The sequence below is a fragment of the Veillonella sp. ZSJB6 genome (assembly GCF_051549505.1).
Taxonomy (GTDB): Bacteria; Bacillota; Negativicutes; order Veillonellales; family Veillonellaceae; genus Veillonella.
In genome coordinates this window covers 172,052-287,394 of the sequence record NZ_JBPUGE010000002.1, presented here as the reverse complement: position 1 = coordinate 287,394, position 115,343 = coordinate 172,052, and the positions used below count along the sequence as shown (strand labels likewise).

General features: G+C 39.7%; 105 protein-coding genes and 1 riboswitch (2 of these 106 running past the window's edge). Of the genes, 79 read left to right on the top strand and 26 right to left on the bottom strand.

Annotated elements, in window-relative coordinates; genetic code table 11:
• Nucleotides 1-346 carry the 3' portion of a type I 3-dehydroquinate dehydratase gene (gene aroD / locus ACSV5T_RS04025; protein WP_438320329.1) on the top strand. It extends 449 nt beyond the left edge of the window, so only the last 346 of its 795 coding nucleotides appear in the window; the start codon falls outside the window, past its left edge; the stop codon is at nucleotides 344-346.
• A gap of 24 nt (nucleotides 347-370) precedes the next feature.
• On the opposite strand, the gene ACSV5T_RS04020 is transcribed toward aroD, so the two are convergent.
• From ACSV5T_RS04020 to aroF, 8 genes are all read right to left on the bottom strand, one after another.
• Nucleotides 371-661, bottom strand: a complete 291-nt coding sequence (locus ACSV5T_RS04020) for a type II toxin-antitoxin system RelE/ParE family toxin (RefSeq protein WP_105089808.1) — start codon at nucleotides 659-661, stop codon at nucleotides 371-373.
• Nucleotides 658-1,275: a type II toxin-antitoxin system RelB/DinJ family antitoxin gene (locus ACSV5T_RS04015; protein WP_438320328.1), complete on the bottom strand. Its 618-nt coding sequence runs from the start codon at nucleotides 1,273-1,275 to the stop codon at nucleotides 658-660. The genes ACSV5T_RS04020 and ACSV5T_RS04015 overlap by 4 nt, the downstream gene beginning before the upstream one ends.
• A 297-nt stretch (nucleotides 1,276-1,572) precedes the next feature.
• Nucleotides 1,573-2,808 carry a shikimate kinase gene (locus ACSV5T_RS04010; protein ID WP_119207090.1) on the bottom strand — a complete coding sequence of 412 codons (1,236 nt, stop codon included), beginning with the start codon at nucleotides 2,806-2,808 and terminating at the stop codon, nucleotides 1,573-1,575.
• A gap of 123 nt (nucleotides 2,809-2,931) precedes the next feature.
• Nucleotides 2,932-4,071: a bifunctional chorismate mutase/prephenate dehydratase gene (locus ACSV5T_RS04005; protein ID WP_005385244.1), complete on the bottom strand. Its 1,140-nt coding sequence runs from the start codon at nucleotides 4,069-4,071 to the stop codon at nucleotides 2,932-2,934.
• Nucleotides 4,058-5,152, bottom strand: coding sequence for a chorismate synthase (gene aroC / locus ACSV5T_RS04000; RefSeq protein WP_295825102.1), 1,095 nt, complete (start codon nucleotides 5,150-5,152; stop codon nucleotides 4,058-4,060). Before aroC ends, ACSV5T_RS04005 begins: the two co-directional genes overlap by 14 nt.
• Nucleotides 5,153-5,224: 72 nt before the next feature.
• Nucleotides 5,225-6,493: a 3-phosphoshikimate 1-carboxyvinyltransferase gene (gene aroA / locus ACSV5T_RS03995; RefSeq protein WP_438320327.1), complete on the bottom strand. Its 1,269-nt coding sequence runs from the start codon at nucleotides 6,491-6,493 to the stop codon at nucleotides 5,225-5,227.
• A gap of 106 nt (nucleotides 6,494-6,599) precedes the next feature.
• Nucleotides 6,600-7,652 carry a 3-dehydroquinate synthase gene (gene aroB / locus ACSV5T_RS03990; RefSeq protein WP_438320382.1) on the bottom strand — a complete coding sequence of 351 codons (1,053 nt, stop codon included), beginning with the start codon at nucleotides 7,650-7,652 and terminating at the stop codon, nucleotides 6,600-6,602.
• 74 nt (nucleotides 7,653-7,726) lie between these two features.
• Nucleotides 7,727-8,740: a 3-deoxy-7-phosphoheptulonate synthase gene (aroF, locus tag ACSV5T_RS03985; RefSeq protein WP_438320326.1), complete on the bottom strand. Its 1,014-nt coding sequence runs from the start codon at nucleotides 8,738-8,740 to the stop codon at nucleotides 7,727-7,729.
• Between the two features lie 478 nt (nucleotides 8,741-9,218).
• On the opposite strand from aroF, the gene ACSV5T_RS03980 reads away from it, so the two are divergent.
• Nucleotides 9,219-9,635, top strand: a complete 417-nt coding sequence (locus tag ACSV5T_RS03980; RefSeq protein ID WP_119207087.1) for a GNAT family N-acetyltransferase — start codon at nucleotides 9,219-9,221, stop codon at nucleotides 9,633-9,635.
• Nucleotides 9,636-9,743: 108 nt separating this feature from the next.
• The gene (locus ACSV5T_RS03975; protein ID WP_119207086.1) at nucleotides 9,744-10,202 is read left to right on the top strand and encodes a DIP1984 family protein; all 459 of its coding nucleotides are present in this window, start codon (nucleotides 9,744-9,746) and stop codon (nucleotides 10,200-10,202) included.
• Between the two features lie 232 nt (nucleotides 10,203-10,434).
• Here the strand turns inward: ACSV5T_RS03975 and ACSV5T_RS03970 are convergent, their stop codons facing one another.
• Nucleotides 10,435-11,463 (bottom strand): ribonucleotide-diphosphate reductase subunit beta, encoded by a 1,029-nt coding sequence (locus ACSV5T_RS03970; RefSeq protein ID WP_119207085.1) that lies wholly within the window; start codon nucleotides 11,461-11,463, stop codon nucleotides 10,435-10,437.
• A gap of 199 nt (nucleotides 11,464-11,662) precedes the next feature.
• Nucleotides 11,663-13,945 (bottom strand): ribonucleoside-diphosphate reductase subunit alpha, encoded by a 2,283-nt coding sequence (locus tag ACSV5T_RS03965; RefSeq protein WP_119207084.1) that lies wholly within the window; start codon nucleotides 13,943-13,945, stop codon nucleotides 11,663-11,665.
• A gap of 440 nt (nucleotides 13,946-14,385) precedes the next feature.
• Here ACSV5T_RS03965 and ACSV5T_RS03960 point away from each other — a divergent pair, with 440 nt between their 5' ends.
• Complete coding sequence (locus ACSV5T_RS03960) at nucleotides 14,386-14,904, top strand: flavodoxin family protein (protein ID WP_060924434.1); 519 nt, start codon at nucleotides 14,386-14,388, stop codon at nucleotides 14,902-14,904.
• A gap of 80 nt (nucleotides 14,905-14,984) precedes the next feature.
• On the opposite strand, the gene ACSV5T_RS03955 is transcribed toward ACSV5T_RS03960, so the two are convergent.
• Nucleotides 14,985-16,544 (bottom strand): hypothetical protein, encoded by a 1,560-nt coding sequence (locus ACSV5T_RS03955; protein WP_060924433.1) that lies wholly within the window; start codon nucleotides 16,542-16,544, stop codon nucleotides 14,985-14,987.
• A 159-nt stretch (nucleotides 16,545-16,703) separates the two neighbouring features.
• Between ACSV5T_RS03955 and ACSV5T_RS03950 the strand changes: the two genes are divergently transcribed.
• From ACSV5T_RS03950 to ACSV5T_RS03920, 7 genes are all read left to right on the top strand, one after another.
• Nucleotides 16,704-17,876 (top strand): iron-containing alcohol dehydrogenase, encoded by a 1,173-nt coding sequence (locus ACSV5T_RS03950; protein ID WP_060924432.1) that lies wholly within the window; start codon nucleotides 16,704-16,706, stop codon nucleotides 17,874-17,876.
• A gap of 75 nt (nucleotides 17,877-17,951) precedes the next feature.
• Complete coding sequence (locus tag ACSV5T_RS03945; RefSeq protein ID WP_060924494.1) at nucleotides 17,952-18,749, top strand: hypothetical protein; 798 nt, start codon at nucleotides 17,952-17,954, stop codon at nucleotides 18,747-18,749.
• 30 nt (nucleotides 18,750-18,779) lie between these two features.
• Nucleotides 18,780-19,646, top strand: coding sequence for a hypothetical protein (locus ACSV5T_RS03940; protein ID WP_060924431.1), 867 nt, complete (start codon nucleotides 18,780-18,782; stop codon nucleotides 19,644-19,646).
• A 147-nt stretch (nucleotides 19,647-19,793) separates the two neighbouring features.
• Complete coding sequence (locus ACSV5T_RS03935) at nucleotides 19,794-20,705, top strand: hypothetical protein (RefSeq protein ID WP_060924430.1); 912 nt, start codon at nucleotides 19,794-19,796, stop codon at nucleotides 20,703-20,705.
• A 108-nt stretch (nucleotides 20,706-20,813) separates the two neighbouring features.
• A complete protein-coding gene (locus tag ACSV5T_RS03930; protein ID WP_438320325.1) occupies nucleotides 20,814-21,851 on the top strand; it encodes a nicotinate-nucleotide--dimethylbenzimidazole phosphoribosyltransferase in 1,038 nt (345 codons plus the stop codon).
• Between the two features lie 9 nt (nucleotides 21,852-21,860).
• The gene (locus ACSV5T_RS03925; protein WP_438320324.1) at nucleotides 21,861-23,174 is read left to right on the top strand and encodes a DUF389 domain-containing protein; all 1,314 of its coding nucleotides are present in this window, start codon (nucleotides 21,861-21,863) and stop codon (nucleotides 23,172-23,174) included.
• A gap of 369 nt (nucleotides 23,175-23,543) precedes the next feature.
• Nucleotides 23,544-24,365, top strand: a complete 822-nt coding sequence (locus ACSV5T_RS03920) for a MetQ/NlpA family ABC transporter substrate-binding protein (RefSeq protein WP_295793341.1) — start codon at nucleotides 23,544-23,546, stop codon at nucleotides 24,363-24,365.
• A gap of 104 nt (nucleotides 24,366-24,469) precedes the next feature.
• On the opposite strand, the gene ACSV5T_RS03915 is transcribed toward ACSV5T_RS03920, so the two are convergent.
• Nucleotides 24,470-25,360 carry a PocR ligand-binding domain-containing protein gene (locus ACSV5T_RS03915; RefSeq protein ID WP_438320323.1) on the bottom strand — a complete coding sequence of 297 codons (891 nt, stop codon included), beginning with the start codon at nucleotides 25,358-25,360 and terminating at the stop codon, nucleotides 24,470-24,472.
• Between the two features lie 481 nt (nucleotides 25,361-25,841).
• Between ACSV5T_RS03915 and pduB (ACSV5T_RS03910) the strand changes: the two genes are divergently transcribed.
• The 23 genes from pduB (ACSV5T_RS03910) to ACSV5T_RS03800 all read left to right on the top strand — a co-directional run bounded on the left by pduB (ACSV5T_RS03910) (nucleotide 25,842) and on the right by ACSV5T_RS03800 (nucleotide 47,384).
• Nucleotides 25,842-26,543 carry a propanediol utilization microcompartment protein PduB gene (gene pduB, locus ACSV5T_RS03910; protein WP_438320322.1) on the top strand — a complete coding sequence of 234 codons (702 nt, stop codon included), beginning with the start codon at nucleotides 25,842-25,844 and terminating at the stop codon, nucleotides 26,541-26,543.
• Nucleotides 26,544-26,564: 21 nt separating this feature from the next.
• On the top strand, nucleotides 26,565-28,226 hold the full coding sequence (locus tag ACSV5T_RS03905) for a propanediol/glycerol family dehydratase large subunit (protein WP_295221461.1): 1,662 nt from the start codon (nucleotides 26,565-26,567) through the stop codon (nucleotides 28,224-28,226).
• Nucleotides 28,227-28,235: 9 nt separating this feature from the next.
• Nucleotides 28,236-28,922 carry a propanediol/glycerol family dehydratase medium subunit gene (locus tag ACSV5T_RS03900; RefSeq protein ID WP_287291780.1) on the top strand — a complete coding sequence of 229 codons (687 nt, stop codon included), beginning with the start codon at nucleotides 28,236-28,238 and terminating at the stop codon, nucleotides 28,920-28,922.
• A gap of 11 nt (nucleotides 28,923-28,933) precedes the next feature.
• Nucleotides 28,934-29,464 (top strand): diol dehydratase small subunit, encoded by a 531-nt coding sequence (locus tag ACSV5T_RS03895; protein ID WP_438320321.1) that lies wholly within the window; start codon nucleotides 28,934-28,936, stop codon nucleotides 29,462-29,464.
• A gap of 18 nt (nucleotides 29,465-29,482) precedes the next feature.
• A complete protein-coding gene (locus ACSV5T_RS03890; RefSeq protein WP_287499270.1) occupies nucleotides 29,483-31,309 on the top strand; it encodes a diol dehydratase reactivase subunit alpha in 1,827 nt (608 codons plus the stop codon).
• A complete protein-coding gene (locus ACSV5T_RS03885; RefSeq protein ID WP_119206722.1) occupies nucleotides 31,306-31,680 on the top strand; it encodes a glycerol dehydratase reactivase beta/small subunit family protein in 375 nt (124 codons plus the stop codon). The genes ACSV5T_RS03890 and ACSV5T_RS03885 overlap by 4 nt, the downstream gene beginning before the upstream one ends.
• Nucleotides 31,681-31,707: 27 nt before the next feature.
• Complete coding sequence (locus tag ACSV5T_RS03880) at nucleotides 31,708-32,763, top strand: cob(I)yrinic acid a,c-diamide adenosyltransferase (RefSeq protein WP_119206721.1); 1,056 nt, start codon at nucleotides 31,708-31,710, stop codon at nucleotides 32,761-32,763.
• 10 nt (nucleotides 32,764-32,773) lie between these two features.
• Nucleotides 32,774-33,496, top strand: a complete 723-nt coding sequence (locus ACSV5T_RS03875; protein ID WP_119206720.1) for an MIP/aquaporin family protein — start codon at nucleotides 32,774-32,776, stop codon at nucleotides 33,494-33,496.
• Between the two features lie 85 nt (nucleotides 33,497-33,581).
• Entirely contained in the window at nucleotides 33,582-33,944 is a 363-nt protein-coding gene (eutS, locus tag ACSV5T_RS03870) for an ethanolamine utilization microcompartment protein EutS (protein WP_038117203.1), read from the top strand.
• Nucleotides 33,945-33,957: 13 nt separating this feature from the next.
• Nucleotides 33,958-34,398 carry a EutP/PduV family microcompartment system protein gene (locus ACSV5T_RS03865; RefSeq protein ID WP_005385286.1) on the top strand — a complete coding sequence of 147 codons (441 nt, stop codon included), beginning with the start codon at nucleotides 33,958-33,960 and terminating at the stop codon, nucleotides 34,396-34,398.
• A gap of 18 nt (nucleotides 34,399-34,416) precedes the next feature.
• Nucleotides 34,417-35,424 carry a nicotinate-nucleotide--dimethylbenzimidazole phosphoribosyltransferase gene (locus tag ACSV5T_RS03860; RefSeq protein ID WP_119206719.1) on the top strand — a complete coding sequence of 336 codons (1,008 nt, stop codon included), beginning with the start codon at nucleotides 34,417-34,419 and terminating at the stop codon, nucleotides 35,422-35,424.
• A gap of 44 nt (nucleotides 35,425-35,468) precedes the next feature.
• Complete coding sequence (gene pduA / locus ACSV5T_RS03855; RefSeq protein WP_005385289.1) at nucleotides 35,469-35,750, top strand: propanediol utilization microcompartment protein PduA; 282 nt, start codon at nucleotides 35,469-35,471, stop codon at nucleotides 35,748-35,750.
• Nucleotides 35,751-35,752: 2 nt separating this feature from the next.
• Nucleotides 35,753-36,595, top strand: a complete 843-nt coding sequence (pduB, locus tag ACSV5T_RS03850) for a propanediol utilization microcompartment protein PduB (protein ID WP_295793799.1) — start codon at nucleotides 35,753-35,755, stop codon at nucleotides 36,593-36,595.
• Between the two features lie 92 nt (nucleotides 36,596-36,687).
• Nucleotides 36,688-36,867, top strand: a complete 180-nt coding sequence (locus ACSV5T_RS03845; protein ID WP_119206718.1) for a hypothetical protein — start codon at nucleotides 36,688-36,690, stop codon at nucleotides 36,865-36,867.
• 65 nt (nucleotides 36,868-36,932) lie between these two features.
• Nucleotides 36,933-37,463, top strand: coding sequence for a BMC domain-containing protein (locus ACSV5T_RS03840; protein ID WP_119206717.1), 531 nt, complete (start codon nucleotides 36,933-36,935; stop codon nucleotides 37,461-37,463).
• 26 nt (nucleotides 37,464-37,489) lie between these two features.
• Nucleotides 37,490-37,765: a propanediol utilization microcompartment protein PduA gene (gene pduA, locus ACSV5T_RS03835; RefSeq protein ID WP_005385294.1), complete on the top strand. Its 276-nt coding sequence runs from the start codon at nucleotides 37,490-37,492 to the stop codon at nucleotides 37,763-37,765.
• A gap of 6 nt (nucleotides 37,766-37,771) precedes the next feature.
• Nucleotides 37,772-38,392, top strand: a complete 621-nt coding sequence (gene pduL / locus ACSV5T_RS03830) for a phosphate propanoyltransferase (RefSeq protein WP_119206716.1) — start codon at nucleotides 37,772-37,774, stop codon at nucleotides 38,390-38,392.
• A gap of 10 nt (nucleotides 38,393-38,402) precedes the next feature.
• The gene (gene eutJ / locus ACSV5T_RS03825) at nucleotides 38,403-39,242 is read left to right on the top strand and encodes an ethanolamine utilization protein EutJ (protein WP_233541484.1); all 840 of its coding nucleotides are present in this window, start codon (nucleotides 38,403-38,405) and stop codon (nucleotides 39,240-39,242) included.
• A 1-nt stretch (nucleotide 39,243) separates the two neighbouring features.
• Nucleotides 39,244-39,735 (top strand): PduM family microcompartment protein, encoded by a 492-nt coding sequence (pduM, locus tag ACSV5T_RS03820; protein WP_119206715.1) that lies wholly within the window; start codon nucleotides 39,244-39,246, stop codon nucleotides 39,733-39,735.
• The gene (locus ACSV5T_RS03815) at nucleotides 39,722-39,988 is read left to right on the top strand and encodes a EutN/CcmL family microcompartment protein (RefSeq protein WP_024066335.1); all 267 of its coding nucleotides are present in this window, start codon (nucleotides 39,722-39,724) and stop codon (nucleotides 39,986-39,988) included. Before pduM ends, ACSV5T_RS03815 begins: the two co-directional genes overlap by 14 nt.
• Nucleotides 39,989-40,116: 128 nt before the next feature.
• Nucleotides 40,117-41,550: an aldehyde dehydrogenase family protein gene (locus tag ACSV5T_RS03810; protein ID WP_233541483.1), complete on the top strand. Its 1,434-nt coding sequence runs from the start codon at nucleotides 40,117-40,119 to the stop codon at nucleotides 41,548-41,550.
• 11 nt (nucleotides 41,551-41,561) lie between these two features.
• Nucleotides 41,562-42,680, top strand: coding sequence for a 1-propanol dehydrogenase PduQ (locus tag ACSV5T_RS03805; protein WP_119206713.1), 1,119 nt, complete (start codon nucleotides 41,562-41,564; stop codon nucleotides 42,678-42,680).
• A 450-nt stretch (nucleotides 42,681-43,130) separates the two neighbouring features.
• A complete protein-coding gene (locus ACSV5T_RS03800; RefSeq protein WP_438320320.1) occupies nucleotides 43,131-47,384 on the top strand; it encodes an acyl-CoA dehydratase activase-related protein in 4,254 nt (1,417 codons plus the stop codon).
• Between the two features lie 470 nt (nucleotides 47,385-47,854).
• On the opposite strand, the gene ACSV5T_RS03795 is transcribed toward ACSV5T_RS03800, so the two are convergent.
• Complete coding sequence (locus ACSV5T_RS03795) at nucleotides 47,855-49,042, bottom strand: multidrug effflux MFS transporter (protein WP_119207182.1); 1,188 nt, start codon at nucleotides 49,040-49,042, stop codon at nucleotides 47,855-47,857.
• 234 nt (nucleotides 49,043-49,276) lie between these two features.
• On the opposite strand from ACSV5T_RS03795, the gene ACSV5T_RS03790 reads away from it, so the two are divergent.
• A complete protein-coding gene (locus ACSV5T_RS03790) occupies nucleotides 49,277-49,561 on the top strand; it encodes a PepSY domain-containing protein (RefSeq protein ID WP_119207181.1) in 285 nt (94 codons plus the stop codon).
• A gap of 129 nt (nucleotides 49,562-49,690) precedes the next feature.
• Here ACSV5T_RS03790 and ACSV5T_RS03785 read toward each other — a convergent pair whose 3' ends face one another.
• The gene (locus tag ACSV5T_RS03785) at nucleotides 49,691-51,328 is read right to left on the bottom strand and encodes an L-lactate permease (protein WP_438320319.1); all 1,638 of its coding nucleotides are present in this window, start codon (nucleotides 51,326-51,328) and stop codon (nucleotides 49,691-49,693) included.
• A 307-nt stretch (nucleotides 51,329-51,635) separates the two neighbouring features.
• Nucleotides 51,636-52,775, bottom strand: coding sequence for an Ldh family oxidoreductase (locus ACSV5T_RS03780; RefSeq protein ID WP_005379755.1), 1,140 nt, complete (start codon nucleotides 52,773-52,775; stop codon nucleotides 51,636-51,638).
• Nucleotides 52,776-53,355: 580 nt separating this feature from the next.
• On the opposite strand from ACSV5T_RS03780, the gene ACSV5T_RS03775 reads away from it, so the two are divergent.
• The 15 genes from ACSV5T_RS03775 to cysK all read left to right on the top strand — a co-directional run bounded on the left by ACSV5T_RS03775 (nucleotide 53,356) and on the right by cysK (nucleotide 67,292).
• On the top strand, nucleotides 53,356-55,362 hold the full coding sequence (locus tag ACSV5T_RS03775; protein WP_119207056.1) for a molybdopterin-containing oxidoreductase family protein: 2,007 nt from the start codon (nucleotides 53,356-53,358) through the stop codon (nucleotides 55,360-55,362).
• 129 nt (nucleotides 55,363-55,491) lie between these two features.
• Nucleotides 55,492-56,823 carry a branched-chain amino acid transport system II carrier protein gene (gene brnQ, locus ACSV5T_RS03770; protein ID WP_119207057.1) on the top strand — a complete coding sequence of 444 codons (1,332 nt, stop codon included), beginning with the start codon at nucleotides 55,492-55,494 and terminating at the stop codon, nucleotides 56,821-56,823.
• A 142-nt stretch (nucleotides 56,824-56,965) separates the two neighbouring features.
• The gene (locus ACSV5T_RS03765; protein ID WP_060924408.1) at nucleotides 56,966-58,039 is read left to right on the top strand and encodes an iron-containing alcohol dehydrogenase family protein; all 1,074 of its coding nucleotides are present in this window, start codon (nucleotides 56,966-56,968) and stop codon (nucleotides 58,037-58,039) included.
• Between the two features lie 44 nt (nucleotides 58,040-58,083).
• Nucleotides 58,084-58,320: a DUF1653 domain-containing protein gene (locus ACSV5T_RS03760; protein ID WP_005385326.1), complete on the top strand. Its 237-nt coding sequence runs from the start codon at nucleotides 58,084-58,086 to the stop codon at nucleotides 58,318-58,320.
• Nucleotides 58,321-58,328: 8 nt separating this feature from the next.
• Complete coding sequence (locus ACSV5T_RS03755) at nucleotides 58,329-59,105, top strand: HAD family hydrolase (RefSeq protein ID WP_060924407.1); 777 nt, start codon at nucleotides 58,329-58,331, stop codon at nucleotides 59,103-59,105.
• Between the two features lie 25 nt (nucleotides 59,106-59,130).
• Complete coding sequence (locus ACSV5T_RS03750; protein ID WP_024064827.1) at nucleotides 59,131-59,388, top strand: DUF3829 domain-containing protein; 258 nt, start codon at nucleotides 59,131-59,133, stop codon at nucleotides 59,386-59,388.
• A gap of 318 nt (nucleotides 59,389-59,706) precedes the next feature.
• Complete coding sequence (locus ACSV5T_RS03745; RefSeq protein WP_119207058.1) at nucleotides 59,707-60,348, top strand: peptidylprolyl isomerase; 642 nt, start codon at nucleotides 59,707-59,709, stop codon at nucleotides 60,346-60,348.
• Nucleotides 60,338-60,619, top strand: a complete 282-nt coding sequence (locus ACSV5T_RS03740; RefSeq protein ID WP_438320318.1) for a GIY-YIG nuclease family protein — start codon at nucleotides 60,338-60,340, stop codon at nucleotides 60,617-60,619. Before ACSV5T_RS03745 ends, ACSV5T_RS03740 begins: the two co-directional genes overlap by 11 nt.
• A 52-nt stretch (nucleotides 60,620-60,671) precedes the next feature.
• Nucleotides 60,672-61,130 carry a DUF1934 domain-containing protein gene (locus ACSV5T_RS03735; protein WP_119207060.1) on the top strand — a complete coding sequence of 153 codons (459 nt, stop codon included), beginning with the start codon at nucleotides 60,672-60,674 and terminating at the stop codon, nucleotides 61,128-61,130.
• Complete coding sequence (argS, locus tag ACSV5T_RS03730; protein ID WP_119207061.1) at nucleotides 61,096-62,829, top strand: arginine--tRNA ligase; 1,734 nt, start codon at nucleotides 61,096-61,098, stop codon at nucleotides 62,827-62,829. The genes ACSV5T_RS03735 and argS overlap by 35 nt, the downstream gene beginning before the upstream one ends.
• A gap of 15 nt (nucleotides 62,830-62,844) precedes the next feature.
• Nucleotides 62,845-64,455 (top strand): CTP synthase, encoded by a 1,611-nt coding sequence (locus ACSV5T_RS03725; RefSeq protein ID WP_119207062.1) that lies wholly within the window; start codon nucleotides 62,845-62,847, stop codon nucleotides 64,453-64,455.
• Between the two features lie 9 nt (nucleotides 64,456-64,464).
• Nucleotides 64,465-64,680: a hypothetical protein gene (locus tag ACSV5T_RS03720; protein ID WP_438320317.1), complete on the top strand. Its 216-nt coding sequence runs from the start codon at nucleotides 64,465-64,467 to the stop codon at nucleotides 64,678-64,680.
• A 187-nt stretch (nucleotides 64,681-64,867) separates the two neighbouring features.
• Complete coding sequence (gene ahpC / locus ACSV5T_RS03715; RefSeq protein WP_105089763.1) at nucleotides 64,868-65,431, top strand: alkyl hydroperoxide reductase subunit C; 564 nt, start codon at nucleotides 64,868-64,870, stop codon at nucleotides 65,429-65,431.
• A gap of 460 nt (nucleotides 65,432-65,891) precedes the next feature.
• Nucleotides 65,892-66,341, top strand: a complete 450-nt coding sequence (locus ACSV5T_RS03710) for an RrF2 family transcriptional regulator (RefSeq protein ID WP_004698292.1) — start codon at nucleotides 65,892-65,894, stop codon at nucleotides 66,339-66,341.
• 15 nt (nucleotides 66,342-66,356) lie between these two features.
• Complete coding sequence (gene cysK / locus ACSV5T_RS03705) at nucleotides 66,357-67,292, top strand: cysteine synthase A (protein ID WP_287499547.1); 936 nt, start codon at nucleotides 66,357-66,359, stop codon at nucleotides 67,290-67,292.
• Between the two features lie 155 nt (nucleotides 67,293-67,447).
• Here the strand turns inward: cysK and ACSV5T_RS03700 are convergent, their stop codons facing one another.
• From ACSV5T_RS03700 to dapF, 5 genes are all read right to left on the bottom strand, one after another.
• Nucleotides 67,448-71,005: a subtype B tannase gene (locus ACSV5T_RS03700; protein ID WP_438320316.1), complete on the bottom strand. Its 3,558-nt coding sequence runs from the start codon at nucleotides 71,003-71,005 to the stop codon at nucleotides 67,448-67,450.
• 340 nt (nucleotides 71,006-71,345) lie between these two features.
• A complete protein-coding gene (locus tag ACSV5T_RS03695; RefSeq protein ID WP_438320315.1) occupies nucleotides 71,346-73,328 on the bottom strand; it encodes a PTS fructose transporter subunit IIABC in 1,983 nt (660 codons plus the stop codon).
• Nucleotides 73,329-73,361: 33 nt separating this feature from the next.
• Nucleotides 73,362-74,276: a 1-phosphofructokinase gene (pfkB, locus tag ACSV5T_RS03690; RefSeq protein WP_024064991.1), complete on the bottom strand. Its 915-nt coding sequence runs from the start codon at nucleotides 74,274-74,276 to the stop codon at nucleotides 73,362-73,364.
• A gap of 79 nt (nucleotides 74,277-74,355) precedes the next feature.
• Entirely contained in the window at nucleotides 74,356-75,753 is a 1,398-nt protein-coding gene (locus ACSV5T_RS03685; protein WP_119207030.1) for a Na+/H+ antiporter NhaC family protein, read from the bottom strand.
• A gap of 1 nt (nucleotide 75,754) precedes the next feature.
• Complete coding sequence (gene dapF / locus ACSV5T_RS03680) at nucleotides 75,755-76,588, bottom strand: diaminopimelate epimerase (protein WP_119207029.1); 834 nt, start codon at nucleotides 76,586-76,588, stop codon at nucleotides 75,755-75,757.
• 267 nt (nucleotides 76,589-76,855) lie between these two features.
• Between dapF and ptsP the strand changes: the two genes are divergently transcribed.
• Together ptsP and ACSV5T_RS03670 are read left to right on the top strand one after the other, a co-directional pair.
• Nucleotides 76,856-78,583, top strand: a complete 1,728-nt coding sequence (gene ptsP, locus ACSV5T_RS03675) for a phosphoenolpyruvate--protein phosphotransferase (RefSeq protein WP_438320314.1) — start codon at nucleotides 76,856-76,858, stop codon at nucleotides 78,581-78,583.
• A 149-nt stretch (nucleotides 78,584-78,732) separates the two neighbouring features.
• The gene (locus ACSV5T_RS03670; RefSeq protein ID WP_009352491.1) at nucleotides 78,733-78,993 is read left to right on the top strand and encodes an HPr family phosphocarrier protein; all 261 of its coding nucleotides are present in this window, start codon (nucleotides 78,733-78,735) and stop codon (nucleotides 78,991-78,993) included.
• 170 nt (nucleotides 78,994-79,163) lie between these two features.
• Here the strand turns inward: ACSV5T_RS03670 and ACSV5T_RS03665 are convergent, their stop codons facing one another.
• A complete protein-coding gene (locus ACSV5T_RS03665) occupies nucleotides 79,164-79,442 on the bottom strand; it encodes a metal-sensing transcriptional repressor (RefSeq protein WP_004695033.1) in 279 nt (92 codons plus the stop codon).
• A gap of 329 nt (nucleotides 79,443-79,771) precedes the next feature.
• Here ACSV5T_RS03665 and ACSV5T_RS03660 point away from each other — a divergent pair, with 329 nt between their 5' ends.
• From ACSV5T_RS03660 to ACSV5T_RS03610, 11 genes are all read left to right on the top strand, one after another.
• Nucleotides 79,772-80,578: a transglycosylase domain-containing protein gene (locus tag ACSV5T_RS03660; RefSeq protein WP_119207028.1), complete on the top strand. Its 807-nt coding sequence runs from the start codon at nucleotides 79,772-79,774 to the stop codon at nucleotides 80,576-80,578.
• 126 nt (nucleotides 80,579-80,704) lie between these two features.
• Nucleotides 80,705-81,406, top strand: a complete 702-nt coding sequence (locus ACSV5T_RS03655) for a hypothetical protein (RefSeq protein WP_119207027.1) — start codon at nucleotides 80,705-80,707, stop codon at nucleotides 81,404-81,406.
• A gap of 267 nt (nucleotides 81,407-81,673) precedes the next feature.
• Nucleotides 81,674-82,885, top strand: coding sequence for an argininosuccinate synthase (locus tag ACSV5T_RS03650; RefSeq protein WP_060924392.1), 1,212 nt, complete (start codon nucleotides 81,674-81,676; stop codon nucleotides 82,883-82,885).
• Nucleotides 82,885-84,312 (top strand): argininosuccinate lyase, encoded by a 1,428-nt coding sequence (gene argH, locus ACSV5T_RS03645; protein ID WP_119207025.1) that lies wholly within the window; start codon nucleotides 82,885-82,887, stop codon nucleotides 84,310-84,312. Before ACSV5T_RS03650 ends, argH begins: the two co-directional genes overlap by 1 nt.
• 536 nt (nucleotides 84,313-84,848) lie before the next feature.
• Nucleotides 84,849-86,180, top strand: coding sequence for a putrescine-ornithine antiporter (gene potE / locus ACSV5T_RS03640; protein ID WP_119207024.1), 1,332 nt, complete (start codon nucleotides 84,849-84,851; stop codon nucleotides 86,178-86,180).
• A 389-nt stretch (nucleotides 86,181-86,569) separates the two neighbouring features.
• A riboswitch (cobalamin riboswitch) is annotated at nucleotides 86,570-86,757 on the top strand.
• A 148-nt stretch (nucleotides 86,758-86,905) separates the two neighbouring features.
• The gene (gene nikB / locus ACSV5T_RS03635; protein WP_005385373.1) at nucleotides 86,906-87,844 is read left to right on the top strand and encodes a nickel ABC transporter permease; all 939 of its coding nucleotides are present in this window, start codon (nucleotides 86,906-86,908) and stop codon (nucleotides 87,842-87,844) included.
• Nucleotides 87,844-88,665 carry a nickel transporter permease gene (gene nikC / locus ACSV5T_RS03630; protein ID WP_005385374.1) on the top strand — a complete coding sequence of 274 codons (822 nt, stop codon included), beginning with the start codon at nucleotides 87,844-87,846 and terminating at the stop codon, nucleotides 88,663-88,665. The genes nikB and nikC overlap by 1 nt, the downstream gene beginning before the upstream one ends.
• 149 nt (nucleotides 88,666-88,814) lie before the next feature.
• A complete protein-coding gene (locus ACSV5T_RS03625) occupies nucleotides 88,815-90,383 on the top strand; it encodes an ABC transporter substrate-binding protein (RefSeq protein ID WP_227721085.1) in 1,569 nt (522 codons plus the stop codon).
• 12 nt (nucleotides 90,384-90,395) lie between these two features.
• On the top strand, nucleotides 90,396-91,193 hold the full coding sequence (locus ACSV5T_RS03620; protein ID WP_438320313.1) for an ABC transporter ATP-binding protein: 798 nt from the start codon (nucleotides 90,396-90,398) through the stop codon (nucleotides 91,191-91,193).
• Nucleotides 91,186-91,998, top strand: a complete 813-nt coding sequence (locus tag ACSV5T_RS03615; RefSeq protein ID WP_438320312.1) for an ABC transporter ATP-binding protein — start codon at nucleotides 91,186-91,188, stop codon at nucleotides 91,996-91,998. Before ACSV5T_RS03620 ends, ACSV5T_RS03615 begins: the two co-directional genes overlap by 8 nt.
• 254 nt (nucleotides 91,999-92,252) lie before the next feature.
• Nucleotides 92,253-93,806 carry an ABC transporter substrate-binding protein gene (locus ACSV5T_RS03610; RefSeq protein ID WP_438320311.1) on the top strand — a complete coding sequence of 518 codons (1,554 nt, stop codon included), beginning with the start codon at nucleotides 92,253-92,255 and terminating at the stop codon, nucleotides 93,804-93,806.
• Nucleotides 93,807-93,929: 123 nt separating this feature from the next.
• Here the strand turns inward: ACSV5T_RS03610 and ACSV5T_RS03605 are convergent, their stop codons facing one another.
• Nucleotides 93,930-94,865 (bottom strand): DUF3829 domain-containing protein, encoded by a 936-nt coding sequence (locus ACSV5T_RS03605; RefSeq protein WP_438320310.1) that lies wholly within the window; start codon nucleotides 94,863-94,865, stop codon nucleotides 93,930-93,932.
• A gap of 274 nt (nucleotides 94,866-95,139) precedes the next feature.
• On the opposite strand from ACSV5T_RS03605, the gene ACSV5T_RS03600 reads away from it, so the two are divergent.
• The 10 genes from ACSV5T_RS03600 to ACSV5T_RS03555 all read left to right on the top strand — a co-directional run bounded on the left by ACSV5T_RS03600 (nucleotide 95,140) and on the right by ACSV5T_RS03555 (nucleotide 103,882).
• Nucleotides 95,140-96,525, top strand: coding sequence for a Sau3AI family type II restriction endonuclease (locus ACSV5T_RS03600; protein ID WP_438320309.1), 1,386 nt, complete (start codon nucleotides 95,140-95,142; stop codon nucleotides 96,523-96,525).
• Nucleotides 96,526-96,532: 7 nt separating this feature from the next.
• Entirely contained in the window at nucleotides 96,533-97,360 is an 828-nt protein-coding gene (locus ACSV5T_RS03595; protein ID WP_295780413.1) for a hypothetical protein, read from the top strand.
• 81 nt (nucleotides 97,361-97,441) lie between these two features.
• Nucleotides 97,442-98,737 carry a DNA (cytosine-5-)-methyltransferase gene (gene dcm / locus ACSV5T_RS03590; protein WP_438320308.1) on the top strand — a complete coding sequence of 432 codons (1,296 nt, stop codon included), beginning with the start codon at nucleotides 97,442-97,444 and terminating at the stop codon, nucleotides 98,735-98,737.
• A gap of 56 nt (nucleotides 98,738-98,793) precedes the next feature.
• Nucleotides 98,794-99,339 carry a hypothetical protein gene (locus ACSV5T_RS03585; RefSeq protein ID WP_438320307.1) on the top strand — a complete coding sequence of 182 codons (546 nt, stop codon included), beginning with the start codon at nucleotides 98,794-98,796 and terminating at the stop codon, nucleotides 99,337-99,339.
• A gap of 130 nt (nucleotides 99,340-99,469) precedes the next feature.
• Nucleotides 99,470-99,922: a hypothetical protein gene (locus ACSV5T_RS03580; protein ID WP_295780419.1), complete on the top strand. Its 453-nt coding sequence runs from the start codon at nucleotides 99,470-99,472 to the stop codon at nucleotides 99,920-99,922.
• A 214-nt stretch (nucleotides 99,923-100,136) separates the two neighbouring features.
• On the top strand, nucleotides 100,137-100,955 hold the full coding sequence (locus tag ACSV5T_RS03575) for a sulfurtransferase (RefSeq protein WP_438320306.1): 819 nt from the start codon (nucleotides 100,137-100,139) through the stop codon (nucleotides 100,953-100,955).
• 13 nt (nucleotides 100,956-100,968) lie between these two features.
• Nucleotides 100,969-101,193, top strand: a complete 225-nt coding sequence (locus tag ACSV5T_RS03570; protein WP_438320305.1) for a hypothetical protein — start codon at nucleotides 100,969-100,971, stop codon at nucleotides 101,191-101,193.
• Between the two features lie 196 nt (nucleotides 101,194-101,389).
• Nucleotides 101,390-102,145, top strand: a complete 756-nt coding sequence (locus tag ACSV5T_RS03565; protein ID WP_438320304.1) for an exodeoxyribonuclease III — start codon at nucleotides 101,390-101,392, stop codon at nucleotides 102,143-102,145.
• A gap of 70 nt (nucleotides 102,146-102,215) precedes the next feature.
• Nucleotides 102,216-102,905 carry a 7-cyano-7-deazaguanine synthase QueC gene (gene queC, locus ACSV5T_RS03560; protein WP_438320303.1) on the top strand — a complete coding sequence of 230 codons (690 nt, stop codon included), beginning with the start codon at nucleotides 102,216-102,218 and terminating at the stop codon, nucleotides 102,903-102,905.
• A gap of 485 nt (nucleotides 102,906-103,390) precedes the next feature.
• Nucleotides 103,391-103,882 (top strand): QueT transporter family protein, encoded by a 492-nt coding sequence (locus ACSV5T_RS03555; RefSeq protein ID WP_105089738.1) that lies wholly within the window; start codon nucleotides 103,391-103,393, stop codon nucleotides 103,880-103,882.
• Nucleotides 103,883-103,966: 84 nt separating this feature from the next.
• Here the strand turns inward: ACSV5T_RS03555 and ACSV5T_RS03550 are convergent, their stop codons facing one another.
• The 4 genes from ACSV5T_RS03550 to ispE form a co-directional block, all read right to left on the bottom strand.
• On the bottom strand, nucleotides 103,967-105,223 hold the full coding sequence (locus ACSV5T_RS03550) for a Glu/Leu/Phe/Val family dehydrogenase (protein WP_295780432.1): 1,257 nt from the start codon (nucleotides 105,221-105,223) through the stop codon (nucleotides 103,967-103,969).
• 280 nt (nucleotides 105,224-105,503) lie between these two features.
• Nucleotides 105,504-106,964, bottom strand: coding sequence for an alanine/glycine:cation symporter family protein (locus ACSV5T_RS03545; protein WP_105089736.1), 1,461 nt, complete (start codon nucleotides 106,962-106,964; stop codon nucleotides 105,504-105,506).
• Between the two features lie 145 nt (nucleotides 106,965-107,109).
• Entirely contained in the window at nucleotides 107,110-107,802 is a 693-nt protein-coding gene (locus tag ACSV5T_RS03540) for a GntR family transcriptional regulator (RefSeq protein ID WP_303930933.1), read from the bottom strand.
• Complete coding sequence (ispE, locus tag ACSV5T_RS03535; protein WP_370815667.1) at nucleotides 107,799-108,695, bottom strand: 4-(cytidine 5'-diphospho)-2-C-methyl-D-erythritol kinase; 897 nt, start codon at nucleotides 108,693-108,695, stop codon at nucleotides 107,799-107,801. Before ispE ends, ACSV5T_RS03540 begins: the two co-directional genes overlap by 4 nt.
• Nucleotides 108,696-108,900: 205 nt before the next feature.
• On the opposite strand from ispE, the gene ACSV5T_RS03530 reads away from it, so the two are divergent.
• The 6 genes from ACSV5T_RS03530 to wecB all read left to right on the top strand — a co-directional run.
• Nucleotides 108,901-109,830 (top strand): YitT family protein, encoded by a 930-nt coding sequence (locus tag ACSV5T_RS03530; RefSeq protein WP_119206798.1) that lies wholly within the window; start codon nucleotides 108,901-108,903, stop codon nucleotides 109,828-109,830.
• A 123-nt stretch (nucleotides 109,831-109,953) separates the two neighbouring features.
• A complete protein-coding gene (locus tag ACSV5T_RS03525) occupies nucleotides 109,954-111,591 on the top strand; it encodes a phosphoglucomutase (protein WP_119206796.1) in 1,638 nt (545 codons plus the stop codon).
• Between the two features lie 134 nt (nucleotides 111,592-111,725).
• A complete protein-coding gene (locus tag ACSV5T_RS03520; protein WP_039968964.1) occupies nucleotides 111,726-112,001 on the top strand; it encodes an ACT domain-containing protein in 276 nt (91 codons plus the stop codon).
• A gap of 8 nt (nucleotides 112,002-112,009) precedes the next feature.
• Nucleotides 112,010-113,368: a PFL family protein gene (locus ACSV5T_RS03515; RefSeq protein WP_438320302.1), complete on the top strand. Its 1,359-nt coding sequence runs from the start codon at nucleotides 112,010-112,012 to the stop codon at nucleotides 113,366-113,368.
• A gap of 32 nt (nucleotides 113,369-113,400) precedes the next feature.
• On the top strand, nucleotides 113,401-114,552 hold the full coding sequence (locus ACSV5T_RS03510) for a glycosyltransferase family 4 protein (RefSeq protein ID WP_119206794.1): 1,152 nt from the start codon (nucleotides 113,401-113,403) through the stop codon (nucleotides 114,550-114,552).
• 55 nt (nucleotides 114,553-114,607) lie between these two features.
• Nucleotides 114,608-115,343, top strand: partial view of a non-hydrolyzing UDP-N-acetylglucosamine 2-epimerase gene (gene wecB / locus ACSV5T_RS03505; RefSeq protein ID WP_119206792.1) — the 5' portion only. The gene runs 407 nt beyond the window's last position; 736 of the gene's 1,143 nt are visible here — the first part of the coding sequence; it begins with the start codon at nucleotides 114,608-114,610; its stop codon lies beyond the right edge, outside the window.

Below are 115,343 nucleotides of genomic sequence, written 5' to 3'. Positions count from 1 at the left end.
GGTCATTGTAAATCGTCTCATTCAAATGAAAGAATTTTTGGCGGACGTGCCAAAGATGGCCGTTATGCCACATACGACTGGAGATGTGTTGAACCTTCTCGAAGCAACGGCAGAAGTAAAAGCCTTATATCCATCAGATCCAATCATTACGATGGCCATGGGCCCACTAGGTGCTGTTACACGAGCTGCAGGCGCTCTATTCGGCAATGCTATGACCTTTGCCTCTGCAGGCAAAGCATCTGCACCAGGCCAAATCGATGTGCATGAACTAAAACGCATTCTTGATACTATCGACGTAGATGGCGTATTCGATGAACAACAACATAAACGCGTAAAAGTACATTGAAAAAGTCGGCGAGAGCCGACTTTTTTATATGTTCATACCTTGTGCTAGTATTTTATTAATTATTACAGTTTTATTTTTTATAGAGTATAAGATAATATAATGTTTTGTGACCATTTTTCGTAAATTTTTCTTATTATATTTTCCGTGATATAAAGGATACCTTTCAGGAAAAATATCAAGGGAGAATGCATTATCAATGATTTCTGACTGATGTTGAAGAATAAGGTTTAAATCTTCTGTTTTTTCCTTTAAAGATAATAGTATATTTCGTAGGTCTTTCTTAGCGATTTTAGATAGTACAATCTTATGTATCATAAGAGAAGACCCTCTTTCTTTAATTCAGAAATAACATCTTCTAAAGGCGTTAGATTACCTTGTTCTATATCTATATATGACAACTCCAGTAGTTGATCGATTTCTTCGTCAGTAAGAAAGTCTGCATTCATAGAGTCACAAGCGATAGGCTTGTTTACAGTCTTAGGAATTGCTTTTGAAAATTGTATTTGTTTGGAGATTAGTGTAATCAATAATGATATAGTTAATCCCATTTCTTTTAAGATAGCTGTTGTTAGTGTCTTAACTTTAGGGTTTATACGGATATTGAGTATGCCTGTTTTATCAATTTTATCAAAGGATATTTCTATTTCGTTTTCTGTTGATGTTCCATACGTATTTATAGTATCTGAGGCCTTTAATGTTCTTCGAGGTTGTTCGTAGGTGCCGTCATTCTTGAGTGTACTAGGCGTTGGTGTTTTTTCGGTAGGAGTTGTTGGTAAAGCAATGGCAAATGGGATACGACGTTCTTTTATAATTTGACGAAATAGTGCGTCTAGCATAGAGGTGTAGGATAGGCCCTGTGCCTTTAATATGCTAGATACTTCCTGTTTTAGATCTTCGTTGATGCGGACTTGTAGGTTTACGGTTTTCATAGTATCTCTCCTAGTATTTTTTTGGCTTGTGACTGTAATTCATTGGTCATATTATTGGTTTTATATTAAAAGGTATTTACGTTAATCAATTCTGTTTGTAATTACATTGTAATTGCAAATGTGGTTTTCTACAAATATATATAATACATAGGGGAAATAAAAAAGCAGTAGTTATCCATAGGATAGCTACTGCTTTTCAGTTTATATCATAGGTATTATGATATGCGTTTTAGTTTTATCTAAAAATACAGATATAGATTATTTGTGAAGTGTTTTACAAATAGGCTATACAAACGATTATAATAGGTTTGCTTCGAAGTCTTCTAGGATAGTCGCTACTGTTTCTGGAGCATTGCGGTTATGTTCTACGATACATTGAGCGAAGCTTTCATACATTGGTGTACGAATTTCTTCGAGCTCGCGTAAACGGTCTAGACCACCGCTAGAGAGTACGCGACCAGTAGTAGATAGGTTTTCTATCGGTTGTGTTAATTGGTAAATGCGACCGTTTTGGCGTAAGTGTGCGAAGTTTTTAGGCACTGTTACACAGCCGCCGCCAGTGGAAATAATAAGACCTGTTTGAGTACCGAATTTTGCAATCATTTCCGCTTCTTTTTCACGGAATGCTGGTTCCCCTTGTTCTGTAATGTATGTGGAAATGTCTCCAATTTCTTTTTCTAACTCATGATCCACATCAACGCAAGTACGGCCCATTTCTTCACCGAGCGCTTTACCGACTGTAGTTTTTCCTACGCCAGGCATGCCGATGAGGATGATGTTTTCCTTTTCACGGCGCATATCTCGTAAGACTTGCTCAATTTCCTTTGTGCCAAAGCTTTCACCTTGGAAATGGTTAGCTGCCTCAACGCCTTGTGCCACAAGGAATGGCAAGCCATCACAATGAGGAATTTCCATCATTTCTGCTTGTAACAGTAAAATCGTACGGCGTGGATTGTAGATGAGGTCTACAACGCCTTCCAATTTAGAAAACTGCGTAATATCGATGAGATTGGCTGGATTATGAGGGTACATGCCGATAGGGGTGCAGTTAATAATAATCTGCGCTGTTTCATAATAGTTTGGCGCATCACCATAGAATGGAGCCGTTTTGCGAGATAAATGGACGATATTTTTAGCGCCTAAATCTTCGAGGGCTACGTGAACAGTAGCAGAGGAAGCACCATCGCCAAGAATGATACATTCCTTGCCAGATACATCGATGCCAGCATGTTGTAGGGTAAACACAAAACCATCATAGTCTGTATTGTAGCCGTGCCATTTGCTATCCTTGCGAACCATAGTATTTACACAACCGATGCGTTCGGCACGAGGATCTACAACATCACAAGCTTCAAGGGCATTTACCTTGTAAGGAATTGTAATGTTAATGCCTTGTAATTCTGGATCGGCGAAGAATTCTTGTAATTGGCTAGGTTCTCTTTCAAATAATTCATAATTTGTATTCCCTAACGCACTATGAATGCGAGGGGAAAAGCTATGGCCCAACGTACGGCCAAGTAAACCAAATTTCATAGGACCTCCTAGGTCAATATACATAGAATGGCTAATAGGCTGGTACCTATTAGCCATTGGAATTTTATAACTATATTCATTGTACTATATACGGCCTTATCGGTACTAGTACGGATAAATATATTAGTTTTCTGGATAATTACCGAGCAAGCGGAATTTATCTTGGGATGTATGAAGCTCTGCCAGTACAGACAACACCTTTGGATCTGCTAAGGATGCTTCTAAATCGAGGTAGAACAAGAACTCGAAGTTGTGGCCTACGATAGGGCGAGACTCAAGTTTTGTAAGGTTCACGCCGATGTTAGCGAACTTGGTAAGCAATGTACCAAGACCACCTGGAGCGTGACTTGCTGTGGTTACTACAGAGATTTTGTTAGCCCCTGGATACACATGGAAGTCTTTGCTAATGCAGATAAAGCGTGTATAGTTGTTATCGCTATTTTGGATGTTGCGCATCAGTGGAGATAAATTATATAAGTCGGCACATTGAGGTGCTGCGATAGCGGCCACACCTGGATCGTCACTAGCCGCTACGAGCTGTGCAGCACGAGCTGTATTATCAAAAGAGCGCAATTCTACGCCTTCTAATTTCTCTAGGAAGTGGCTACATTGGCCCAATGCTTGTGGGTGAGAGATGATAGTATGAATATCCTCTAGTTTTGTACCTTTTTTTACGAGTAGGTCATGAGAAATCCATAGGCGTGTACCGCGCACGATATAGCACTTGCGATCTTCTAGAAGGTCATATACTTCTTTTACAGAACCATTGGAGCTGTTTTCGATAGGTAATACACCGAATTGACATTCACCAGACTCAACGGCATCGAATACGGCACGGAAGCCTGTTACGTAGTGAATTTGGCTAAGTGGTAATAATTTATCACATGCCACTTGTGCATTGCTGCCGAATACGCCAGCACAAGCTACGCTGCCTCGTTGAGGAGGTAAGGTAGGGGATTGCTCAATGGCTTTTTTCATTTTTACAGTGAACTCATTATCTTGGAATAACTGTTCAGATTGGTACGTACGGCTCAAGCTGAATAATGCTTCGAAGAAACGGCGTGCGTATAGATCGAGGTCAGGGCCTGCATCTCTCGTTACTTTGTCGAGAATATCTCGTTCCCGTTTAGCATCGTAAATGGCCTTATTCATTTCTTTCTTTGCCGCGGCAACATCTTTGGAGAGTTCCATGCGCTCTTTGAATAATTCGAGCATCTGATCGTTTATGTCGTTAATTTTAACGCGTACTTCATCTAAGTTCATGGTCAATATCTCCTAAGAAATCAAGAATAACGAGGGCTGTTACAGCTTCGATAACAGGTACTGCACGAAGCGCTACACATGGGTCATGACGACCTTGAATGGTGAGCAATGTGTCCTCTTTTTGTGAAAGTGATACAGAATGTTGTTCTTTATAAATGGATGGTGTTGGCTTGATGCCTACTTGCATAACGAGCGGCAAACCATTGGTAATACCGCCTTGGATACCACCGCTATTATTGGTAGATGTTGTAATCTTGTCACCGTCCATGGTGAAAGCATCATTCACTTCGGAACCAAGCTTAGCACACATATCGAAACCACCGCCGAAGGATATGCCCTTAATAGCAGGTACACCAAAGATAACGCGAGCTAGTCGGTTTTCAATGCCGTCAAAGTTTGGATTGCCAAGGCCAATTGGTAGCCCTGTAGCAACGACTTCAACGATACCACCGGTAGAGTCACCATCTTTTTTGAGCTTCATGACCAAGTTTTCTACTTCGCTACGTTTTTCTGGATCAACCATAGCAATCGGCTCTGTAGCAATGCTAGCTAATGCTTTCATATCTGGGTGAACCATGTTGATAGGAGCATCTTGGATTGTTCCCACTTGTTTTAAATGGCCGTGAATTTCGATGCATTTTTCGCGTAATAGTTGGATAGCAATGCCACCGGCTACGCATAGAGGTGCTGTAAGGCGTGCCGAGAAGTGGCCGCCGCCTCGCATATCTACCTTGTCACCGTAGCGCATACGAGCTGTAAAGTCTGCATGAGATGGGCGAGGAATGTCGCGTAAGTTGTTATAATCGCTAGAGTGTTGCGATGTGTTGCGGATCATAAATGCCAATGGAGAACCACTGAGCATGCCGTCCACCAAACCTGCTAAAAATTCAGGTGTATCAGCTTCCTTACGCTGTGTTGTTAATTGATTTTGCCCTGGCGCACGGCGCTTTAAAAAGGCTTTTAACTCATCGATATCGATGGTATGTCCACAAGGTAGACCTTCAACAATACCGCCGATAGCGTATCCATGAGAGGCGCCAAAGGTAGATACCTGTATGGTTTTACCGAAATTAGATGCCATTATATTAACTCCTACTATATAGTACGTACTATTTCTATTATCTGTTAGATTACACCAGATAGGATTAGAAATCTAAACTGGTTGTGCATTACCGCCCAGTAAGTTCCAGTCCTCAAAGAAGTCTGGATAGGATTTTGTGATAGCTTCGCTATCTTTTAAGGTAACAGGATTTTCACTGATGAGAGCCATTAATGTGCCAGCCATAACGAGGCGATGGTCATTTACGCAATCACCTTGGCCACCTTTAAGTATACCACTTCCGATGATATATAGGTCATCACCATCTTCACGAACTGTGCCGCCTAAGTCTCTTACAAGATTAGCAACGGCTACGAGACGATCCGATTCTTTTAAGCGTAGGCGAGCACCCTTAACAAAGGCGCTTTCACCAGAAATAGAGCAAGCGAGGGCCGCCATAACAGGTAACATATCAGGCATTTGCTCAAGATCTGCATGAATCGGTTTAGAAGCACGACCTGTGACCGTTACATTCATTCCATCCCAGACAACATCACAACCAGCATCAATCATAACTTGCATGATGCGGCGATCCGCTTGTACAGAGTTTTTGTTCATGCCTGTAATCGTAATTGGTTTGCCCGTCATACCGGCTGCCACCATCCAGATCGCTGCATTAGACCAGTCGCCTTCGATTTGATAATTATCACGACCGATGAAGGATGCACCAAATGGGACTGTGAAAGCCTCATTAATATCGGTATCTGGTAAGGTGTGTTCTACTTCTACACCAAAATCGCGCATAGTTTCAGTTGTTAATGTTACATAATCGCTAGATTGTAGTGGCGTAGTAGAGGTAATAGTAGACAAGCCGATTTGAGGAGCAGCCAACAATAAACCAGAGAAGAATTGGCTACTCACATCACCCACCATAGCGAAATTGCCGCCTTGGAGACGACCTGTCATAGTGAATGGCGGTTTATCTTGGGAAAATGTTACGCCGTGCGCCTTCATTTCCCCTAGCATAGGTTCTAGCGGACGATCTGGTAAACGACCTTTAGCATCTACATCTACATCATTACAGATGGATGCTGCTACAGGTAATAAAAGGCGTAACGTAGTGCCTGATTCGTGAGGTACTACATTGCCCTTTGCAGGAACTGGGCCAGGAGTAACGGTAACAACTTTATTTTCATATACTACGTGAGCCCCTAAGCCTCGTAAGGAGTCCATCGTTGCATCGATATCCTTAGAGGTACGACTCAGTAATATAGTAGATGGAGAGGTAGCAAGGGCTGCACAAATCAATGCGCGGTGTGCATGTGCCTTTGCTGGGATGGACGCAATCGTTCCTGTAGGAATGGCGTTCGTTACAGAATACATATAAATCTCCTTTAAATATTAGGTAAACCTTATATTACAAATAACAATTATGCAGGTTGTAAGTGCTAGAAACCTTAGATAACTTAATCGTAATAGATAAGTTATCTTAATCAAGATAGGTTGCTAACTCCTCGTGGGTGACAACCTTGAGTTCGCTATGACCATAATTAGTAGGGATAACGATTTTTATAGTAGCACCTTCGCTTTTTTTATCATGTTTAGCAGCTGCTAGGATTTCTTCTTTTGGTATGGTCGTAGTGGTTGGCAAATCGTGTGCTTCGATGAGGACCTTTAATTTGTCTAACGCCTCTGCATCTAATTCTCCATGTTTGACAGCACCTTGCGCCATGAGGACCATGCCAATGGCAACGGCGTAGCCATGGTGGACTTCAAAGTGGCTCGCTTTTTCAATACCATGACCAAAGGTATGACCGAGGTTTAAGAGGGCACGAACACCAGATTCACGTTCGTCTTGCTCCACGATATCCGCCTTTGCTTGAACACAACGAGCGATAACTGTACTAACGCTATCACGATGCTTTATTAATGGCTTATGCTCGAGTTGGGTTAATAACCCTGGTACATCGAGGAAACCATATTTAATAATTTCTCCGCATCCATTTTTCCACTCCATGTCTGGCAAAGTGTTAAGTGTTGTAGGATCACAGAGGACTAGGATAGGTTGTTTGAAAGCACCCCACAAGTTTTTACCCGCTTCGAGATTGACTGCTGTTTTACCGCCTACAGAGGAGTCTACTGCGGCTAATAGGGAGGTAGGAACCTGTACATAATCTATACCACGCAAGTATGTAGCTGCTGCAAAGCCAGCCATATCGCCTACAACACCACCGCCAAGGGCGATGAGAAGATCTTTACGCGTTAACGATTGGGCTGCCATGTACTCTATTAAATCGATGAGTTGATGAGCGTTTTTGGAGCTTTCACCTGCAGGGAACACATAATCACAAACAGTATAACCAGCACGTTCCATATTAGCTTTCACAGAGTCCAAATAGTGCGGTGCCACATTGCTGTCGCTGACGATGATAACACGGCAATTTGGTTTTAACGGTTTAATATAATCGGTGATGCGTTGTAAAGCGCCTTCCTCGATGACAACGTCATACGGTGTGGACGCGTTAATATGAATGCGAGTCATAACAGTTCCTTTCATAAAAGAATAAGCTAGTACCTATTATAACGGATACTAGCTTATTTGTGTGCTATTTAAGATTATTTAGTGCATTCTACCAATGCTTGGCGCAATGCGATAATTTCTTTCATAAGGCTAGTGAATTGGTCTGGACGTAATGCTTGTGGGCCGTCGCATAATGCTTTGGATGGATCATTGTGAACTTCGATCATAAGGCCGTCTGCACCGCCGCCTATGGATGCAAGGGAAAGTGGACGAACCATGCGGCTCATACCTGCAGCGTGGCTAGGGTCCATGATGATTGGCAAGTGAGATAATTCGTGCATCATAGGAATTGCTGTTACGTCTAATGTATTACGAGTTTTAGTTTCGAATGTGCGGATACCACGTTCGCATAATACAACTTGTTCATTGCCTTCGGATATGATGTATTCAGCAGCCATCAACCATTCTTCGTATGTAGCAGATAAACCGCGTTTTAAAAGAACTGGTTTGTTTAATTTGCCTACTTCTTTTAAAAGTGTGAAGTTTTGCATATTACGAGCGCCGATTTGAAGCATATCTACATTATCGAAGTATTGTAATTGAGAAATATCCATAACTTCGGAAACGATAGGAAGGCCAGTTTCTTTTTTAGCAAGCTCTAACAATTCCAAACCTTCTGGACCCATACCTTGGAAGGAGTATGGAGAAGTACGTGGTTTGAAAGCACCACCACGAAGAATTGTAGCACCTGCTGCTTTACAAGCTTTTGCTGTTTCTAATACTTGTTCAGGCGTTTCTACGGAGCAAGGGCCTGCCATTACTGCGAAGTGACCGCCACCGATCAATGCACCACCTACGTTGATTACAGAATCATCTGGATGGAATTTACGGTTTGCTTTTTTGTATGGTTCTTGGATGCGAGTTACTTTATCTACAAAATCAAGGGATTCAATTTGACGAGCATCAAGAGATGCAGTATCACCGATAAGACCTAAAATATTATAGCGTGCACCTTCTACTGGGTGGATAATGAAGCCTTTTTCCTCTAATTCACTGCGTAAACGAGATACCTCTGTTTCTGCTGCGTTTTGTTTCAATGTAATAATCATGATAATTCCTCCTTATAACTACAGTGAATAGTAGGGCTTACCATACGGGATAGCAAACAAAAAAGGGCTACCCGTAGTTTAATACGGGTAGCCCTTTTACTATTCTAAGCAACTAATAATGACTCAATCTTAATTAGCGTACCACAAATAGTTCCTTACCCGTACGTTGGATAAAGAACCAATAAAAGTATTGTTTTGTAGCTAGGCTAATTTGGTTAGTCATCTTTGGTTGCTCCTTTCTAAAAATTATGGGTATAGTATAAACCCAAATGATAAAATTATGCAACACCTAAAAATGAATTTCATATAAGTTTTAAAATATTTTTGCTGTAGGAATTAATGGAAACCTAGAAATTTTATGGAATTAAGCGTGTTTTTGATATAATAAAAATAAGAAGTTTTTCGATCGGCATAGAGTATTTTGGAATACAACTAAATCGATTCTTATAAATATACTTATAATTAGAAAGGGGCACCCATGATTGTTCAAGTTCTAGATCATATTACTGATGAAATAAAACAAATTCGTATCGATGTGTTTATGAAAGAACAAGGCTTTGAAGACGAGTTTGATGAAATCGATGATATAGCAAAGTTTGTACTCTTATCTATAGATGGCAAAGCTGCTGGTACGTGTCGTTATTTTCCAAGTGATGTAGCTGGAGATGCACATATTGGACGTATGGCGGTACGTAAGCTATACCGTGGACAACATTTAGGTACCAAGATTATGATGGCTGCAGAGAACGGCATTCGCCGTGACGGATTTAAAACCTGCTCCTTGTCGGCTCAAGTACAGGCAAAACCATTCTACGAATCCCTTGGGTATAAAGCTGAAGGAGAGGAATACCTTGATGAAGGATGCCCACATATCTTGATGCGGAAGGTTTTATAAGGCTTTATACTATAAAAACAAGTAGATACTTCTATAAAATCAATTCCTATATGATACGTAATAGTTAATAGGTAAGTTGATATATTGTTTGTTGTGAGGTGAAAAATTATGAAATTAGCAGAGGCATTACAAGAACGAGCTGATTTAAATAAGAAAATTAGTGATTTGCGAGGTCGTTTAAATCAAAATAGTTTAGTACAAGAAGGGGAAATACCTAATGAAGACCCTAAAGTATTGATGCAAGAATTAGAAGCGGCAATTGCAAGATTTCAACAACTCATTAAAGATATTAATCTCACTAACTGTACAACTATTGTTGAAGGCCGCTCTTTAACGCAAATTATAGCGGAAAAAGAAGGTGCTATTATGCGGCTTTCTGCATATCGTGCGTTAGCAGATAGTGCGAGTGCTATCAATTATAGGGCTCGTGGATCAGAAATTAAAATGATAGCAACTGTAAATGTTAGTGAATTACAAAAAACAGCAGATAAAATATCTAAGGAGATTCGCACATTAGATAACTTATTACAATCCACTAACTGGACTGTTGATTTAATAGAGTACTAATTACAAGTTGGTAATCAAGATAGGGTGGATACAAAGCCACGATTGCTTAATTCGTAAAAAGATGACATTACATGTACGGGGCGTTGATGATATGTATCGTGTAGGCCCTTATCGGGTATAAATGTATGGTTATTTTTTATAATGTATTACCATGTGTCAACTATTTTGATGAGGGTGGCGTTGGGGACTAAAAAAGGATGCTTTCACAGTTTTCTGTGAAAGCATCCTTTTTTTATTCTAAGTCATCGAAATCAAATGCTGCTGCTTTTGTATAGTTTGTAACTTTGGCTTCGAAGAAGTCAGTTTTTGTGCTATTCAAATTGGAGAAGCTTTCGATCCATTCCATAGGATTTTCCTTGATTTCAGGATATAAATGAGGTAAGCCGATTGCTTCTAAGCGGATGTTTGCAAGGTATTTGATATAGCGTTCGATAAGAACGTTGTTAAGGCCGAGGATTTTATCATCAGTGATATATTGACCCCAAGCGATTTCATTCTCCGCACCTTGGCGAATCATGTCAGTAATTTTCGCTTCTAGTTCAGGTGTGAACAAGTCAGGGCGTTCACGGCGTAACTCGCGGATGATGTTTTGGAACAATACAAGATGAGTTACTTCGTCGCGGTTGATGTATTTGAAGATTGTGGATGTAGCTGTCATTTTACCTTGGCGTGCCAATGTGTAGAAGAAGCTAAAGCCAGAGTAGAAATAAATACCTTCTAGGATATAGTTCGCAATGATTGTATGAATAAGGTTTGCTTCGCTAGAATCGTCGCTGAAACGTTGGTATGCATCGGCGATGAAACGGTTACGTTCAAGCAATGTTTTATCTGTACGCCATTCGTCATAAATTTTGTCACGTGTAATAGGGTTTGTTACAGTGTCCAAAATGTAAGAATAACTTTGAGCGTGAATTTCTTCTTGGAATGCTTGGATATTCAATAAGGATGCCACTTCAGATGCTGTAATATAGCGGCTCAAGTTAGGCAAGTTTTCAGATTGAATGGAATCAAGGAAGTTCAAGAACGCAATGATTTTGTCAAATGCACGGCGTTCGTAATCTGTTAAGTATGGGAATTGCTTAACGTCTTCGTTCAAGGAAATTTCTTCAGGAATCCAGAAGTTGTTGAGCATTGTACGGTACATTTGGTTAGCCCAGTCGTACTTGATACGGTTCCATTCGCGAAGGTTTGTAGTATTGCCACCAATCATAGATTGCGTGCCACGTTCACCATGTTCGTTAAAGATCAGTTTTTTATCCATAGTAGGACTCCTTTATACAACGATGCGACCTATACTGCTATAGGTCGTCATCAGATTTATAATATTGGTGAAAGTATCTTTCACATGTTTAGTGCTCTCTACTTATAGTGTATAGTTTTTATAAAATATAGCAATGATATTTTTAACTTTTACCATGACCTACATTTTATTATATAAGGTAGAGTATATCTGCCTCGGATTAGGAGGAGCAGCTAGTGCACTCATCCATTTCAAGGGATTGGTTACGGATGTAGTAGATTGTTTTAATACCTTGTTTGTACGCCTCAATATAAAGGTCGAGAATTTCTTTCGCTTTCATTTGAGGTGTAATGTACAAGTTGAAAGATTGTGCTTGGTCAATATGACGTTGACGGACGCCACAAGCTTTGATGGACCATTGTTGGTCGATTGTATGCGCCTCTTTGTAGAGCCAGAATGTTTTGTTGTTCAAATCTGGTGCAGTTTTTGGTGTGAAAGAACCTTTCTTTTCTTCGATGAAGAATTTTTTGAAGATAGGGTCGATACCAGCTGTTGTATTTGCAATGTTGGAAGTAGAACCAGTTGGAGCTACGGCCATCAAGTAACCATTACGGATACCGTATTTAGCAACATCTGCAGCTAATTGTTTCCAACGATCGGATATGTAGCCACGGCGTGTGAAGTATTCACCAGTTTCCCATTCGGAACCTTTGAATGCAGGGTATGCACCTTTTTCTTTCGCCAATTCCATGGAGGCTTTGATGGCATAGTAAGCGATGTTTTCGAACAATTTGTCCGCTACTTCGATATGCTCATCGGATTCCCATTGGATATCGTGATTTACGAGGTAGTGGTGGTAACCAGACGTACCAAGACCAATAGCACGGTATTTATCAGAAGTCATGCGAGATTCTGGAACTGGTGCTTGGTTGATAGAAATAACATTGTCTAACATGCGGATTTGAAGAGCGATATTTTCTTCCAATTCTTCGTCAGAAATACGGCCAAGGCTGATGGAGTTCAAGTTACATGTAACCATGTCGCCTGTATTTGTTTTTGTAGTGATAGTGCCGTCTTCGTTGATGATTTCTTCAGCAAGGTTTGTGAAGCCAACGTTTTGTGCAATTTCGTGGCACAAGTTGGACGCGTAAATCATACCTGCATGTTTGTTAGGGTTTGCAGCGTTTACAGTGTCGCGGAAGAAGATGAATGGTGTACCAGTTTCAACAGCAGAGCGCATGATTTTTTTCATCATGTCTAGTGCTGGCACTTCGATGCCGTGTAAGTTCGGATCTTGTTCACATTCAAGGTAACGTTTTGTGAACTCTTTGTTATCGTCTGTGTCGTAGAAGTCCTCTAGAGCATAGCCTTTTACAGCCAAGATTTCATGAGGATCAAAGAGGGTGAAGTTTTCACGGCCGATCATGCGTTCCATGAAGATGTTTGGAACAGAGATAGCAGGGAAGATATCGTGTGCTTTACGACGGTCGTCACCATTGTTAGTGCGAAGCTCTACGAATTCGTAGAAGTCTTTGTGCCAAATATCGAGTGTTACTGTAGCACCGCCTTTGCGTTTACCCAATTGGTCTACTGCAACCGCTGTATCGTTGTATAAACGGATCCAAGGAATAACGCCACCAGAGGAGTTTTTGAAACCGCGGATATCGGAGTTCAATGCACGAACTTTACCAAGGTAGATACCAAGAGCACCACCGTGTTTAGATACGCGGGAGAATTTGCTGTTTACATCGTAAATGGACCATAAGTTATCATCTACACCAGAGATAAAGCAAGAGGACAACTGATGGAATGGTGTACCAGCGTTTGCCAATGTAGGTGTAGCTGTTGTCATTTTTAACTGGCTCATCAAATCGTAGAATTTCTTAGCGTATTCTACTTTGTTTTCACCCTCTACCAATGCCAAGTGCATTGCTATAGCCATGAAGCGTTCTTGTGGCAATTCGTAGATTTCTTTGTTGAAGCCTTTTACCAAGTAACGGTCAGCCAATAATTTAAGACCTTCATAGTTGAAGAGGTAGTCGCGCTTAGGTTTGATGTAATCGCCTAACTCTTGCAATTCATCAGGTGTATATTCTGTAACGAAGAAGTCAGCGTATTTTTTCTCTTCTACAAGCATGTGTACAAGATTTGGGAAGTTGCCATAACCGAATGCTTTATAACGACGAGTGATAGCGGCTTCTTTATAGAGATCGAACAAGAAGAGGCGAGCTGCTACAAACTGCCAATCTTGGTTCATTTTATTAACTTGGTTGCCGAAACCGTCGTCTTTTTTAGAGATAACCTTTTCGATAGCAGTTTGTACTAAAGTTTTTTGAATCTCTTTAGTAGTCATGCCATCAACGAATTGTAACTTCGCATCTAACTCCAATTCTAGTGGATCACAAGAATCTAACCCCAAACATGCGAAGGCAATCATACGTTTCGTTTTTTCAACGGATAAAGGCTCGAAATGGCCATCCCGTTTCTTGATCATAATCTCCATTACTGTTCCCCTTGAGTCTTAAAAGTAATAAAACTGTTAATCTAAGCATATATAAGATTAGACTGAAAAGTATAAAATATCTTTAAGTTAAATCTAATCAGAAAAATAAGAAAACTACTATATGTTGTAGTTTTCCTATTAAGCTTATACATTATGTTACGATTATAGCGAAAAAAATCTATACATTCAATATTGACATTTAGAAATTTATAAATATAGTATGCTTAAATTTATCGATATAGTTATAAATACTAGAAAATACTATATGGGATGCATATATGATGATTTTGAATGCTATATCTCTTTTGAGAATAGTAAAATAGTACGTGGCAGTATATAAAATTCCGTTCTATATCGTTCTGTATACTATTGTGATTTATTTTATTAAAAGCATGTCATACATGTCCTATAATAGATATATAGTAAATAGGAGGTAAGACATGAAGTCTATTGTTATATATTCATCCCTTACGGGAAATACTAAACAAGTGGCAGAGGCTATTACTAGCGTATTGCCTGCAGGTACACCATGTGTATCTATGAAAGAAGTGCCGTCCGATTTATCATCTTACGATCTTGTATTTGCAGGATTCTGGGTGGATAAAGGGACAGCTAATAAAGAGGCCCGTGATGTACTAGGCATATTACATAACCCTCATATTGCTCTGTTTGCTACAGCTGGCGTACCACCGCAAATGGCACATGCTAAGGAGAGCTTAATCAATGCAGCAAATTGTTTACCCGATGGCATAGAGCCTGTAGGAACATTCATTTGCCAAGGTAAGGTAGATCCTAAGGTTATCGAAATGATGTACAAGATGTTCCCGAAAGGGCATAGCCACGGTCAATCTGCTGATCGCGATGCACGTCACAAACAAGCTGCAGTACATCCAAATGAAGACGATTTTAAAGCGGCCCAAGATTTTGCCCAACATATTCTAGTCAAGTTAGATCGATGAATAAAAGCAGTACCCTGTGGGGTACTGCTTTTGTCATATTATATATGATGTTGTAATTATTACTATTTTGTATTATATGCTTAATTATAAAGTACGTTAAATTTAAGTTTACGTGTATCGAATTGGTTTATGAAGTACGACGTAATCAATAGCTTATATCCATTGCCTTCTATAATGACAGGATCGATAGCTGTTTTATCGACTGTAAGGAACTTATCATAAATATGATGCACCTCTGTTATTCCATTTGGTAGAGACACCTCTAAATCAAGGCCGTTGTTGAGGAACTTGAAGGAGATGGAGTCGAAGTTGGCAGACTCTACTTGGTATTCTTTAAGATCTTGTTCGTATACAATTAACTCGATGTTTTCAATGTATTTATCGTATCCTGCAATAGAGATAACCTTTGGTGCAGACAAAGCATCAAAATTGATATACTCGACGCGTCTGCCGTTTGTTGGATTTGTATCTGGCAGTTTTAAATCATCTACAGGTACATATGGTGTGCCGTAGTCTGTGAAGTTAGAATCAAAGGTAGCAGCTATTGGTAGGCTTGCATGCCATTCGCCATCGACTTTAGTATAGGTCACAAATTCACGATACGTTGTATAGCCTATGAATGGCGTCAAGAGAACAGCACCTAAGGCAAGAGCCATAACTGTTGTGTGTACAGAAGGTTTTAAACCCTTCACAAGAGAATATACATTGTGTACTAAGAAGATTAAATTGAATGCACTCACGTAAATCGTATTGAGCCAGAGAACTGGTTCATTAATCACACGTTTACCGATAAGAACTAAGCACAGTGTAGTTAGTGTAATGAACAAGAAGCATAGGATTTGCTGTGTTCTGCTACTTTCACTGGATCTAAAGCTAGCCAAGTAGAATAGGTAGAAAATGGCTACATACGGATAGTAGGTATAGAAGAAACGCGTATCTTCTCGAAGCCCTAACAGAATCAAGACTAAATAGATATTAGCTAGAATGCCTGTAATAATCGACGCCTTAGGCAAGATGATGCCGAATACAACAGTAAAAAATGAGTTTGGCGCTGGAGGACCTGCGGGATCCTCTTTGTAAGAACATACCATAGATAGACAAATGAATATATTAATGGATGCGAGTACCTTAAAAATGGTTTCTTCAAAGTTGAATGGTTGGTCCACGATGATGAAGAAGAACCATAAACTCATGATGATAACAATGTTATATAGCGTAGACGTAACAAGGGTGATGCCAATCCGTTTGATGCGGTTAATGATTTCACCGATGTAGTGTTCACCAGGCGATGTGAAATACAAGGCAATCATGGAGTACAGCCATAGGTACGATATGTTTTCCGTAGCTAGTTCAATACCCCGCACATAGCCGTAGCTTTCGTGAATCATATAAAGGCCAACGCCGATTCCGATACTTACTAAGGTATATAAAATGGAAAACTTTCGGGTTCTTGTTATATAGCTTTGTAATATAACGATAAAGAAATACAGTGAGTATAGCTTAATGTCGATTTCGGCAAACCAATCTTGTTCAATATACAACGGTGTACATGAAAATATGGCAATTAATGCCAGTAATATAGGCGACTGCGTTGCTAGGTCCCGCAGCGAAGACCATAAATGTTTAATGGCAAATTTCATAGATGTTCTCTCCCTCTATAAATATAAATATAAATATAAATACCTCTCTTATTATTAGTATACCTGTTTTCTGGTGAAAGCCCTATGAGGTTTTACATGCTTTTAAATATCCTTTACAATAACACTAAGAACTAGTTTTCAAAGAAAAGAGGTTATCACATGGAATTCTCTTATTTTTTACCTGTAAACATCCAATTCGGTTGGAATAAAGTAGATAATGTTGCTGATTTTGCTGCACCGTATGGCAAGAAAGCACTTATTGTAACTGGTCGTACTAGTGCTAAAAAATCTGGTTTATATGACCGGGTGGTAGCAAAGCTTGATGCAGCTCATATCGGTCATGTATTGTTTGATCAAGTAGATGCCAATCCATTGACCACGACAGCCTTAGACGGCGCTGCATTAGCTAAATCTGAAAGCTGTGATATGGTTATTGCTATCGGCGGTGGTTCCATCATGGACTGTGCCAAAGGAATTGCCTTTATGGCGGTGAATGAAGGCGATATTAACGACTATATTTTCAACCGTAAAGTTAGTGATAATGCATTGCCTCTTATTGTTATTCCAACGACTTGTGGTACCGGCTCTGAAGGCAACGGGTTTGGTGTTCTTACTAATCCTGAAACAGGTGATAAGAAATCCTTACGCTGCAATGCTATTGTGCCAAAGGTTTCTATTGTAGACCCTGCTGTAATGGGTACAATGCCACCTCATGTATTGGCATCTGTAGGCTTTGATGCACTATGCCACAACATCGAGGCCTATACCTCTAAAACGTCACAACCTTTCACCGATGCGTTAGCTCATTATGCAGTGACATTATTAGCACAATATCTTGTACCACTATATAAACATGTGAAAGCAACGGCGGAAGGCAAATCAGCTGTTCTCAACGAAATTCAGCTTACAAAAGCTTGGGAGTCCGTTACATTAGCTAGCACAATTGGGGGCATGGTTATTAACACAGCTGGTGTAACATTAGCACATGGTATGGAACATCCAGCCAGTGGCCTTAAAGATATTACCCATGGTGTAGGCCTTGCTATTATTGAACCTGTTGCAGTGGAATATACATGGAGTGCAAACCCTGATAAATTTAGTGCCTTAGCTCGGATATTTAACCACGGAGATGGTTCCGAACTAGGAGAAGCATTACGCCTAATCGTACATGACCTAGACCTTACTACAAACCTTACAGAATTAGGATTTACGAAAAAAGACATTCCATGGCTCGTAGATAATGTATACGTTGTAGCTACAGGCAATATAGCTAATACAGTAGCTGAAATAAGCCGTGAAGATATTGAAGCGTTGTATAAAAAGATGTTTTAAGTGCTGAAGATGTTTTAAGTGTTGTCATTATAGGAGAGAGTTTTGTTCGAAGGATTTTATGGCTTATTAACGGTTATGCTATGCGTGTTGTTTACAATTGTGGTAGTGCTATTTAATATAGCACCTATTACATATATTGTTTTTGGCATAGCCATAGTATCGAGTATATTTCTACAATATAGGCGCTTTAAGAAACAGTCCATATCTGAAAAAAGGCACACTCAGTTGGCTTGGTGTTTGTATATTGCCTTTACCCTCAGCTTTTCTTGGTTAGTAAGCGATTGGTTTAGGTACGACTTAAAAACAAGCATTGAGCAATTTGATTCCTTCGAGTATAGTACCATGGATTGGACTCAAGGGTGGCCTAATAGTGGAGAACTACCAGAGGGGTTAAAACGACCAGGAAAACTTCCCGACGGTATTTATAGAGCGTCTGCTTTTCGTAGTAGTTTAGCTTGGGCTAATGCATATCCAGAGAGATATACTGTACTTGAGGGGGACCCTAAAGTAATTGCACAATATGAGGCAATAGCAAAGCAAAATGCAGCCTATACAGCGCAAATTGATGCGGATGGTGTATTGCGTGATTTAGATACGGGGGAGAAAAAGCGTTTTATATCTCACCCTAATAGCTATAATATTGTAGAGAGTATAGAAGAAGAATCCCTCAATTTGCCAGAACGGACTTTTATTGAGTGGCTACGCTTTGCACCTCGAAAAGAAACAAAAACAGTAGTCAAGGATACATATAATTCTACCCGAAATCATAGACTATATGTCTTTGTAGACGATGGGAATACTAAAAGACCTCATTTTGTGGAACTTTTGATCAGTAATGATGGGACACGGGCTGTGTTTTATCAATCTAAGTAATTTGAGTAGGTATTGTTGTGGAGATCGTAAATGCAACGGTGTTTAATTTACTTAAAGAAATTGTTTTTTTCTAATCCTTATAGAAAGAGTATATGGTTTTTTATAATTCTTTGGGTATTAACATTTTTCTTCTCAGATTATATCTCGTATTCTGGGGTGTACTATCTGATTTTATTAATCGCCACGATTGTATTATTGCTTGAAAAATGTAGAGTTATTGATAGTGAGAAAACTGTACGTAAAAGATTTTTATCATATTTTTATGTTATCTTTTTTCTGTGTATGCTTCCTACATTAGCTGTTACTTTAGTATTTTCTGCTGTAGGAATATCCCATTATGATACTCAACGGTGGCACTCTACATGGCCTTCATCTAAGGCGGGGTATATTCCGTCTCCATTACAAGCACCTAAGTTTTTACCTGAGAGTTTGAAAGTGATTTCTTCTGCTGAAGTAATTGGAATGGGAGGGAATCAAAGCTGTTTAGTATTAGATGGTGATAAAGCAACGATTTCAAGGTATGAGGAAACTGTTAAATCTAATGCTTGGTATTCGTTTATAAATGGCAGGGATAAAGATACTACAGTTGAAGTACTTAATTCGTTTACATATCCAAAAGATAAAAATGTATTGGTTAGTGACATAAAGAATTATTATGAGATTATCACTATTCAACGACAAAACTGGAAATTATTTCCCTGGTTAATTGATGGCAGCCAGAGTGTCGGTGATGATCCTAATGAAGATTTTTATTATAGCACTCGAGTATCAGCTGAGAAATATGTAGTATATGTTGTTTACCATAACTTTGATCATGACCAGCCAAGAGTGATTTACTTTATGTTTAATCCGGAACGAACGCGAATGATTACTGTAGATATAGATATGTATCATTAGAGTTGGGCAGAGTTTGTATATAAAATTTGGAACAAAGGGGCTGTTTTGTTACAGCCCCTTTGATGATTCTACAAGTATTAAAAGGTACAATACTAGTAGAGATTGAAGTTGATTGTAGTGGTTGTTATAAAGCTAAGGAGTTGTATTGTGAAAAGAATATATTCATACATTGCTGCACTGTTAATGCTAAGTCTTATGGCTTCACAAGTACATGCAAAAGAGCCGGTTACTCAAAGTGATATTTCTGGTAGTGCTAAAGAGAAGTGTGTTAGTAGTGAACAAACTAATGATAAGATTGAAGCTGATTTACAAAGACATTTGGAAAGAATGAAGTCAGAGGACATAGCTAAGGGGTATTTACGTGAAGAAAAAACGTATGCTGAAGAAGTTAGTTTAGTTCGGGGCAGATTGTATCATTCAACGGATAAGCTCATTCATGATGAGAAAAAGACTACTCTTTTATCGTATCCTGTGGAAAGGAAGGTTCCTTGTAAGAAGAGTTTAAAGGATATAGATTCATATACAGACACAATTACTCGTAAAGGCATGACATTCCGCATTCCTAAAGGTGCAGAGTTGAAGATGTTCTATATGTTAGATAACAATATTTTTATAGTGTATGAGATAGGAGATATTTGGTATTCTATTCAGATTATTCCTTTAGATGTAGATCATCCTGATAGTAAAGATATAGAAAATAAGGTGCTTGTAGATAAAGAGTATAATTTTTATCACACATTGCAAGTATATTGGCGTATGTGGGGAATCTTTGATGATTTACAAAATCCTACTTATTCAGCGGTATGGAATAATGGCTTGCCTGGAATGTTAGTGGATTCATACAATCCAGATAAGAAATCTAATTTACTATTTGCTGCATATGATGGACGGTATGCTGTATTTAATCAGCTTGTATATAATCCAAGTACGAGTCCTTTTACTCATGAGCAGTTAAGAAATACAATTGAATATTTTGATTCTAATAACAATCCAGAGTTTAAGGCTAAAAAGCATAGATTATTCCCTGATGAGAGGATAATTCGTATATATGAGTACTAGTACAAACCTTATATTACTAATTATATAATTTGTGTTATACTTCTATATAGAATAATATCGAATTAACAGAAGGCTAGTTGGCATATTCTGTGCAGACTAGAGATTAGAATGAAAGATAAGTCAGTATTACCAATTGAGGAACAATTAAATAGATTTCTTCAACCAAAATGCCTTATCCCTGGTGGCCTAGGCTTGTGGGAGGATTATTTCCGCAAGATTTGTACGGCGTGGGGGGAGATTGATGGTGACATCCGACCGCAGCATATCATATTTTCCGCCGATAATGGTTGTAATATGGAAGGTTATGTAGGTTATAACTATGAGGTAACGCAAAAGCAGTCGCGTAATATGCTCTTGGGTCGTTCGTCGGCTACACAGTTTTGTAACTTTAATAACATTCCTTATGAAGTTGTGGATGTAGGAATTGCCTCAGATGATGGTATCGGAGTGAATCGCAAGGTCGCAAAGGGGACAAAGAATATATTAAATCACCCTGCTATGACTGAGGATGAATTTAATAGTGCCTTTCAATCTGGCTATGAACGAGTTGAACATTATGTAGAGCAAGGGATAAATCTATTTTCCTTTGGTGAAATGGGGCTGGGGAACACAACGACCTCCGCCTGTGTGTTGTCTGCCTTGACTGGAGCTGATCCCACTGAAACGGTAGGTCCTGGATCTTGGCCTGACAAACCAGATTTGATGAAGCGTAAACTTGATTTTGTGCGCGCTGTATTAGATAAGCATAAGGCTAATATTGTTTCTGAAAGTGAGCCTGACCGAGTTCGCAACATTGTGGCTCATGTAGGGGGCTTTGATATTGCGGCTATTCTTGGCGCTATGCTGGCTTGTGTAGAGTTTAAAAAGCCTTTTGTCATAGATGGCTTTATTACGTCTGTAGCGGCAGCTTGCGGGATTCACATGAATGCTCGTGTTAAGGATTATGCATTGCCATCTCATAACTCTCGTGAAAAAGGAACAGAGCTAGCTTTAGCTGAGGTAGGTATTACACAAGACATGGTTCCTATTCAAGCTCAAATGTCGATGGGGGAAGGAACAGGAGCTATCTTGATGGTGCAAATGCTCAAAACTACACAGCATATGTTTGTAAATGTAGGTACTTTTGCAGATTTGATGAAATTATAAGGAGAACGAATGAAAATAAATAAATACTTTGATATACATTTTGAGCGAGCTGATGATGCAACTATCGCTAAAAGACTGATAGGTGGGGCTAAGATTAAGGGACCTGCTTTAGTTATCCTGATCCTTTCCATATTTATTGCCTCTATTGGGTTGAATATGAATAGTACGGCAGTTATTATTGGTGCTATGCTTATATCGCCGTTGATGGGACCTATTTTAGCAACTGCTTATGGCTTCGCTACGCTTAATTTTACAGTTGCAAAAAGTGGTATTTTAAGATTGTCCTTACAGATTACGATTGCTGTTTTGGCATCTGCTTTGTATTTTTATATTTCTCCCATTAATACTGCTACATCTGAACTATTAGCGCGTACAGAACCGAGTATTTATGATGTACTTATTGCTATATTTGGTGGGTTAGCTGGGATTATTGGGCAAACGCGTAAGACCTTAGATAATGTTATCCCAGGGGTTGCGATTGCGACTGCACTTATGCCACCACTATGTACGGCAGGATATGGACTTGCTAATGGAGATTGGCACTATTTCTTTGGGGCTGCCTATTTATTCTTTATAAATACATTCTTCATCTTCTTTGCAACTTTTATTGTTTTAAAGGGTGTATATAGTTTGCCATTCCATAAACAAGACAAAGAGCTTATTCGTCGTAATCAGCTAATATTTCTTGTGATTGGTCTTATTATGGCTATACCAAGTATTTATGCAGGCTATGATATGACTATCAAGTATTCTGAGTCAAATCATTTAGAGCAGTTTATTAAGAATGATGTTAATCAAGCTGGACGTCGACAAGTGATTGATTATTCATTGGATCGAACGAATAAGCTAGTAGACATAGTAGCTATAGGCGCTCCTGTGACTTCGGAGGAACAATCCCAGTTGGAAGGCAAGTTACAGCAGTATAAGTACTTACACTCTTATACACTCCAATTTGTTAATAGCGTAGATGAGAAAAAATCTACTATGGATAAGACAAGTTTGAATAAATCTTCAGAGAACCTTGAAAAATATGAAAACTTGAGTAATCTGTACCAGCCGACTTATCAACTAGTAAGTGAAACGATAAATACTATGAAAAAGACAGATGCTGAAGCAAAGGCGTTATTCCCGTTTGTAAGCAAAGTGGAAGGCATGCCTTTAATAGATAATCTAGAACAGCCTAAAGCGAGTCGCTATATGGTGATTATCCATACTACATCCACTGTATCTGATGCAGATTTGGAACGAATAAAAGCTTGGTTAGAGGCTAAATTATCAGCACCTGTAACTATTTCTGTGGAGCAAACAACGTCAACTCAATAAGTTGATTTTTTGATTTTGATTAGATTGTTTATTATATAGAGCGATATGTATAACGGTACTAAGTTTGATTGAATCTATTAGGTATATTACCTAGTAGTACGGGGAATCAGCTTAGTACCGTTTTTATGTACTTGGTATAGCTAAATGTAATTACTCTTATCTTGCTATAGATTAAAGTTATATTAATGCATATATAAAATCTATTATACGAGTAGGAATTAAATTGATATACTTACTACATCGAAATTATTAAATAATCAAATGTAGATATAAGATAAGAAAAATAAATTTATTATAATATCTACAAATGTTATATACGTATGAGTCCTCGTCCGAGATGTAGGTTTTCATCGTAGATAGGAGGATTACATGAAAAAATGGTTAGCTTTAGCAGCGACGGCCGTACTGGGGGCGTCCTTATTGATTAGTGGTTGTGGCTCTTCCACAAATAACGCGAGCTCTAGTGGCTCTAAAGAGGTATTAAAGGTAGCAGCAAATCCTGTACCTCATGCTGAAATTTTAGAACAAGTTAAACCTATTTTGGCTAAGGAAGGTGTAGACTTACAAATCGTTGAATTTACAGACTACATCCAACCAAATATGGCTCTATCTAGCCATGAAGTAGATGCAAACTTCTTTGCAAACGTACCTTACCAAAATAACTACAATAAAGATCATGGTACAAACTTTGTAAGCTTTGCACCAGTTCACATTGAACCATTGGCTATCTATTCTCAAAAAATTAAAGACTTGAAAGACTTGCCAAATGGTGCAAAAGTAGCTATCCCATCTGACCCAACAAACAGTGCTCGTGCACTTCTCTTATTGCAAAGTGCAGGTCTTGTAACTTTGAAAGATCCAACTGGTTTGACTAACACACCATTTGATGTGACTAGCAACCCTAAAAACATCCAAATTACTGAGTTAGAGGCCGCTCAAATTCCTCGCTCTATCCAAGATTTAGATGCAGCAGTAATCAATGCTAACTATGCGTTGCCAGCTGGTCTTAATCCTACAAAAGATGGCTTATTCGTAGAAAAAGCTGACTCTCCATATGCAAATCTTCTTTCTGTTAACCCTGGCGATGAAAACAAACCAGCTATCCAAAAATTAGCTAAAGCATTACAATCTCCAGAAGTTAAGAAGTTCATCGAAGAACACTACAAGGGAGCTATCATCCCAGCGTTCTAATTGATCGTTAATACTATATGTATCTGATACAATACCTTCTCATGACAAACTCTATAGATACGAAAAAGGCGTAACACCATTGGTGTTACGCCTTTTTTATTATATTATGCATCAATTGGTTTTGCATATTTTTTTCTATATGAATGTGGTGTTTCAGTGGTAGCCATTTTGAAAATTTTACAGAAATAACTAGTTCTGTTATAGCCCAATGTTTTACTGATCTGATTAACTGTTAGTTGGGAATATACTAATAGTTTTTTTGCTTCTTGTATGCGCAATAGTGTTATATATTGCACTACTGAAAGTCCCGTATCATCTTTAAAAATCTTAGAGAAGTAGGACTCACTTAAATGAATATGTTCCGAAATCCTTCTGAGCGACACTCGTTTGCTCAGATTTTTTTCTATATATAACATAGCCTTTCGAATTTCTGGACGATTAATAGGTCGTTCAGACTCCACAAAGCCTGGCAATTGTTCATAAGGCATCTCTTCTGCTATGGCATCGTTAAATGGGAAGTAGTGTTCAACCAAAATCCGTAAAACCTTTGTAGCACTGTAAATTTGTTCGGCTGTCAAAACTGGTAAGGTCCGATATAGAGCACGAAGTTTGGTGTCATCATGCCAATCGGTTTGGGTAGGAAGAATCGGTTTGATCGTCGTATCTTCTGTTTTTGTTTGACCTGCCATAATAAATCCTAAAATGGCTCCATCTTTCATAACCGGAACAGAGAAATCGATGAGGCCCATGTGACAGCGATACGGGCAGGATGATAGTTCTTTTGTAGCATCTAGGCCACCATATAAGTCGCATTGATTGCAGCGCTTGGCATAGATTGGATTGCGCCTTACAACCTTGCAAAAAGGGGAAAAGTTATATTCTTGAGATAACACTTTTCCACGATTATTAACAAAAATAGCCGCAATCTTTGTTATGTTTGTGAAATCGCGCATGATTTCATTAATAAGCTTAGTATCTTCATTCGTACAAATCATGGTAAAACCTCCAATCACAAATGTGTTAAGAGGGCTAGTAAGCACACCGCTAAAATAGCTCTACTTGCTCTCTATCTAAAGGGTAGGCTCTAAACCTGAGAAAAGAGAAAAGTGACATACCACCTAAAATTCATATACCTATAAAATTACGTTATTTCTTGCTTTTATATGTATAAGTATAACAGGATTGTCGTATTTTTGTAATAGAAAAATCGCATTTTACGAATATACATAAAAAAGTTGCATTTAATAATTTTTATAATAAAGGTAGATAAAAGCCTTATAGTACATGTATTTAGAAAGGATTGAGTCCGATGGGTTGTGACTGAATAGCAAGGCATGCTCTATAGTAATATATGGTGTACAGAATTTAAGGTTGCATACATATGAATGATTAAAGAAATGATAAAAAATATAAAATGGTATACCGCAACATAGTTTTCTGTACATAGATACTTTCATTATACGTATGGAGGGTATTATGGCAACAACATGTGGATTAACTGAATTTGTAGGGACTAGTAAAACTGGTGATACTATTGGTCTCGTAATTGCTAACGTAGATCAACAAGTATTAGATGCGATGAAACTAAAGAAAAAATATCGTTCCATCGGTATTTTAGGTGCTCGTACTGGTGCAGGCCCACACATTATGGCTGCTGATGAAGCAGTAAAAGCGACAAATACTGAAATCGTTAGCATTGAATTACCTCGTGATACTAAAGGTGGAGCAGGTCATGGCTCTCTTATCATCTTTGGTGGTGATGATGTATCCGATGTAAAACGCGCTATTGAAGTTGCATTGTCTGAAGTGGAACGTACTTTTGGCGATGTATACGCAAACGATGCGGGACATCTTGAATTGCAATATACAGCACGCGCTAGTCATGCAGTAAATGCAGCATTTGGCGCTCCTGAAGGTAAAGCTTTTGGTCTTATCGTAGGTGCTCCAGCAGCTATTGGCGTAGTTATGGCCGATGTAGCTGTTAAATCTGCGAATGTTGATGTAATCGGTTATGCATCTCCTTCTGCAGGTACAAGTAATTCTAACGAAGTAATTTTACAGATTTCTGGCGATTCTGGAGCTGTACGACAAGCGGTTATTTCTGCTCGTGAAGTAGGTAAACAATTGCTCGGTACGATGGGTGACGAACCAGTGAACGGAGCCCCTTCCTATATCTAATCTGAAAGGATGGTATGCCCTATGAAATCAAAACGTTTCGAAGTCTTAAGTCAACGTCCTGTCAATCAGGATGGTTATGTAAAGGAATGGGTAGAGGAAGGTTTTATAGCCATGGAATCTCCTCAAGATCCAAAGCCTAGCCTCAAAATCGAAGGTGGTCGCATCGTTGAACTCGATGGTAAACGCCGCGAAGATTTTGATCTTATCGATACATTTATTGCAAATTACGGTATCGTTCTCGATGGTGCTCAAGAAGCAATGGCAAAGGATTCAAAAGAGATTGCTAATATGATGCTTACACCATCAGTGCCTCGTGAAGAAATCGTTAAGATTTGTAAATCTATTACTCCAGCGAAAATGTTGGAAGTTGTTTCTACTATGAACGTTGTTGAAATGATGCAATGTATGCAAAAAATGCGTGCTCGTCGTACAATGGCTAACCAAGCCCATGTAACGAACGTAAACGACAATCCAGTGCAAATCGCAGCGGATGCTGCGGAAGGTGCACTTCGTGGGTTCGCAGAAGAAGAAACAACAGTAGCTGTTGCTCGTTACGCACCACTCAATGCGATTAGCTTACTCGTAGGCTCTCAATGTGGTCGTCCAGGTGTATTGACACAATGCTCCTTGGAAGAAGCGACAGAATTGGAACTTGGCATGCGTGGCTTCACAGCCTATGCAGAAACAATTTCCGTATATGGTACAGAAGACGTATTTACCGATGGTGATGATACACCGTGGTCTAAGGGCTTCTTAGCATCTGCTTATGCATCTCGTGGTCTTAAAATGCGCTTTACTTCTGGTACAGGTTCTGAAGTACAAATGGGCCAAGCAGAAGGTAAATCTATGTTGTACCTTGAAACCCGTTGCCTATACATCACAAAAGGTGCTGGCGTACAAGGTATCCAAAATGGTTCTGTAAGCTGTATTGGTATTCCAGCAGCTGTACCTTCTGGTATCCGCGCTGTATTAGCAGAAAACCTTGTAGCAGCTATGCTCGACCTAGAATGTGCATCTAGTAATGACCAAACATTTAGTCATTCTGATTTGCGTAGAACAGCTCGTACATTGATGCAATTTGCACCAGGTACTGACTTTATCTGCTCTGGTTATAGTTCTACACCAAACTATGACAACATGTTCGCTGGTTCCAACTGGGATGCAGAGGACTATGATGACTGGACAGTTATCCAACGTGACCTCAAGGTAAATGGCGGTCTTATTCCTGCTCGCGAAGAAGAAGTTGTAGCAGTTCGTAATAAAGCGGCTCGTGCATTACAAGCGTTGTTCAAAGCTTTAGGCTTGCCTCCAATTACAGATCAAGAGGTAGAGGCTGCTACCTATGCGAATGGCTCTAAAGATATGCCTCCTCGCGATAAGGTTGCAGATATTAAAGCAGCTCAAGATTTGTTAAACCGTGGTGTTACAGGCGTTGACTTCGTAAAAGGTTTAGCTAAAGAAGGTCATCAAGATGTAGCACAAAGTATTTTGAACCTATTAAAACAAAAAATCTCCGGCGATTACTTACAAACATCGGCCATCTTTGACCGTGATTTCAACGTTATCTCCGCGATTAACAATAGAAATGACTATCAAGGTGTTGGCACAGGGTATCGTGTGGAAGGTGAAGATTGGGAACGTATTAAAGATATTCCAAACGCCATTGATCCACGGGATATATAAGGAGGTGTCATGATGGCTGAAATTAACAGAGATGTATTACGCTCTATTATCCTAGACGTTTTACAAGAAATGGGTGGTGTCCATGAGGCACCGCAATTTAAGGCTAATGTTGGTGAAAGTGCAGCACCTAGACATGAAGACCCAACTGGTGACGACAGCTGGCTACAAACTGGTGGCCCTGCACAACCTGGCACTAGCGCAGATGAAGTAGTGATTGCTGTAGGTCCTGCCTTTGGTCGTAGTCAACGACAAACCATCGTTGGTGTACCGCATCAAGAGGTAATTCGTCAATTAGTAGCTGGTATCGAAGAAGAAGGCTTAAAAGCTCGTGTGATTCGCGTATACCGTTCCTCTGACGTAGCAGCTGTAGCCGTTGAAGGTGATTCTATTTCTGGATCCGGTGTATGTATCGGTATTCAATCTAAAGGTACAACCTTAATTCACCAACGGGACTTACAACCACTTTCAAACTTGGAATTATTCCCTCAAGCACCGCTATTAACAGCTGAAACATACCGCGCTATTGGTAAAAATGCTGCTAAATACGCTAAGGGCGAATCCCCAACACCAGTACCAACATTGAACGATCAAATGGCTCGTCCAAAATACCAAGCATTGTCTGCGTTACTTCACATCAAGGAAACTAAGCATGTAGTAAAAGGTAAGCCAGCTGATGAAGTTCGTGTCACTGTATAAGGAGGTTTACTATGGCTAACGAATTAGAAGCCTTAATTCGGCAGATCGTATCTGAAATAGAAGGGGCGAAAGGCAGTGCAACACAGTACTCTACGCCTCATACACCATCTACAACAAATACAGTAGATAGAGTGGTTACAATCGAAGATTATCCGATTGCTAAAAAACATCCAGAATGGATTGATCTTGGTCAAGGCCGTGACTTGAGCCATATTACGATGGATAACGTAATGGCAGGTCACATCACAATGGATGATTTGAAAATTTCTCCATCCATTTTGAAAGCTCAAGGTCAAATTGCTAAGGCTGGGGGCCGTGATCAAATCGAACTCAACTTCTCCCGCGCCGCAGAAATGACGAAAGTTAGCGATAAACGCTTACTTGAAATGTATAATGCACTTCGTCCATATCGTTCTTCTAAACAAGAACTCTTGGATATTGCTAGCGAACTTGATGGTCTAGGTGCTCCAATTTGTGCAAACTTTGTACGAGAAGCTGCTGAAAACTACGAACGCCGTAAAAAACTGAAAGGTGATAATTAACCTATAGGAGATGTCATTATGAAACGAATTGTTGGCATCGATATCGGAAACTCTACAACAGAAGCGGCCTTGGCCGAAATTCATAGCAATGGAGAGGTAAAGTTCTTATCTTCTGCTATTGCTAGCACCACTGGTATTAAAGGAACGCGCGAAAATATCGTAGGTCTCATGGATGCCCTCAAGTCGCTAATTAGGTCTGCTAATCTTACACTACGAGACATTGACTTAGTTCGCATTAATGAGGCTACACCAGTTATCGGCGATGTGGCCATGGAAACGATTACAGAAACCATAATTACGGAATCTACCATGATAGGGCACAACCCTAAAACACCAGGTGGCTTAGGTCTTGGTGTAGGGTATACCGTTCCCATTGAGCAACTAATTGATAAGCCACAAGGTCAGCCATACATCGTGGTAGCTCCAAAGATTATCGATTTTGAATTGATAGCACAGCTGATTAATGCATATTGCAAACGAGGTTATGATATTCGAGCTGCTATCCTTCAAGCCGATGACGGCGTACTCGTTAACAATCGATTGGATCATAAAATTCCTATCGTAGATGAGGTTGCGTATATCGATAAAATCCCAATGGGCATGCTTTCTGCCGTAGAGGTTGTAGAACCGGGGCAAGTGGTATCACAATTATCAAATCCTTATGGGATTGCCACTGTATTTGAGCTTTCACCAGAGGAAACAAAGAATATTGTACCTATCGCTAGAGCTCTTATCGGAAATCGCTCAGCTGTAGTCATCAAAACACCGGCAGGGGACGTTAAGGAGCGGGTAATACCGGCAGGATCCATCATTGTTATGGGGAATGATCGAACTGTATCCGTCGATGTATCTGCTGGGGCAGAGAGAATTATGGAAACCCTCGAATCTGTTCATCCTATCGATGATATCAGTGGTGAAGCAGGTACGAACGTAGGTGGCATGCTTGAAAAGGTTCGCCTTACAATGGCTCAATTGACGAATAAATCCCCGCAAGATGTATTCATCCAAGACTTGCTAGCCGTAGATGTAGCTGTTCCTATCAATGTAAAGGGTGGCCTTGCAGGTGAGTTCTCTATGGAACAAGCCGTAGGCATTGCCTCCATGGTTAAGTCAGATCATCTACAAATGGAAATCATTGCAAAGCAGGTAGAAAAAGAGCTAGGCGTACCAGTTGAAATCGGTGGTGAAGAGGCTGAATCAGCTATCTTAGGCGCTTTGACTACACCGGGGACAGCAAAACCAATGGCCATACTCGATCTAGGGGCAGGCTCAACTGATGCATCCATCATTAACCAAGAAGGAAAAATTAAAGCCATTCATCTTGCAGGAGCAGGAAATATGGTAACTATGCTCATCAATTCTGAACTTGGTTTAGAGGATATGCATATTGCAGAAGCCATCAAACGAGATCCATTGGCTCAAGTACTCAGTGTATATCACATTCGTCACGAAGATGGAACGGTGCAGTTCTTTAATGAACCACTTTCGGCAGCATTGTTTGGACGCGTTGTTATCGTAACGCCAGATGGGCTCGTTCCTGTAGAGCGAGATATCCCTCTAGAAAAGATTAAGCGTGTTCGTCAAACTGCAAAGAAACGGGTATTTGTCACAAACTCACTCCGCGCTTTGGCATCTGTTAGTCCTACTCATAATGTGCGAGATATACCATTCGTAGTTATCGTAGGTGGTTCTGCATTAGACTTTGAAATTCCTCAACTCGTAACCGATGCACTTTCACAATATGCATTAGTAGCGGGGCGAGGCAATATTCGAGGCGTTGAAGGGGCACGAAATGCGGTAGCTACAGGATTGGTATTATCCTATGCACAGAAGGGAGGCCTATGATGGATCAAAGTATCGTCAGTAAGCCAACCATATTGCTGTATGCTACAGAGCATATCAGTGAGGATATACTAAAACCCGTTCTATATGGAATTGAAGAGGAAGGTCTACCTGTTGTCATTGAGTCCCATAGTGGTACGCATATGACATTGGCTGACCTAGCATCTCGTAATTCCGCTTTATCTGTTGGGATAGGCGTTGATGATGAGGCGATTGTGTTGACCTATAAAAACATACCAATGCATCAATTTATTTATCGACTTACGGGTTATGCTCAATATCCAGATAGCTTACGTACCTTAGGTGTCAATGCAGCCCGCCTTGTAAAAGGTAATCCTTTCGTTTCCGATGAACGATTGGAAGTAGCTTTTTAAATCTAACTAACTTTAGAGGTGGTGCATATGGCTATTTATACGAAAACCGGTGATGCAGGTACAACGGCCTTATTTGATGGCACTAGAGTACCTAAAAATTCACTTCGTGTGGACACATATGGAACCTTTGATGAATTAAATGCACAGGTTAGTGTATGTGAGAAATTAGTTGTCTCACCAGACAATAAACATGTGCTTCACACATTACAACATCAGCTATTCCGCTTATGTGCGGAGGTAGCCACGCCTCATGTGGAAAATCTAAGTGAAAGTAGTAATCTAATTTCACAACAAGATATAAGCGAATTGGAATACATGATCGATGACTATACTAATCGATTGCCACAGCAACATAGCTTTATATTAAGCGGAAATTATTTATCTGCTGCAGAGCTACATGTGGCTCGCACAATCTGTCGTCGCGGTGAACGGTTACTTATTAGCTTAGGTTCTGTAGAACCAATTCGCGATGAGGTTCGAAAATTTATAAATCGATTATCTGATGCTCTTTATATCATGGCTCGTATGGAAGACTATGTGCAATTTGTAGAAACAATTGTAGAGCGCGTAGCAGAACGTGTTAAGAACAGTCATGCTGAAGTACTGGCGGAAACGAATCGGAGCTTATGGCATATGGGGCATACTACTGAAAATGGAGTTAGTTATATGGCAACTAGAACAAAGCTAGAAGAAATTATGACGAAACTTTCACAAGCAGCCATGGACTATGCTCAGTCCATAGGTGTACCTATCGTTGTATCTATAGTAGATGCAAACGGTGTATTAATGTATTTCCATCGTATGTCAGATGCATTGCTCATCAGCAACGATATCGCACAGGCAAAGGCGTATACTGCAGTAGCTCTCAAAGCGGCAACTCATGAAGTACATCAAAGTGCACAGCCTGATGGCGATCTATTCAACATTGAATCCATGGTAAATCGTAAAATCTGTACCTTTGGTGGAGGTTATCCGATCATCATCGACGGCGAAATTGTCGGTGGTTTCGGCATTAGCGGTGGCACTGTGGCAGAAGATATGGACATTGCATCTCATGCATTACAATCTTTGTTAACTCGATGAGGTGAAAACAATGGACGTAACGCAAATGTATATTAGTGAGTTTGTTGGTACTGCCGTTCTAATTGCATTTGGTAACAGTACAAATGCATCAATTTTATTAAAGAAAACCATCGTTAGTATTTTTGGAACTAACTGGTTACACATTATCTTTGGATGGGCCTTTGCCGTTTCCTTTGGTGTATACGTAGGTATTACACTTGGTGGCCCTGGTCATTTGAATCCAGCAGTTACCTTTGCCCTTGCTGTAGCTGGTATATTCCCTTGGGATCAAGTTATTCCAATGTCCATAGCGCAAATTGCAGGTGGTTTTACTGGTGCTGCCATTGCTGCACTGTTCTATTATCCACATTTTAAAGTAACAGGTCCTGATGAAGGGAACTGTGTAGGGATTTTTGCAACAGGTCCAGCCATCGATAATAAACCTTTCAATTTGATATCCGAAATTATAGCTACGTTTATGTTTATGTTAGCTATTCTCTGCTTAGGTAAAATGGCTGATGGTTTAGCACCTATGGTCATCGGTATCTTGGTAGCATCCATAGGTATGTCCTTTGGTGCAACTACTGGATATGCGTTAAATCCAGCGCGCGACTTTGGTCCACGGTTAGCATATTTCTTACTACCAATTCCTAATAAGGGAACTGCAAACTGGCAATATGCGTGGGTACCATTTATTGGCCCATTGATCGGCGCAGGCTTAGCCGTATTATTCTTCCAATTAGTGGCACCTTAACTCTAGCTAGAGTATATAAAACAAAAACGAATCATAGTTTATCAGGATAGTTCAAAGAAATTATTTTGAATTAGGAGGAGATTATATGGCCTTTCAAGAGGTAATTGATGCAAAACAGCGCATCATACAAGAATTTGTACCCGGAAAGCAGGTTACGATAGCCCATGTTATTGCCAATCCTAAACCAGACCTATTTAGAAAAATGGGGCTCGAGGAAAAAGGTAGAAATGCCATTGGGATTCTTACTATAACACCTGGCGAAGGGACCATTATTGCAGCCGATATTGCAAGTAAATCCGGTGATATCGAAATCGGTTTCATCGATAGATTTTCGGGGGCACTTCTCATAACTGGTGATGTATCTGCTGTTGAATCTGCATTGCGCAGCGTAATTGAAGGATTGCAACGCATATTAGGATTTTTTCCAACAGATTTAACAAGATCCTAATGAAAGGGTAATTATGAGCACCGAAAAGAAAGAAAAACGCATCCTTCTAGTAGGACGTAGCGGTTGTGGTAAAACTACATTAGCCGATACGATTACCCATGGCTCGGCTACGTATCATAAGACACAAGCCATAACGAGAGTGGGAAACTTCATCGATACCCCTGGAGAATATATGGAAAATCCTAATTACTATCGAGGCATTATCTTGCACGCCTATGATGCGGACTTAGTGATTTTTATGATTCCTGCAGGTGATGAAACAACCATATTTCCACCAAGCTTTGGGAACTCCCTCAATCGCGAAGTTATAGGCGTTGTGTCAAAGGTAGATACGGGCAAAGATGTTGAGGCACCTAGGCGCAATCTCAAACTAGCGGGAGCCACTAAGATTTTTGAAATATCAGTTCACGACGAAGAGTCGTTAAAACAATTATGTAACTACATATATAGTTAGTTGAAAGAAGGTTTTTCCATGGACAAAGTTTTTGAAGAACAACTTAATCAATTTATTTTAAATAAGGCGATCATTCCAAAAAGCTTGGGTCTATGGGAACGATATTTCAAGAAAATGTGTCTTGCTTGGCAGGATATGAAACCTGAGATTCATGCTCAGCATATTATCTTTTCGGCAGATAATGGTATTTCCGTTGATGGTCTAATCGGTTATAACTATGAGATTACCCGTAAACAGTCTCAGAATATGATTGATGGTAAAAGTGCAGTTGCTAATTATTGTATCTTTAACCATATTCCTTACGAAGTGGTAGATGTAGGCATTGCTTGTCCACAAGGTATTGGGGTGAATCGAAAGGTTGCTCAAGGCACAAAGAATATATTAGACGGTGCTGCTATGAGCGCTGAAGAATTTGACCTAGCGTACCAAGCTGGATATAACCGCGTTGTCTACTACGCAGAATCTGGTATCAATCTATTTTCCTTCGGTGAAATGGGTGTTGGTAATACCACAACTTCAGCAGCTGTCTTAAGTGGTCTTACAAAACTAGACCCACGGATAACTGTAGGTCCTGGATCTGGTCCTGATGAAGAGGCGTACATGAATCAAAAACGAGAATTTGTACGTACTGCACTATCTCATCATAAGGGACACTTAAATAGTCCAAAAGAGGTAATCAGCCGCGTAGGTGGCTTTGATATAGCCGCTATTACCGGTGCTATGGTAGCTTGTACGGACTTACATATCCCATTTGTTATCGATGGTTATATAACAGCAGTTGCTATGGCTTGTGCTACTCAAATGAATGGAGACGCTCCATTATATGGCATTCCATCTCATTATTCTCGTGAGGTAGGGATGGCAGCAGCATTAGCCTATGCAAATATTCGTCTTGATGAAGTTCCAATCCATGGGCAAATGGCATTAGGTGAAGGAACTGGTGCCGTATTAATGGTACAACTGCTTAAAACAGCACACTTTGCCTTTATGAATATAGGCACTATGGTGGAACTATTAGAAAAATAAATTTGTAATCTTTGCTCTATGTTTTGTAAAAGGAGAGAAAACAGATGACACAAGAAGCATTAGGTATGGTGGAAACTAAGGGCCTAGTAGGCGCTATTGAAGCAGCAGATGCAATGCTTAAAGCAGCTAATGTAGAACTCGTAGGGAATGAAAAAATTGGCTCTGGTCTCGTTACTGTTATGGTTCGCGGTGATGTAGGTGCTGTAAAAGCTGCTGTAGACGCAGGTGCAGCCGCTGCAGAACGCGTAGGCATTGTTATCTCTACTCATGTAATTCCAAGACCACATAAAGATGTAGAAGGTATTTTACCAACAAAGGGTGAATAATTATGGCCGATACTAAAAGTATGGTAGATGAGATTTTAAAGCGTGTATTGATGCGTATCGATGGTGCTGATTTAAGCAAAATTACAGGCGCAACAGGTAATGCATCATGTGCTTCGTCACCTGTAAGTTCACCTACTACAAATCAATTACAAACTTCAATGATTACTGAACATGTAGGCAGTACTACAACAGGCGATACAATTGGCCTTGTAATTGCCAATGTAGACAGTCAAGTATTGGAAGCTATGAAGCTCACTAAGTCATATCGATCTATCGGTATCTTAGGTTCACGTACAGGTGCAGGGCCGCAAATCATGGCCGCTGATGAAGCTGTAAAAGCAACGAATACTGAGATTGTTAGCATTGAACTTGCCCGTGATATGAAAGGTGGCGCCGGTTCTGGTTCCCTTATCATATTTGGTGGCGATGACGTATCTGATGTAAGACGTTCTGTAGAGGTAGCATTGCGTGAATTAGAACGTACCTTCGGCGAGGTATATATGAACGAAGCTGGTCATGTGGAGGTTCAATATACAGCTCGCGCAGGAGAAGCATTAGTGACTGCCTTTGGGACACCAGAAGGTAAAGCCTTTGGCTTGATCGTTGGGGCCCCAGCAGCTATTGGTGTAGTTATGGCAGATACAGCAGTTAAATCAGCGAATGTAGATGTAGTAGGCTATCGTTCTCCATCGAGTTCAGCTATGAGTAATGAAGTTATTTTACAAATCAGTGGTGATTCTGGCGCTGTTAAACAAGCTGTAAAAGCAGCACGTGATGTAGGATTAGCTTTACTAGAAACTATGGGAGACAGACCTAAGAATAAAGGTAATGCTTACATTATTTAATGAATATTATTTCAAAGAGTCAAATATTCATTACATATCATTATCACGTCGCAATAGATGATACTTTCACAATGTGAATAGGAGGATTCATAATGGCAGAACTAAATGAACAAATGTTACGGGCTATCATTATGGACATAATAGATGAAGTAGGTATGCTCAAGGATGAGCCTGTTCAGGCGACACCGAAAGAAGAACCTAAAACAGAATCTCAAGAACCAGAATTAAAAGATTTGATTCGTCAAATGTTAGTAGATATGCAACGTAGCTAACGTTATAGGAATGCATGAATCCTGTTGCGAATCATCAACAGAAATAGACGTCGGGAGGTGGCATAGTGAAAGATTCACTAGGGTTACTAGAAGTAGCTGGTTTACTGGGGGCTATCACCGCATCAGATGCAATGGTTAAAGCTGCAAATGTACGGTTGATAGGCATAGAAAAGGCGAGAGGCCTTGGCTGGATGACAGTAAAGGTTGCCGGTGATGTAGCAGCTGTGGAAGCGGCTATTCAGACTGGTGTAGCTCTTACAAAAGGAATGAACCTGTATGTAGCTCATAAGGTAATTCCACGGCCTGCAGAAGGCTTAGTAGAATCCTTTAATGATGACTTTACAGATAAGCCAGCTAAAGTATTTGATGATACACAGTTAACTAAGGCGAGTGCTAGTGTTCAAGAAACTAAAGAAATTATAGAAACTGAACCAGTCAAAGCTGAAGTTATAACTTCTAAAACAGAGAAACCCAAAATAGATGAAAAGGTTGTTGAAGTATTAGATGAAATTGTATCTACCATCATAGAACCGAAAAGTTCTAAGTCCACAGGTACAAAGAAAACAACACCAAAGAAAAACTCTAAAAAGAAATAAAGTAGTAAATAATAAAGGAGATTATCATGAATAACGCATTAGGCATGGTAGAAACAAAAGGTTTAGTAGGCGCAATTGAAGCAGCTGACGCAATGGTAAAAGCAGCTAACGTTACATTAGAAGGTACTGAAAAAATTGGTTCCGGTCTTGTAACTGTAATGGTTCGCGGTGATGTAGGCGCTGTAAAAGCAGCGGTTGATGCAGGCTGTGCAGCAGCACAAAAAGTAGGCGAAGTAGTATCTACTCATGTAATTCCACGCCCTCATAGCGACGTAGAATTAATCTTACCTAAGAAAGGATAATAGCTTATGGATCGGGAACAGATTCGTGCTATCGTACGAGAAGTGATCGAAGCCATGTTCGAATCGTCCATTCCCGTAGGTGTGAGCAATAGACATGTCCATCTATGTCAGGCGGACTGGGATGTATTATTCCCGAATCAGGCTATTACTAAGAAAAGTGACTTAAAACAAACTGGAGAGTTTGCTTCAGAACAAACTGTTACTTTAGTGGGGCCTAAAGGGGTCATTCAAAATGTCCGCGTACTAGGTCCTCTTAGAAAGCAGTCACAAGTGGAGGTATCGTTGACCGATGCTCGTGCATTGGGTATAAAACCTCCTATTGTGCTATCTGGTCATTTAGAATCAGCCGTAGAGATTACTCTATGTACTGAAAACGGGGAAATAACAAAACCTATTTGTATCGTTGCAAAGCGACATATTCATATGTCGCCTGATGATGCAAAACGGCTTAATGTAAACGATGGCGATAGCGTTAATGTTGAACTTCAAACGCCAGAACGCACCACTGTATTTGGTGATGTCATCGTTCGGGCCGTGCCTGGTTTTGTCCTAGAACTCCATATTGACACAGATGAGGCAAATGCTGCCAATGTACAAGGTACAGTGATGGCGAGAATTGTACAGTAAAGTAGGTGATATGATGAAGGGTTTGAAAAAGGCAAATAATACATTGCAAGAGTTCTCTGATCTTGTAGAGTCCAAACAAGTGAGCTCTCATAATCAAAAGAATTTGCGCGTAGGTATTGACCTTGGTACATCATCTATTGTCCTATCCGTAGTTAACGACAAAGGTAAACCTATATATGGCGCTTTTGAATACAACGAATCTATTCGAGATGGCCTTGTAGTTGACTATGTGGGAGCTGTTACGATTACGAGAGCTTTAAAGGCTAAGGCGGAAACTGCCTTAGGCACAGAGCTTGTATATGCCGCAGCAGCTGTTCCACCTGGAACGATAGGCAAGAATAAAGAGGTAGTAGGTCATGTTCTTGAAAGTGCCGGTTTTGAAGTAACCTGCATTTTAGACGAGCCTACCGCTGCTGCTAATGTGCTAGGAATCACCGATGGCGCTGTTATTGACGTCGGTGGTGGTACTACGGGCATAAGCATTTTAAAAGATGGCCAAGTTGTATATACCGTAGATGAGCCTACAGGAGGCACTCATATGAACCTCGTGATTAGCGGGGCCTATGGGATTTCCATCCCTGAAGCAGAGGCTTATAAGCGCAATGAAGCGAATAAACGTGATGTATATGCAACCATACGGCCTGTGGTTGAAAAAATGGCAGCTATTTCTAAGCGTGCGTTACATGAGGGTGGCTATGAAAAGGGGACTCCTATTGTTGTTGTGGGCGGTGCTTCTAATTTTGAGGAGTTCACAAAGACTTTCAGTCAATATATAGGTTTACCTGTTCATAAGCCACTGTATCCAGAATTTGTAACGCCCTTAGGGATTGCCATGGGAAGTGAGCATTAATATGGATGCATTAGTTAAACTGGTGCTAGAACGCCTAGAAAAGCGCATGACATCCACTGCTACTTTTATGGTCACAGAGTGCAATAGCTATGATGAGCATATATTGTTGCAGAACCAACTCATTTCTTTCGCTGGTATAGATTATGGTCATATACGAGAGTTAATGCGCGATACATTGGTGCCTTGGGTTGCCTATTTACATCGTGCATTAGCGTATGACTGTGAGGTGACGATACACCTAGCAGTTCCTGTAACCTCGTTGATGAATCCATCAGTCATTCTAGATTGGCCTATCAAATTTCTAGATAAATTTGGTCGTCCTATATATGCCAGTCATCAAGCGTGGATAACGGCCTCTTTTGTTAGATCTTGTGAAAGTCAGTCTATTATCGTCATATATAGGGGACAACGGTTCACCATGGCTGCTCGAGATGAAATCGAGCGCTTAGGTATCACAATAATTGAAGGGAACGAGAAGTATGCAAGTCGGTAAAGTTGTGGGTAGTATCGTATCTACTCAAAAGCATGAATCTCTAAAGGGAATGAAACTGATGATGGTAGATATTCTCGATGGAGAACAAGAGTTGACGGGGCGCATAGAAATCGCCGTCGATACAGTATGTGCTGGTGAAGGTGAATATGTGCTTCTAACTCGAGGCTCATCGGCACGGCATATTTTCGAAGATGATAAAGGCACCGCAGTAGATTGTGCTATTGTGGGTATTATTGATAGTTTTGAAAAATAATTGTATAGGAAATAGCTGGTGCCAGAGTTAAACCTAGTTATTGTGTCACATCATGAATATATCCTTGATTGTGTACACCGTTAGTTGACATGGTCATTGCATCAGCAATGCAACCTATATGGAGGTTCATGATGGAAAACAATACACAGTTGAAAGAAATGATCCGCTCCATGGTTATAGATATATTACAGGGGCAAAAGCAAGAAATGGCCTCATCACAACCTATTAAACAAGTGCCTAGAGGTCAATTTGAGCCAGGTGTATTTGATACGGTTGATGAAGCAATTCAAGCTGCAAAAGCAGCGCAAGCGCGCTTTGAAGATTGCACCTTGGCAACCCGTGAAAAGGTAATAGCAGACATCCGTGCTGCCATGCGTCCACGAGTGCAAGAGCTGGCTCAAAAAACTGTTGAAGAAACAGGAATGGGTCGTGTTGCAGATAAAGTATTGAAATTAAATCTTACACTCGATAAAACACCGGGTGTAGAAGATCTCGTTACAGAGTGTGAAACTGGTGACAACGGTATGACATTATATGAATTGTCTGCCTACGGTGTTATCGGTGCTATTACACCAAGTACAAATCCAGCAGAAACGTTAATATGTAATACCATCGGTATGTTAGCAGCAGGGAATGCTGTATTCTTTAGTGTTCATCCTGGAGCTAAGCATCTTAGTCGATTGCTTGTTAGTGAACTTAACCAAATCATCGCTAAATCGATTGGTATTGAAAACCTTATCGTTACACTTCGTGAGCCATCTATTGAGTCTGCTCAAGAGATGATGTTACACCCAGATGTGAGCCTGTTAGTTGTTACTGGTGGTCCTGGGGTTGTAAAACAAGCGCTTCAAAGTGGCAAAAAGGTTATCGGTGCCGGTGCTGGTAATCCACCAGCCTTTGTAGATGAAACAGCAGATATTAAAAAGGCGGCTCAAGATATCGTTCTCGGTGCTAGCCTCGATAATAATATTCTATGTATCGCTGAAAAGAGCGTCGTTGCCATGCGTCAAATTGAGCCACAGCTAGTTCAAGAAATGGTGAAAGCAGGATGCGTCCTCATTGAAAATCAACAAGATATTCAACGCTTAGTGGATTTAACTGTATTACCGAATGGGACACCAAATAAACAGTTTGTCGGTAAGAATGCAAGCGTCATTCTTGATGCGGCACATATTCCGTACAACGGTGATCCACGATTAATCATCATGCGTACACCAAAAGACCATCCATTTGCAGTGATTGAAATGTTAATGCCTATTCTACCTGTTGTAACGGTAGATAGCTTTGATGAAGGTCTCGATGTATGCTTGATGTTAGAAGCGGGCTTACATCATACGGCAACCATGCATTCTTTGAATATGGAACGCCTCAATCGTATGGCCCGTAAGATGAAAACATCTATTTTTATTAAGAATGGTCCATCCTATGCAGGGCTTGGTTTTAGTGGTGAAGGTACGACAACCTTTACAATTGCTACACCTACTGGGGAATCTACTACATCAGCACGTTGCTTTGCACGCCGTCGTAGATGTTGCTTAACAACAGGATTCAATATTCGATAGGTGGTGAGCATATGAATAAATGGACTTTTCCAACCCAAATTTATGCAGGACCAGATTCGTTGAATCGTCTTACAGAATTTAATAATGAATCCATCCTTATCATATGTGATCCATTTTTAAAAGATTCTCCGAGCCTTACGTATGTGATGGGATTAATGGATAGTAAAAATAAGGTGACTATTTATACTGATGTAGTACCTGATCCACCTATAACCCATGTTGTAAAGGGCATTGAATTTATGGAAGGTATTAAACCGACCGTTATCATTGCCATTGGTGGGGGATCCTGCATCGATATGAGCAAAGGTATAGCATATTTCGGTCGTAAGCTAAAGCATATGGATATTAAATCCTTCATCGCAGTTCCTACTACTAGTGGCACAGGATCTGAAGTAACCGCCTTTGCTGTTCTTACAGATAGCGAAACGCAAATTAAGTATCCTCTTGTGGATGATGCGGTATTACCTGATGAAGCTTTATTAACGCCATTGTTTGTAAAAACATCTCCACCAAATGTTACTGCATTTAGTGGGATGGATGTACTTGTTCACGCTCTTGAAGCCTATGTGGCAACGGCGGCAAATAATTTTACTGATGCATTGGCACAACAAGCGATTGAGCTTGTTTTTGAATATTTACCAAAATGTCATAAGCCAACAGCAACAGAACAAGACCGCATGTCTATGCACGAAGCATCATGCCTTGCAGGGCTTTCCTTTAACAAGGCTGGCGTAGGTATCGTTCATGCCATGGCTCATCAGTTGGGAGGACAATTCCATGTGCCTCATGGCCTAGCTAATAGTATGCTCTTGCCGTATGTAATTGGATTTAATTGCTCCCACAATCCGGCGGTAGCTAAAAAATATGCTCATTTATCTGCTAAATTAGGCTTTGCAGATCATAATGCGTCAGAGGTGGATAAATTAGCTGCTCTTATAGAAGCTATCGTTACATTGCAACATACATTAGACTGTCCAATGAATCTGACAGCCTTTGGTGTAGATAAAGCTGTATCGGAAACTAAGCTCGACCTTATGGCAGATAGAGCACTAGAGGATATGTGTTACAGATTTAATCCATATCCAGCTAACCATGATGATCTTATTGGTTTATATAAAAAAGTATTGTAATTTATATAGATTGAGTACTATATAGATTGAATACTAAAACTAGAAATATAAGACTGAAAAAAGAGACTTTAATGATTTCATTGAAGCCTCTTTTTTATTTGTATAGGAATAGATAGTATTACTGAGGTTATGTGCTATTAGATACACCTTTTTTCATCTTAGAATGATATAATAATTTTTACATCCTATCACGATGTAGAGGTGTTATTCAAATTTAGTCATATTTCCTATAACTCTTTGGAATATAGAATAACATAGATTTTATCTACATTTGTTGTATAATATGTATAGGATATTTAAAAAATTAGATATTTTTGTGAAAGCTTATCCTTGTCTAAATTTAATTAGAAGTTTTGTACATTTTATATGAGATTCATGCTAAATGTACTACTTTCACAAAATGAGTATGATCTTGTGTGGTCATACGGTTTTTGAAAAAGAGAGGTATTTATGCAACACATGCTACGCATGGGTATTGACGTGGGCTCTACAACTGTTAAGGTTGTACTATTAGACGAACACGATAATTATTTGTATAAAAAGTACATACGCCATTATGCGAACATTTTGGACACCGTATATACCTTGCTCCAAGAGGCTCAAGTGGGTCATGAAAATGATCAAGTTCATGTATGTATTACCGGTTCTGGTGGTATGGCGATGGCTGATAAAGTACGTATTCCATTCGTACAAGAGGTTATTGCTGAAACGCGTGCTGTAAAAGCATTGTATCCAGAAACTGATGTTATCATCGAACTTGGTGGTGAAGATGCGAAGGTAACCTACTTAGGTCAAACGGCAGAACACCGTATGAATGGTTCTTGTGCTGGTGGTACAGGTGCTTTCATCGACCAAATGGCTACTTTATTGCAAACTGATGCATCTGGTCTTAACCAATTGGCCATGAATGCTGATACAATTTATCCAATTGCAGCACGCTGTGGCGTATTTGCTAAAACAGACGTACAAGCTTTGTTAAACCAAGGCGCATCTCATGAAAATATTGCAAAATCCGTATTCCAAGCGATTGTAAACCAAACAATTGCGGGCCTTGCATGCGGTCATAAAATTGAAGGTAATGTAGCGTTCCTTGGCGGTCCATTGACATTCTTGTCTGAATTGCGCCAATGCTTCTGCGATACCTTAGAACTAGATGAAGCGCATCGCATTATCCCTGAGAATGGTGAATTATTCATCGCTTTAGGGGCGGCTTTGATGAAAGAAGACTGTCGTGAGATTACAGTTGGTCAATTAACAAAAGAAATTGGTGCCCTCATCGGTATTCCTATGGAGGCTACAGATCGTGTAGAACCTCTATTTAAAAATGAACAAGAATTAGAAGAATTCCGCGCTCGTCATGCTAAGGCAGTAACGCCAAAAGCAAATATTGAAGATGCGCAAGGTCCTTGTTACCTTGGTATTGATGCTGGTTCTACTACACTTAAGGTAGTTCTCATCAATAGTAATAAGGAAATTATCTTCTCTCACTATGGTCCAAATCATGGTAAACCATTAGAAAAATCTCGTGAAATAATCGAGAAAATTTATGAACTGTTACCAAAAGGTGCTTATATTGCGCATTCTGGTGTAACTGGTTACGGCGAAGCGTTCCTTAAACGCGCCCTTGGCATCGATATTGGTGAAGTAGAAACAATGGCTCACTATCGTGCAGCTCGCTACTTCTGCCCTGATGTTTCCTTTATCTTGGACATCGGCGGTCAAGATATGAAATGCTGTAAGGTTCGTGATGGCTATATCGAAGATATCGTATTGAACGAAGCATGTTCCTCTGGTTGTGGTTCCTTCATCGATACATTCGCATCCGGTCTACGCATTCCAATCGACCAATTCGCGAAGGAAGGTTTGTTGGCATCCTTGCCAATCGACTTGGGCTCTCGTTGTACTGTATTTATGAACTCTAAGGTTAAGCAGGCTCAAAAAGAAGGTGCTACGGTACAAGATATCGCAGCAGGCCTTGCTTACTCTGTTATTAAAAATGCCCTTTACAAGGTTCTTAAGGTAAAAGATCCTAAAGAATTGGGCGATCATATCGTTGTACAAGGCGGTACATTCTACAATGAATCCGTATTGCGTGCCTTCGAGAAATTGATGGGCGTAGAGGTAATTCGTCCTGATGTATCTGGCTTGATGGGGGCTTATGGTATGGCCCTTCTTGCAGCTGAAACGGCAGAAGAGTTACAAAAGGAAAAAAGTACTTTGCTCGATAGCAATGGCCTTAACTCCTTACAAGTATCTACGACAATGCGCAATTGTGGACTTTGCTCTAACAATTGTATGCTTACCATCAACGCTTTCTCCGACGGTCGTACCTACGTAACGGGTAACCGTTGTGACCGCGGTGCAGGTGGTATGATTCAAGAGGAACGCAAAGCAGTTCCTAACTTAGTAGACGTTAAATTGCGTCGTTACTTCGACTACTACTTAAAGAAAAATATTCCAGAGTTCGAAGGTAAAATGCGCGTAGGTATTCCTCGCGTCCTCAATATGTACGAGGATTTCCCATTCTGGTTTACATTCTTTAATACACTTGGCTACGAAGTAATCCTTTCCGATTACACTACAAAGGACCAATACAACAAGGCTATCGATACAATCCCATCCGATACAGCTTGCTATCCAGCAAAAGCTGTTCATGGTCATATTCGCGATCTTGCGAATGCACAGGTAGACTTTGTTTGGTACCCTTGTATTCAACATGGCCCTAAGGAATTTAGCCGCGACAATAATTACCATTGTCCAATGGTTATTTCCTACCCAGAACTTATTAAAAACAACATGCAAGACGTGTTAGGAGATACTCCATTCCATGCACCATTCTTGCCGTTGTCTGATAAGAAATCTCTTGTTCCTGCTCTTGTGAAAGCATTGGACTTCTTAAACCTCAAGAAGAAAGATATTGCTAATGCTGTAGAAAAAGCTTGGGAAGAACAAGAAAACTGTAAGGCTTCTTACCGTGAAACGACAAAGAAAACTGTATCTCGCCTCGTAGCAGAACAAATTCCTACCATCGTATTAGCTGGTCGTCCATATCATTTGGACTCCGGTATTAACCACGGTATTCCAGAGCTTATCACATCTCTTGGTATGGCTGTTCTTACAGAAGATGGTGTTGCTCCACTAGGCAATGAAATTAAGCATTTACGTGTTGTAGACCAATGGTCCTATCATAGCCGTTTATATCGCGCTGCTGAATTCGTAAGTAGAACAGAAGGCTTCCAAATCGTTGAACTTAACTCCTTCGGTTGCGGCCTCGACTCTATCGTGGCGGATCAAGTAAAAGATATACTTTCAGCAAACCATAAAATTCATACCTTACTCAAAATTGACGAAGGTACAAACCTTGGTGCTGTAACCATCCGTTTGCGTTCCTTGCAATCCGTAATGGAACGTAGCTTGCGTCGTCATCATAACCCAGAAGCCCCAGAAGTGGTGGAAGAGCAATTACCAACGTACGATTATAATCGCGTTGTGTTTACAGAGGAAATGCGTAAGACTTATAAAATCTTGGTGCCACAAATGTCACCATTGCATTTTAGTCTCTTAGATCCAGTCCTCAAAAACGAAGGCTATGACTTTGAAATGTTGCCAGCTCCAACGCGTGACGACATTGAAGTGGGCTTAAAATACATCAATAATGATGCATGTTACCCAGCGATTATCGTTGTAGGTCAGCTCATGTCTGCTTTACTATCCGGTAAATATGATATCAATAAAACAGCTGTTATCATCTCCCAAACAGGTGGTGGTTGTCGTGCTACAAACTATATCGGTTACTTGCGTAAGGCTTTAATCGATGCTGGTATGAAGCAAGTACCAATCCTATCCCTTAATGCGAGCGATATGGAACGTCAACCAGGCTTCAAATTGACAAAAGGTTTCTTGCATCGTATGATCCAAGCGGTTGTTTACGGTGATGCTCTTATGCAATGCGTATTGGCTACACGTCCATACGAAACTAATCCAGGCTCTACGGATGCATTATGTGATTACTGGATTAAAAAATTACAGCAAAACATTACATCTGCAAGCCTTCGTCAGTACAATAAGTACATCAAAGAAATCATTCATGACTTTGATAACTTACCGGTTAATAAAGATGTACAAAAACCTCGCGTTGGCGTTGTAGGGGAAATTTATGTTAAATTCCATCCGAGCGCTAACAACCATATCAATGAACTCATTGAAAAAGAAGGTGGCGAAGTTGTTACATCTGGCCTATTAGACTTCTTCTTGTACTGCGCAATGGATAGCACATACCGTGCTAAACACCTTGATGGTACATGGCTATCTGGCTTCTTCGGTACATTGGCACGTGAAGCCCTTGAACTCTACCGCTTGCCATACGCTAAAGCCGTAGCAGCCTCTAAACACTTTGACCCTCTACAACGTATGACAGAAGTAGCAAAAGAAGCAGCTCAATTCATCGGACTTGGTAACCAATGTGGTGAAGGCTGGTTCCTCACAGGCGATATGATTGACCTCATTGAAAAAGGGGCAAAACAAATCGTATGCTTGCAACCATTCGGTTGCTTACCAAACCACGTAACAGGTAAAGGCATGGTAAAAACACTATCCGCTGCCTACCCAGACGTGCGCATTGCGGCAATCGACTACGATCCAGGCTCCAGTGCAGTAAACCAAGCAAACCGCTTGAAACTATTATTATCGACCATGTTTGAATAAAGGAGTGCTCCGTTATATTTTCAACGGGGCCCCGTTACAACTGCATATCATTAGTATAGAAAAAATACAGCCCTCTCTTGGCTCAGGTACGTCACTACGCTCCGTAAAATCGCTGCAAAGAGGGCTGTATTCTTTTCTCCTACAATCAGTTGGACAGGTGATTTCCTTTATTGTGCCTTATATTTTCGGAAGGGAAAGAATAGTGCCAAGTTGATATTTTAATGTGTAATATATATAGTTTATTGCTTTGGTTGATGCTCTTAAGTCGTAATGGGACGCCTTCATAGAAAATGTTAATAAAAATAGCACCACCTTTTTCGCAGCGATTTTACGGAACGTAGTGACGTACTGAGCAAGAAGAAGGTGGTGCTATTTTTATACTTAAATTTATTTAATTGTAATTGGGCCCCATTACGACTTAGAGGGATTAAGGCTATAATATTGTATTAACTAATATAATAAGAGTGGCACTATTCTTTTTCAACTAAACCATATAGGCACAATAAGGAAAGCACTGCACATACTAGCATTGTTATCCCCATTGGTACACCTGTATGATCTCCACCAATGCCAACGAGTGGAGATACGATGCCTGCAGCGAACATGCTGGCAAAGCCGAGTATGGCAGAGGCACTGCCTGCCATTTTCCCGTAGTTGGTCATCGCCATAGAGAATGAGGCGGAGCCGAATAGGGATACGGTACATACGGTAAAGAATAGGATGGTTGTTACAGGGATGAGTGACCATTCGAAAATCATAGCAATTAAGAATAGTAAGGAACCAATTGTAAGTTGCCATAGGCTGAATGTTAGTAATTGTTTAGCTGTTATAACATTACTAACACGACTACTAATGGCACTAGCTAAGACAATACCACAGCTGTTAATACCGAAAAGATAGCTAAATTCTTGAGCGGAAAGATTAAAAATATTTTGGTATACAAAGGATGAACCTGATATATAAGCAAAAAATCCGCCAAAGGCAAATAATTGTATTAATGTTTGACCTAAGAATGGCTTATCTTTGATGAGGGTAATATAATTTTTAACTGCTACACCTACACCGCCTGTAATACGTTTTTCTTTTGGTAAGCTTTCACGGAATAGAAGTGAGCCTACTAATAGAATAGCAGAGAATACTGCTAGAATTACAAAGATTACACGCCATGTAGTGAATAAGAGCAATTGGCCACCTATGAGAGGGGCAAGTACTGGAGCTAAGCCGTTAACCATCATAAGTAAGGCGAAGAGTTTCGTCAATTCTTGACCAGAGGCAAAGTCTCGAGCGATAGCCTTGGCAATTACAACACCTACAGATCCAGTTAAACCTTGTAGGAATCTACCTAGTAAAAGTATTTCGATGCTAGGTGCAAAGGCACAAATGATGCTAGAGATGACACATAGTAAATTGCCTACGATGAGTGGTAATTTACGACCCATTGTATCGCTAATAGGGCCACCAAATAATTGGCCTAATGCAACACCAAAGGTCATAACACCAATGGTCATTTGAATATTAGATGCGGTTGTATTTAATTCGCCAGGCATAATCGGCAATGCTGGTAAATAAAGATCTGTTGCGAGCGGTGTTATGGCTGTTAACATGCCAAGGAATACTACCAAGATAAAGGAAACCTTAGCAGAATTTTCTTGATTCATATAATCCTCCTATCTTAAAATGGGAAAAATAAAAGCCTGCGAATCGCACTTCGCAGACTGCATTTAATTTTTTCTATTTGATACGATGTATTGTAACATGATTAGTAGATAATTTCTATAGATTTTTCTTAATAAGAATTATGATTTGCTATCTTTTCTCTTATCGATTACAATAAGTTATATTATTTATATCTAAAAGCATCAATTTGGTTTATGTGTGTAGGAGAGAATTATATGAAAAAAATGGTAAAATCTTTGATTTTGACTGTAGTAGCTGTCCTGAGTAGTACTATAGTATCCTCAGTGGAAGCTATTAGTTCTGATGAGGCCGTACAAAGTGCATTGGCACGCGTACCAGGTGCAACGGTTACTAATGTAACTGAGTTCAATCGCGATTATGATCATGGCCGTTTAGAGTATGAAGGTGAAATTCATTACAATGGTTATGAATACGACTTTGAAATTGATGCAGATACTGGCACATTTACAAAATGGGAAGTGGAGCAAGAGGTCTACTAATAGACTGAGAGCTTATAATGTGTAACAATGTGGATTAACTCCTTAAGGTTGTATTACTTGGAATATCCTAATATATAACAATAAAAAAGAACAGCTCATTAAGAGCTGTTCTTTTTATGTTACCAAATCTTAGAAGAAGAAGTGGTGAATTTCATGGATGAAATGTTGACCGAAGAAGGAGATACAACCATGCATAATGATGAAGATCAAGAAGTATTTGAACGCGCTGTTCATGATAACGCTTGCTTCGATTTCATGTTCTAAGTTGTGAGCTTCTTCAGCGTTAATTTCTTTGTGGTTTTCTAGGTATGCTTTCAAAGCAGGACCTACGGCACCAATAGAAATCGCGATGGGTTGTGGAGACAACATTTTGCCGATACCAGCTGCACCGGAGTTAACTGCTGCCAACCAGAAGCCAAGGTCTTCGAAGTTTGTAGGATCTAAACCTTGAGCTGCAGCGATTTGAAGTGGGCCAAACAATACGTTGGAGTTTGTACCGGAACCAGTCAAGAAGGCACCCAACGCACCTACGATAGGAGCGAATAGAGGATACAAGGAACCTGTACCAGCAACCATTGCTTTCGCAATATCTGCAGTCATACCAGAGTAAGTCATCAATTTAGCTGTCATAACAACTGTGATGATTGTAAGGTATGTGAATTTCAAGTTTTTAACTGTGGAACCCAATGTACCGAAGATTTCGCCAGCTTTTGCTTTTTGGATGAAACCACCAACAATACCAGCGATGAAGATCATGATACCAGGAGTTGCAATCCATACGAATGTGTAAGGTTTTGCACCAGCGCCTTGGTAAATAGGTACAGATGTTTTAATGGATGCAAGAGGACCATTAATTGCAGGGAATAATTTGGAAGTTAATAACAATAATACGAAGATTAAGATGAATGGCATTGCGGCAATAAGGCCTTCGCTACCAGAAACTTTAGGAACTTCGCCAGTTTGTTTAACTGCATATTCAGGGTCATTAGGAGGCATAATTTTTGCACAACCAATGATAACTGCCATAATTACGATGGATGCAGAAATTACGGATAATTCTGGACCCATTACAGCGTTGATTATAGTTTCAGGAACAGCTAATGCTAAACCGGAAAGTAATGTAACAAGGAATACGCCTTTTAACGCTTTGATACCGCCACCAATAATCATAACAACGAAGAATGGAGCGATAAGGTTAAGTAAGAATAATTGTACGGAAATGAATGTACCTAAATGGCTTGGATCAAGGTTTGTTAAGGATGCCAATGTAGTTGTTGGAATACCGATAGAACCGAATGTTGTAGGTACGGAGTTAGCAACGAGACATGCGATGATAGATTTTAGTGGATCAAAACCTACTGCAACCATCATAGCAGCTGGAATTGCAACGGCAGTACCAAAGCCAGCCATACCTTCCATGAAGGCACCAAAGCCCCATGCAAGTAACAATGCAAGTACACGAGTATCAGATGTTACAGAAGAAAGCATTGTTTTAATAGTTTCCATTGCTTTCGTATGTACTACCAAGTTATAAACGAAGATAGCAGCTGTAATAACTAATAGGATTGGCCAGATTGCCAAAGCGGCACCTTCAAGGGCACCAGTGACCATAATGAATGGGTCAGATTGGAATGCTGTAATAGCGATGATGAAAGAACCGATTGCAGCAACACTTGTTGCTTGCCATGCAGGTAATTTCAAGATGGATAACGCTACGATCAACCAAATGATTGGAGATAGCGCTAATAGAACGGTGATAGCACTCATTTCTAAAATCATCCTTTCAAGAAAAATAAAAATATATGCTTAACAGGACGATGTAGCTTAATCAATTTAATTGATGAGTAAATCGCTATTGTATTAAGTTGTAAAAGTTCAGTTAAAATAAAAGCTTACAATAAAATAACAGATAAACTTATCATAAAAATTAATATATCTCTTAAAATTTTTTAACCTCATGGTTTTTGAGGTTAATGAGATTAAAAAAATATAAGAGAGGGGACATAAACAGTGTTTATGTCCCCTTCTTTACTGACTACATGTCCACGTTAGGGCCTTTGTAAGGTCTTAGGTATTAGTAGTTACCTTTGAACATTGTAGCAGGAGCTTCTGGTACATAATCGCCGAAGTAGGATTTGAAGTCTAAACCTAATTCATTGCAAAGGTCTTGAACTTCAAGCATTGTACCGTTAAGTACAGGGATGCCTTCAGCTTTAACTTTAGCAACAGATTCATGTTCTTTTTCGCCATGAGTGTAGATACGGTCTTGACCTTGAGCTTTAGGAGCTTCACGTAATTCTTGTAAGAATTGGGAGAAGTGTTTTTTGATTTCAGCTGGGTCACCGAAGAATTCAGGGTTGATAGCCATGAAGCCGTGGCAGATGTTGGATTTACCGCCAACCATACATTTGTTGGAAGTACCGCCTTGAGACAAGATGGAGGAGAATAATTCAGCAATCATGCCGTTACCATAACCTTTGTGGCCGCCAAGAACTTCTGTAGCACCACCTAAAGGAAGGATACCGCCGCCTTCATGACGGGAGATGTTGCCCAATACTTCAGCTGCATCAGTGGAAGGAACGCCGTCTTTGTTAACAGCCCAACCATCTGGAGTAGCTTTGCCCATTTTGTTGTACATTTCAAGTTTACCACGAGTTACTACTGTAGTGGAGCAATCGAAGAAGAAGTCAACAGGATCAGCAGGTACAGTCCAAGCGATAGGGTTGGAACCAAGCATAGCTTTACGAGCATATACAGGAACCATGATTGCTTCGGAGTTTGTACAAGAGAAACCGATTAAGCCTTGGTCGGAAGCCATTTTAGCATAGTAACCAGCGATACCATAGTGGTTGGAGTTACGTACGGATACGATACCAACACCGGATTTTTTAGCTTTTTCGATAGCCATTTCCATAGCTTTGTGGCCCAACAATTGGCCCATGCCGTCATGACCGTCGATAACTGCGGAAATTGGAGTTTCTTTTACGATTTCAGGTTTTGCGTCGATTTTGATCAAGCCATTAGTGATACCTTTGTGGTAACGAACCATACGTTGCATACCATGGCTTTGAATACCGAACAAGTCGGAAGTCAAAAGTACGTCTTGGATGATGTCAGCTTCTTTTTCGGAGAAACCGAATTTTTGGAAAGCGTCCATGCTTAATTTTTTCAATGTTTCATAAGGGAATAACACAGTGTTTTTTGCGTCTGCCATCGTTAAAACCTCTTTTCAGAAAATATGTACCTGATATAGTAACTCCAAATTTAGATATCATGAAATTAAGATGATTTCTTATGAGCTCTATATCCTCTCAAATGACAATGTCAGTATAGCACAGAAAGATGTGAGATTGAATAGTCTTACAGTCTGAAACACATTACTAAATACGCATACGTACCGGTGATGTTTGTCACATATTCCTAGGGCAGTTACTGAAACAACTGATTATACCTAAAACTATATGGTTATGACTTTTAGTTATGATTGCATATTTTTTTTATAGATTTGCAGTATTTTTATAGAGCTTATTAGTATATCTGTTTAGGCTTTGAGTAAGAATGAGAATGGATAAATATCGATAAAACTTGAAATGTTCAGTATTATATATAAAAAATATTGATGAGTATATTAACGTATTGTGATAACTGAATGCATTGTTATGCAATATATGCAGTATTCTTAATCTTTACAAAGTTAGAAAATGTATTAAAGGTTACACTTATACAAAGGATGCTGTAATATAATATAAATATACATCCTATAGTTTATATAATTTATAAGCGAGGTGCTTATTTTGAAAGAATACAAATCAGTATGTCCATATGACTGTCCAGATGCATGTGGGCTCATCGTATCTGTAGAGAACAATAGAGTAGTATCTGTTCGTGGTAACAAAGATCATGCTTTTACCAGAGGCACATTATGCCCTAAGATGGCGCATTATGAACGAGTGGTTCATTCTCCGTTGCGTTTACAGTACCCAATGAAACGAATTGGTAAAAAGGGGGGGGGAGAAGATCAATATGTGCGTATCAGCTGGGATGAAGCATTAGATACTATCGTTAATAATTTTAAAGACACCATTAGTACTTATGGTAGTGAAAGTATCTTACGTTACTCCTATGCAGGCACTATGGGTGTTATTCAAAGTCCAGCAGCAGATTACTTTTTCCGCCGTATTGGGGCGACAGATCAAGACCGTGGTATTTGCTCTCCCGCTAAGCAGGCCGGTTTCCGCGCTGTTTATGGAGATACATTAGCTATTAAACCGCAAGAGGCACAACATAGTGATTTAATTGTTTTGTGGGGCATTAATGCGACTGCTACCGATGTTCATATCTTACATGATGTAAACGTGGCCAAAAAGAATGGTGCTCGTGTTTGGATTATAGATACCCATAAAACCTATACCTTTAATCAAGCTCATGAACATATTTACGTAAAATCTGGCAGTGATGGTGCTTTAGCATTAGGCATGCTTCATATTATCCATCGAGATGGATTAGCAGATATAGATTTTATTAAGAAACATGTTCAAGGTTATGATGAGCTTGTAAATGATGTGTTGCTTGATTTTACACCTGAAAAAGCATCTGAGCTTTGTGGCGTTTCCGTAGAGCGTATGACCGAGTTTGCTCATGCATACGCTAACGCTAAGGCTCCATTTATACGTCTTGGCAGTGGATTGTCACGCTATGGAAATGGTGCCATGAGTTGTCGTGCCATTAATGCATTACCTGCTGTAGTTGGCGCTTGGCAACACCTAGGAGGTGGTTTGCTATCGAGTGCCAGCGGCAGTAAGTTTGTTGGCAAAGAAGTGATGCAGCAGGCTCATGTTGCTGCACCAGCTAAGCGTTTGATGCCTATGATTAAACTTGGTAAAATGCTTACAAATCCATCAGGTACAGCAGTTCATAGCCTTTATGTGTTCTCTAGTAACCCTGCTATAACAGCGCCTGATCAAAATGTAGTACGAAACGGTTTGATGAGAGATGATTTGTTTACAGTTGTTCATGAACGATTCTTTACCGACACATGTAAATATGCGGATATTATTTTACCGGCCACTACATCTGTAGAACATGATGATATATATAACTCTTATGGGCACTATACCATCGGAACTGGCTATAAATTAATCGATCCTGTTGGTGAATCTAGATCCAATTGGCAAGTGATTTCTGAGTTAGCTAAACGAATGGGGCTTCAAGATGAATTCTTTAACCTTAGTGAACGGGAGCTAATAGAACAAATTGTTCGTACATCTAGTCGTATATCTGAGGTCGATCAAGATGTAATCTTACAAGGTGAACCTGTAGAGATGACATTGCCTGAAAATTACAAATTAGATTTTAAAACGCCATCTGGAAAGATTGAATTATATAATCCGCATGATGTGGAACCATTAATTCGTTATTTGCCACCATATGGAGATAATGCACCGTTCTGGCTCATCATAGGTAATGATATTCGTATTTTAGATTCTAGCTTCTGTGAACTTGAGTTTGATGATCCTGAGCTTATGAAACTACGTATCAACCCTGAAGATGCAAAGGTATATAACATTAATGATGGGGATGAAGTAGAAATCTATAATGATCGTGGTAGCGTAAAAATTAGAGCTTACTATGATGAAGAGGTACAACGAGGTACATTAGTAACACTTGGCGTGTGGTGGCAATCACAATCTAGTGATCCTAATGTAGGTATTAATGTACTTACAGCAGATAGACCTACGGATCAAGGTTGGGGTAGCACATTCTATGATGTGCAAGTTCACATTAAAAAGGCGGATGTTTAATTTCCTTTACTTATAGGAATAATATTATGCTGATATATCATAACAAGGATATTTTTATTGCATACATATCCTCATTAGGATTATAATAGTAATATTATTTTTATATATAACCTGAAGGGGGTTACGTTTATGAATGGTAATGATAAATTATCTGCCCGTGCCTATTGGGCTATAGGCATGATGTTATTCGCCCTATTCTTTGGGGCAGGGAACTTGATCTTCCCAGCGGCCTTAGGTCAACATTCTGGTGATAACGTAGGTTGGGCTTTGCTCGGCTTCGTATTAACAGGTGTAGGCCTTCCACTATTAGGTGTTGCAGCGATGGGGTACTCCTCCTGTAAAGATGTTGAAGAACTTGCGAGCCGTGTTCATCCGATTTATGGCTTGTTGTACACAATTTCTCTTTACTTGAGTATCGGTCCAATGTTTGCGACGCCACGTACTGGTACTGTAGCTTATGAAATTGCAATTAAACCTTTCACAGAAGGTTTAAGCATGAATATGGAACCAATTTTCTTGGCATTATTCTTTGGTGTTTCTTTGTGGTTATCCATTAGTCCACAAAAGCTTGTTAATCGTATCGGTAATATTTTGACACCAGCATTACTACTTGTAATTCTGTTGTTAATTATTAAATCCTTTATGACTCCGCTAGGCGGCTATGCAGTGCCACAACCAGCTTATGGTGATGCACCTACAGCTGTGTTGCAAGGTTTCTTGGACGGCTATAATACGATGGATGCGTTGGCTTCCGTAGTATTTGCTATTCTTGTAATCGACTTTGTACGTCTTAGCGGCGCTACATCTCGTGCGGTTATTACAAAAACAGTAATGGAAGTAGGCGCTATTGCTGTAGGTCTTCTCGGTATTGTTTATGTATTTATCGCTAACATTGGTGCTACTAGTGTTGAACGCTTTGGTTTGTTTGATACAGGTGCTCCTGTGTTGTCCGTAAGTGCTAACTACTTGTTCGGTGAATTCGGTCAAATTATCTTGGCTATCATCGTTCTTCTAGCTTGCTTGTCTACAAGTATCGGTCTTATCACTTCTTGTGGTACGTACTTCCACAAGTTGACACCGAAGATTAGCTATAAATTATATGTAGTAATCTTCTCCGTAGCAGCATTTGGTCTTAGCATGTTCGGTTTGAAAACAATCATCAGTGCAGCGATTCCAGTGTTGATGCTCTTGTATCCGTTAACGATTGTAATCATCTTGTTGGCACTTCTTCATAATGTGTTCGGTGGTCGTCGTTGCGTATACGCATGGACAATGGCTTTCACAATGATCTCTGCTCTTATGACTGGTCTTGAAACGGCAGGTATTGCACCTGCTGCATTGGAACAGCTCTTTACTCAATACATTCCATTCCAGGCTGCTGGGATGGGCTGGGTGAGCTTTGCGGTATTAGGCTTTGTTGTAGGTCTTATCCATAAAGGTCTTGTGTCCGAAAATAAATAATATCATTAATGGTTCTATACTTTCGTTTTGGGTGAAAGTATAGAACCTTTTTGTATCTTAAGGGTTGTCATATAAAATTGATTTTGTGAGTAGAAGTTTCTATAATAAGAATATAGATAATGAAGGAAGGAAGGAAGATTTTATGCGTAGTACTCATTGTTTACCTAGTTATAGTTTTGGCGGTCATGAGGTGTTCGATGCTATTCCCAAATTTACAAAATTATATGGTAAGTCTGTAGCTATCATCGGTGGTGAGACAGCTCTTTCTAAAGCTTTGCCACACATTCGTCCAGTGCTTGATAAAGCAGGGATTAAAGTGCTAGATATTATTCACTTTGGTGGAGAGTGTACTTTCGCTCGAGGTAAGGAAATTGCACAAATGGCTTCTGTAAAAGATGCGGACTTTATGTTTGCGGTTGGTGGCGGTAAGGCCATGGATACGGTAAAAGTAGTAGCTCTAGAGTTAGATGATAAACCATTCTTTACAATTCCGACCATTGCCTCTACTTGTGCTGCAACGTCAGAAGTCGCAGCTGTATACACTGCAGAGCATACTTTTGATGACGTAGCCTTTGTAAATCATCCTCCTGTGCACTGCTTTATTGATGCTGATATTCTCGTAGAAGCACCAAGCCGTTACTTGTGGGCGGGAATGGGAGATACTATTGCAAAACACTATGAAACTCATCTTTCTGCTCGCAATCGTGAGCAAGATTATAATACTCAGTTAGGCCTTACTCTCGCTTCTATGTGTAGTGAACCAATTTTAGCACATGGTATACAAGCCTATAAAGACAGTCAAGCTAAAAAACGTAGTGATGCATTTGATACCATTGCTATGACTGTTATCTTTACTACCGGTATTGTATCGGGTTGTGTTCCTATGGCATATAATAGTAATATGGCTCATGCTGTATGTTATGGCTGTGTTACTAATAAAGAAACAGAAGAAAACCATTTGCATGGTGAAATGGTAGCATATGGCTTACTTATTTTGTTAACCGTTGACCAACAAATGGATGAATTACAACGGTGGTTGCCAATATACCGCGAATTAGGTTGGCCTACTAAACTTTCACAGTTAGGTCTTACTGCATCGCATATTCCTCAAATTGTTGAAAAGGCTACATCTGTTCATGATATTGATGTATCTCCGTACAAAATTACAGCAGATATGTTGACTAAGGCTATTCAATACATGGAATCTCTTGATTAATATAATTTGTAACCGTTTGTGTATGTTATGTGATGAGGTTATAAATGCGAAAAATTGTAAAGGGTGGCTTATATCGTCATTTTAAAGGCATGTACTATTATGTGTTAGATGTTGCAACTCATTCGGAAACGAGTGAACAGTTCGTAGTGTATCAAAAATTATATGATCAACGTGACTTATATGTACGACCACTAGATATGTTTTTGAGTGATGTGGATCAAGAAAAATATCCTGATGTAGAGCAGAAAGAGCGATTTAAGTTAATGAGCGGACGTGATTAGGAGGGCCTGTGGAACAGAAATTTTTCTTTTTCGATATAGATAATACCTTAGCTGTGTGGCCGGAAGGTAAAATCCCTGACAGTGCTCAATATAGCTTAGATGAATTAAAGCGCCGTGGTCATAGGGTGGCACTAGCGACAGGCCGTATCCAAGTAGATGCAAAGCGTTTTGCGGAACAAGCGGGGCTTACAGATTTTGTAGCAGATGGCGGACATAGTGTTACTGTTAATAATGAACTAGTGTCCATGATTGGCATGGATCGTGATGCATGCATTAACTATTTGGAATATTTAGAGTCCCATAATATTCCTTGGGCTGTAACAGATCGGAATAAATTAGGCCGAATTACGCCGTATAAGGAAATATTAGATTGGCATCCGAATTGGGATGTTTTTAAAACGACAGTAGATCCTAATTTTGACTTTCATAATGTAGAAGAGTTTTATAAGATTTATGTGTTCTTTAAAGAAGGGGAAGAAGAGGAAAAAGAAATTGAGCATATGACGCATAAGCTCATTCGTTATGGCGATGGCTGTGTTTTATATGAACCAATGGAAAAAGCTTTGGGTATTCGCAATATGCTTGATTATTTTGGTATGAAACCTAATCAAGCCGTAGTATTTGGTGATGGATATAATGATTTATCTATGTTTAGGCCAGAATGGCTTAATATTGCCATGGGGAATGCACGTGCTGAATTGAAAGAAAAAGCCGATTATATCACTACCGACTGTGATAAGGATGGCATTTATAATGCGTGTAAGCATTTCAAGTGGATTGATTAGTTTGAGTTAATTCCAAGCAGACGGTTTGGCTCAATTAAACGGTGGCTTCCAAGAAGGTGCTATTACTAACCAACCTCACTATGACAGATTACAAGACGCTTTGGAAAAATCTAAAAAAGAAGGTTCTACATTCAAAGATCTTGATGCAGAACGGGACAATCTATTGAACGTTCTTAATGAATTAGTGCCAGTGTATAAAGAGTTGACTTCTTATAATGACTCTAAAGCCTATATGAACGATGGCGGTGCTAAAGGTAAAGAGTTAGCTGCTAAATCTGGCTGATCGTTACAATTCCGTAGTCGGTTCAGTCCGTCAAGTACTTGCAGACTCAAACGAAAATAATCTTGACGAAATGATTCAATCCTTCAATGCTTATATTGATACCTATAACAGCACGAACCCAGAACAATTTGATGGTAAATAATAGCTAATATATAACTGAAAGTATAAGGTTATATAATTTGGTAAATTTAATAATTATTTAAACCAAATTTTCTCTAAAACATGATATACTAAAAAAGAGCCGCTCACGGGTTGAGCGGCTTTTCTATGTGGATTTTACATACATGTTAGTATATACGATATATTTTTGGGGGAACTATGAACTGGAAACGCTTGGCTTTATGTGCAATGTTAGGGATTACAATGCTTGGTACAGCGGCATGTGGTACAAAAAGTGGGGAACAACCACAAGGGAATACTGTAAAAGCAGAAACGGTAGCTATGCCTAACTTCTCTAACGCACCAATTGCTGATGAATACGCCATTTTTGATACAAATTATGGTCAATTCAAAGTTCGATTGTTAGGCTCTAAAGCACCTATTACAGTAAAAAACTTTGATTACCTAGTGAAAAAAGGTTTCTATAATGGTGTTACATTCCACCGCGTTATCGAAGGCTTTATGATTCAAGGCGGGGATCCAGATGGTACAGGTGCTGGCGGTCCTGGTTATACAATTCCTGATGAGTTTTCCAATGATTTACACTTCAATAAAATGGGCGTTCTCGCTATGGCGAACCGTGGCCCTAATACAGGAGGCTCTCAATTCTTCATTACCTTAGGACCTACAGATTGGTTAGATAACAAACACACTATCTTTGGCACTGTAGTACAAGGCATGGATGTAGTTGAAAAAATTGGCAAAGTAAAAACAGGCCGTAATGATAAGCCTATAGAACCAGTAATCATCAATACTATTACGTTGGAACCGATTACTGATGATGCAAAAAATGGCAAATAAGGAGGTTAAGTCTGAAGAGCGGCACTATGTGTACTTGGTGCGTTGCGCAGACGATTCCTTGTATTGCGGGTGGACCACCGATATTGAACGCCGTATAGAGACTCATAATGGGCTTATTCCAGGCGGTGCTAAGTATACGAGAGGGCGACGTCCTGTTGAATTGGTGTATTCTGAAAGCTTTCACAATAAACAAGATGCACAACGTAGAGAATATGCCATAAAACAGATGACAAAGACTAAGAAATTGCGACTCATTGAGGGTGCAAAATAGTCTTTGATTATGGTATAATATGATGATTAATTACTGCCATGGAGGTTGAAAAATGAAGCGGGTTCTAGTGTCCGTAAAAAGTGTACAACGAGATATGGACGGCAAGGATACCGTAGTGGAACTGATTTCCCCTGGTACATCACATGAAAAGGGTAATGCCCAGTATGTGCGTTACGAAGAATCTAGTGTGACTGGCTTAGATGGGGTAAAGACGACCATTAAAATCCATGATGACTCTATTGTATTGCTTCGAACAGGGGCTGTTAATATGCGTCATCAATATGTCCGTGGTGAAGAGCGCGAATCCGTGTATGAAACACCGTATGGTGATTTGCACATGGCCGTGAATACTCATGAATTAACAGCAGACTTTCACGACGGCGTAGGTCATGTTCATTTAGGATATGACATTTCCGTCGAAGGTGAATGGCAATTTTATAATCAGTTAGATATAGACGTGCGGGAGGATACAGAGCATGGACATGAAGGAAATCCTGAAATCGGGGATTGAACAGGCATTACAAGATACGATTAACAGCGGTGGTTTACCAGCTGGGGAATATCCAGAAATCGTTCTCGAAGTGCCACCTCAAAAAGAATTCGGTGATTTTTCTACAAATATCGCTATGCAATCCGCTCGTGTAGCTCGTCAAAACCCTCGTGCTATTGCAGAGGCTTTGATTAGCCATATGAATTTTGATTGGCTCGAACGCGCTGAGGTTGCTGGTGCAGGTTTCATCAATTTCTTCTTGAAATCTGATATGGTATACGATACGTTGAAAGCTATTTTAAATGCTGGCGATCAATATGGTGTTCAACCATTGCGTGCACGCGATACGATTCAAGTAGAGTACGTAAGTGCGAACCCAACAGGTCCGTTACATGTCGGCCATGGTCGTGGTGCTGCGTATGGTAGTGCACTTGTAAACTTGTTGCGTGCAGCAGGTTACAATGTACAATCCGAGTACTACATCAATGATGCGGGTAACCAAATCGATAATATGGCTATCTCCATTGAATACCGTTTCCAAGAGTTGCAAGGTGCTACATTAGTATTCCCACCTAAGCGCAACGAAGACGGCTCCATGCCTGAATTTGATATTCCAGAAGGAGCTCTCGTGTTCCCTGAAAATGGCTACCGTGGTCCTGATATTATCGAGACTGCAAAAGCTATTGCAGAACGAGAAGGCTTCGATAAATTAAATGCTATGAACGAAGCTGATCGTGTAGCATTGTTTAAAGAAGAGGGTTTAAAAGAAAAATTAGCTCGCTTAGAGGAAACATTAAGCAATTTCCGTGTTACTTTCGATAATTGGTTCTCTGAACGTACTGTCCATGAAGCTGATGAAATTCATCACTCCGTAGAGGCGTTAAAGGCTCTTGGCAAAGTGTATGAAAAAGACGGTGCATTGTGGTTGAAATCTACTGACTATGGCGATGATAAAGACCGTGTAGTTATTCGTGATAATGGAGTTCCTACATATTTAGCGGCAGATATTGCATACCACCGCAATAAATATGATCGTGGCTTCAAAGAAATGATTGATATTTGGGGCGCTGACCATCATGGTTATGTATGCCGTGTAAAAGCTGCTATGGCTGCTTTTGGTTATGACCCAGATAAACTAACAGTATTATTGTTACAAATGGTAGCATTGTTCCGCGATGGGCAACTCGTTAAATTATCTAAACGTAGCGGCGATAGCGTTACATTAGATGAATTGATTGAAGAGGTTGGCGTAGATGCATCTCGTTACTTCTTCTTGATGCGTTCTCTAGATAGCCAACTTGATTTTGATATTAACTTGGCTAAATCTCGTAGCAATGATAACCCAGTATATTATATCCAATATGCTCATGCCCGTATTCACAGCATTTACAACCAAGTGCGTGAAGCAGGCATTGCATTTGGTGATTATAGTGAAACTGATTTCACAACGCTTACAAGCGAAATGGAATTAGAATTGATTAAAAAATTAGCTGAATATCCAGAAGAGGTCGTTCAATCTGCCGAACATCGTGCACCACATCGTATTGCTCGTTACTTATTCGATTTGGCAAGCATGTTCCATTCCTTCTATCGTCAAGGTCGTATCATTGGCGTAGATCCAGCGTTGCAACAGGCTCGTCTAGGATTAATCACAGCGATTGCCCTCGTACTTCGTCAAGGCTTGGGTATTTTAGGTATTTCTGCTCCGGAAAAAATGTAATAGGTGGGAGGCATCATGGCAACTAAGTATATTTTCGTAACTGGCGGCGTTGTTTCTTCTCTTGGTAAAGGGATTACAGCAGCATCCTTGGGTCGCTTGCTTAAAAACCGCGGTTTCAATGTAACGATTCAAAAATTTGACCCATACATTAATATTGACCCTGGTACGATGAGCCCTTACCAACACGGTGAAGTATTCGTAACAGATGACGGTGCTGAAACTGACCTTGATTTGGGTCACTATGAACGCTTTATCGATATTAACCTTAGTAAACGTTCCAACATTACAGCAGGTAAAGTGTACTGGTCTGTAATCAATAAAGAACGTAAAGGTGATTACTTGGGCAGCACTGTACAAGTTATTCCACACATTACAAATGAAATCAAACAAAACGTATACCGCGTAGGTAAAGAGGATAACGCTGATGTAGTTATCACTGAAATCGGTGGTACTGTAGGTGATATTGAAAGCTTGCCATTCATGGAAGCTATCCGCCAAGTGAAAAAAGAAGTAGGTCGTAATGATGTACTTTACATTCACGTAACATTGGTGCCTTACATCAATGCAGCAGGCGAGTTGAAAACTAAACCTACACAACACAGCGTAAAAGAATTGCGCAGCATTGGTATTCAACCAGATATCTTGGTATGCCGCAGCGAAAAACACATTTCTGATGAAATGAAAGAAAAACTTGCTTTGTTCTGTGACGTAGAACCAGAAGCAGTTATTGAAAACCAAACTTGCAGCTCCATCTATGAAGTACCATTGATGATGCAAGATCAAGGTCTTGATGATATTGTTATCAAAAAATTAGGCCTTGAAGAACGCCCTTGCAATATGACTGAATGGAAAGAAATGGTTCATAAAATCTTGAACCCTAGTAAAGACATTACAGTTGCTATCGTTGGTAAATATGTAGCATTGCATGATGCGTATTTATCCGTAGTTGAAGCTCTAGATCATGCTGGTATTGCTACGGGTACTAAAGTGAATATTCGTTGGATTGACTCCGAAGAACTTGATGATACATCTGTAGATCCTAAAGAGGTATTTGATGGTGTTGAAGGTATCATCGTACCTGGTGGATTTGGTTCCCGTGGTGTAGAAGGTAAAATCCGCACAATCCAATACGCTCGTGAAAACAATATTCCATATCTTGGTCTATGCCTTGGTATGCAATCTGCAGTAATGGAATTTGCTCGCAACGTATGTGGCATGGAAGGTGCTACATCTAGCGAATTTGACGAAAATGCTAAGTACAAAGTAATCGACTTGATGAGTGATCAAGTGGATGTAGATAAAAAAGGCGGTACAATGCGCCTAGGTATCTATCCATGCAAAGTAGAAGCAGGTACAAAAACTCATGAAGCTTATGGTGAAGATTTGATTTATGAACGTCATCGTCACCGTTATGAGTTCAACAATGAATATCGTCAACAATTGACTGATGCTGGTCTTGTTATCTCTGGTACATCTCCAGATGGTCGTTTAGTTGAAAGTATTGAAGTGAAGAACCATCCATTCTTCATCGGTACACAAGCGCATCCAGAACTTAAATCCCGTCCAAATAATGCACATCCATTATTCCGCGGTTTCGTAGATGCGATTTTGGAACTAAAAAAATAGAGTAGAGCCATGGGATCTCTTTTATCTATTATAGGTATATTTATATTAGCTGCACTTAAATTAGAGCAGTTTGTATATGGTAAATCGGGTAAAGAACAATCTACAACTGGTCATATAGCGCGACGTGGGCTCGCTAATATAGCAGGCTTAATCGCCTTTGATCATTCTACGGTGAATAGTAAATCTGTTGTAGTAAAGAAAAAGAAGAAAGATGCTCAGAAATGAGCATCTTTCTTCTTTTTTTATTTATATCGAAAAAAGTTGGAAAAATATATCGATAAATTTAAAAATAACACTTGCAATATTGAATGATATTTGTTATTATATAGACAAAGATAGATATAGATTTGGTGATAAGTACACCGATAATAATATAACTGTTACATTTGAACTCAATGAAGGAGGACATAACATGTCTATTATTGGTAAAAAACTTCCTGAATTTACTCTAGATGCTTTCAAAAAACCTGAATTAGTAAAAGTTAGTACTGCAGATGTATTGGGCAAATGGTCCATCTTCGTATTCTATCCAGCAGACTTCACATTTGTTTGCCCTACAGAATTAGAAGACGTACAAAACTCTTATGCAGAATTGAAAGAACTAGGTTGCGAAGTTTACTCCGTATCTTGTGACTCTGAATTCGTTCACAAAGCATGGTCTGATGCTTCTCCAAGCATTAATAAAATCGAGTACTACATGTTAGCTGATAAAAAACATGAATTAGCTGATTTCTTCGACGTATTCCAAGAAGAATCTGCTATGGCTTACCGTGGTACATTCGTAGTAGATCCAGAAGGTTTCGTTCGTACAGCTGAAATCCATGATATGGGTATCGGCCGTTCTGCTGAGGAATTGGTTCGTAAAGTACAAGCAGCTCAATTCGTAGCAAAACATGGTGATCAAGTGTGTCCTGCACGTTGGAAACCAGGTAAAGACACATTGAAACCAGGTCTTGATCTAGTAGGTAAAATCTAATTTATAAATAACTTAAACGCTAGAATAATCTAGACAACTCCTCAAATGACAAAACGGGCGCGCATCGTTTTCCTGACGATACGGTAAGTCCCAATACCAGATGAACCCTCTCCAATTCATCATGGTAAACCTCATATAACAAACTACAAACTATACGCAAAAGGACTGGCCTTCGGGCTAGTCCTTTTGTGTTATGTAAAATAATTAATGTTTCGTTAGGTGTGATTGCAAGTCTAATAATATAATAAAATAAATCAATAATATAGGCTTAGGCCAATAAATATAAGGGTTTTAAATACCCCTTTGTAAAAGTAGGAAATAAGTTCTTGCATTTTTGAAATTAGTGGTCTATAATGAAATTAATTCCTAGTGATACACAAGGTTTTATAAATGAAGTAGGATAAGTGCTTTATAACATGGGGTGTGTTAGCACTAACTTTTACAAAGAGAGGCAAGATATATGAGGATTTCCACAAAAGGTCGCTATGCATTGATGGTTCTCATCGATTTAGCAGAGCAAGGTCAAGATAAACCGGTTTCCTTGCGATCCGTTGCAGAACGACAAGGTATATCTGAGAAATACCTTGAAGGCATTGTGGCTCGTTTGGGTGCCGCTAACCTAGTGGATAGTATTCGTGGTAAATACGGAGGCTATCGCTTATCTAAAAGCCCTAAAGAGTACACTATAATTGAAATTTTGCTTGCTACGGAAGAATCCATGGCTATCATCTCTACTCTTGATGAAGGGGTGAGTACTGATACAGTAATCAACGAACGTACTGTTGGTTTCTGGGCAGGATTACAAAACTATATTCATGATTATTTAGAAAACGTAACTCTTCAAGATGTAATTGATGGAACTTACGCTAAGCTTGATACAAAATATGACAATTGGGATGGTTCTATTTAATAAGGAGTGACTATTATGTCTAATATTGCAAAATCTTTCGTTGAATTAATTGGTAAAACACCTTTATTGGCAGCTACACGTTTTGGTAAAAAATATGGCGCAGATGCAAATATCTTTGCTAAATTGGAATACTTTAATCCAGGTGGCTCTGTTAAAGATCGTATTGCTGCAGCAATTATTCAAGCAGCTGTTGAATCTGGTGAATTACAACCAGGTGGTACAATCGTAGAAGCTACATCTGGTAATACTGGTATCGGTTTATCCGCTGTTGGTGCTGCTCTTGGCTATAAAGTTGTAATCGTAATGCCAGAAACAATGTCCATCGAACGCCGTAAATTGATGCTTGGCTATGGTGCTCAACTCGTGTTGACTGATGGCTCTCTTGGCATGAAAGGTGCTATTGCAAAAGCTAAAGAAATCGTAACAGCTACTGCTGGTGCGATCGAAGCAGGCCAATTCGTAAATCAAGCAAACCCAGCAATTCACTATAAAACAACTGGTCCTGAAATCTGGCAAGATACAGATGGTACAGTAGATATCTACGTAGCTGGTGTTGGTACAGGCGGTACTTTGACTGGTGCAGGTCGTTATTTAAAAGAACAAAACCCTGACGTAAAAGTTGTGGCTGTTGAACCAACTGATTCCCCAGTATTGTCCAATGGCAAACCTGGTCCTCACAAAATCCAAGGCTTAGGTGCTGGCTTCATTCCTGATACTTTGGATACTAATATTTACGATGAAGTAATTCAAGTAACTAACGATGATGCATTCGCTACATCTCAAGCATTTGGACATACAGAAGGTATCTTAGTTGGTATTTCCTCTGGTGCTGCTCTTTGGGCTGCTCAAGAATTGGCTAAACGCCCTGAAAATAAAGGCAAAAACATTGTAGTAATTCTTCCTGATACAGGCGAACGCTACTTGTCTACAGCTTTATTCCCTGAAGTGTAATAAAATATGATTGGTGAAAGTAGATAAATTGCTTTCCTCCTAATATAATGAAGCCCCTCTAACGAGGGGCTTTTTCTTGTTTACTAATCATTTTTTATAAGAAAAAGGAGCTACTAGGTAGCTCCTTTCTTGTTATGGTATGTATTTAATTGTGATTATCTACCGTTTTTAACGATATTGTCCATCCAGTTGAATAATTCATCTAAATCGTAATCGCCAGAATGATCTACACCAAATGGTGTTGCCATATCTACGTTGTACCCAAGGTTTTGAGCACGTGTACCTACGATCAATGGAATTGCTACGGATGTGTTGCTATCAGCTGTACCATAGCGAATACGATAGTAGCGTGCATTTGTCGCTGCTGGAGAACCGAGATAGTTCATTGGGTTCATCATAGTAACGATTTTTGCATTTTCTACGTATACATCTTGGTTAGGTGTTGTATCGTGTAATGCAGCAGTAATTGTAAAGTGATTATTATCTGTAGTACTTGTACCGAACAGACTATTTTCGCCAGAGTCATTAGAACGGGAGTCGAATGCACCTGGTGCTTTAGAACGGCTTACAAATTGGTTGTAAGCTTCCCAGTTAATGTCTTTGATTGCACCTGTTTTATTATCGCGTACAAGGTATGTATGTTTAGATAAATCAGTACCTTTAGCTTGTGCTTTATTAGCCGCATCAATGATGAAAGCTTTCACATAATTTTTGAAAGTACCATTGCCATTTTTATCTAGTTTCAATACACGACCCATAGCATCATGCAATTGTAAATTATTTACATATTCAGGGAAGTGTTCACTAAGTAAGTTGGAGTATGCTACATCATCAGCATTCAAGTTCACACGTTGCATTGTGCGTTGTGGCGGTGCTGTGTTACCAACTACATTGGCTTGAGGCAATTCGCCTTGGCCCATTGTTACTTTATTGAAAGAAGTGATACCTTTATAGCTCCATTCATAGGCCATATCAGCCGCATCAAGGTTTGTAATAGGTGCATAGGCAGAAACTGCATATACATTGGTTGCTGCTGTAGCAGCACCTAATGCTTGTAAATATGGTTGGAAGTCGGAGTTATTACCAGCAGCACCTTGTAACAAGGATACGGCACCACCAGCACTTGTACCATTTGTGATAATACGGTTTGCATTACCTGGCATTGTGGAGTCGTTAGCATGTAAGTATGCTGTGGCAGCTTGTAAGTCAACAATAACTGCAGGCGCTTTACCGATAAAGTTGCCATCGGATGCTTTATTTGTACGACCGCGTGTAGCCGGGGAAGCTACTACATAGCCACGGGATAATGCGTAAAGAACACTATTAGGTTTGCCATTTTCCACTTTTGGAGTCATAGCTTGGCTTGGCATATAACCACCTACCGCATTTGGCATGAAGATAGGGGCTGTTTGCGTATTGTAACCATTTATAGTGCCATTGTTGAAGTATTCTTCTGGTACATAAATGTTCATGTACTGTTGATCGATATCGATTGGATTAGCCACGTAAGGGATATATTCGAAGGCGCGATATTTGATTTCCTTATTATCCACAGTAGTAGACATGGATTCGTAATTCTTCACGTCGAAAGCAAGGCTAATCTTCGCAGAGGTATCGGCTTGCAATGGCGGTTCTATTGGTTGAGAAAGAATATTTTTTTCTTCATTTACACCAGTACCTTTTGTGGAAGCTTCATTACGAGCATCTACATAAGATTGAGGTAATTTATTTTCTTGAGCTTTAGCTTGTGCCTCAGCTTCGGCTTTAGCTTTAGTTTTTGCTTCTGCCTCAGCCTGAGCTTTAGCGGCAGCTTCAGCTTGTGCTTTAGCTTCAGCTTCGGCTTTAGCTTTTGCTTCTGCCTCAGCCTGAGCTTTAGCGGCAGCTTCAGCTTGAGCTTTAGCTTTTGCTTCTGCCTCAGCCTGCGCTTTAGCAGCGGATTCAGCTTCTTCTTTTGCTAATTGTTCAGCAGCTAAACGTTCTTGTTCTTCTTTAATTGCAGCTTGTCTAGCCATTTCTGCTTGTTGTGCTGCAATGCGATCTTGTTCAGCTTTGAGTGCCGCTTCACGTTCAGCTTTAGCTTGTTCGGCAGCAATACGTTGTTGTTCAGCTTGCTCTGCTGCGATACGCTCTTGTTCAGCTTTTATAGCCGCTTGACGTTCTGCCTCAGCTTTAGCAGCAGCTTCTGCACGTTGGCGAGCAGCTTGTTCAGCAGCGATACGTTGTTGTTCAGCTTTTAAGGCAGCTTGTCGTTGAGCTTCAGCTTGCTCTGCTGCGATACGCTCTTGTTCAGCTTTTAAGGCCGCTTGACGTTGAGCTTCAGCTTGCTCTGCAGCAATACGTTGTTGCTCAGCTTGCATAGCCGCTTGACTTTGAGCTTCAGCTTGCTCTGCAGCGATACGCTCTTGTTCAGCTTTTAGAGCCGCTTGACGTTGCGCCTCAGCTTGCTCTGCTGCGATACGTTGTTGTTCCGCTTGTATAGCCGCTTGACGTTGAGCTTCAGCTTGCTCTGCTGCGATACGCTCTTGTTCAGCTTTTAAGGCTGCTTGACGTTGAGCTTCAGCTTGCTCAGCAGCAATACGTTGTTGTTCAGCTTGCAAAGCTGCTTGACGTTGAGCTTCAGCTTGTTGTTGTGCAATACGTTGTTGTTCAGCTTGCATAGCTGCTTGACGTTGAGCCTCGGCCTGTTGTTGTGCAATGCGACGTTGTTCTTCTTGGATACGAAGACGTTCTTGCTCTGCAGCTTGACGTTGTGCTTCAGCGATACGAGCTTGTTCAGCTTGCTGTGCAGCGATACGCTCTTGCTCGGCTCTTAGCGCCGCTTGACGTTGAGCCTCGGCTTGTTGTTGTGCAATACGTTGTTGTTCAGCTTGCATAGCCGCTTGACGTTGAGCCTCGGCTTGTTGTTCTGCAATACGTTGTTGTTCAGCTTGCAAAGCAGCTTGGCGTTGAGCCTCAGCTTGTTGCTGTGCAATCCGTTGCTGTTCCGCTTGCATAGCCATTTGACGTTGTTGTTCTGCTAGAATTGCAGCTTGGCGCTGAGCTTCAGCTTGTTTTTGAGCAACCATTTGCTGATCAACTTGGTTTGTACCTGCTTGTTGTGCAGCTTCTTCTGCTGCTAATTGAGCTAATCTTTCACGTTCTGCACGTTGAATATCTCGAATAGTTAATTTTTGTTTTGCTACAACGGCTTTAGTTTGAGTTGTATTAGCAATAACTAAAGGAGTTGTAGATTCTTGTTGAACCATTACAGGAGTACGTTGTACCTGTGTCGTTTGCACTTGCTGTTTGCCATCAACTTGTTTTTGTACTGTAACAGGTTCAGTTTTACGTTGTACGTTCATCAAGCTATGCATGGCCAATGTTGGTTCCATGACAGCATTAGTTTGTTTGTTAACAACATATTGTGGTTGTGAAACGGCCCGTTGTTGATCTGATAAAGCTTTTGCAATATCATTTACAGGTACTGGACGTACACGCGGTATTAATGGTGTTACCTTTGGAACTGATTGTGTAGTTACAGGGGTAGGCTGAGTTGCCATAGGTCGTACGACTGGAGTAGCAATATTATTATTGCCTTGAGCCGTTGATTCAGTGGTAGTGTTCGAACCTACCAAATCATTCATGTTGAGTGTAGGGGCTGCGTGGGCAACACCACCCAACGCTGCAGCTGCAAAAAATGCAGCGGTAACCTTACGTTTCCTAGATGATTTCATGAATTACTCTCCGAACTAGAATTGAAAAAAATAATTTATAATTTTAAAATTTATTTATATTTATATAGTTTAACATAAATCGATATATTTGTACAATTTATAGAAGAATAGATGAATACTGGATGTGTACGAAGAAGATAAACTTGGAAAAATATAAATAAATTTAAAGTGCTTAGTTCATAACTTATTGCATCAAAAACACCATATATCATGAATGGCATAGGGTGTTTTGCATAAGAAAAGGACTAGAACTCTAGAGTTCTAGTCCTTTTGCTATATGTACTTATTTAGCATATGTATGTTTTTGCCATATGTACTAGTATTAAACTAGCTTTCACAATTATTTTTTTAGGCTTGGTTTTAATAATGCCAAGATAAAGCAAGCCACAACGGAACCAATTGCGATGGATGCAAGGTAAAGAAGAGGGTTACCAATTGTTGGTACTACGAAGATACCGCCATGTGGAGCGCGTAGTGTACATTCGAAGAACATAGATAACGCACCAGCTGTACCAGCACCGATGATGCAAGCTGGTAATACGCGAACTGGATCAGCCGCTGCAAATGGGATAGCCCCTTCTGTGATGAAGGAGAGGCCCATGATGTAGTTTGTAATACCAGATTTACGTTCTGCTTCTGTAAAGCGGCTAGGGAAGAATGTAGTACAAAGCGCAATTGCTAACGGAGGAACCATACCGCCTGCCATTACAGCCGCCATGATACCGTATTCACCAGTAGCAAGGGCGCCAGTACCGATAACGTAAGCAGCCTTGTTTACAGGACCACCCATATCAACGGACATCATGGCACCAAAGATAAGACCTAACAATACGCGGCTAGTAGTGCCCATAGATTGCAAGGAGTCCATTAACCAGTGGTTAAGTGCAGATACAGGAGGGTTGATGATAAAGGTAATAGCAACACCAATGAATAATACACCGAGTACAGGGTGGAAGAGAACTGGTTTTGTACCTTCTAATGCTTGAGGCAAACCAGATACTAATTTTTTAACTAATAATACTAAATAACCTGCTGCAAAGCCGGCGATTAATGCGCCAAGGAAACCAGAGCCACCTTGGTTAGCCAATAAGCCACCAACGAAACCAGCTACAAGACCTGGGCGGTCAGCAATACTCATAGCAATGTAACCAGCTAATACTGGCAACATGAAGCCAAAGGATGCACCGCCGATTTGCATTAAGAAGCCAGATAAAGGTGTACCGGAACCGAAGTTTTTAGGGTTCGCAGGATCAAATGTATCGAACAAGAATGCAAGGGCAATCAAGATACCGCCACCAATAACGAATGGCAACATGTGAGATACGCCGTTCATCAAGTGTTTGTAGATTTGACGACCTACGCTGTCAGATGCGCTAGCAGCGATTTCAGCCGCTTTGCGGTCTGCTGCAGATGCTTGGTATACAGGTGCTGTGCCAGCCATTGCTTCTGTTAATAGTTCCTCTGCTTTATTGATACCGTTCGCAACCTTAGTTTGAATCATAGGTTTGCCGTTGAAACGCGCCATTTCTACTTGACGATCAGAAGCGACGATGATGCATTTAGCATGAGCGATTTCTTCTGCTGTAAGAGCATCTTTAACACCAGAAGCACCATTTTTCTCAACCTTTAAGGAAATGCCCATTTCTTTCGCTTTACGCTCTAAAGATTCTGCAGCCATGTAGGTATGAGCAATACCAGTAGGGCAACCAGTTACAGCCAATACATCGTAGTGCGGGGTATCTACAGAAATCTTAGGAGCCACTTTTTCGATAGCTTCCGTAGCTTTAGCTTCGATAGCATCGGTAATGCTTGGAGTCTCTTGAGATTCTGGCTGTTTGATATATCCTTCAACGGATGGGTCAAAGTTACCTTGCTCTTTAGCTGTTACAAGTTCTAAGAAACGTTCTACAGTTGGTGCAGCGATAAGGGCTTCTTTGAAATCAGGATCGATAACCATCATAGCTAATTGGCTCAATACCTCTACATGAGTGTCTGCAGCGCCTTCAGGGGCAGCAATCATGAAGAATAAACGAGAAGGTTGACCGTCGAGTGCTTCGAAGTCTACGCCGTGAGGCACAACCATAGCTGCTAGGCCTGCTTCTTTTACACCTGCAGATTTAGCATGTGGTGTAGCGATGCCGTCACCAAGACCGGTAGAGCCAGATTCTTCACGAGCAAAAACGGCTGCTAAGTACTCACTTTTGTCGATGAGGTTGCCGCCTTTTTCCATTAATTCCCCTAAGGTATAAATGGCGTCAGCCTTTGTAACAGGGTCTGCATTTAGCAGGACGGATTGAGGTTTTAATAAATCAGTGATTTGCATATGTGTACTCCTTGATGCAAATAAAATGTAAAACTAGTTAACTCGTACTTGTGAAAGTAATACTTCTACTTCTGCCAGTGTAGCGAGGTTTTCAGAGTAAGCGGAGGCAGAGCCACTAGAGATACCCCAGTATAGAGCCTCTTGTAGGTCGCCTGTCTTTTCAAAGCCTGTAATAAAGCCTGCTACCATGGAATCGCCAGCGCCTACAGAATTTACGAGCGTTCCCTTAGGGGTAGGGCTCGTATATACAGTGCCATCAGCTGCGACCAAGATCGCCCCATCACCAGCCATGGAGATAAGCACATGCTGTGCGCCTTTCTCTTGCAATGCTTTGGCAGCTTCTACGAGGTCCTCCTTTGTAGAAAGGGGTCGACCAAAGATTTCGCTAAGCTCATGATTGTTAGGTTTAATCAAGAACGGTTTATATGGCAATACTCGTGTAAGTAAATCCTTTGTAGCATCTACGACGATACGAATGTTTTTATGTTGTAAGCGCTCCATAATGAGCTCGTACATATCGCTTGGTAAGCTAGAAGGAATACTGCCTGCAAGGATTAGTGTATCCTTATCTGTCAATGTATCGAGCTGTTTGTAAAGTGCTTCTAATTCGTCATCCGAGATAATTGGTCCACGGCCGTTGATCTCTGTTTCTTCATCAGAGGCTTTCACCTTAACATTGATGCGAGTTAAACCTTCGCGAAGACGGATGAAATCTTCTTTTACGCCGAAGCTATTGAGCTGCGTTACGATTTCTTCACCTGTAAATCCTGCGATGAAACCGAGTGCCGTTGTATCCATGCCCAAGTTGTTGAGTACGATAGATACGTTGATACCCTTGCCGCCACCAAGAACGTATTCTTGGGTGGTGCGATTAATGGTACCAGTCTTGAGTTGCTCAAGTCGTACGATGTAATCGAGGGCTGGGTTAAAGGTAATGGTGTAAATCATACAAATTCCCCTTTAAGATAAATTATTAGCTTATGATTGGTTAATCTTGTAATTAGTGTAAATTTGATTGATTTTGTAATTAGCGTATGATTGATTGATCTTGATTCCGTAGTCGTAACCAGTAAAGGAGTGGTACGAGGTATAGGAAGAAGGCGAATGGTACATAGCCAGCTGTACTAGTACCTATCATAACTACAGGTACATAAGCAGCGATGTTCCATGGTAATAGTGGAGCAATGAGAATGCCACTGTTTTCAAAGTCGAGCATCACATCTTCATCTTGAATACCCCGTTGAGCGTAGGTAATACGCATAATAGAATGTGTCATTACAACCGCAATAGCTTGGCTACAGCCAACAGCGCCGGTTAAGAGTGCAAGACCTACATTGGCAGCAAATACATCGCTCCGCGTTTTAGCTCGCTCTAATAGTTGTCTAACATCATTCCAGAAGCCAACCCCTTCGAGCATGCCTGAAATGGCAGTGGCCATAAAGATAGATAGGGTGGGGATGAACATTGTTTGCAATCCACCGCCATGAATGATGTCTGCTAGTGGATTATAATGTGGTAGTTCAAATCCTGTTAAGGTATACCAGCCTAAATCGGAAAGAGTAGCTCCTTGATTTGTATAAGCCAGAATGGCTGCGGCTAATGCGCTGAGGCCGATAGGCCAACGGATAGATACTTTCAAAGGCAATAAAGCGATGACGATAATCACTGGAATCCACAATGTCCAATCAATATTGAAGATAAAGTGGATTGTATCGGATAACAAACTATTTTCATAGTTTAGAGGAAACCACTGGGACAGTATTAGGTAGAGCACTGTAGAAATAACAAGTGCAGGTAGTCCCGCTTTAAACATAATTGGTATATTACTAGAAATCTTAGTATGTGTTAAGGCTGCTACCAGTGATGCGCTAGATGACAATGGGCCGTTGCGATCACCAAAGTATGCACCGGCTATAATGGCACCAGCTACGATATTCTCTGGAATATTACCGGCTCTTGCCATCGTGATGAGTACAATGCCTATGGTGCCTACAGTACCGTAAGCTGTACCTAATATCATGCTAACAATCGCTGTTAATAAGAAGGCACAAGCAATAAAGAGGGACGGATCAATCAAGTCGATGCCGGTGGCGATAATCATAGGGATAATACCTGCTGCTTGCCACATAGCAATGAGCCAACCGATAAGCAAGAATATTTGTATTACTACAATCGAGCTTTTAGCACCTGTCCATGATAGGTTTAGCAGTTCTTTTCGTTGGTATCCTTTGCGATAGAATACATAGGCCATGATGCACCATACCACTATCAAGGCGTAACCAATAGCAATACCGTTAGCTACGGTGATGATAATGACGAGGATAGATATGAGTAAACCTATGAGCGACTCCGTATTTTTCGGCATTAGAGAACGGCCTTGTTGATACTTTAGAAACGCATTTAATATGAGTTGTAACCACTTCATTTTAATCGATAGGAAGTTCTGTTTCGAAGACTTCCTCAGCCGGGCCAGTCATGAGCACCGTGCCATCCTCCAAGTATGAAATATGTAATGTTCCTAAATAAAGCTCTACATCGACTTCGCGACCGGTTAAGCCTTTTTCAAAGGACATAACAGCAGAAGCACAAGAGCCTGTACCGCATGCTAGTGTAGCGCCAGCACCGCGTTCCCATGTGCGAACCTTGATGTGCTTGTTGTTCACTACCTCAATGTAGTTAACATTTGTATTGGATGGGAATGCATCGTGTTTTTCAATGATAGGACCTTGTGTCGTTACAGGCGCCTTTGTAATGTCATTGATATACACCTCTGTATGAGGCACGCCGAGTAATACGGAGCTTACCGTTACTGTTTCGCCGTTTACATCGAGGTCTACGTCGATAACCTTATCCATATCCACGTTGATAGGTACATCTTTGCTGTTAAAGAATGGTTTGCCCATATCTACTGTAACTAGTATTACGATGCCATTTTCAATGGTTAAGGTAGGTTTCATTACACCGGCCAAGGTTTCGATGGTGAAAGTTTCTTTAGTAATTTCTCCGTGTTCATAGGCATATTTGGCAAAGCAACGGATTGCATTGCCGCACATTTCTGCTTCACTACCATCAGAGTTGATGATGCGCATGCGCACATCACAGGTTTTTGAAGGAACTAGAATGGCAAGACCATCAGCACCGATACCAGTACGACGATCGCAAAGGCGAATCGCCAAATCAGTATAGTCCTTGTTAGCACCTTGAGGGTCGGCAAAGAGGATGAAATCATTGCCAAGACCATGCATTTTAGTTAATTTCATAAAGTCTCCTATTAATAAGTAAGACTTTCACCATGAAGCCTGTGAAAGTCTCATATGTATATTATTATATATTCTATATTATTATATCATAAATGACCCTTAATTATGTGGTGGAACTTTATAAAATTATAGCGAAAGTAAGCAGAAAATAACCCACGTGGGACGATTAAATAGGCGGATATAAAGGGCTCTATTACTTTATTGTTTGTCAGAGAAATGATAGAATATAGAGTAATGTAGTTTATCGTAATAGAAAGAGGAACACATATGCGAATTCAAGGGATTTCTGGATCTCGTGGCGTTGCAGTAGGCAATGTATATAGATATATTCAAGAGGAAATTGTCATTCCTGATTACACTGTAGCAGAGGATAAGGTAGAAGCGGAAATTGGTAAGTTCGCTGCTGCTATGGCATCCACCTTAAAACAATTGGATACAATCCGCCAAAAGGCATTGAAAGAAATGGGCCCTGAAGAGGCGGCTATTTTCGAAGCTCATATGCAAATTGCGCAAGACCCATCCTTGTCTGATGGTATTAAATCCCTCGTTGAGACTAGCCATACTAATGTAGTGGCGGCTACCGCTCAAACTATTGAAACCTTTGCGAATATCTTCCTTGGCATGGAAGATCCATATATGCGTGAACGCGGTGCAGATATCAAAGATATTGGTGATCGTTTGATGCGCAATATGTTAGGTATGAACCCACGTGGCTTATCCCATATTTCTGGGGAGGTTATTTTGGTGGCTCATGATTTGGCACCATCTGATACGGCCTCTTTAGATAAAAATGTGGTTAAAGGCATTGTAACAGCTGCTGGTGGCCCTACATCTCATGCAGCTATCATGGCGCGCACCTTGGAAATTCCTGCTGTTATGGGTGTTGGCGATATTGAAGGATTCGTAGAGGGCGAGAAAGCTGTTGTACTTGGTACAGATGGTATTGTGGAAACAAATCCATCTGATGCGGATTGGGCTGAATATACAAATCAAGCGGCTGCATACCAAGAGGAATTGAAACGCTTGCGTGAATCTGCTAATCTTGAAGCAAAAACAACTGATGGTCATCATGTAGAATTATTTGGCAATATCGGTAAATCTAAAGATGCTAAACATGCTCTTACAATGGGCGCACAAGGTATTGGCTTATATCGTACAGAATTCTTGTACATGGAAAACGACGAGTTGCCAACAGAAGATGTGCAGTTCGAAGAATATAAAAAAGTTGCAGAAGATATGCAGGGGCAGCCTGTTATCATCCGTACCATGGATATCGGCGGTGACAAGGAGTTGAAATGCCTTGATTTGCCAACTGAAATGAATCCATTCCTTGGTTATCGTGCAATTCGTATTTCCTTGAACCGTCCGGATATCTTTAAAGTACAATTACGTGCGTTATTGCGTGCTAGTTCCTTTGGCGATATTCACATCATGTACCCTATGATTGCTTCCGTAGAAGAAGTGAAACAAGCGAATGCTATGCTCGAAGAATGTAAGGCAGAACTTACAGCTGAAGGCAAAGAATTCAACAAGGATATCAAGGTTGGCATTATGATCGAAGTACCAGCGGCGGCTGTTATTTCTCCAATTTTGGCCAAATACGTAGACTTCTTCAGTATCGGTACAAATGATTTATGCCAATACACCTTGGCGGTAGACCGTATGAACGAGTCTATTGGTTCTCTATATCAACCATTGCATCCAGGTGTCTTACGTCTTATCAAGCATGTTATCGATGCGAGCCATGAACAAGGTAAAATTACAGGCATGTGCGGTGAACTAGCTGGTGACCCTGTAGCCACAATGATTCTATTAGGCCTTGGCCTTGACGAATTCTCTATGACAGCGTCATCTATACCTCTTATTAAGAAAATCTTGCGTTCCGTTTCTAAAGCAGAATGTGAAGAGGTGGCTAATAAAGCGCTTTCCATGGATACAGCAGAAGAAATTACAGACTATGCTAAATCTGTGCTAGCCGAAAAAGACTTACTATAATTCTGTATAACTCTAAGAAAAGTGTTAAGCTCATCAGTATATAGCAAAGAACTTTCAATATACTTGAATTAAAATGCTTGAAATTGATACAATATATCTATTAGAACGTATGGGATAGGTACTACCTATCGAGATAGAAAGAGGTTATCATGAAAGAATTAACAGTAGAAATTACTAACGAATCTGGTTTACATGCTCGTCCTGCTACAGCTTTCACACAATTGGCTGCTAAATACGCTTCCAAAGTGACAATCGCTGCTAACGGTAAAACAGCTGATGCTAAATCCATCTTAACTGTATTGACTTTGGGCGCTACAAAAGGCACATCTGTTACATTGACAGCTGACGGTGCTGACGAAGATGATGCACTCGCTGCATTGAGCGAATTCTTAACAACTAACCACGACTAATACTTTGTGGTAATATAAAGGACTCTACGAATGTAGAGTCCTTTTTTCTTGAGCCATATATGATGGATGTTTTAATCAGATTTGATTTTTATTTGCTTTTTCGGGGGAGCTTCGAGATTTAGTAGAGCCTTGTTTTTGGTAAAAAAAGAAGAGGCCTCTTAGCCTCTTCTTTATTTTCCCATGTTTGCAAAACGCTCTACAGCTTTTGTAAAGTCGCTAATGGTTTTCTCTACGTCACCGTGTTCGATACCATCTCGCACGCAGTGGTTGATATGTCCTTCAAGAACTACTTGACCTACTTTATGTAGTGCAGATTTAGCTGCATTAATTTGGCTCAATACATCTTCGCATGGAATGTCTTCTTCAATCATTCGATCAATAGCTTGCACTTGACCAAGGATTTTACGCAATCGACGATGTAGATTTTCTGAATCCATACATTGTTTCATAATACTCCTCCAATGGGCATGTTTTTATCATCTTTACTATTATACTCCATGTAAAGTTTATAATACAACTTAATAAGTATACCTAATATGAATAAAATCTGTATATGTAGATATACGCTTGGTTATAAATAGTAAGATTCTCTCTTTTATATTGTTAGAATTCTTTTCCTAACAGCTATATAGCAAGGTCTATACATATCTTCTTCTTGATTGATGTGATACAATACATTTAATACACATTATAGTAGTATATGTATATAAGGCGTTGTATATACTGTTAGTTAATAACTGTATGTATACTATGGTCCTTTATGAAATAGGTGAAAGCAATGAAAGTGTTTCGCTACCTTCGAAATCTAGTGGTGTTCGTGGTGGTCATCATATTGGCCATGTTTATATATGACGGATACCATAGCTTTCAAGGTGCAGCTCGTGAAAGTAAGGCTCACACAACTGTTGAAAAACGCATAGAACAAAGTGAAGATACCCTCAGCCGTACGGATCGTATCATACGAATATTTACATTTAAAGAAAAGGTAGAGGTGGCCCTTAATCAACGTGTTTCTAAAGAACACTGGGTGAAGGGTGATGTCATTCCAGAATATACAAAGAATGCACTTATCGCCATTGAGGATAAGCGGTACTATAAACATGGAGCTATTGATGTGCTCGGTATTATTCGCGCCTTTTATACCAATACTATAGCAGGTGAAACTGTAGAGGGTGGGAGTACTATTACACAACAAGTAGTAAAAAATCTCTTCCTTTCATCAAAACGCATCATGAGTCGTAAGGTAGAGGAAGCAATCCTTGCTAGTGAAATGGAACATTACTACTCGAAAGAAGAAATCCTCACCATGTATTTAAATACTGTATATTATGGTCATAATTACTACGGCATTTACGAAGCTGCTCATGGCTACTTTGGAACAAGTCCAAGCCGATTGACATTAGGGCAAAGTGCACTCCTTGCAGCACTACCTAATGCACCATCCTATTTAGATCCATATACAAACTATAAAGGGGCTAAGGCTAGACAAAAACTGGTGCTCGAACAAATGGTAGACCAAGGCATGATTACACAAGCGGAAGCGGACTATGCATACCAACAAGACTTAGAACTTGTGGATGAATAATTGAATATATTTTATAATCTCTGTTTGCTAATGAATAATTAATTGGCGAACAGAGATTTTTTTGCTACATTAGTAATAATAGATACATACATTTAGAGAGAGTTTTGAGTATTAGGAGCATAATTATTGGATAATATTGAATTAAAGCAGTATGAGGAAGGCAATTTTTTATCTATTTATATTGGAGCAAAACCTATTATTAAGTTTGCTATGCTTCGATTGGAGAATTTTATATCCTATTATTTAAGAGGTCCTGGAGGATTAGATTATAAGTCTGAAGCACTTGATATTGATTCCTATGCCCGTGAAATCTTTTATATTGAACAAACAGATGCTAATAAATTTGAAAACTGGATAGTTTACTACGATGATGAACATGATTGTATGACTGTAAGGCATTGCTTTTGGGATAAAGCGTTAGATAGAGAACAAATAATGACTGATGAGTCTTTGCGAGTTGCTGTTAGAGAGCAATACATTGTGGATTCAATCCCACATATTCAAAATGAGACCGTTATAGGCGTAAATGAAATAGATAAAAATAATATATTAAATAGTATAAATGCTTTCGATATAGCGATATCTAAGATAAATATATTAAAGCTATTTAGCAATGTAGACTACAGTACAGGTGATTATAGAATTTCTAGGTCTTATGATTTAGATGTTCGTATTGAAGCGATTATTAATGAAGCTCAAAATGAGCTTTACTCGGTTATAGGTGAAATTCAGTCTTTAATAGTTAATACTTTAAAAGCATCAATAAATACAACTACAGATTATAAGATAGCTTTAGATTACCAGTTTTCACCTATTAATATTAAGTAAGAATAGATAGTCCATCGTAAGAAATGAAGCTATGTCTAGTATTAAATCACTGAATATAGCTTTTTTATTATATTGTTTCGGAATCGAAATATATTACTAAATTGAATAAAAATAATGCTTGCGTTTATAATTATACAGGTGTATACTATTTTTTGTCAGAAAGAGGGAATGACCGTTGAGCTAGATGCCACGGTGCTTTCACAATTATCTGATATAATATTGATTATATGAGTTTAAATACATAGTAAGTTTTTATGAGGTGTTATCATGGGTAAAGCAAATAAAGTAGTACTCGCATATTCTGGTGGCTTAGACACATCTGTTATCATTCCTTGGCTAAAAGAAAATTATGGAGCTGAAGTTATCGCAGTGTGCGTAGACTTAGGACAACCTGAGGATTATGATGCAGTTGAGAAAAAAGCAATCAAATCTGGTGCTTCTAAAGCGTACATCGTTGATGCTAAAGAAGAGTTCGTAAAAGATTATGTATGGCCAACAGTAAAAGCTGGTGCAGTTTATGAAGGTAAATATTTATTAGGTACATCCTTCGCTAGACCTTTAATCGGTAAAATCCTTGTAGATATTGCTAAAAAAGAAGGTGCTGATGCTATCGCTCACGGTGCGACTGGTAAAGGTAATGACCAAGTTCGTTTCGAACTTGCTATCAAAGCATTGGCTCCTAATATGAAAATCATCGCTCCTTGGAGAGAATGGGATTTGAAATCCAGAACAGACTGCATGGAATATGCTGCTAAACATGATATTCCAGTTGTAGCTACGAAATCCCATCCGTATTCCATGGACCAAAACGTATGGCATTTGTCCCATGAAGGCGGCGATCTTGAAAATCCAGCAAATGCTCCTAAAGATGATGTGTACTTGGTAACACATACTCCTGAACAAGCTCCAGATGAAGCTGGTTATGTAACTGTATCCTTCAAAGATGGCGTACCTGTAGCAGTAGATGGCCAAGAAGGTACTCCTTTACAATTGTTAGAAAAACTCAACGAAATCGGTGCACACTATGGCGTAGGCGTTGTGGATATCGTTGAAAATAGATTGGTAGGCATGAAATCCCGTGGCGTTTATGAAAACCCAGGTGGATCCATCATCATGTATGCTCACAGAGAACTTGAATACCTTTGCCTCGACAGAGCTACATACCACTACAAAGAACTTATTGCTAACAAATACGCTGAACTTGTATACGATGGCATGTGGTTCGCACCATTGATGAGCGCTTTGCAAGCATTCGTTGATGAAACTCAAAAAACTGTAACTGGTGAAGTAAAACTTAAATTGTACAAAGGCAACATTATCTCTGCTGGTGCAACATCTCCATACTCCTTGTACAGCGAAGATTTCGTAACATTCGAAGAAGATGATGTATACAACCAAGCTGATGCGGCTGGTTTCATTAACTTGTTCGGTTTACCTCTTAAAATTAATGCATTGATGAAAGAAAAGGCAGGTAAATAATGGCTAAATTGTGGGGAGGGCGTTTCACAAAAGGCACTGATAAAGCGGTAGAGGATTTTACATCCTCTATCGCTTTTGATGCGCGGATGTACGCCGAAGATATTGCAGGCAGTAAAGCACATGCTACAATGCTGGCAAAACAAAATATTATCTCCGACGCAGATCGGGATGCTATTGTTGAGGGCTTAACAAAGATTAAAGGCCAAATCGATAAAGGGGAGTTCTCATTCTCCGTAGCTCTTGAAGATATTCATATGAATATTGAAAAGCGCCTAACCGATGATATCGGCGAAGCAGGTGGCCGTTTACATACAGGTCGTAGCCGTAATGACCAATGTGCAGTTGATTTACATATGTACGTGCGTAAAGCCGTTGTAGAAATGGGCGAGCTCATCGTAGATATGCAAAAAGCCCTCATCGAAACGGCTGAAAAATACAGTGATGTTATCATGCCTGGCTATACGCATTTACAACGGGCGCAACCTGTATTATTTGGTCATCATATGATGGCATACTTCTCTATGCTAGAACGCGACTTTGACCGTTTGTTGATGGTCTTCAAACATGCAGATATCATGCCACTTGGTGCAGGGGCCTTAGCAGGTTCTACATACGGTATTGATCAAACCTATACGCAAAAGCTACTCGGCTTCTCCCGTATTTACGAAAATAGTATGGATGCCGTATCCGACCGTGACTATGTAGTTGAATTCTTGTCCTTTGCATCTCTTGTGATGATGCACTTGAGCCGTCTTAGCGAAGAATTGATTTTGTGGTCTACTAATGAGTTTAACTTCATTGAACTCGATGATGCTCATTGCACAGGCTCTAGCATTATGCCACAAAAGAAAAATCCTGACGTATGTGAACTTGTTCGTGGTAAAACAGGTCGTACCTATGGCCACTTGTTAGGTTTATTAACTACATTAAAAGGCTTACCACTTACATATAATAAAGATATGCAAGAGGATAAAGAGGGTATTTTTGATGCTATCGATACAGTACACTTTGCATTGTCCATTAATGCGGCTATGGTCCGTGGTATGAAGGTCAATGGGGCGCATATGAAAGCTGTCCTCGATGATGATTTCTCTAATGCTACAGATATGGCCGATTACCTTGCGAAAAAAGGCGTTCCATTCCGTGAAGCTCATGAAATCGTAGGTAATGCTGTACATCATTGCATTGAAAAAGGTTGCGTATTGCTTGATTTATCCGTTGAGGATTTTAAAGCTATATCCGACCATTTTGATGCAGATATACTTGATGCTATTTCCATCGAAGCTTGCATAGCTGGCCGTAATAACTATTCTGGTACAGCTCCAGAATGTGTGGAAAGACAACGGAACAATGGTAAAGCTGTTATCGCCGGAGAAGAAAAACAAATTGCTCAGTGGAATGCGATTGTTAATTCTGTACAAGAATAAGATTCTAAATAAGATCGATATACATATAAGTTCTATACCAAAGGTTATAATAGTTTTCTTTGCGGCTTATGTGCATATCGATTTTTTTATTTGAATGATAGATAATTTCTAGAAAAGAGTCATTCTAATTGATAAATTACTATTAAAATGGTGTAAATTTGTGTACGCATACAGTGGACTGCTCGAAAACAATAGTCTTGTACTACGAAACTATAACCGTGATAGATAGTAAAAATCACATATATACACAGAATAAAATGGGGTAAAAATATACCCTGTCATTGATAAAATGAGTTCTGTTCGTTTTAGATGATAAATTAACTATAATTTATTCAATTCGTGTAATAATGCTTGTCCGCCAATAAAGTACTTTCATTTTGGGTTCATAGGTGTTATTATTTAATTCGTAATAAGAATAACAACGGTAAATTTACATTCAAGCCCATCACAGCACGAACTGAATTTACTTAGCGGTATATTATATTTAAGTGAATTATGGACGAGAAAAAATTCACCTTTTGAAAGGGGATTGATACATGAAAACCACCGCTAAAAAAATGTCTGTATTCCAGCTAACCACAATGGTAGCAGCCAATATGCTAGGAGCTGGGATCATTATGTTACCAACTAATTTGGCTCAAGTTGGTACTATTTCAGTTTTATCTTGGCTCGTAACAGCTGTGGGTGCGCTTCTGTTAGCGTATATTTTTGCTCAAGCGGGTATGTTCTCCCAGATTAGAGGGGGCATGGGCGGTTATGCAGAACACCGCTTCGGTAAAACTGGACATTTTATGGCGAGCTATGCTTACAGCATATCTCTCATCATTGCTAATATCGCCATCGCGGTATCTGCCGTAGGTTATGGCGCAGCTTTCTTTGGTGTTGACCTTAATGCAACACAAACAAGCCAAGTAACAATTGTGCTTTTGTGGTTTGCAGCGATTTTGAACTTCCGTGGTAATCGCTTCACAGGTCGACTCAGCAACATGACTATTTGGGGCTCTATTGTGCCGGTTTTATTAATTGGTACAATCGGCTGGTATTGGTTTGACCCGTCTATTTATTGGGCGGCCTGGAACCCAAATGATCTTCCGTTTTACGATGCAGTAAAACAATCCATTTCCCTCACTTTGTGGGGCTTCCTAGGATTTGAGTCCGCAGCGGCTAATGCTGATGCTGTTGAGAATCCAAAGAAAAACGTACCTATCGCAACTGTAGCGGGTACATTAGCAGTGGCAGTGGTTTACATCTTGTCCACAAATGTTATGGCCGGTATCGTGCCTAACATCGACTTATTAAATTCTAACGCACCATTCGGTTTGACATTCGTATACATGTTCAATGATACAATTGCAAACATCGTGATGGCTGCAATGGTTATTTCTTGCTTTGGCGCTTTACTTTGCTGGCAATTCACATTGTCTCGTGTATTTAAAAGCGCAGCGGAACATGGTTACTTCCCTAAAGTATTCGCTCGTGTAAATAGTAAGGATGCTCCTGTTCGCGGCGTATTCATTCTACTCGCTGTTGAAACATTACTTACATTGTTCACTGCAAGTGATTCCTTGCGTGAGCAATTTGAAGTATTGGTAAACTTGGCGGTTGTAACTAACGTAGTACCATATGTATTGTGCATCTTAGCAGTACCTACAATGATGCGTATGGCTGGTGTAGCTGAAAGCCGTATTAAACGCTCCAATTACGTATTTGGTGCAGGCGTTATCTACTGCTTGTATGCTATCTATGCATGTGGCTTTGATGCTATGGTTGGTAGTGCCGTGGCAGTAAGCATTGGTCTTGTGATCTATGTTTTGCGTAAAGCGTGGGCTACACGCAAAGCGCACCGCTTACAACAAAGTATCGATTAATTAAATAACTCTCGTCTTATAAGAGGCTGTTACTTAGTAACAGCCTCTTTTTGGTATATTAATCAGACTTATTATTTATGGTTTTATTGATTATAAATAATTGATAGTTACTAAAGTGATTAAAAGTTTTTTGGCATGTATAAAAAAAAATTATGAGAAAATTACCATTATAATAATAATTAATATATATACAGTTGCATACAGTTAATACAGAAAAAATCATATATATAAAGTGATTTGCATAGGTTTATACATAAATAGAGACTTAATCAGTAATCGATAATTTTTATTAGTATAAAAATTATATTGAAAATCTACGATGTACATATACCTATAAGGGGTATATGTATTGTAAATAGGATATTAATATAGTATATTTATAATCGATAAAAATGAATGAACTAGTGAGTGTCGGTATTCACCGAGCGTAAAAGAGGAAAATGGGTGTAAATCCCATACTATGCAAATAGCTGTAATGAGGAGCAAGGTTTCATTATAGGGTCACTGGGAAACTGGGAAGGCCGAAATGTTGCGATGAATCATGAGTCAGAAAGCCTGCTCTAAATGTATGGTATTGTACATACTATACTTAATTTAGGTTAGTCAGGTGGACTAACCTTTTTTGTCGTTTTCCTATATGCACCTCTGCTATATCGGGAGCGATAAGCATATTAGTTGTTCATTTAGATTATTGTAGTATTTAGAGAGTATAGGAGGAGGCGCCTATGGGCAAACGCTTTGCTAAACAGCTAGGTCAATTCATTGTTACACTGTTTGGCATTACTTTTTTAACATTTTGTCTCACTTATTTAGCACCAGGCGATCCAGTTACGATGTTACTAGAAACGGCAGATACTATCGTGTCTCAGGAGCTTATCGATGAAACTCGAGCTCAGCTTGGGTTAGATAAACCGTTCTTAGTGCAATATGCAAACTGGGTTGTGAATGCTGCACAAGGTGACTTAGGGATGAGTTACTCTGCTAAAAAGCCTGTTGTAGATCGTATGTTGGAGGCTTTGCCAGGGACAGTTATGTTAGCAGGTACATCATTAGTATTTACATTGCTCTATGCATTGCCGGCAGGGATTATAAGCGCCTTAAATCGAAACAAATGGATCGACTATCTGTTGCGCGTTGCTTCCTTTGTAGGCGTGTCTATGCCATCATTCTGGTTAGGCCTTGTACTGATTTATATCTTTGGCCTTAAATTAGGACTTGTTCCTATTGCATCTTCTCGTGTAACTCCTATCGGTGTAATTCTACCAGCCGTTACATTAGCTGTTGTAGTCGGGTCCAAGTACATGCGCCAAGTTCGTCTCGTTATTCTTGAAGAAATGCAAAAGGATTATGTTATCGGCGCACGTGCTCGTGGTGTGAGTGAGATGAAAATTTTATTCGGTCATATTTTGCCTAATGCAGTATTACCACTTATCACTATACTGGGCGTTGTCATCGGTTGGTTATTAGGCGGTGTTGCAGTTATTGAAATGGTATTCTCCTGGCCTGGTCTTGGGAATATGGCAGTATATGCCATTACCATGCGCGACTATCCATTGATCGAAGGTTTTGTGTTGTGGGTTGCCTTAGCATATATGTGTATTAATGCATTAGTTGATGCGTCATATATCTTGTTAGACCCTAGATTAAAAAGGGAGAGAGCATAATGGCAGAATTTATTCAAAAACATAAACTGTTCTCTTTCTACAGTACATTGATGATTATTGTTGTACTCATTGCTATTTTTGCACCATGGCTTGCTCCGGGTGATGCTTTTAGCTCAAATCTGAGTCAAGCATTACAAGCGCCAAGTAGTCAACATTGGTTTGGTACAGATAAGCTTGGTCGTGATGTATTGTCTCGCATCATTTATGGTACACAGTTATCCTTGTTTATGGGTGTCAGTATCGTTGTTATCATGGTAAGCATTGGTACTATTATCGGTGCCGTAGCTGGTTATTTCGGTGGTAAAATCGAAATGGTCCTCATGCGTCTTGCAGATATTATGTTATCCTTCCCAGGCGTTGTGTTAGCCATTGCTATTGCTGGTATTTTGGGTGGTAGCATTGTGAATACGATTATAGCGCTATCTGTAGTTGGTTGGGCAAAATATGCTCGTCTTGTACGGTCTATGACGTTGAAAGTTCGCGGTGAAGAGTATGTAACGGCTGCTGTCATGATGGGGGCCTCTACAACGACTATTCTAAGACGTCATATCATTCCCAATATCCTTCCTCTTGTTGTTACAACAGGGGCACTTGATATTGGGGCTATCATGATTGAAGTAGCAGGTCTTTCCTTCCTTGGATTTGGTGCTCAACCACCAACACCAGAATGGGGTCTTATGCTTAATGAAGGACGCCAATATTTGCAAACGAGCCCTTGGCTCATGGCATTCCCTGGTATGTCCATCCTTATCGTAGTTGCTATCTTTAACCTTTGGTCTGATTCCTTACGGGACGTAGTGGATCCTAAGAACCAAGGTTAGTTACGTGTGATGCTTATTTATAGCTTGTGTTGTGAAAGTTGTTATATAAATAGGCGGTAATAAGGTTTTTCCATTATGACTATTGTAGATTGTAGTGGTCATGATGTGTATGTTTTATGTTTATATGTAATGGTACAAGGAGATTTTACATGAAAAAATCTTGGAAAAAAGCCCTCTTAGCAGGTCTTAGCATTGTAATGATGGGTTCCTTCATTGCTGGTTGCGGCTCTGATAATAATGGTGCTGCTAATAAGGATGTTTTAAAAGTTGGTGTAACTAACTTCGCATCCACATTAGAACCTACAGAAAACTTCTTCGCATGGGTTGTCATGCGCTATGGTGTAGGCGAAACATTGGCTAAGTTTGACGAACAAATGAAACCTCAACCATGGATTGCATCTAAATGGGAAGTATCCCCAGACCATAAAACGTGGACTTTCACAATCAATGATAAGGTGAAATTCTCTAATGGTAAAAAAGTTGATGCTGCAGCAGTTAAAGCATCTATCGAACGGGCTTTTGAAAAATCCAATCGTGCAAAAACATTCTTCGAATATGACTCTATGGAAGCTAATGGTCAACAATTAGTTATTCATACAACAAAAGAATATCCTAATATGCCTGGCCTTTTAGCGGATCCGTTATTCCTAATCGTTGATGTACAATCTGAAAAAGATGGCCGTAACTTTGCGAAGGAAGGTCCTATTGGTACAGGTCCATACGTAGTTAAATCTTTCACAAAAGAACGTGCTGAGATGGCTGCTAACGAAAACTATTGGGATGGTACAGTACCATTTAAAACTGTAGAAATTCCTTCCATCGACGATCCTAATACGCGTGCTATGAGCTTGCAATCTGGTGATGTTGATATGGCGGTTAACATCGGTGCTGGTGAAATGGGCTTATTCCAAAATAACGATAAGTTCAAGGTTGATGAAATCGCATCTCTTCGCGTAGTATTGGCTCGTATCAACCAAAAAGGTGTTCTTGGTGATGACAAAGTTCGTGCAGCTGTAATTTCCGCAACAGATCGCAAAAACTATGCCGATGTATTGCTAAAAGGCACATTCATTCCTGGTTCCGCACCAATTCCACCATCCATGGACTATGGCTTCAAAGATTTGAAAGATCCTAATGCGTATAATCCTGAACGTTCTAAACAATTATTAGCAGAAGATGGCTGGAAAGATACTGATGGGGACGGCATCCTTGATAAAGATGGCAAACCATTAACATTCAACTTCGTAGTATATAACTCTCGTGCAGAATTACCACTTTATGCAGAAGCTGTTCAAGCAGACCTTAAAAAAGTGGGTATCGACATGAAAATCAAAACAGTTGACTATAACTTGATTGATAAAATGGGTCAAGATGGCGACTATGATATGCTTATCTCCAACATCGTAACTGCTAATACAGGCGATCCAATCTGGTTCTTAGCTAACTACTGGCATACTAATGTGGATGGTTCCAACCCTCAAAACGGTTCTGGTTACTCCAATCCACAAGTTGACCAATTATTAGATGCTGCTGAAACTGAATTTGATCCTGCAAAACGTCGTGACTATGCAATTCAAATTCAACAATTATTGATGAATGATGGTGCTGCATTATTCTTAGGTTACCCTAAAACTAATATCGTTACTGGTTCTTACTTGAAAGGTGCTGTTATGTACCCAAGTGACTACTACTGGATTACTAATAAAATTACAAAATAATAAGGAGCTATAATGGCAGAAAACATACTAACTGTAGAGAACCTTAACATCGCGTACCAAGGTGTGCCTGCTGTTATGGATGTAAACTTTACCTTGGAACGCGGTAAGGTATTGACCATTGTAGGGGAATCTGGATCCGGTAAAACTACCGTGATCCGGGCCCTCATGGGTTTATTGCCTATAGGTGGTGAGGTCACAGATGGTACAATGATCTTTAATGGTCAAGACCTTCGCACCCTATCTAAGTCAGAGTGGAGAGCTATACGTGGTAAAGACATGGCCATGATTTTCCAAGATAGTGGTAGTGCTTTAGACCCAATAGTTCGCATTGGTAAACAGTTTAGAGAATTATTTAAATCTCATATAGAAATTACCAATGATGAATGTGATCGACGAGCAATTGAGTTATTAGAATCTGTTTCTCTTCCTAATGGGGCAGATATATTGCGCCGTTATCCTCATGAATTATCTGGTGGTCAAAGACAACGTGTGGGCATTGCTATGGCATTAGCTTTAGACCCAGCATTGCTCATCGGTGATGAACCGACGTCGGCACTAGATGTAACGACACAGTCTCAAGTTGTTATGCAAATGCTAGAACTTGCTAAAGAGCATAATTCTGCTATCGTAATGGTTACGCATAACCTTGGTGTAGCGGCCTATATGTCCGACTATATAATTGTTATGAAAAAGGGTCGTGTTGTTGATGCTGGCACACCGCAAGATATTTTGGAAAACCCATCTAATGAATATACGAAGCAATTAAAAGATGCTGTACCAACATTGGAAGGAGGTCGTTACATTGACTAACTACGCTGTAGAATTAAAAAATGTATGTAAACGATTCCCACTTCCTACTGGTGGTGAGCTCGAAGCGTGTAAGAGTATTAATATCACCTTAGAAAAAGGCCAGTCCCTTGGGATTGTAGGGGAATCTGGCTCTGGTAAAACGACTTTGGTTCGTATGATTATGAAGATGCTGCCTATCACAGAAGGCGAGATTTATGTAGATGGTGTAGAGATTCAACATATGAACTCTGAGCAAACGAAAGAATATCGCAAGAAAATTCAAATGGTATTCCAAGATCCATCTGCAGCCTTCAATCCTCGTATGAAGGTAAAGGATATTATTCTTGAACCGTTATACAATTTTGGGCTTCTTGAAAAAGGTAAAGAAGAACAAATCGCAGGTGACTATCTTGAAATGGTAGACCTACCTCGCGAGTTCATGCATCGTTATCCTCATGAAATGTCTGGCGGCCAACGTCAACGTGTGGCTATTGCCCGTGCTATTGTACTTGAACCTGAAATTCTTGTTCTAGATGAGGCAACAAGTGCTCTAGACGTGTCTGTACAAGACTCCATCGCCTATTTACTAGCGCGTTTACAAAAAAAGAAAAATTTAACATATCTATTTATCGCTCATGATATTGCGTTCATTCGTACTATGTGCCACAAGGTGGTCGTAATGTACAAAGGCGCTATCGTTGAAGAGCTAGATGCATTCCATTTAGCAGATGCAAAACATCCTTATACAAAGGTTCTATTGAGCTCTATCTTTGAAATTGGTAAAGATCATAAGCCACTTACCTTAGAAGAAGCTGGGAAAGCGTAAATTTTGATTATATAAAATAGCAGTTAGCCATTTGGTTAACTGCTATTTTTATATTATCTATTATTTATTATGCGGATAATTTTTTCTTCTACATAAATATATCGAAAATTTTCTCAAAAATGATTGTGTTAACGCTAAATATATAGTATAGTTGACTAAGCAATATACCCCTATGGGTATAATTAAAATATGCTCATATGAAATGATATACATATACATATACATATACTTATAGAGAAAGGTTAGGTGTGTGAATGAAAGGATTACGTAAGGCATTACTGATTGGTATGATGCTTGGTATTACGGTCCTTGGTACTGTAGGCTGCATGAATCAATCATCCGATTCATCTAATGATGTATTAAAGGTAGGGGCTATTAGCTTTGCAGGTACATTAGAACCAACAGAAAACTATTTTAGCTGGGCTGTTGTACGATATGGTGTAGGAGAAACTCTAATAAAATTTGATAATCACATGAATGTTAAACCCTGGTTAGCATCCTCTTGGAAGCAAAGTGATGATAAGCTGACTTGGACTTTCACCATCAACGATAAGGTTAAGTTCTCTAACGGTAATGCTCTTACTGCTGAGGCCGTAAAGGCGTCTTTGGAACGAACCTTTGCGAAGAGTAAACGGGCAAAAACATTCTTTAATTACACTGAAATGACGGCTAATGGTCAAGAGCTCACAATTAAGACCGATAAGCCTTATTATAATTTGCCAAACTTGTTGGGAGATCCATTATTCTTGATTATGGATGTTACGGCTGAGGCAAATGGTCGTGATATTGCGAAGGAAGGTCCTATTGGTACTGGTCCTTATGTAGTGACATCATTTACAAAAGAGCGTGCTGAGCTAGCACGGAATGATAACTACTGGGATGGCAAGCCAGGCTTTGCTAAGGTTGAAATTCCATCTATTAACGATGCCAATACACGAGCTATGGCATTGCAAGCGGGTGATGTAGATATGGCCGTTAGCATTGGACCTGGCGAATATGGTATCTTCCAAAACGATAAGAAATTTACTATTTATGAAGAATCATCCTTACGTGATGTATTCGTTCGGATGAGCCAAAAAGGCAAGCTTAAGAATGCTAATCTTCGAGCGGCCCTCATTGCCGGAGCGGATCGTGAGTCCTATGCAAAGAACCTTATGAAGGATACCTTTATTGCCGGTAAGGCTCCATTGCCACCGTCCATTGATTATGGATTCAATCAATTGCGGGATCCTAATAAATATAATGTAGAGCGCGCTAAAGAATTACTTAAACGTGAAGGTTATATTGATACAAATGGTGATGGGATTGTAGATAAAGATGGTGAAAACCTAGTGCTTGATTTCTATGCCTATACATCTCGTCCTGAATTGCCATTATATGCAGAGGCATTACAAGCGGACTACAAAAAAATCGGTGTAGATTTACAAATTAAAATCATAGACTATGCTGTGATTGATACATTGGCGCAATCTGGGGATTACGATATGCTCATCTCTAGTGTAGTTACTGCTAATACGGGCCAACCTGTATGGTTCTTGAAACAATACTGGGGGACCGGTGCTGAGGCAAATGGTTCTGGATTCTCCAATCCACGTTTCGATGAATTGTTAGCTCTTGGTGAAAGTGCCAACGATCCATTAGTGCGTCGTAATGCGTTGATCAATGCACAACAATTGATGCTAGATGATTCGATAGCACTCTTCCTTGGATATCCTAAGATTAATATTGTAGGGAATAACAATATCGATGGTATTAAGATATCTCCATCTGAATACTATATCATTACGAAAGACTTAAAACGGAAATAATTTTATTATATAAACCTATAGTAATGAAACTTGTTTATATAATTTAAAGTAGTTGTAGACATATCAAAAGAGGACTAGCCACGGCTAGTCCTCTTTTTGTAGTTAGTTATTTTTTGTAGTTAGTTATTTTTTCTTTTGATCTGTTGCATCAAGTTCTGCCATATTTACGATATTTGCTTTACCAACCATTTTGTTATATTTAATAAATAGTTGTGTATATGCTTCGCCGTAGGAAGAATTGATGATGATATAGTTGCGAGCCTCTGCGACAAATTCTTTTACAGAATCTTGATACTCGCGAACTGCGTTTTGCGTTTCTGATGTTGTACCAGGTTGTAATTTGTTGATGCGTTGCGTGATTTGTTGCAAGTTTGCTTCAACCTTTTGGGTATCCGTATTTCCATCTGGATCGATAAGATCGATTGTTTGGGCCGTCATGAGATTTAACTCGATGAAGTTAACTGCATTTTCACGTTTTTCACCTTGATATTCAGTCATGCGTTCTGTATAGAGCTCATTATTACGATTATCTAAGGCTAAATCTAACGCATTGTATGTAGCATAGAATTGTTCAGCTAGTGGTACATATTGTGCAGCTAATTCATCGCTACCTTTGAAATTATCTTTTTCGAAACGACGCTCTACATAATAGGCTTGCAATTGATCTGCAACCGGAATTAATTGGTCTAGAATCGCTAATACATCATTAGTTGATTGGTTTACATCTTCATATGGAGTTGGACTATCTTGTTTTGCAGCCTCTAAAGCTGTTTTAAGGTCCTTATATTTTGGCAATGTTATGGTCGTGTTATGGGACCCATTACGTAACTCTTCAAGAGTTGGTTGTAATTGGTTAGAATAGGCTACACTATACGAATTATATGTGTCTAATGCGACAATGTAAGGACGGATAGCGTTGATTTTGTCGTCAACGGTTGATCGATATAAAATTGTCGTTGTATTGGATGACAAGAGTGTATACACCCCGTAGATCCCACCACCGATAATAGCAATGCCAAGTATAACGGCTGCTATTAACTTGATGTATCCCTTTTTCAACTGCGCACGCTCCTTGAAAACACACTAACTCTTATTGGATCCGTTTGGGCGCACTACGCCCCTAGAGTAATTAGTTACATTATATCATAAACTTACGTCCCAAAAAAGACGTATAGAGCAGAGAATCATAAGGAATAGATGAAATTATTTGATGTGAACATATATTAATATTTATAATTCGCGATATATAGATGAATATGGCTGTGAAAGTAAAATTGGTATATTTCTTAATACCTTTGATATAATTTATGTATATATGATGGGAGGGGTTCTAATGAGTACGGATAAGGTATACAACTCCATTGAAGAAGTATTAGGTGTAGCTCAATCTGCAGAAGGTAGAACGATAGGCGAATTTGATATAAATAATCGGTTGGATAGTCGGGGGAATAAGGGCGGTATAGGTCAGGTTTTAGAAGAAGGCTTATTTAAAATGGCCGTTAATAGTAGGGCAGAGGCCGATTTTGTTGATTTAGGATTAGAACTAAAGGTTACTGCTATAAAAGAAAATAAAAAGAACGATTTCTCTGCAAAAGAGCGATTAGTTTTAAATATAATTAACTATGAAGAAGACTATAAAGACTCCTTTTATGAGTCAACATTTTGGCAAAAAAATAAGAATTTATTGATTATATTTTACTTATATAAAGATGGATTAGATAAAAAGGATTTCCCTATCATAAAGTCTGTTTTACATAATTTTGATTCTGTGGATTTAGAAATTATAAAACAAGATTGGCAGACTATTATAGATAAGATCAAAGCTGGTGAGGCCCATAATATTTCAGAAGGTGATACAATGTATTTGGCTGCGTGTACTAAAGGGGTTAATGCTAAGTCCGTAAGAAAACAACCATTTTCTAATATACCAGCTAAACAACGTGCCTTTTCTCTTAAAAGTTCTTACATGTCTGCATTTGCTCGGCGTGTTATTGATAGACAATTAATACCATCACTCTTTAATGCTGATGAACTTAAAAGTAAGACAACATTACAATTGTTACAAGAACGATTCGCGCCGTATATTGGTAAACGAGTATCTGAAATTGCAAAACTCGTAGATATTCCTGTAACTAAAAATAAGGCTTTTAATGCAAACCTTATTAGCGCTGTGTTAGGCGTAAAAGGAACTAAATTAGAATCTCTTAGAGAGTTTAGTAAAGCAAATATTAAGTTTAAAACTATACGACTTGAGCCTACTGGAATTCCAAGGGAACACATGTCTTTTGAACAAATCGATTTTCATCGTTGGGTTAACGATGAATGGGAAGACTCTCAACTCTATGAAAATTTTGAGTATACAAAATATCTATTTGTAGTATTTCAATATGATGAGACTGAAAAGGAAAATAAAAATAGAGAACCTTATTTAAAAGGAATTATGCTGTGGAATATGCCAGAAGTTGTTATAGAACATGAGCTCAAAGATCTTTGGGCAACAACAAAATCCATATTGGAAGAAGGGGTTCAGCTTACTTCTGTACGTAATGGCGTATCTAATAATTTACCAGGTGCTAGCTTTAATGGCATTTGCCATATTCGACCTAAGGCCAGAGATGGCAAAGATCAAGTAGAGCTTTCAGATGGACAATATATAACAAAACAATGCTATTGGTTAAATAAAGAGTATATAGCAGAAATAGTAAAGAAGTTAAATTGAGGGGATTATGGTAGAGAGAAAATCAACCTTTAAAGGTGATTTAAAAAGTGAGAGAGCGGTAAATGAATTTTTACAAAAGTATTTATATAGTTATTTAGTTGATGAAGGTATAATTGATTCATTTAATTCTAATACAACCTTGGATCAACAACATAAAGGTATCGATACTATTATATATATAATTGAAGATGGTAATGATGAACAGGTAAGATGTATTAATATTGATGAAAAGGCTGCCGTACATTATGCCAGGAACAATTTGAGTGATGAACCTTTAACAACATTTGCATTTGAAGTTTCCTATATGAAAGGTGGAGAGTTAAAACGGGGCTGGCTTACAAACGAAAAATATAAAGAGACTCATGCTTACTTCCTTTGTTGGCTTTGGATTAAATCTGATGCCAACAAATATAACTTATCATGTGAGGATATTTTAAAAATGGAAGTAATATCGATTCCTAAAGTTAAGACCAGAGAAAAGCTCATAATGCGTGCTATGGGAAGTAAAGATATTAAAACTTTTGAGAAAAAATCTGATATATTGCGTAAAAAGATGCAAAAACGAGGTGTGAATCGTTTAGAATTAGAACACCAATTGGATCCATTGATTAACGCGTTAGATGATATTCCTGATTTTAATAAGATGCATTTAAAGTTTAACGAAAACCTTTTAATTGCAAAGAACTATCCTCAATGGGTTTTGACCTTACCTGAGACGCTTTATGAACAACCTTTAAATATTGTTGTTAAGCGTAAAGATTTAATTAACTTAGCTAATAGTTATTGGGTAGTTACCCCTGAAGGCGTAGAGGTAAGAAAATCCATATCAAAATAATATCTAAATTTGATCTTGATCTTTTTTCAGATTTCTGCTATAATAAGGATCTGTAAAACTGATGTATTAAGGGGTAAGGTAATGAAAATATTCTCCATGTTTGATGGTGTTGGAGGTTTTATAGTAGGCTTAGAGAATTCTTCTAAAGAAGTCTTTCAAACACTATATTCAAACCAATATGAGCCATCTCGCAAGACACAAGATGCCTATGAAGTAGGTTTATATAGATTTCCTGATATGGAACATATCCCAACTGATGTGGCTTTAATTCCTAACGAAAAGTTTGAGGAAATGAAAGCCAATGGTGTAGATATGATTGTTGGCGGATTTCCATGTCAAGATTATTCTGTTGCAAGAAGCAAAAAGAATGAGTTAGGTATTGAAGGTAAAAAAGGGGTTCTTTTCTGGGAAATTATCCGTGCTACAGAGGTCATTAAACCTAAGTATTTAGTCTTAGAAAATGTTGATCGATTGTTGAAAGCTCCGTCTAACCAACGTGGTCGTGATTTTGCGATTATGCTAGCGGCTTTTAACCAATTGGGCTATTCTGTTGAGTGGCGTGTTATTAATGCTGCTGACTATGGTCGTGCTCAACGTAGACGGCGTGTATTCTTCTTTGTATTTAGAAATGATACAAAGTGGGGAAAACGATTACATACTAAATATGAAGCTACATTATCTGTTGATGCTGATATAAAAGCTCGCTTAGATTGTTATGCACCTTATATCTTCAAAGATGGTCTTTTTGGACGTCAGTTCCCCGTTAAAAATGAAGCTGTTAAAAAACGTATTAATGCTAATAAGCTTGATGAAGATATTGCAGAGGTATCTGCAAACTTCTCTGATGGTAAAATGTGGAACTCTGGTCTTATGACTAATGGGTACTATTATACGATTGAAACTGAACCAAAAGGGGATGAAGAACCAATCCCAATGAAAAAGATTGTGGTTAAAGAAAATCAAGTACCAGAAGATTACTATATTGATGGTGAAAAATTAGAGAAGTTTAAATATCTTCGTGGGCCTAAGAAAATTACACGAACTGCAGCAAATGGTCATATTTATACCTTCTCTGAAGGTGGTATGAGTGAATATGACTCTCTTGAACTACCGGGGCGTACAATGCTTACCTCTGAAGGAAGTGTTAACCGATCTACACATCTTTTAAAAATTGATGGTAAATATCGACTTATTACACCAATCGAAGCTGAGCGTTTACAAGATTTCCCTGATGACTGGACTCGTTATAAACGTAACGCAAAAGGTGAAGTAGTAGAAGTATCTGATCGTATGCGTATGTTCTTCATGGGAAATGCGCTTGTGACTGGCATCGTAAAACGTATAGGTGATGAGCTTCAAAAAATTGATGCTATCTAAAAAAGGAGCTCTAATATAGAGCTCTTTTTCTTTTAGTATTTTAGAAAGGTTAAGTTATGTTGTTACGTCTTATTAGATTATTTACTTTAATAGTTGCTTTTGTTTGTATTTCCAGTGTAACATTTGCCATTTCTTTAGGTGAATTACAGAATTCATCACAGTTTTGGCGTGAACGTCATGATAGTAGTAGTGATATTTATCTAGACTTGAATTCTGTACAGAATGTTCTTTATAATCCGCCAAAATATACCTTAAAATTTAAGGTATATACAGTTGATAAGAAAGAAAACTTTATCGCTGAAGGCGAGGCTATAGCTGATTACGATTATAATAAGTCCATAGAAGGTATAATAAAAAGAAATAATTTATCAAAAGTACCGTATACTTCAGAAAAGGTTAAGTCCACAGTAAAAAAAGCAAAGTTAAAAGATTCAGGCGTTGTAAATAGTCTCAAATTTAGTGCTATTTATGACTTTAATGGAAATGTAATATATTCTGGAGATTCAATTGAGGCATTTAAAAAAGAAAAAGTTGATGCAACTTCAAGTGGATATGTTATTTCAGTAAAAGCATTTAAAAAATATTATAATGTGAAATTTTAATTGTGAAAGTCTCTATCTATGATAGAGACTTTTTAGCCTTAAAAATAATGTGACTCTCATTGCTTTCTCATTAACAGTAAGTAGGATATAAACGATTATAAGAATTTGAGATATAATAGGAGAGAAAATTATGAGTGAGAATGCATACGTATGTCCATACTGCCAATCAGAAAATATTCAAAGTTACAATATTGCTTATGCTGGTGGTTTTTCTAATGTAAATGGTGTAACTACAGGTGTAGGTATTGGTGCCGGCGGTCGAGTTGGTGTTGGTATTGGTAATACAGTAGGTACGCAACAAACAGCACTTTCTATGATGGCAAAACCACCAATGAAAAAATCAATTGCTACATATATTTTAAAGTGGTGGATTGCAATTCAATTCGGTCTCGTATTGTTGCTTTGGATCTCAGGTCTAAGCAAGCATGAGGCTTCTCTAATTATTTATTTTGGTGCATATGCGTTGTTAATATATAAAACATATCAACGATATGTTTGGAATAGAGATACTTATCCAGTATTACGTCGTGACTGGGAGCATACCTATGTATGTTTGCGTTGTGGAAATTCTTTTCTTTTATAATTGAATTACATTAACATATATAAGGGTACGCCTATAGTTATATAGACGTACCCTTTATTTTTGATTAGGATACTTTGAATATTAAAGTCGTATTTGTACATATATAAGTATTGTTCAAATTATATTTTGATATTCATTGTCCATAGTTACATATCGTTATATAATATTATTATCAAATTTGTATTTTTCGATATAATCATAGAAAGGAGTACATATGTCAAATTTCATCACTCCTAAAGAATTATTAGCTTATCTCGATGAGGTCATCGTGTTAGATGCTCGTGGTTATCAAGATTATAAAAAAGGCCATATTAAAGGTTCTTTTCCAGTAGATTTAGATAAAGATTTAACAGGTCCTTTGGGACAGCATGGCGGTCGTCATCCATTGCCAGATATGGAGCAATTGGCTCATACCTTTGAGTCTTATGGTATTACTCGCGACTCCAAGGTCGTTGTGTATGATTCTTGGCTCTTCTTGGCGGGTCGTCTCTGGTGGACTTTGCGCTATATGGGGTTGTCTGATGTGCGCGTGTTGTCTGGCGGTATTGAACGTTGGGTTAAGGAAGGTCATCTTCTTACTAAAGATCCTACTCCATTGCCTACAGAACCAACTGTATTTAACTATGAATTGCAAACTCATATGGTTATGAGCCGTGATGAGGTTCTTAAGGCTAGTGAAAGCGGGGATCATGTTATCATTGATGCTCGTGCACCGTATCGTTATGATGGGTCTCAAGTAGATACGATGGATGGTATGACAGGTCATATTCCTGGTGCTGTTAATCATTTTTATGAAAGTGGCTATACCGCAGATGGTCCTAAGTCTGTAAAAGATTTAGAATCCCAGTATTATAATGAAATTTACCAAAATAGACCTGTTGTGACCTATTGTGGTTCAGGGGTAACGGCTTGTAATGCGTTATTGACTATGAGTGAAGTCGGTCTTGAGTCTGCCTTATATGTTGGTAGTTCTAGTGACTGGGTAACCTATGATGGGTTCCCACTTAAGACTGGTGTAGAAACATTAAGATAATGCAGGAGGCCAAATGAATATTTTAAAACATTTACTAACCCTTGTTGCTTTTGGCTATTTGTGTTATCACATCTATACCTTCGGTCCGGGCATGTTTAATGTGACTGTATTGGTAATTCTCGTTTTGTCTACAGCGGCAAATTATTTCCGTGAAAAGCGTGAAAGTGACTTGAAAGCAAATGAGAATGCTCGAAAAGCTCGCGCAGAAGCAAGACATGCAAAGAAACACAAAAAGTAGTGACGTATAGCTTAGTTAAGTTATAGTTAAGTTAAGTTTAATTAAATTAACTTAACTTAAGCTCTATTACACTATATAAAATATTATGATTGCTAGTATACATAAGTAAATTTTTGCAATATAAGAACATGGTTAAAATAGAGGCTTTCACAAAGTATATCAGTATGTATAGCCCTATTAGAATAAGGAGTAAGAATTGAAATTAATTTCTTGGAATGTAAACGGCCTACGTGCCGCTGTAACAAAAGGGTTTATGGAATCCTTTAACGAATTGGATGCGGATATTTTCTGCTTACAAGAAACTAAATTACAACCTGATCAAATTTCTTTGGAGTTGCCAGGTTATGAACAATACTGGAATAGTGCTGTGAAAAAAGGCTATAGTGGCACAGCTGTATTTACGCGCATTAAACCATTGTCCGTAACTAACGGCATTGGTATTGAAGAACATGACCAAGAAGGTCGCGTTATCACTGCTGAATATGAAAACTTCTATTTAGTGTGTTGTTATACACCAAATAGCCAACGTGAATTAGCACGTCTTGAGTACCGTATGACTTGGGAGGATGCATTCCGTAATTATTTACTAGAATTAGACAAGAAAAAACCAGTTATCCTCTGTGGTGATCTTAACGTAGCTCACCAAGAAATCGACCTTAAAAACCCTAAGACGAATCGTAAAAATGCAGGCTTCTCTGATGAAGAACGTGCAAAAATGACAGAACTCTTAGGTGCTGGTTTCACAGATACATTCCGTCACCTCTATCCAGATGCAATTGAGCAATACAGCTGGTGGTCCTACATGGGCAAAGCTCGTGAGCGGAATACAGGGTGGAGAATTGACTATTTTATCACCTCTAAACGTCTTGACGACAAAATTCAAGAAGCAAAGATTCACCAACAAATCTTTGGCTCTGATCACTGCCCAGTAGAATTGGTTATTGATCTATAAAATTTCAGTGAATGTAAAAGTACAGCCTCATCTACGGATGGGGCTGTTGTAATAGTTAAAAGGAGATAATATGGCTCAAAAACAGAAGGCCGTCGTATTATTTAGTGGCGGTGTAGATAGTACTACATGTTTAGCGCTCGCTATTGAAAGATTTGGTAAAGACAATGTCGTACCACTATCTATTCAATATGGTCAAAAACATATTAAAGAATTGGAAGCCGCTGCATCTATCCTCGGTTATTATGGAATTGAAGGTAAAACGATGGATGTTACGAAATTATTTGCCTTCAGTAATTGCTCTTTATTAGCTCAATCCACCGAAGAAATCCCTCAAGGCTCCTACAAAGAACAACAAGAAGCCGAAGGAGAGGGTACCGTTAGCACCTATGTACCCTTTAGAAATGGTCTATTCCTATCTGCTGCAGCATCCTTGGCACTTTCTTTAGACTGTGGCTATATCTACTACGGTGCCCATAGTGATGATGCGGCTGGCAATGCATACCCAGACTGTACTGAACACTTCTACAAATCTATGGGTGATGCCATCTTTGAAGGATCTGGAAAAGAATGCTCCCTAGAAGCACCATTCATTAACCACAACAAAGCAGACGTCGTAAAAGAAGGACTACGCCTTGGCGTACCATACCACCTAACATGGTCCTGCTACGAAGGCGGCGACAAACCATGCGGGCACTGCGGCACCTGCATCGACAGACAAGCTGCCTTTGAAGCAAATGGCGTTAAAGACCCGGTTCTATAACACTCAGCTCTACAACACCTATAAACTGGCTTAGACAAGTAGTCGCCTCTTAGGCGGCTACTTTGCTATATATTCTAATAGATACGATAGTATGTTTGAGCTTAGACGGACTTGTACGTCACTAGTATTAGGAAAAAGTAGATTTACTAAATTCGCAGTGGTGGCAGATACCTTTTCAAAGAGCGACTTTGGCAGGTCGAGGCCCTAGGCCGATGACCGGTTCGCCAGTGGAGCGATGAGGAAAGGTATCTACCGCCACCCCGACCTTACAGTCTTAATACTAATCGTAGATGATCATAGAAGTCCGTCTTAACCCCAATTAATTGCGAAAATATTAGATATATGATATATTAGTACTGCCTAAAGGCGACAACTGAATAAGACAGTTTGAAACCATCCTGTCTCTAAACAAAACTACGGAAATTCATAAGCATTTTTAGCATGGTAGTTTTGCCATGCTTTTTTTATTTGAGGAGGTGAGTGTTATGATTACTACACGTAAATTGACTATTTCTGCCATGGTTGTGGCATTGTACATCGTTGTACTCTATTTAACGCAAAGCGTTTCCTTCGGGGCGTATCAAATTCGTATAGCAACATCATTATATGCACTTGCTTATGCCTTTCCGTTCTTGGTGATTCCCATGGGGATTGGCAACCTCATTTCTAACTTCTTATTCGGGGGCCTCGGTATCCTCGACATGGTAGGTGGCTTTGGCGTTGGTATCTTAACAACAGGTATCATCGTTTGCATGCGCAAGATGGGCCTCAGTGCTTGGTGGGCAATTTTGCCAATCATCTTTGTGCCAGCCCTATGTGTACCATTATGGCTCAGCCCATTACTAGGCCTTCCATACTGGCCATTGGTATTGAATCTCATCGTAGGTCAAACAATTCCAGCCGTTCTTGGTTCTGTTTTAGTGAAAGCTTTGATCAGCCGTCCTAGCATGGCTGCTTTGTTAGGTGCTTTCAAATAAAAAGATTTATAGTCAAACAAAAAGGCGTAAGCTCGATATGAGCTTACGCCTTTTTTATGGCTAATGTTATGGAGGTTGAAGGGATTAGCAGTTATAACCGCGCCATTTAGTTTCTACTACGAGGCGTTCAAGGGCAACCATGTACGCTGCTTGACGAGGTGGTACATTGTATTTATGTTGCATTTCCCAAACTGCTTCAAAGCTATTTTGCATATTCTTAGTTAACCGTTCATTAACTTCTTCTTCAGTCCAGTAGAAGCTTGCTTTGTTTTGTACCCATTCATAGTAAGATACAACTACACCGCCGCCGTTCGCAAGAACGTCAGGGATGATGTCGATACCTTTTTCATAGAAGTATTTATCTGCATCATTAGTAGTAGGGCCGTTAGCACCTTCCAAGATAATTTTAGCTTGGATATTTTCCATGTTGTCTTTGTTCAATTGGTTTTCAAGAGCTGCCATGTACAATACATCAACTGGTTGAGCCAATAATTCTTGGGCACCAATTGTAGTCATGCCTGGTTCGCTGTAACCTTCAAGGGAACGACCATGAGAGTTAGCATATTCGTATGCTTTTTCAACATCAAGACCGTTAGGGTTGTAGATGTTAACGCTTACATCGCCAATAGCAACAACTTTAGCGCCTGCTTGTGCAATGAGACGAGCACCTACGGAACCTACGTTACCGAAGCCTTGAACTGCTACAGTAAGGTTTTTGATATCTAAGTTTTTCTTAGCGAGATAGCTTTGCAATGCGATGAGACAGCCGCGGCCAGTCGCTTCGTTACGACCTAAGGAACCGCCTACTTCGATAGGTTTACCCGTAACGATACCAGGGCTCCATTCACCTTTTAATGTGCTGTATTCGTCAGCGATCCAGCTCATGATTTGAGAGTTTGTATTTACGTCTGGAGCTGGAACGTCAGTATTAACACCAATGATTGGCGCAATACGACGTACAAAGTTACGAGTTAAGCGTTCTAATTCGCGAGGATTCAAAGTTTTAGGATCAACTTTGATACCGCCTTTACCACCGCCGTAAGGGATGTTAGCAATAGCATTTTTAATAGTCATCCAAGCAGCCAATGCACGAACTTCGTTTTCATCGGAGTCTGGATGGAAGCGGAGACCGCCTTTAGCACTACCACGCAATGTGGAGTGTTGGCAACGATAGCCTTCGTATACGCGAACTTCACCATTATCTAGTTGAAGTGGTACAGCTACTTTTAGTTCCCGTTCAGGATGGCGTAATACTTCGTATTCACTACGAGTATAGCCGAGCTTTTCGGCTGCTACATCTAACGTATTTAGCATGTTTTCATAAGGATTATAACCGCTCATAATAATGACCTCCTGTATATAAGATTAAATGAAGTCTTGCTAATTTTACACATACTGAAGTATTCGACATTGTATACAGAATACCCTTTCTAATTTTATAAATATATTCTATAGTTTTTAATGTTCAAAAAGTGTATAGAATATAGATGTTTACTGTGATAATAGTCACTCGAAGAGTTAGATATAAATTGTAGTTTTTACAGTATAAATGGATACTTTTACAAAAAATAAAAAGAGACCGGTGAAAGATACTTTCACCGGTCTCATAAGAGAATATATTTTATTTTTCCACTGTATCTTCCACTGGAGTAGGAGGTACAGAAGAGTCTGTAGTTTGACCGTCACCCCACCATACGATACCGTATGTATGATTAAGAACAGAACGGTTAAATACAGGTGTTTCGATGCCTGCCTTGCGTTGTTTAATATAGTCTTCAAGAGCAAGACCTGCAGTACGACCCATACGTACGATGGAACTAATATTAGTTAATACTAAGAAAGCCATGAATAAATCGGCTAAATTCCATACTAAATCAAGGGAGGCGATAGAGCCTACGAATGTCATGATAATTACACCGATACGGAACAAATGAAGATAGAATCTCTTATCTGTTAAGTGGCTGATATTAATTTCACCGTAGTAATAGTTACCAATTAAGGAACTGAAGGAGAACATTACGATAAAGATTGCTACCGCTGTAGGTGCCCAAGAACCGAGTTGTTGTTCAAGGTTATGTTGCACTAGAGCTACACCAGTTAAGCCTGTTGTGCTATAGTCGCCAACGACGAGTACGATGAAAGCAGAAGCGGTACAAATGATAAATGTATCAAGGAATACGCCGAATGCTTGTACAAGACCTTGTTCAACAGGGTGGTTAACAGCTGCTGTAGCCGCTGCATTAGGTACAGAACCTTCACCAGCTTCGTTAGAGAATAGACCGCGTTTAATACCATTCATTACAGTGGCGCCTAGCAAGCCACCGCCTGCTGCTACAGGTTCAAAAGCGGAAGAGAAAATAGTGTAGATTACATGTGGGAATTGAGTAATATTCATAATTACTACGAATAATGCAGTAGCGATGTATAGAACCGCCATGATTGGAACGATGATTTCAGATGCTTTAGCAACGCGGCTAATGCCACCGAAAATGATAATGCCAAGAAGAATTGCTACTACAGCGCCAGTATAGGATACATCGAAGTTGAATACTTGGAGAGATGCAGCCAATGTGTTAGCTTGTACAGAGTTGTAAATCCAACCATATGTAATACTAATTAAAATGGCGAACAAAACAGATAATGCTTTGTTGTTTAAACCATAGCGAATGTAGTAAGCTGGACCACCGTAAAAGCCACCTTTAGCAACAGGTTCCTTGTAGATTTGCGCCAATGTAGATTCGATAAAACCTGTAGCAGCACCGATGAGTGCAATAACCCACATCCAGAAGACCGCACCAGGACCGCCGAGAACAACGGCAATGGCGATACCTGCGATGTTACCAACCCCAACACGGGATGCGGTACTAACACAGAATGCTTGGAATGAGGACACGTGATTTTTTTCAGTAGAACTACCAGCACCACTGATTACAAGACGAATCATTTCTTTGATCATGCGAATTTGTACAAAATTCGTTGTCATCGTAAAGAAGAGACCTGCGCCGATGAGGATAAAGATGATGAAATAGCTCCATAAATAGCCATTTATGGTGGATATAGCATCGTTGAGCATTGCTTCCATAAAAAAGCCCCTTTCATATAAAATAATTCTATATAGTTATTGATGTTATTGTATCAATTTCTATAGAGTCTGTAAAATAAAAATCCCTCACAAACGTGAGAGATTTGTTAGTCATTTATTGTTCTATTATAGGTAAGGAGATTCCTTATGCCTTGATAAACTCTTGAGATTCTTCCATACCTTTTAATAAGGTCTGTTCAGAGTGTTCCATGTGAATCTGAGCCAATTTACGAGCTTGTGTTGCGTTATGAGAGGCGATAGCTTCTACGAGTTGGCGATGTTCTTCCCATGTCTTTCTAAGACGACCCGGTTGATTCATGGAGAAGCTACGGAAACGGTAAGTTTGCTCGCGCAAGTTGTGCACGATGTCTGCAAGTCGTTCGTTACGAGAGGCACGGTATAATACTTCGTGGAATTCTACGTCTGCTGCTACGACGGATTCCATGTCCTTGTTTTCCATATGATCGCCAATCTCTACGAGCATTCGTTCTAATGTTTCGATTTCTTCTGCAGTGATACGTTCTGCTGCAAGGCCTGCTGCGAGTTCTTCGAGGGCAGACCGAATTTCGAATACTTGAGTAATATCCTTTAACGATATATTGGCTACGTATGTGCCACGGCGAGGAACCATAACAACAAAGCCTTCGAGCTCAAGCTTACGAATGGCTTCGCGAATTGGTGTGCGGCTCACACCGAGTTCTTCAGCTAGAGGAATTTCCATAAGGCGTTCGCCTGGTTTTAACACGCCGTCTTGAATGGCTTGACGTAATGTTTCACTTACGACTTCGCGTAGAGGTTTATACGCATCGAGGCGTATTGGTTGTAACCGTTTTGTCATGGTAAGTCCTCCTGTGTACATGTTTTTGTAATAAGAGATAGCCAATCATGGCCTGCTGCTTTGATTTCTTCTTGTAGTTGTAATGCTTCCATTGGTTTATCCAGCAATACCACCATAGTAGGACCACTACCAGTCATGATGGTTGGATAGCCGCGGCTAGTGAAGAATTCTTTACAAATGACAAGTTCTTCGTGGTCAGGGAAGAGTAGTTCTTCAAATGTATTAGCACTAGCAAGGAATGCTGATTTTAAGTCATTGTTTTCTAGGTGTCGTTGGACTGTATCGATGGTTTGTTTTGTTGCTACGGACTTGCCTGTGAAGCGACCATAAGCAGCTGCAGTTGATACAGAAACCTTTGGCTTTACTAGCAATAGCCAATGTGGCGCAGGAGATTTTCCGTACGTTAATATTTCGCCACGACCTGTGCCACGTGCTGTACCGCCTTGTAATAGAAATGGCACATCAGAGCCAAGAGTAGAGCCTATTTTTAATAGCTCCTCTTGAGTAAGGCGCAAGTCCCAGAATCGATTGAGACCTACTAACATAGCAGCCGCATCAGCACTCCCACCGCCAAGACCGGCTTGAATAGGTACCCGTTTTAATAGGTGAATGGCAGCTCCCGCTTTGCAACCGGTATAAGCTTGTATTGCCCGTAATGCTTTGAGGGCAAGATTTTCTTCACCGTAAGTAACTAATTTTTGCATATACTCAGGTAATTCTGGAGCGCCACCGGAGAAAACTACGGAATGATGCTTCGCAAAATAAATGGAGTCGCTAAGGCGAATGGATTGGAAGATAGAGTCGATATCGTGATATCCGTCTTCACGCTTGCCCGTAATGGCAAGTCCAATATTGATTTTACTGCAACCGAGTTGCTCAAAACTTTTACTCATGATAGCCTCGTTTGTAACATACAGAATATATGCAATTTATATGTTTATTTTATACTCTTATAAAGTGATTGAAAATAACCATTAAGTGGTTTATGATGAATTTGTATACGCATATTGTTTTATTACTAAATGTATTGTAAATAGCGTATGTTTTAGTTAGTTCATTATAGAATATTTATAGTGAAATGGCAATTTGGAGGAAGCTATGTTCGCTAAGTATAGAAGTGTTATCTATGAAAGCCTTATGGTCATTCTTGGATGTGCCATATTTGGTGCCGGCCTTGATGCCTTTGTATTGCCACACAAATTGGTGAGTACTGGTATTAGTGGGGTAGGCTTGATTTTGTATTATTTAACGGGCTTATCTGTTGGTTCTTGGAATATGATTTTAAATATTCCTATATTCTGGGCTGCTTGGAAGTGGCTGGGCACCCGTGTTGTTATCAAAACCTTGTATGGCACATTGATGCTGTCTTGGATGGTTGATTTATTTAACTTCTTGCAATATGACATGATTATTAAGGATCCTTTGTTGAGTTCCATGATGGCTGGTATTACTACTGGTGTAGGTCTTGGCATTGTATACCGCGTAGGCGGTAACACAGGTGGGCTTGATCCTATTGCACTCATTGTACGCAAATATTATGGACTTCAAATGGGGTCCATTAATAGTGCCATAAACTGTGCTATCCTTGTTGCTGCAATTGGTGTTGTTGGCCTTGAAGCCGTAGCGGTCACACTTATTAGTGTCTATGTGTATACCATCATTACGAATAAGGTGGTTATCGGCTTTAATCAGCGGAAGGTTGCTTTCATCATTACCTATCGTACTGATGAGGTCTGTGAATGCATCATCAATAAGGTTGGTCGTGGCGCAACTATCATTAATGGCATTGGTGCTTATACGCGGACGCCGAAGCAAATCGTTATGGTAGCCGTTAATCTCTTGCAAGTAAATAAATTAAAAGAGGTTATTCAAGAGGCGGATCCAAATGTGTTCATCTTAATAACTGATGCGCAAGAGGTCATTGGGCAAGGCTTTACACAACCGATTATCCCTACTGTAGTGTGTGAACAGTTAAAAGATAAGAGTACCACACAAGAGGATAATACACAGACTATACATAATCGCTAAGTAAAGCAAAATGTAAAATCAGAAAAGTAAAATTCAAAATGTAAGCATTAGTCATCTCATATTAATTATGTGTAAATATAATATTTTATGAATGACATATACATTTGAGATTAGGAGGTTCCTATGGCTCATAAATTAGCAGGTACGCCTGTACAAGAACAAGATATTATAGATGTACAAACTCTGGTAGATGCCTATTTTGACAATGCACCAGATGTAACTGATCCGACACAACTCGTATCCTTCGGTACATCAGGCCACCGTGGTACCTCTTTAAAAGGTACCTTTACGGATTTACACGTAGCGGCTATTACACAAGCAATCTGTGATGGTCGTGGTCAATTTGGTGCGACAGGGCCCATTTTTGTGGGCCAAGATACACATGCCTTATCTCAGCCTGCATTAGTAACAGTGCTTGAGGTACTTGCTGGTAATGGTGTGACTGCCATGGTTGATGCGGATATGGACTTTGTTCCAACACCATCTGTGTCTCGTGCAATCATTCGATATAATGAAAGTCACGATAAAAAAGCAGATGGTATCGTTATTACACCATCTCACAATCCTCCAGATAATGGGGGCATTAAGTATAATGCTACCAACGGTGGCCCTGCAGATACGTTGATTACAAAATGGATTGAAACCCGCGCCAATGAGTACGTTCGTGCTTATTGTGAATTAGAAGGGTTTAAACGCATTAGCATAGATAATATTGAACCAGATCAACAAGTGCCTTATGACTATAAGGGCTTATATGTGGAAGAGTTATCTTCCATCATCAATATGGAAGCCATTCAAAGTGCGAAGCCTAAAGTTCTTGTCAATGCATTAGGTGGTAGTGGCCTTGGTTATTGGCGTGCTATTAAAGAACGATATAATCTCAATATGGATATTATCAATGATGAATACGATCCAACCTTTAGCTTTATGACCTATGACCATGATGGCAAGGTGCGTATGGATTGTTCCTCTGAATATGCGATGGCGGATGTAACTAAACAAATTGGCAATTATGATCTCGCTGTTGGCAATGATCCTGATTATGATCGCTACGGTATCGTTACTGCAGAGGGCCTTATTTCACCAAATGCATTCCTTACAGCGGCTGCGGATTATCTGTTTACAACCCGTGGTTGGACTGATAAAGGGGTAGGTAAAACCGTTGTTTGTACCACTATGATTGATAAATGGGCGGCTGTTAAAGACATTCCGGTTTATGAGGTTCCGGTAGGCTTTAAATATTTTAGCTCTTTATTATTTGATGGTGAGATTGGTATCGGCGGTGAAGAATCTGCAGGCGCATCGTTCCTTAAAAAGGACGGCACCGTATGGACTACCGATAAAGACGGCATGGTAATGGCGCTTCTAGCAATGGAAATGTATGCCGTTATGGGCACAACTGTTGATCGCCTCTACAATAATATTGTTGAAGGTTGTGGTGACCCACGATTTGGTCGCATTGATGCGGCTTGTACAAAGGCGGCAAAGGCCAAGTTGAAACAGTTGAATGCAAGTTCCATTACAGCCACAGAGGTAGATGGAGACCCTATTACGAATATACGCACTACATCTTTATACAAGGATATGCCCATCGATGGGGTTCGCGTAGAAACTGAAACAGGTTGGTTTGTAGCGCGTCCGTCCGGTACAGAGGATTTGTATAAAATCTATGGTGAAAGCTATAAAGGGGATAAAGGTTTAGTCGCATTATTGACAGCAGGAGAGGCTATCGTAACGGCTGCATTATCCGACGAAGTGTAAAATACTGTTTTTACATGAAAACTCATGAAGATTTCACCGTAGAAAAGTAATAAATGTGATATAATATATTAATATAGTTTATTGAATACCCTATATGGGTCAAATAGTTTGTAGTGCTCAGAAAAGGTGATGTTATGAAATTAGTTGTTACCGTTGTCGGCGTTGACCGCGTTGGTATCATTGCAGGGGTTAGTACTGTACTTGCTAACCACGGCGTAAACATTATGTCTATAAATCAAACCATTCTTGATGGCGTTTTCAATATGATTATGATGTGTGAAACAAAGTCTGAAGATGTGAAAGATTTGACATCTATTCAAGATGCTTTGAATGCACTCGGTAAAGAACTTGGTGTTGAAATCCGTGCACAACATGCTGATATTTTCTTAAGCATGCACCGTGTAGGATAGGAGGCACTATGTTATCTATCGACAATATTTTAGAAACGAATCAGATGATTCATGATAACAAGCTTGACGTACGTACCATTACAATGGGTATTAGCTTGCTTGAATGTGCATCTAGCTCTGGTAAAGAGTTGTGTGATCGTATTTATGATCGCATTACGAAAGAAGCAGAACACCTTGTGTCTACCGGTGAAGATATTGAGCGCGAGTTTGGTATTCCTATCATTAACAAACGTATTTCTGTAACACCGATCTCATTAGTGGCTGGTGGTAGTGATTTAACATCCTATGTTCCTATTGCAGAAGCGATGGATCGCGCTGCAAAAACAGTAGGTGTAAACTTTATCGGCGGTTTCTCTGCTCTTGTAACAAAAGGTGCTACACGGGCTGACCGCATTTTGATTGATTCCATCCCAGAAGCGTTGGCAACTACAGATATCGTATGTAGCTCTGTAGGTGTGGGCTCTACTAAAACGGGTATCAACATGGATGCAGTTCGCGATATGGGGATCATCGTTAAGAAAACGGCAGAACTTACAAAGGATAATGATGCTCTTGGTTGTGCTAAGCTTGTTATTTTCTGTAATCCTGTAGAGGATAATCCATTCATGGCCGGTGCCTTCTTCGGTGTAACTGAAGGGGATAGCGCTATTTCTGTAGGCGTATCTGGTCCAGGCGTTGTAAAACACGCACTAGAATCTGTACGTGGTCAATCCTTTGACGTTGTAGCAGAAACGATTAAACGCACTGCTTTCAAAATTACTCGTGTAGGCCAATTGGTAGCACAAGAGGCATCTCGCCGTCTTGGCAAACCATTCGGTATCATTGACTTGTCCTTGGCACCAACACCAGCTGTAGGTGACTCGGTAGCTCACGTTCTTGAAGAAATGGGCTTATCCTCTTGTGGTTGTCACGGTACTACAGCAGCACTTGCATTGCTTAATGATGCGGTGAAAAAAGGTGGCCTTATGGCATCTTCTCACGTAGGCGGTCTCAGTGGTGCATTTATTCCAGTATCTGAAGATGCGGGTATGATTGATGCTGTATCTTGTGGCAGTTTATCCCTCGATAAATTAGAGGCTATGACATGCGTATGTTCTGTGGGCCTTGACATGATTGCTATTCCTGGTAACACAACAGCAGATACAATTTCTGCAATCATTGCTGATGAATCTGCTATTGGTATGATTAATAATAAGACAACTGCGGTTCGTGTAATTCCTGTACCTGGTAAAACAGTAGGCGAGGTTGTTGAGTTTGGCGGCTTGTTAGGCTATGCTCCAATCATTGAAGTAAGCCCATATAGTGCAGCTGAGTTCATCGCACGTGGTGGTCGTATTCCTGCACCTATTCGTAGCTTAACGAACTAATATTGTTTTAACCCAGTTGTTGGAGGTGTCTTATGAGTGATTATGTGCTCGATTATGTATGGGCCTTTGCTCTGGCGCTCGTCATAACCTTTGCACTTACCCCTTTAGTAAAACGCTTTGCTGTTGCTGTTGGGGCAATAGATAAACCTGATGCCCGCAAGGTACATCATGGTGCTATTCCACGACTTGGTGGGTTAGCAATCTTCCTCGGTTATATCGGATCGGTTCTCTTTAATGGATCTATCCCACATGACCATAAACTATTTGGCTTTGTACTTGGTACTGTTATTCTTGTGCTTGTGGGCATATGGGATGATATTAAACAAATTGAGCCAAAGACTAAGTTGATGGGCCAAATTATAGCAGCTGCTATTTTGGTGGCTTACGATATTCGCGTAGACTTCATCAACCTTCCTTGGGGTGGTGTGGTATACCTTAAATATTGGGCTGCTCCATTGACTATTTTCTGGATTGTAGGCTTTACGAATATCGTAAACCTTATCGATGGACTTGATGGCTTGGCAGCAGGCATTTCCTTTATTGCTTGTATTGCTGTTTGTGCTATGACATTACAACTTGGTCAAACAGACCTTGCCTGTATTTCATTGGCACTAGCAGGTGCAACAGTAGGGTTCTTGCGGTATAACTTTAACCCAGCGAAAATCTTCATGGGGGATACGGGCTCTATGCTCCTTGGTTATACATTAGCCGCTATTTCTGTAATGGGGGCTGTTAAAACGGCGGCTACTATTGCATTAGTGGTACCAGCTATCGTGCTAGGCTTACCAATTCTCGATACATTGTTTGCTATCGTGCGCCGTAAAATCAGCGGTCGTCCGATTTTCAAGCCTGATAAAGGCCATGTGCATCATCGTTTGTTAGCACAGGGCTTATCTCAAAAACAAGCAGTGCTAATGATGTATGCTGTAACGGCTCTCTTTGGTGGCGTATCCGTCATCGTAGCAGAGGTCAATGCTTGGATTGGTATCGCATTAGTACTCGTTATCTTCTTAGGTAGTATTTATGTGGCTCGTCGCCTTGGTGTTATTACTCACAGTGATGCGGCAGGTCATCCACTACCACGTCCTACAATTGAACGCAGCGATTCAGATGAAACTATTTCCTTTGATCGTGAAGAATTGGCAAAAGCTTTAGAGGAATCCGAGGATTCCCATAAGAAATAACCATGTGGGGCGCTTGGCGCCCCATTTTTTCTATCCTACTATGTTGGAGGCAACTATGTTAAAAGTTATGACAATCTTTGGTACAAGACCTGAGGCTATCAAGATGGCTCCTCTTGTAAAAGCATTAGAAGCAGCACCGGATATGGAACCGATTGTAACCGTTACGGCACAACATCGCGATATGCTCGATCAAGTACTAAACTTGTTTAATATTACCCCTGATTACGACTTGAATATTATGAGCCAAGGTCAAACATTGTACGATGTAACAAACCGTGCATTGATGGGCCTTAAAGATGTATTAGAAGAAGCTAAACCTGATGTGGTTCTTGTACATGGTGATACTACAACTACCTTTGCAGGTGCTTTGGCGTCCTTCTATCAAGAAATTCCTGTAGGCCATGTAGAAGCAGGCCTTCGCACTGGTGATATTTACTCTCCATTCCCAGAAGAGATGAACCGCAAGTTGACTGGTTCTATTGCGACATATCATTTTGCACCAACAGCTAGTTCTGAAAGTAATCTTAAAAAAGAAAATATAAATACAGACCATTTGTATGTAACAGGCAATACGGTTATTGATGCCCTTGATACAACAGTACAAGAAAATTATGTGTTTGATGATGCTGCTATCAATGCATTAGATCCTGAAAAACGTACAGTGCTTGTTACTACACATCGCCGTGAAAACTTGGGTGAGCCTATGCGCCATGTATACCAAGCTATTCGCGATTTGCTTGATGAATTTAAAGATATTCAAGTGGTATTCCCTGTACATAAGAATCCTAAAG

What these genes read in the sequence shown, in the direction of transcription:
- ACSV5T_RS03805 (WP_119206713.1), top strand. Translation starts at nt 41,562, where the DNA reads ATGAATAAATGGACTTTTCCAACCCAAATTTATGCAGGACCAGATTCG.
- queC (WP_438320303.1), top strand. Translation starts at nt 102,216, where the DNA reads ATGGCTCAAAAACAGAAGGCCGTCGTATTATTTAGTGGCGGTGTAGAT.
- ACSV5T_RS03695 (WP_438320315.1), bottom strand. Translation starts at nt 73,328, where the DNA reads ATGCAAATCACTGATTTATTAAAACCTCAATCCGTCCTGCTAAATGCA.
- ACSV5T_RS03950 (WP_060924432.1), top strand. Translation starts at nt 16,704, where the DNA reads ATGGAATTCTCTTATTTTTTACCTGTAAACATCCAATTCGGTTGGAAT.
- ACSV5T_RS03765 (WP_060924408.1), top strand. Translation starts at nt 56,966, where the DNA reads ATGCGTAGTACTCATTGTTTACCTAGTTATAGTTTTGGCGGTCATGAG.
- ACSV5T_RS03555 (WP_105089738.1), top strand. Translation starts at nt 103,391, where the DNA reads ATGATTACTACACGTAAATTGACTATTTCTGCCATGGTTGTGGCATTG.
- ACSV5T_RS03945 (WP_060924494.1), top strand. Translation starts at nt 17,952, where the DNA reads ATGCTATGCGTGTTGTTTACAATTGTGGTAGTGCTATTTAATATAGCA.
- pfkB (WP_024064991.1), bottom strand. Translation starts at nt 74,276, where the DNA reads ATGATTTACACCATTACCTTTAACCCAGCCCTCGATTACATCGTACGA.
- ACSV5T_RS03720 (WP_438320317.1), top strand. Translation starts at nt 64,465, where the DNA reads ATGGGATCTCTTTTATCTATTATAGGTATATTTATATTAGCTGCACTT.
- ACSV5T_RS03540 (WP_303930933.1), bottom strand. Translation starts at nt 107,802, where the DNA reads ATGACAAAACGGTTACAACCAATACGCCTCGATGCGTATAAACCTCTA.
- ACSV5T_RS03880 (WP_119206721.1), top strand. Translation starts at nt 31,708, where the DNA reads ATGGCTATTTATACGAAAACCGGTGATGCAGGTACAACGGCCTTATTT.
- ACSV5T_RS03925 (WP_438320324.1), top strand. Translation starts at nt 21,861, where the DNA reads ATGAAAATAAATAAATACTTTGATATACATTTTGAGCGAGCTGATGAT.
- ACSV5T_RS03510 (WP_119206794.1), top strand. Translation starts at nt 113,401, where the DNA reads ATGAGTGATTATGTGCTCGATTATGTATGGGCCTTTGCTCTGGCGCTC.
- ACSV5T_RS03515 (WP_438320302.1), top strand. Translation starts at nt 112,010, where the DNA reads ATGTTATCTATCGACAATATTTTAGAAACGAATCAGATGATTCATGAT.
- ACSV5T_RS03610 (WP_438320311.1), top strand. Translation starts at nt 92,253, where the DNA reads ATGAAAGGATTACGTAAGGCATTACTGATTGGTATGATGCTTGGTATT.
- aroC (WP_295825102.1), bottom strand. Translation starts at nt 5,152, where the DNA reads ATGGCATCTAATTTCGGTAAAACCATACAGGTATCTACCTTTGGCGCC.
- ACSV5T_RS03785 (WP_438320319.1), bottom strand. Translation starts at nt 51,328, where the DNA reads ATGAGTGCTATCACCGTTCTATTAGCGCTATCTCCAATCATTTGGTTG.
- argH (WP_119207025.1), top strand. Translation starts at nt 82,885, where the DNA reads ATGGCTAAATTGTGGGGAGGGCGTTTCACAAAAGGCACTGATAAAGCG.
- ACSV5T_RS04010 (WP_119207090.1), bottom strand. Translation starts at nt 2,808, where the DNA reads ATGAAATTTGGTTTACTTGGCCGTACGTTGGGCCATAGCTTTTCCCCT.
- ACSV5T_RS03600 (WP_438320309.1), top strand. Translation starts at nt 95,140, where the DNA reads ATGAGTACGGATAAGGTATACAACTCCATTGAAGAAGTATTAGGTGTA.
- ACSV5T_RS03665 (WP_004695033.1), bottom strand. Translation starts at nt 79,442, where the DNA reads ATGAAACAATGTATGGATTCAGAAAATCTACATCGTCGATTGCGTAAA.
- ACSV5T_RS03725 (WP_119207062.1), top strand. Translation starts at nt 62,845, where the DNA reads ATGGCAACTAAGTATATTTTCGTAACTGGCGGCGTTGTTTCTTCTCTT.
- ACSV5T_RS03585 (WP_438320307.1), top strand. Translation starts at nt 98,794, where the DNA reads ATGTTGTTACGTCTTATTAGATTATTTACTTTAATAGTTGCTTTTGTT.
- ACSV5T_RS03520 (WP_039968964.1), top strand. Translation starts at nt 111,726, where the DNA reads ATGAAATTAGTTGTTACCGTTGTCGGCGTTGACCGCGTTGGTATCATT.
- pduA (WP_005385289.1), top strand. Translation starts at nt 35,469, where the DNA reads ATGACACAAGAAGCATTAGGTATGGTGGAAACTAAGGGCCTAGTAGGC.
- dapF (WP_119207029.1), bottom strand. Translation starts at nt 76,588, where the DNA reads ATGAAATTAACTAAAATGCATGGTCTTGGCAATGATTTCATCCTCTTT.
- ACSV5T_RS03595 (WP_295780413.1), top strand. Translation starts at nt 96,533, where the DNA reads ATGGTAGAGAGAAAATCAACCTTTAAAGGTGATTTAAAAAGTGAGAGA.
- ACSV5T_RS03810 (WP_233541483.1), top strand. Translation starts at nt 40,117, where the DNA reads ATGATGGAAAACAATACACAGTTGAAAGAAATGATCCGCTCCATGGTT.
- ACSV5T_RS03740 (WP_438320318.1), top strand. Translation starts at nt 60,338, where the DNA reads ATGGCAAATAAGGAGGTTAAGTCTGAAGAGCGGCACTATGTGTACTTG.
- ACSV5T_RS03940 (WP_060924431.1), top strand. Translation starts at nt 18,780, where the DNA reads ATGCAACGGTGTTTAATTTACTTAAAGAAATTGTTTTTTTCTAATCCT.
- ACSV5T_RS03530 (WP_119206798.1), top strand. Translation starts at nt 108,901, where the DNA reads ATGTTCGCTAAGTATAGAAGTGTTATCTATGAAAGCCTTATGGTCATT.
- argS (WP_119207061.1), top strand. Translation starts at nt 61,096, where the DNA reads ATGGACATGAAGGAAATCCTGAAATCGGGGATTGAACAGGCATTACAA.
- ACSV5T_RS03955 (WP_060924433.1), bottom strand. Translation starts at nt 16,544, where the DNA reads ATGAAATTTGCCATTAAACATTTATGGTCTTCGCTGCGGGACCTAGCA.
- ACSV5T_RS03650 (WP_060924392.1), top strand. Translation starts at nt 81,674, where the DNA reads ATGGGTAAAGCAAATAAAGTAGTACTCGCATATTCTGGTGGCTTAGAC.
- ACSV5T_RS03915 (WP_438320323.1), bottom strand. Translation starts at nt 25,360, where the DNA reads ATGATTTGTACGAATGAAGATACTAAGCTTATTAATGAAATCATGCGC.
- ACSV5T_RS03710 (WP_004698292.1), top strand. Translation starts at nt 65,892, where the DNA reads ATGAGGATTTCCACAAAAGGTCGCTATGCATTGATGGTTCTCATCGAT.
- nikB (WP_005385373.1), top strand. Translation starts at nt 86,906, where the DNA reads ATGGGCAAACGCTTTGCTAAACAGCTAGGTCAATTCATTGTTACACTG.
- ACSV5T_RS03700 (WP_438320316.1), bottom strand. Translation starts at nt 71,005, where the DNA reads ATGAAATCATCTAGGAAACGTAAGGTTACCGCTGCATTTTTTGCAGCT.
- aroB (WP_438320382.1), bottom strand. Translation starts at nt 7,652, where the DNA reads ATGACTCGCATTCATATTAACGCGTCCACACCGTATGACGTTGTCATC.
- ACSV5T_RS03895 (WP_438320321.1), top strand. Translation starts at nt 28,934, where the DNA reads ATGGCTAACGAATTAGAAGCCTTAATTCGGCAGATCGTATCTGAAATA.
- pduM (WP_119206715.1), top strand. Translation starts at nt 39,244, where the DNA reads ATGGATGCATTAGTTAAACTGGTGCTAGAACGCCTAGAAAAGCGCATG.
- ACSV5T_RS03550 (WP_295780432.1), bottom strand. Translation starts at nt 105,223, where the DNA reads ATGAGCGGTTATAATCCTTATGAAAACATGCTAAATACGTTAGATGTA.
- eutS (WP_038117203.1), top strand. Translation starts at nt 33,582, where the DNA reads ATGGCCTTTCAAGAGGTAATTGATGCAAAACAGCGCATCATACAAGAA.
- ACSV5T_RS03685 (WP_119207030.1), bottom strand. Translation starts at nt 75,753, where the DNA reads ATGAAGTGGTTACAACTCATATTAAATGCGTTTCTAAAGTATCAACAA.
- ACSV5T_RS03545 (WP_105089736.1), bottom strand. Translation starts at nt 106,964, where the DNA reads ATGGAAGCAATGCTCAACGATGCTATATCCACCATAAATGGCTATTTA.
- ACSV5T_RS03875 (WP_119206720.1), top strand. Translation starts at nt 32,774, where the DNA reads ATGGACGTAACGCAAATGTATATTAGTGAGTTTGTTGGTACTGCCGTT.
- ahpC (WP_105089763.1), top strand. Translation starts at nt 64,868, where the DNA reads ATGTCTATTATTGGTAAAAAACTTCCTGAATTTACTCTAGATGCTTTC.
- dcm (WP_438320308.1), top strand. Translation starts at nt 97,442, where the DNA reads ATGAAAATATTCTCCATGTTTGATGGTGTTGGAGGTTTTATAGTAGGC.
- pduB (WP_438320322.1), top strand. Translation starts at nt 25,842, where the DNA reads ATGGCAACAACATGTGGATTAACTGAATTTGTAGGGACTAGTAAAACT.
- ACSV5T_RS03800 (WP_438320320.1), top strand. Translation starts at nt 43,131, where the DNA reads ATGCAACACATGCTACGCATGGGTATTGACGTGGGCTCTACAACTGTT.
- ACSV5T_RS03660 (WP_119207028.1), top strand. Translation starts at nt 79,772, where the DNA reads ATGAAAGTGTTTCGCTACCTTCGAAATCTAGTGGTGTTCGTGGTGGTC.
- ACSV5T_RS03735 (WP_119207060.1), top strand. Translation starts at nt 60,672, where the DNA reads ATGAAGCGGGTTCTAGTGTCCGTAAAAAGTGTACAACGAGATATGGAC.
- ACSV5T_RS03965 (WP_119207084.1), bottom strand. Translation starts at nt 13,945, where the DNA reads ATGGAGATTATGATCAAGAAACGGGATGGCCATTTCGAGCCTTTATCC.
- ispE (WP_370815667.1), bottom strand. Translation starts at nt 108,695, where the DNA reads ATGAGTAAAAGTTTTGAGCAACTCGGTTGCAGTAAAATCAATATTGGA.
- potE (WP_119207024.1), top strand. Translation starts at nt 84,849, where the DNA reads ATGAAAACCACCGCTAAAAAAATGTCTGTATTCCAGCTAACCACAATG.
- ACSV5T_RS03580 (WP_295780419.1), top strand. Translation starts at nt 99,470, where the DNA reads ATGAGTGAGAATGCATACGTATGTCCATACTGCCAATCAGAAAATATT.
- ACSV5T_RS03790 (WP_119207181.1), top strand. Translation starts at nt 49,277, where the DNA reads ATGAAAAAAATGGTAAAATCTTTGATTTTGACTGTAGTAGCTGTCCTG.
- ACSV5T_RS03900 (WP_287291780.1), top strand. Translation starts at nt 28,236, where the DNA reads ATGATGGCTGAAATTAACAGAGATGTATTACGCTCTATTATCCTAGAC.
- ACSV5T_RS03670 (WP_009352491.1), top strand. Translation starts at nt 78,733, where the DNA reads ATGAAAGAATTAACAGTAGAAATTACTAACGAATCTGGTTTACATGCT.
- ACSV5T_RS03760 (WP_005385326.1), top strand. Translation starts at nt 58,084, where the DNA reads ATGCGAAAAATTGTAAAGGGTGGCTTATATCGTCATTTTAAAGGCATG.
- aroA (WP_438320327.1), bottom strand. Translation starts at nt 6,493, where the DNA reads ATGTATTCTGTAACGAACGCCATTCCTACAGGAACGATTGCGTCCATC.
- ACSV5T_RS03815 (WP_024066335.1), top strand. Translation starts at nt 39,722, where the DNA reads ATGCAAGTCGGTAAAGTTGTGGGTAGTATCGTATCTACTCAAAAGCAT.
- ACSV5T_RS03905 (WP_295221461.1), top strand. Translation starts at nt 26,565, where the DNA reads ATGAAATCAAAACGTTTCGAAGTCTTAAGTCAACGTCCTGTCAATCAG.
- ACSV5T_RS03930 (WP_438320325.1), top strand. Translation starts at nt 20,814, where the DNA reads ATGAAAGATAAGTCAGTATTACCAATTGAGGAACAATTAAATAGATTT.
- ACSV5T_RS03885 (WP_119206722.1), top strand. Translation starts at nt 31,306, where the DNA reads ATGATGGATCAAAGTATCGTCAGTAAGCCAACCATATTGCTGTATGCT.
- ACSV5T_RS03620 (WP_438320313.1), top strand. Translation starts at nt 90,396, where the DNA reads ATGGCAGAAAACATACTAACTGTAGAGAACCTTAACATCGCGTACCAA.
- ptsP (WP_438320314.1), top strand. Translation starts at nt 76,856, where the DNA reads ATGCGAATTCAAGGGATTTCTGGATCTCGTGGCGTTGCAGTAGGCAAT.
- ACSV5T_RS04015 (WP_438320328.1), bottom strand. Translation starts at nt 1,275, where the DNA reads ATGAAAACCGTAAACCTACAAGTCCGCATCAACGAAGATCTAAAACAG.
- ACSV5T_RS03745 (WP_119207058.1), top strand. Translation starts at nt 59,707, where the DNA reads ATGAACTGGAAACGCTTGGCTTTATGTGCAATGTTAGGGATTACAATG.
- eutJ (WP_233541484.1), top strand. Translation starts at nt 38,403, where the DNA reads ATGATGAAGGGTTTGAAAAAGGCAAATAATACATTGCAAGAGTTCTCT.
- ACSV5T_RS03525 (WP_119206796.1), top strand. Translation starts at nt 109,954, where the DNA reads ATGGCTCATAAATTAGCAGGTACGCCTGTACAAGAACAAGATATTATA.
- pduA (WP_005385294.1), top strand. Translation starts at nt 37,490, where the DNA reads ATGAATAACGCATTAGGCATGGTAGAAACAAAAGGTTTAGTAGGCGCA.
- ACSV5T_RS04020 (WP_105089808.1), bottom strand. Translation starts at nt 661, where the DNA reads ATGATACATAAGATTGTACTATCTAAAATCGCTAAGAAAGACCTACGA.
- pduL (WP_119206716.1), top strand. Translation starts at nt 37,772, where the DNA reads ATGGATCGGGAACAGATTCGTGCTATCGTACGAGAAGTGATCGAAGCC.
- ACSV5T_RS03575 (WP_438320306.1), top strand. Translation starts at nt 100,137, where the DNA reads ATGTCAAATTTCATCACTCCTAAAGAATTATTAGCTTATCTCGATGAG.
- ACSV5T_RS03795 (WP_119207182.1), bottom strand. Translation starts at nt 49,042, where the DNA reads ATGAATCAAGAAAATTCTGCTAAGGTTTCCTTTATCTTGGTAGTATTC.
- ACSV5T_RS04005 (WP_005385244.1), bottom strand. Translation starts at nt 4,071, where the DNA reads ATGAACTTAGATGAAGTACGCGTTAAAATTAACGACATAAACGATCAG.
- brnQ (WP_119207057.1), top strand. Translation starts at nt 55,492, where the DNA reads ATGAATGGTAATGATAAATTATCTGCCCGTGCCTATTGGGCTATAGGC.
- cysK (WP_287499547.1), top strand. Translation starts at nt 66,357, where the DNA reads ATGTCTAATATTGCAAAATCTTTCGTTGAATTAATTGGTAAAACACCT.
- ACSV5T_RS03845 (WP_119206718.1), top strand. Translation starts at nt 36,688, where the DNA reads ATGGCAGAACTAAATGAACAAATGTTACGGGCTATCATTATGGACATA.
- ACSV5T_RS03625 (WP_227721085.1), top strand. Translation starts at nt 88,815, where the DNA reads ATGAAAAAATCTTGGAAAAAAGCCCTCTTAGCAGGTCTTAGCATTGTA.
- ACSV5T_RS03920 (WP_295793341.1), top strand. Translation starts at nt 23,544, where the DNA reads ATGAAAAAATGGTTAGCTTTAGCAGCGACGGCCGTACTGGGGGCGTCC.
- ACSV5T_RS03980 (WP_119207087.1), top strand. Translation starts at nt 9,219, where the DNA reads ATGATTGTTCAAGTTCTAGATCATATTACTGATGAAATAAAACAAATT.
- aroF (WP_438320326.1), bottom strand. Translation starts at nt 8,740, where the DNA reads ATGATTATTACATTGAAACAAAACGCAGCAGAAACAGAGGTATCTCGT.
- ACSV5T_RS03780 (WP_005379755.1), bottom strand. Translation starts at nt 52,775, where the DNA reads ATGGCAGACGCAAAAAACACTGTGTTATTCCCTTATGAAACATTGAAA.
- ACSV5T_RS03570 (WP_438320305.1), top strand. Translation starts at nt 100,969, where the DNA reads ATGAATATTTTAAAACATTTACTAACCCTTGTTGCTTTTGGCTATTTG.
- ACSV5T_RS03890 (WP_287499270.1), top strand. Translation starts at nt 29,483, where the DNA reads ATGAAACGAATTGTTGGCATCGATATCGGAAACTCTACAACAGAAGCG.
- nikC (WP_005385374.1), top strand. Translation starts at nt 87,844, where the DNA reads ATGGCAGAATTTATTCAAAAACATAAACTGTTCTCTTTCTACAGTACA.
- pduB (WP_295793799.1), top strand. Translation starts at nt 35,753, where the DNA reads ATGGCCGATACTAAAAGTATGGTAGATGAGATTTTAAAGCGTGTATTG.
- ACSV5T_RS03860 (WP_119206719.1), top strand. Translation starts at nt 34,417, where the DNA reads ATGGACAAAGTTTTTGAAGAACAACTTAATCAATTTATTTTAAATAAG.
- ACSV5T_RS03970 (WP_119207085.1), bottom strand. Translation starts at nt 11,463, where the DNA reads ATGGATAAAAAACTGATCTTTAACGAACATGGTGAACGTGGCACGCAA.
- ACSV5T_RS03865 (WP_005385286.1), top strand. Translation starts at nt 33,958, where the DNA reads ATGAGCACCGAAAAGAAAGAAAAACGCATCCTTCTAGTAGGACGTAGC.
- ACSV5T_RS03975 (WP_119207086.1), top strand. Translation starts at nt 9,744, where the DNA reads ATGAAATTAGCAGAGGCATTACAAGAACGAGCTGATTTAAATAAGAAA.
- ACSV5T_RS03960 (WP_060924434.1), top strand. Translation starts at nt 14,386, where the DNA reads ATGAAGTCTATTGTTATATATTCATCCCTTACGGGAAATACTAAACAA.